Origin of the sequence: Nocardia nova, from assembly GCF_002933465.1 — a bacterium.
In the GTDB taxonomy this organism is placed as follows: domain Bacteria; phylum Actinomycetota; class Actinomycetes; order Mycobacteriales; family Mycobacteriaceae; genus Nocardia; species Nocardia nova_B.
The window spans coordinates 1-84,329 of sequence record NZ_PSZE01000030.1 but is presented as its reverse complement, the minus strand read 5'-3'; the positions used below and the strand labels follow the sequence as shown (position 1 = coordinate 84,329).

General features: G+C 67.5%; 78 protein-coding genes and 1 tRNA gene. 52 read left to right on the top strand and 27 right to left on the bottom strand.

The window, feature by feature from the left end; genetic code table 11:
- Positions 1–174 precede the first annotated feature (174 nt).
- A complete protein-coding gene (locus tag C5E41_RS27370; RefSeq protein WP_258081293.1) occupies positions 175–1,914 on the top strand; it encodes an N-acetylmuramoyl-L-alanine amidase in 1,740 nt (579 codons plus the stop codon).
- A 20-nt stretch (positions 1,915–1,934) separates the two neighbouring features.
- Here C5E41_RS27370 and C5E41_RS27365 read toward each other — a convergent pair whose 3' ends face one another.
- Positions 1,935–2,738: an HAD family hydrolase gene (locus C5E41_RS27365; protein ID WP_104378626.1), complete on the bottom strand. Its 804-nt coding sequence runs from the start codon at positions 2,736–2,738 to the stop codon at positions 1,935–1,937.
- A 172-nt stretch (positions 2,739–2,910) separates the two neighbouring features.
- Here C5E41_RS27365 and C5E41_RS27360 point away from each other — a divergent pair, with 172 nt between their 5' ends.
- From C5E41_RS27360 to C5E41_RS27315, 10 genes are read left to right on the top strand one after another with little or no spacing between them, the layout of a single operon-like run.
- On the top strand, positions 2,911–3,888 hold the full coding sequence (locus C5E41_RS27360; RefSeq protein WP_104378616.1) for an ABC transporter permease: 978 nt from the start codon (positions 2,911–2,913) through the stop codon (positions 3,886–3,888).
- 13 nt (positions 3,889–3,901) lie between these two features.
- Positions 3,902–4,906: an ABC transporter permease gene (locus tag C5E41_RS27355; RefSeq protein WP_104378625.1), complete on the top strand. Its 1,005-nt coding sequence runs from the start codon at positions 3,902–3,904 to the stop codon at positions 4,904–4,906.
- The gene (locus tag C5E41_RS27350; RefSeq protein WP_104378615.1) at positions 4,903–6,789 is read left to right on the top strand and encodes an ABC transporter ATP-binding protein; all 1,887 of its coding nucleotides are present in this window, start codon (positions 4,903–4,905) and stop codon (positions 6,787–6,789) included. The genes C5E41_RS27355 and C5E41_RS27350 overlap by 4 nt, the downstream gene beginning before the upstream one ends.
- Positions 6,790–6,798: 9 nt before the next feature.
- Positions 6,799–8,475, top strand: coding sequence for an ABC transporter family substrate-binding protein (locus C5E41_RS27345; RefSeq protein WP_104378614.1), 1,677 nt, complete (start codon positions 6,799–6,801; stop codon positions 8,473–8,475).
- A 31-nt stretch (positions 8,476–8,506) separates the two neighbouring features.
- Positions 8,507–10,177 (top strand): ABC transporter family substrate-binding protein, encoded by a 1,671-nt coding sequence (locus C5E41_RS27340; RefSeq protein WP_104378613.1) that lies wholly within the window; start codon positions 8,507–8,509, stop codon positions 10,175–10,177.
- The gene (locus tag C5E41_RS27335) at positions 10,177–10,830 is read left to right on the top strand and encodes a hypothetical protein (RefSeq protein ID WP_258081292.1); all 654 of its coding nucleotides are present in this window, start codon (positions 10,177–10,179) and stop codon (positions 10,828–10,830) included. Before C5E41_RS27340 ends, C5E41_RS27335 begins: the two co-directional genes overlap by 1 nt.
- Positions 10,831–10,888: 58 nt before the next feature.
- Entirely contained in the window at positions 10,889–11,233 is a 345-nt protein-coding gene (locus tag C5E41_RS27330; RefSeq protein ID WP_104378612.1) for a WXG100 family type VII secretion target, read from the top strand.
- A gap of 2 nt (positions 11,234–11,235) precedes the next feature.
- The gene (locus C5E41_RS27325) at positions 11,236–11,541 is read left to right on the top strand and encodes a WXG100 family type VII secretion target (RefSeq protein ID WP_104378611.1); all 306 of its coding nucleotides are present in this window, start codon (positions 11,236–11,238) and stop codon (positions 11,539–11,541) included.
- Positions 11,538–12,866: a hypothetical protein gene (locus C5E41_RS27320; RefSeq protein WP_104378610.1), complete on the top strand. Its 1,329-nt coding sequence runs from the start codon at positions 11,538–11,540 to the stop codon at positions 12,864–12,866. Before C5E41_RS27325 ends, C5E41_RS27320 begins: the two co-directional genes overlap by 4 nt.
- The gene (locus tag C5E41_RS27315) at positions 12,863–13,198 is read left to right on the top strand and encodes a hypothetical protein (protein WP_104378609.1); all 336 of its coding nucleotides are present in this window, start codon (positions 12,863–12,865) and stop codon (positions 13,196–13,198) included. The genes C5E41_RS27320 and C5E41_RS27315 overlap by 4 nt, the downstream gene beginning before the upstream one ends.
- A gap of 73 nt (positions 13,199–13,271) precedes the next feature.
- Here C5E41_RS27315 and C5E41_RS27310 read toward each other — a convergent pair whose 3' ends face one another.
- Together C5E41_RS27310 and C5E41_RS27305 are read right to left on the bottom strand one after the other, a co-directional pair.
- Positions 13,272–14,027, bottom strand: coding sequence for a lysophospholipid acyltransferase family protein (locus C5E41_RS27310; protein WP_104378608.1), 756 nt, complete (start codon positions 14,025–14,027; stop codon positions 13,272–13,274).
- Between the two features lie 37 nt (positions 14,028–14,064).
- A complete protein-coding gene (locus tag C5E41_RS27305; protein WP_104378607.1) occupies positions 14,065–14,853 on the bottom strand; it encodes a lysophospholipid acyltransferase family protein in 789 nt (262 codons plus the stop codon).
- A 123-nt stretch (positions 14,854–14,976) separates the two neighbouring features.
- On the opposite strand from C5E41_RS27305, the gene C5E41_RS27300 reads away from it, so the two are divergent.
- The gene (locus C5E41_RS27300; RefSeq protein ID WP_104378606.1) at positions 14,977–15,906 is read left to right on the top strand and encodes a hypothetical protein; all 930 of its coding nucleotides are present in this window, start codon (positions 14,977–14,979) and stop codon (positions 15,904–15,906) included.
- 81 nt (positions 15,907–15,987) lie between these two features.
- Here the strand turns inward: C5E41_RS27300 and C5E41_RS27295 are convergent, their stop codons facing one another.
- Entirely contained in the window at positions 15,988–16,614 is a 627-nt protein-coding gene (locus tag C5E41_RS27295) for a hypothetical protein (RefSeq protein ID WP_104378605.1), read from the bottom strand.
- 161 nt (positions 16,615–16,775) lie between these two features.
- On the opposite strand from C5E41_RS27295, the gene C5E41_RS27290 reads away from it, so the two are divergent.
- Complete coding sequence (locus C5E41_RS27290) at positions 16,776–18,332, top strand: Rieske 2Fe-2S domain-containing protein (RefSeq protein WP_104378604.1); 1,557 nt, start codon at positions 16,776–16,778, stop codon at positions 18,330–18,332.
- A gap of 93 nt (positions 18,333–18,425) precedes the next feature.
- Here C5E41_RS27290 and C5E41_RS27285 read toward each other — a convergent pair whose 3' ends face one another.
- The 4 genes from C5E41_RS27285 to serS form a co-directional block, all read right to left on the bottom strand.
- Entirely contained in the window at positions 18,426–18,539 is a 114-nt protein-coding gene (locus C5E41_RS27285) for a hypothetical protein (RefSeq protein ID WP_439956353.1), read from the bottom strand.
- A 78-nt stretch (positions 18,540–18,617) separates the two neighbouring features.
- Positions 18,618–19,592: a DMT family transporter gene (locus tag C5E41_RS27280; protein ID WP_104378602.1), complete on the bottom strand. Its 975-nt coding sequence runs from the start codon at positions 19,590–19,592 to the stop codon at positions 18,618–18,620.
- A 63-nt stretch (positions 19,593–19,655) separates the two neighbouring features.
- Positions 19,656–21,527 carry a putative bifunctional diguanylate cyclase/phosphodiesterase gene (locus tag C5E41_RS27275; RefSeq protein WP_258081291.1) on the bottom strand — a complete coding sequence of 624 codons (1,872 nt, stop codon included), beginning with the start codon at positions 21,525–21,527 and terminating at the stop codon, positions 19,656–19,658.
- A 132-nt stretch (positions 21,528–21,659) separates the two neighbouring features.
- Positions 21,660–22,922 (bottom strand): serine--tRNA ligase, encoded by a 1,263-nt coding sequence (serS, locus tag C5E41_RS27270; protein WP_104378600.1) that lies wholly within the window; start codon positions 22,920–22,922, stop codon positions 21,660–21,662.
- Positions 22,923–23,027: 105 nt separating this feature from the next.
- Between serS and C5E41_RS27265 the strand changes: the two genes are divergently transcribed.
- The 5 genes from C5E41_RS27265 (at position 23,028) to C5E41_RS27245 (ending at position 27,109) form a co-directional block, all read left to right on the top strand.
- Entirely contained in the window at positions 23,028–24,185 is a 1,158-nt protein-coding gene (locus C5E41_RS27265) for a septum formation family protein (RefSeq protein WP_104378599.1), read from the top strand.
- A 4-nt stretch (positions 24,186–24,189) separates the two neighbouring features.
- Entirely contained in the window at positions 24,190–24,543 is a 354-nt protein-coding gene (locus C5E41_RS27260) for a metallopeptidase family protein (RefSeq protein WP_104378598.1), read from the top strand.
- A 200-nt stretch (positions 24,544–24,743) separates the two neighbouring features.
- Positions 24,744–25,055 (top strand): PE family protein, encoded by a 312-nt coding sequence (locus tag C5E41_RS27255; RefSeq protein WP_104378597.1) that lies wholly within the window; start codon positions 24,744–24,746, stop codon positions 25,053–25,055.
- A gap of 44 nt (positions 25,056–25,099) precedes the next feature.
- Positions 25,100–26,275, top strand: coding sequence for a PPE domain-containing protein (locus C5E41_RS27250; protein ID WP_104378596.1), 1,176 nt, complete (start codon positions 25,100–25,102; stop codon positions 26,273–26,275).
- Positions 26,276–27,109, top strand: coding sequence for an ESX secretion-associated protein EspG (locus tag C5E41_RS27245; protein WP_104378595.1), 834 nt, complete (start codon positions 26,276–26,278; stop codon positions 27,107–27,109).
- Here the strand turns inward: C5E41_RS27245 and C5E41_RS27240 are convergent.
- The 3 genes from C5E41_RS27240 to C5E41_RS27230 form a co-directional block, all read right to left on the bottom strand.
- The gene (locus C5E41_RS27240) at positions 27,106–27,807 is read right to left on the bottom strand and encodes a histidine phosphatase family protein (RefSeq protein ID WP_104378594.1); all 702 of its coding nucleotides are present in this window, start codon (positions 27,805–27,807) and stop codon (positions 27,106–27,108) included. The genes C5E41_RS27245 and C5E41_RS27240 overlap by 4 nt on opposite strands.
- Positions 27,804–28,724: a prephenate dehydratase gene (gene pheA, locus C5E41_RS27235; RefSeq protein WP_104378593.1), complete on the bottom strand. Its 921-nt coding sequence runs from the start codon at positions 28,722–28,724 to the stop codon at positions 27,804–27,806. Before pheA ends, C5E41_RS27240 begins: the two co-directional genes overlap by 4 nt.
- 85 nt (positions 28,725–28,809) lie before the next feature.
- A complete protein-coding gene (locus tag C5E41_RS27230; RefSeq protein ID WP_104378592.1) occupies positions 28,810–29,229 on the bottom strand; it encodes a hypothetical protein in 420 nt (139 codons plus the stop codon).
- Between the two features lie 108 nt (positions 29,230–29,337).
- Here C5E41_RS27230 and C5E41_RS27225 point away from each other — a divergent pair, with 108 nt between their 5' ends.
- The 5 genes from C5E41_RS27225 to C5E41_RS27205 all read left to right on the top strand — a co-directional run bounded on the left by C5E41_RS27225 (position 29,338) and on the right by C5E41_RS27205 (position 33,702).
- Positions 29,338–30,111 (top strand): DUF2470 domain-containing protein, encoded by a 774-nt coding sequence (locus tag C5E41_RS27225; RefSeq protein WP_104378591.1) that lies wholly within the window; start codon positions 29,338–29,340, stop codon positions 30,109–30,111.
- 50 nt (positions 30,112–30,161) lie between these two features.
- Positions 30,162–30,956, top strand: a complete 795-nt coding sequence (locus C5E41_RS27220; RefSeq protein ID WP_104378590.1) for a CPBP family intramembrane glutamic endopeptidase — start codon at positions 30,162–30,164, stop codon at positions 30,954–30,956.
- Positions 30,957–31,262: 306 nt separating this feature from the next.
- On the top strand, positions 31,263–32,453 hold the full coding sequence (locus tag C5E41_RS27215) for an LCP family protein (protein WP_439956361.1): 1,191 nt from the start codon (positions 31,263–31,265) through the stop codon (positions 32,451–32,453).
- Positions 32,454–32,463: 10 nt separating this feature from the next.
- Positions 32,464–33,003, top strand: a complete 540-nt coding sequence (locus C5E41_RS27210) for a ferritin (RefSeq protein WP_104378589.1) — start codon at positions 32,464–32,466, stop codon at positions 33,001–33,003.
- Between the two features lie 150 nt (positions 33,004–33,153).
- On the top strand, positions 33,154–33,702 hold the full coding sequence (locus C5E41_RS27205; RefSeq protein ID WP_104378588.1) for a ferritin: 549 nt from the start codon (positions 33,154–33,156) through the stop codon (positions 33,700–33,702).
- A 103-nt stretch (positions 33,703–33,805) separates the two neighbouring features.
- Here C5E41_RS27205 and C5E41_RS27200 read toward each other — a convergent pair whose 3' ends face one another.
- The 4 genes from C5E41_RS27200 to C5E41_RS27185 form a co-directional block, all read right to left on the bottom strand.
- Positions 33,806–34,732, bottom strand: coding sequence for a DUF5926 family protein (locus C5E41_RS27200; protein WP_104378587.1), 927 nt, complete (start codon positions 34,730–34,732; stop codon positions 33,806–33,808).
- Between the two features lie 150 nt (positions 34,733–34,882).
- Positions 34,883–35,650 carry a glycerophosphodiester phosphodiesterase gene (locus C5E41_RS27195; protein WP_104378586.1) on the bottom strand — a complete coding sequence of 256 codons (768 nt, stop codon included), beginning with the start codon at positions 35,648–35,650 and terminating at the stop codon, positions 34,883–34,885.
- On the bottom strand, positions 35,647–36,759 hold the full coding sequence (locus C5E41_RS27190) for a DUF4328 domain-containing protein (RefSeq protein WP_258081288.1): 1,113 nt from the start codon (positions 36,757–36,759) through the stop codon (positions 35,647–35,649). The genes C5E41_RS27195 and C5E41_RS27190 overlap by 4 nt, the downstream gene beginning before the upstream one ends.
- Before the next feature lie 75 nt (positions 36,760–36,834).
- Positions 36,835–37,218 (bottom strand): rhodanese-like domain-containing protein, encoded by a 384-nt coding sequence (locus tag C5E41_RS27185; protein ID WP_258081287.1) that lies wholly within the window; start codon positions 37,216–37,218, stop codon positions 36,835–36,837.
- A gap of 448 nt (positions 37,219–37,666) precedes the next feature.
- Here C5E41_RS27185 and C5E41_RS27180 point away from each other — a divergent pair, with 448 nt between their 5' ends.
- From C5E41_RS27180 to C5E41_RS27165, 4 genes are all read left to right on the top strand, one after another.
- Positions 37,667–38,281, top strand: coding sequence for a hypothetical protein (locus C5E41_RS27180; RefSeq protein WP_104378584.1), 615 nt, complete (start codon positions 37,667–37,669; stop codon positions 38,279–38,281).
- A 261-nt stretch (positions 38,282–38,542) separates the two neighbouring features.
- Complete coding sequence (locus C5E41_RS27175) at positions 38,543–39,166, top strand: superoxide dismutase (protein ID WP_104378583.1); 624 nt, start codon at positions 38,543–38,545, stop codon at positions 39,164–39,166.
- A gap of 215 nt (positions 39,167–39,381) precedes the next feature.
- The gene (locus tag C5E41_RS27170; protein WP_104378582.1) at positions 39,382–39,909 is read left to right on the top strand and encodes a peptidase; all 528 of its coding nucleotides are present in this window, start codon (positions 39,382–39,384) and stop codon (positions 39,907–39,909) included.
- A 355-nt stretch (positions 39,910–40,264) separates the two neighbouring features.
- Positions 40,265–40,981: a TMEM165/GDT1 family protein gene (locus C5E41_RS27165; protein WP_104378621.1), complete on the top strand. Its 717-nt coding sequence runs from the start codon at positions 40,265–40,267 to the stop codon at positions 40,979–40,981.
- Here C5E41_RS27165 and C5E41_RS27160 read toward each other — a convergent pair.
- Positions 40,964–41,953 carry a helix-turn-helix transcriptional regulator gene (locus C5E41_RS27160; protein ID WP_104378581.1) on the bottom strand — a complete coding sequence of 330 codons (990 nt, stop codon included), beginning with the start codon at positions 41,951–41,953 and terminating at the stop codon, positions 40,964–40,966. The genes C5E41_RS27165 and C5E41_RS27160 overlap by 18 nt on opposite strands.
- Before the next feature lie 61 nt (positions 41,954–42,014).
- Between C5E41_RS27160 and C5E41_RS27155 the strand changes: the two genes are divergently transcribed.
- Together C5E41_RS27155 and C5E41_RS27150 are read left to right on the top strand one after the other, a co-directional pair.
- Positions 42,015–42,584 (top strand): DinB family protein, encoded by a 570-nt coding sequence (locus C5E41_RS27155; protein ID WP_104378580.1) that lies wholly within the window; start codon positions 42,015–42,017, stop codon positions 42,582–42,584.
- Positions 42,584–43,021 (top strand): VOC family protein, encoded by a 438-nt coding sequence (locus tag C5E41_RS27150; protein ID WP_104378579.1) that lies wholly within the window; start codon positions 42,584–42,586, stop codon positions 43,019–43,021. The genes C5E41_RS27155 and C5E41_RS27150 overlap by 1 nt, the downstream gene beginning before the upstream one ends.
- Before the next feature lie 18 nt (positions 43,022–43,039).
- Here C5E41_RS27150 and C5E41_RS27145 read toward each other — a convergent pair whose 3' ends face one another.
- Positions 43,040–43,807 (bottom strand): TetR/AcrR family transcriptional regulator, encoded by a 768-nt coding sequence (locus C5E41_RS27145; protein ID WP_104378578.1) that lies wholly within the window; start codon positions 43,805–43,807, stop codon positions 43,040–43,042.
- 186 nt (positions 43,808–43,993) lie between these two features.
- Here C5E41_RS27145 and C5E41_RS27140 point away from each other — a divergent pair, with 186 nt between their 5' ends.
- Positions 43,994–44,761, top strand: a complete 768-nt coding sequence (locus C5E41_RS27140; RefSeq protein ID WP_030516743.1) for an SDR family NAD(P)-dependent oxidoreductase — start codon at positions 43,994–43,996, stop codon at positions 44,759–44,761.
- A gap of 211 nt (positions 44,762–44,972) precedes the next feature.
- Here the strand turns inward: C5E41_RS27140 and htpG are convergent, their stop codons facing one another.
- Entirely contained in the window at positions 44,973–46,985 is a 2,013-nt protein-coding gene (htpG, locus tag C5E41_RS27135; RefSeq protein ID WP_104378577.1) for a molecular chaperone HtpG, read from the bottom strand.
- A complete protein-coding gene (locus C5E41_RS27130; protein WP_104378620.1) occupies positions 46,982–48,652 on the bottom strand; it encodes a TM0106 family RecB-like putative nuclease in 1,671 nt (556 codons plus the stop codon). The genes htpG and C5E41_RS27130 overlap by 4 nt, the downstream gene beginning before the upstream one ends.
- 407 nt (positions 48,653–49,059) lie before the next feature.
- Between C5E41_RS27130 and C5E41_RS27125 the strand changes: the two genes are divergently transcribed.
- The 7 genes from C5E41_RS27125 to rraA all read left to right on the top strand — a co-directional run bounded on the left by C5E41_RS27125 (position 49,060) and on the right by rraA (position 53,659).
- A complete protein-coding gene (locus C5E41_RS27125; protein WP_104378576.1) occupies positions 49,060–49,701 on the top strand; it encodes a DUF6474 family protein in 642 nt (213 codons plus the stop codon).
- Positions 49,702–49,715: 14 nt separating this feature from the next.
- On the top strand, positions 49,716–50,321 hold the full coding sequence (locus C5E41_RS27120; RefSeq protein WP_104378575.1) for a hypothetical protein: 606 nt from the start codon (positions 49,716–49,718) through the stop codon (positions 50,319–50,321).
- Positions 50,322–50,396: 75 nt separating this feature from the next.
- Positions 50,397–51,062, top strand: coding sequence for a YcnI family copper-binding membrane protein (locus tag C5E41_RS27115; RefSeq protein WP_104378574.1), 666 nt, complete (start codon positions 50,397–50,399; stop codon positions 51,060–51,062).
- A complete protein-coding gene (locus C5E41_RS27110; protein WP_181063449.1) occupies positions 51,059–51,616 on the top strand; it encodes a copper resistance CopC family protein in 558 nt (185 codons plus the stop codon). Before C5E41_RS27115 ends, C5E41_RS27110 begins: the two co-directional genes overlap by 4 nt.
- A complete protein-coding gene (locus C5E41_RS27105; protein WP_104378572.1) occupies positions 51,613–52,554 on the top strand; it encodes a CopD family protein in 942 nt (313 codons plus the stop codon). Before C5E41_RS27110 ends, C5E41_RS27105 begins: the two co-directional genes overlap by 4 nt.
- Positions 52,555–52,643: 89 nt before the next feature.
- Positions 52,644–53,102 carry an SRPBCC family protein gene (locus C5E41_RS27100; protein ID WP_104378571.1) on the top strand — a complete coding sequence of 153 codons (459 nt, stop codon included), beginning with the start codon at positions 52,644–52,646 and terminating at the stop codon, positions 53,100–53,102.
- A gap of 71 nt (positions 53,103–53,173) precedes the next feature.
- Positions 53,174–53,659, top strand: coding sequence for a ribonuclease E activity regulator RraA (gene rraA / locus C5E41_RS27095; protein WP_104378570.1), 486 nt, complete (start codon positions 53,174–53,176; stop codon positions 53,657–53,659).
- A gap of 43 nt (positions 53,660–53,702) precedes the next feature.
- Here the strand turns inward: rraA and C5E41_RS27090 are convergent, their stop codons facing one another.
- Positions 53,703–53,924 (bottom strand): RNA-binding S4 domain-containing protein, encoded by a 222-nt coding sequence (locus C5E41_RS27090; RefSeq protein ID WP_030516732.1) that lies wholly within the window; start codon positions 53,922–53,924, stop codon positions 53,703–53,705.
- Between the two features lie 156 nt (positions 53,925–54,080).
- On the opposite strand from C5E41_RS27090, the gene lysX reads away from it, so the two are divergent.
- The 3 genes from lysX to C5E41_RS27075 all read left to right on the top strand — a co-directional run bounded on the left by lysX (position 54,081) and on the right by C5E41_RS27075 (position 58,540).
- A complete protein-coding gene (gene lysX / locus C5E41_RS27085) occupies positions 54,081–57,416 on the top strand; it encodes a bifunctional lysylphosphatidylglycerol synthetase/lysine--tRNA ligase LysX (protein ID WP_258081285.1) in 3,336 nt (1,111 codons plus the stop codon).
- A 70-nt stretch (positions 57,417–57,486) separates the two neighbouring features.
- Positions 57,487–58,131: a histidine phosphatase family protein gene (locus C5E41_RS27080; RefSeq protein WP_104378568.1), complete on the top strand. Its 645-nt coding sequence runs from the start codon at positions 57,487–57,489 to the stop codon at positions 58,129–58,131.
- A 151-nt stretch (positions 58,132–58,282) separates the two neighbouring features.
- A complete protein-coding gene (locus C5E41_RS27075) occupies positions 58,283–58,540 on the top strand; it encodes a hypothetical protein (protein ID WP_258081284.1) in 258 nt (85 codons plus the stop codon).
- Positions 58,541–58,941: 401 nt separating this feature from the next.
- Here the strand turns inward: C5E41_RS27075 and C5E41_RS27070 are convergent, their stop codons facing one another.
- The 4 genes from C5E41_RS27070 to aroQ form a co-directional block, all read right to left on the bottom strand.
- Positions 58,942–59,865 carry a cutinase family protein gene (locus tag C5E41_RS27070; protein ID WP_104378567.1) on the bottom strand — a complete coding sequence of 308 codons (924 nt, stop codon included), beginning with the start codon at positions 59,863–59,865 and terminating at the stop codon, positions 58,942–58,944.
- Positions 59,866–60,227: 362 nt separating this feature from the next.
- A complete protein-coding gene (locus tag C5E41_RS27065; RefSeq protein ID WP_104378566.1) occupies positions 60,228–61,697 on the bottom strand; it encodes a glutamate synthase subunit beta in 1,470 nt (489 codons plus the stop codon).
- Between the two features lie 191 nt (positions 61,698–61,888).
- Positions 61,889–66,577: a glutamate synthase large subunit gene (gene gltB, locus C5E41_RS27060; RefSeq protein ID WP_258081283.1), complete on the bottom strand. Its 4,689-nt coding sequence runs from the start codon at positions 66,575–66,577 to the stop codon at positions 61,889–61,891.
- Positions 66,578–67,295: 718 nt separating this feature from the next.
- Entirely contained in the window at positions 67,296–68,060 is a 765-nt protein-coding gene (gene aroQ / locus C5E41_RS27055) for a gamma subclass chorismate mutase AroQ (protein ID WP_104378565.1), read from the bottom strand.
- A gap of 281 nt (positions 68,061–68,341) precedes the next feature.
- On the opposite strand from aroQ, the gene C5E41_RS27050 reads away from it, so the two are divergent.
- From C5E41_RS27050 to C5E41_RS27030, 5 genes are all read left to right on the top strand, one after another.
- Positions 68,342–70,255, top strand: coding sequence for a DUF4407 domain-containing protein (locus C5E41_RS27050; RefSeq protein WP_258081282.1), 1,914 nt, complete (start codon positions 68,342–68,344; stop codon positions 70,253–70,255).
- 138 nt (positions 70,256–70,393) lie between these two features.
- Entirely contained in the window at positions 70,394–71,302 is a 909-nt protein-coding gene (locus tag C5E41_RS27045) for a hypothetical protein (RefSeq protein ID WP_258081281.1), read from the top strand.
- A complete protein-coding gene (locus C5E41_RS27040; RefSeq protein ID WP_104378563.1) occupies positions 71,299–72,330 on the top strand; it encodes a DUF4129 domain-containing protein in 1,032 nt (343 codons plus the stop codon). The genes C5E41_RS27045 and C5E41_RS27040 overlap by 4 nt, the downstream gene beginning before the upstream one ends.
- Before the next feature lie 10 nt (positions 72,331–72,340).
- Positions 72,341–73,324 (top strand): AAA family ATPase, encoded by a 984-nt coding sequence (locus C5E41_RS27035; protein ID WP_104378562.1) that lies wholly within the window; start codon positions 72,341–72,343, stop codon positions 73,322–73,324.
- 4 nt (positions 73,325–73,328) lie between these two features.
- Positions 73,329–74,621, top strand: coding sequence for a DUF58 domain-containing protein (locus C5E41_RS27030; protein WP_104378561.1), 1,293 nt, complete (start codon positions 73,329–73,331; stop codon positions 74,619–74,621).
- Positions 74,622–74,625: 4 nt separating this feature from the next.
- Here C5E41_RS27030 and C5E41_RS27025 read toward each other — a convergent pair whose 3' ends face one another.
- Complete coding sequence (locus C5E41_RS27025; RefSeq protein WP_104378560.1) at positions 74,626–75,465, bottom strand: RDD family protein; 840 nt, start codon at positions 75,463–75,465, stop codon at positions 74,626–74,628.
- A 120-nt stretch (positions 75,466–75,585) separates the two neighbouring features.
- On the opposite strand from C5E41_RS27025, the gene C5E41_RS27020 reads away from it, so the two are divergent.
- Complete coding sequence (locus tag C5E41_RS27020) at positions 75,586–76,578, top strand: stage II sporulation protein M (protein ID WP_104378559.1); 993 nt, start codon at positions 75,586–75,588, stop codon at positions 76,576–76,578.
- A gap of 699 nt (positions 76,579–77,277) precedes the next feature.
- Entirely contained in the window at positions 77,278–77,616 is a 339-nt protein-coding gene (locus tag C5E41_RS27015) for a GNAT family N-acetyltransferase (protein ID WP_104378558.1), read from the top strand.
- Between the two features lie 51 nt (positions 77,617–77,667).
- Here C5E41_RS27015 and C5E41_RS27010 read toward each other — a convergent pair whose 3' ends face one another.
- Positions 77,668–78,291: a TetR/AcrR family transcriptional regulator gene (locus C5E41_RS27010; RefSeq protein ID WP_104378557.1), complete on the bottom strand. Its 624-nt coding sequence runs from the start codon at positions 78,289–78,291 to the stop codon at positions 77,668–77,670.
- Between the two features lie 78 nt (positions 78,292–78,369).
- On the opposite strand from C5E41_RS27010, the gene C5E41_RS27005 reads away from it, so the two are divergent.
- Both C5E41_RS27005 and C5E41_RS27000 read left to right on the top strand, forming a co-directional pair.
- Complete coding sequence (locus tag C5E41_RS27005) at positions 78,370–79,377, top strand: GlxA family transcriptional regulator (protein WP_104378556.1); 1,008 nt, start codon at positions 78,370–78,372, stop codon at positions 79,375–79,377.
- Between the two features lie 109 nt (positions 79,378–79,486).
- Entirely contained in the window at positions 79,487–80,452 is a 966-nt protein-coding gene (locus tag C5E41_RS27000; RefSeq protein ID WP_104378555.1) for an alpha/beta hydrolase, read from the top strand.
- Between the two features lie 51 nt (positions 80,453–80,503).
- Here the strand turns inward: C5E41_RS27000 and C5E41_RS26995 are convergent.
- Positions 80,504–80,586, bottom strand: a tRNA-Leu gene (locus C5E41_RS26995).
- A 280-nt stretch (positions 80,587–80,866) separates the two neighbouring features.
- Between C5E41_RS26995 and C5E41_RS26990 the strand changes: the two genes are divergently transcribed.
- The 3 genes from C5E41_RS26990 to C5E41_RS26980 form a co-directional block, all read left to right on the top strand.
- Positions 80,867–82,321 carry a DUF3662 and FHA domain-containing protein gene (locus C5E41_RS26990; protein WP_104378554.1) on the top strand — a complete coding sequence of 485 codons (1,455 nt, stop codon included), beginning with the start codon at positions 80,867–80,869 and terminating at the stop codon, positions 82,319–82,321.
- A 186-nt stretch (positions 82,322–82,507) separates the two neighbouring features.
- On the top strand, positions 82,508–82,975 hold the full coding sequence (locus C5E41_RS26985) for an FHA domain-containing protein FhaB/FipA (RefSeq protein WP_104378553.1): 468 nt from the start codon (positions 82,508–82,510) through the stop codon (positions 82,973–82,975).
- Positions 82,972–84,329 (top strand): PP2C family protein-serine/threonine phosphatase (locus C5E41_RS26980; RefSeq protein ID WP_104378552.1); only part of this gene is annotated, 1,358 nt, incomplete at its 3' end. The genes C5E41_RS26985 and C5E41_RS26980, both read left to right, overlap by 4 nt.

Genomic DNA, 84,329 nt, shown 5'->3' with positions numbered 1-84,329 from the left:
GAGATCTACACCTATTGAGTCGTCGGCAGCGTCAGATGTGTATAAGAGACAGCTCCTGCCGCCTCCCCCGCGCACACCGGCCCCGGCTTCATCGCCGCTCCACTCGACCCCGCTCAGGTTCCCGGCGCCGACCCGGCCGCCCCGGCCCTGTCCCCCGGTGCCGTACCACCGGATATGGCCGATCAGGTCGGTGCGGAAGTCAAGGAATTGACCCGGGATACCCCGTTCAGCATGGTCGCGCTGACCGCGAAGGAACTGGCCGACACCACCTCTCTGATCCGCGCCCAGCAGGCCGACGGCTCCTGGGGACCGTGGTTCCCGGCCGATCGGGTCGACACCGATCGCAGCGATCACGCGGCCGCCCCCGCCCGGACCGGCACCGAACCGATCTACGTCGGCGAGACCAAGGCGGTTCAGATACTGACCACCCACAAGGCGATCACCACGGCCCCCGGCCGCTCCGACGACCCGGCGCAGCAGGCCGCGTCGCAACTCTCGGCGGTGCTGATCAATCCCGGGCGCGGCGCGATCGACGACAATCTGGCCTCGGTCGCCGCGCCGCTGCCGGGCGGCGGGCCGAAGGTGATCAGCCGCGCGCAGTGGGGCGCCGACGAATCGCTGCGCTGCGAGGAGCCCACCTACGACGACGGGCTGGGCGGAATCACCGTGCACCACACCGCCGGGCGCAACGACTACACCAAAGCCGAATCCGCGGGCATCGTGCGCGCGATCTACGCGTATCACGCCAAGACGCTGGGCTGGTGCGATATCGGCTACAACGCACTGGTCGACAAGTACGGTCAGATCTTCGAGGGCCGCTACGGCGGGCTGGACCGCCCGGTCGAGGGGGCGCACGCCGGAGGGTTCAACGAGAACACCGCGGGCGTGGCGATGATGGGCGATTTCGAGACCGAACCGCCCAGCGACGCCCAGCTCCAGGCCACCGGGCAGTTCGTCGGCTGGCGGGCCAAGATCGCGGGACTGGACCCCGAGGGCCACACCACCATGTATTCCGAGGGCACCGACTACACCCCGTACGCCGAGGGTGAGGCGGTGGACCTGCCGATCGTGTTCGCACATCGCGACGTCGGCAACACCACCTGCCCCGGCGATGCCGCCTATGCGCGCATGGACCGCATCCGCGAGATCGCCGCGGGCGTCGCCGCCGGCACCACGCCCGCGGCTCCGAAAGATGAACGGACGCATGCGGATCTGGCGGCTCTGGCGAATCTGACCACACAGTTGCTGAGCATGGTCGACAAGAATGTCATCGCCACATACTGGGCGGGGCAGGGCGGTCCGAACGGACACCTCGGCGCCGCCTCCTCCGAGCCGACGCCGACCGGCGACGGGGGCCAGTACGCCAAGTTCGTCAACGGCTACGTCTACGCCGCGCCCGACGGTGCGATCGTCGAACTGGCAGGCCAGATCCTCGACCGCTTCGTCCAGCTCGGCGCCGAATCCGGGGCGCTCGGGACGCCTTTGCGCAATCCGTATCCGGTTCCCGGCGGTCAGCGGGCCGATTTCCGGCTCGGGTCGCTGATCCTCAACACCGCCACCGGTGTCGTCACCACCCTGCTGAAACACGGTGGGGCACAACCCGGCCCGGCGGGCGAACCGATTCCGCAGGCATTGCCCGCCGCGCAGGCCCCGGCCCCACAGACGGCTCCGGACGCGCCCGCGGCCGGCCCTTCCGATCCGCAAGCGCCGACCACGCCCCAACCGGCACCCGATGCGCAAGCAGCGCCGGAGGCGCCGCCGGCCCCCGCGCCGGAGGCGCCGCCGGCCTCAGCTCCCGAGGCGCCGAACCCGGCCGCACCCGCACCGGCTGGGCCGGTTCCAGCCGCACCGGCCGCGGCCGAGTCCGCTGCGGCGGCGCCGTCGCAGCCCATTCCGCCCGCCCCCGCCGGCTGAGGGCCGAGTGGGGAACGCCCCTAGCTCTCCCACCAGCGCTCGAGCACCCGCGCGACGCCGTCCTCCGCATTGGAGGCGGTGATCTCGTCGGCGGCGGCCTGGGCTTCGGGGTGGCCGTTGCCCATCGCCACGCCGTGGCCGGCCATGCGAAGCATCGGCACGTCATTGGGCATATCGCCGAAGGCCAGGATCGCCGCCGGGTCCACCCCGAGCCGCTCGGCGACCACGCTCAGGCCGGCGGCTTTGGTGATACCGGGCGCGGACAGTTCGATGAGCCCGTTGTTGGTGGAATAGGTGATGTCGGCGCGCCCGGTCAGGTGGGGTTCCAGGGCCGACTGCATCTCAGCGCTGGGCGTTCCCCGCAGCCGGATCAGCATCTTGATCGCCGGCGCCGAGATGACCTCCTGCCGCGACACCTGGGTGTCGTCCGGATTCAGCCAGGCGTGCTCGTACTCGGGTGAGCTGACGAATTGCGGCGTCGCGGCATCGTGCGCGCTGCGGCCGACGCGCTCGGCGGCCAGCCCGCAGCCGGGCAGCACGCGCTCGGCGAGGTCGGCGATCCACGCCAGACTCTCCACATCCAGTGTGCTGGTGTGCAGGATGCGATCGGCGGCGCTGTCGTAGATCACCGCGCCGTTGCCGCAGACACACAGCGGAGGAAAGCCCAGGCCCTCGACCACCGGATCGATCCAACGCGGCGGACGGCCCGTGGCCAGCACGAACGGCACTCCGTCGGCGATCAGCGCGGCCACCGCGGTACGGGTGCGCGGCGTCACCCGTTCCCATTCGTCGAGCAGCGTGCCATCGACATCGGTGGCCACCATCTTCGGCTTCGGCAGACGCGTCACCTATTCCATCCTGCCCGAAATTCCGGCGCGGCTGTAATCATTTGCCCGCGCCCCGCCTGCGAGTGGGCCGGAAGTGGTGCACGATGTCACCGGTGGACTCGAGACCATTCCCTATGATCAGGGGCTAGTAACCGACCCGAGGGGACCGATGACCGGCTTTCTGCTACGACGTGCGCTCAACTATGTCGTGCTGCTGGCGCTGGCGTCGTTCCTGGCCTTCAGTCTGGCGTCGCTGACATTTCGCCCGCTGGACAGCCTCGAACAGCGCAATCCGCGACCGCCGCAGTCGGTGATCGATGCCAAGGCCCACGAACTGCATCTCGACCAGCCGATCCCGCAGCGCTACCTCACCTGGGTCGGCGGCGTGGTGCACGGCGACTTCGGCACGACCCTGACGGGGCAGCCGGTCAGCCAGGAACTGCCGCGCCGGATCGGGGTCAGTCTGCGGTTGCTGATCGTGGGCTCGGTCGTCGGAACGGTCCTCGGTGTGCTGATCGGCGCGGCCGGTGCGATCCGGCAATATCGGTTCAGCGATTACTTCACGACGATTGTTTCCCTGCTGGTGCTCAGCACGCCCATCTTCCTGTTGGCCACTCTGCTGAAATACGGTGCGCTGGAAATAAATTCGGCCGCGGGACAGCAGATATTCCTGTATACCGGTGAAACCTCGGCCAATGCCGTGCACGGTGGGTGGAATCAGTTCGTCGACCGAGTGCAGCACATGATCGTCCCGAGCCTCGGCCTCGCCCTGGGCGCGATGGCCAGTTACAGCCGCTACCAGCGCAACGCCATGCTCGATGTGCTGCAGAGCGATTTCATCCGCACCGCGCGGGCCAAGGGACTCACCCGCCGCCGTGCGCTGTACAAACACGGCCTGCGCACCGCGCTGATTCCGATGGCGACCCTGTTCGCCTACAGTTTCGGCGCGCTGATCACCGGCGCCACCTTCACCGAGAAGATCTTCGGCTGGCACGGCGTCGGCGAATGGCTCGTCGACGGGATCAACGCGCAGGACATTTACATCGTGGTGACCGTCACGGTGTTCGCGGGATTCGTGGTGCTGGTTTCGGGCCTGCTGTCCGACATCGTGTATGCGATTCTGGACCCGCGAGTGCGGGTCGGATGATCGGGGCGACAAGGTGACCGAAACCGAGATCATCGCGCAAGGCGCGCCGGAACCCGCTGCGGCCGGACGCCGAAAGCTGGTGTGGCGCCGGTTCCTGCGCAACAAGCCCGCCGTCGTCGGCGCGACCGTGCTGATCGTCATGCTGATCGGCGCCTTCGCGATTCCGCCGTTCCTGTCCTACGACTATCAGCAGCGCGACCCGTACGCACTGCTGCAACCCCCGTCGCCGCAGCATTGGTTCGGAACCAACGAGATCGGCCAGGACATGCTGGCCCAGACCTTGCACGGTTTGCAGAAATCGCTGATCATCGGCATCTGCGTGGCCGTGCTGACCTCGCTGATCGCGGTGACCGCGGGGTCGATCGCGGGTCTGCTCGGCGGCTGGACCGACCGCGCGATCATGTGGCTGGTCGATCTGCTGCTGGTGGTGCCCAGCTTCATCATCATCGCGATCTTCGCCCCGCGCACCAAGGGCAGCAGTTCGATTCTGCTGCTCATCGTGCTGCTGGCGGGATTCAGCTGGATGATCAGCGCCCGCATCGTACGCGGCTTGACGCTGAGCTTGCGCGAACGCGAATTCGTCCGCGCGGCGCGATATATGGGAGCTTCGACGCGTTCGGTGATCGTCACCCACATCGTGCCGAACATCGCATCCATTCTGATCATCGACACCACTCTCGCCGTCGGCGCGGCGATCATGTCCGAGACGGGTTTGAGCTTCCTCGGATTCGGTGTGCAACCGCCGGATGTGTCACTGGGCTCGCTGATCGCCTTCGGCACCAAATCGGCCTTGACCTTCCCGTGGTTGTTCCTGTTCCCGGGTGGTTTCCTGATCGCGATCGTGCTGTGCGCCAACCTCGTCGGCGACGGCCTGCGCGACGCCTTCGACCCGAGCTCCAAGGGTGCGCGGGCGGGCCGCAAGGGCGCGAAGGACAACAAGCCGCGCCGCGGAAAGCCGGCGGGTACGTCCGGTTCCGGTGCGGATGATCAGTCGGACAAGAGGGTTGAAGCGGCATGACCGATCGCACCATCGAATCCGCCGGCCGTGCGGACTCGCGCCGCAGCACGACCGCGCCGCTGCTGGAGGTGTCGGACCTGCATGTGTCCTTCCCTGGCGAGGAGGGCCGCATCGACGCGGTGCGCGGAGTGAACTACACCGTCGCCGACGGTGAGGTGCTGGCCATCGTCGGCGAGTCGGGTTCCGGTAAATCGGTGTCTTCGCTGGCCGTGATGGGGCTGCTGCCCGATCAGGCCCGCATCCGCGGCTCGATCCGCCTGCGGGGCCGGGAGTTGCTCGGCATGGGCGACAAGCAGCTTTCGGCGCTGCGCGGGACGCGCGTCAGCATGGTCTTTCAGGACCCGCTCTCGGCACTCACGCCCGTCTACCGGGTCGGTGATCAGATCGCCGAAGCCCTGGTCGCCCACAAGAAGATGAGCAAGTCGCAGGCCGCGCATCGGGCCGTGGAGTTGCTCGATCTGGTCGGTATTCCCGAACCGGCGGTGCGCGCCAAGGCTTTTCCGCACGAATTCTCCGGCGGTATGCGCCAGCGCGTGGTGATCGCGATGGCGATCGCCAACGATCCCGAACTGATCATCTGCGACGAACCCACCACCGCCTTGGATGTGACGGTGCAGGCGCAGATCCTCGACCTGCTGCGCAAGGCGCGCGACATCACCGGTGCCGGCGTCATCATGATCACCCACGACATGGGGATCGCGGCCACGCTGGCCGACCGCGTGGCGGTGATGTACGCCGGGCGGATCGTCGAAAACGCCCCGGCCGCAGAGCTGTTCAACTCGCCGCGGATGCCGTACACCGTCGGCCTGCTCGGTTCCATCCCGCGGATGGACGGTCCGGCCCGGGCGCCGCTCATCCCGATCGTGGGTACTCCTCCGCCGATGCACGACCTGCCGCCGGGGTGTCCCTTCGCGCCGCGCTGCCCGGTCTCGATCGAGGACTGCCTGGTCGCGGAGCCGCCACTGCGGGAAACCGCGCCCGCGCACCGGGCGGCCTGCATCCGCACCGCCGAGGTGGGGACCGCGGACCTGTTCGCCGCCTACCGCCACGACACGGACGGTGTCGCCGCACCGGAACCCGCCGATTCCGATGTGGTGCTGCGGGTTTCGGGTCTGACCAAGACGTTTCCGGTCACCTCCGGTGTGGTTTTCAAACGCCGCACCGGTGAGGTGCGCGCGGTCGACGGCATCGACTTCGCGGTGCGCAAGGGACGCACTCTCGCGCTCGTCGGTGAATCCGGATCCGGGAAATCGACGACGCTGAGCCAGATCATGGACCTCGTGCAGCCTCAGGCGGGCACGATCGAGGTATTCGGCGAGGATGTCGCGACGCTGAGCAAGCAGCGCAAACGCGATATCCGCCGCAAGTTGCAGATCGTGTTCCAGGATCCGTCGTCCTCGCTGGATCCGCGCCTGCCGATTTTCGACGCCCTGGCCGAGCCGTTGCGCGTCGACGGCCGGTCCCGCGCCGAAATCCGCAAGCGGGTACCGGAATTGCTGAAGCAGGTCGGACTGCGCGCCGAACACGCCGACCGCTATCCGGCCGATTTCTCGGGCGGGCAGAAGCAGCGCATCAATATCGCGCGGGCGATGGCGCTGGACCCGCAACTGCTGGTACTCGACGAGCCGGTGTCCTCGCTCGACGTTTCCATTCAGGCCGGGGTGCTGAACCTCCTGCGGGATCTGCAGGCCGAACGTGGACTGTCGTATCTGTTCGTCTCCCACGACCTTTCGGTGGTCCGCAACCTCGCGCACGACATCGCGGTCATGTATCGCGGCAAGATCGTCGAATCCGGTCCGGCCGAGCAGATTTTCGCGGCGCCGCAGCACGAGTACACCCGCGCGCTGATCGACGCGGTTCCGCTTCCAGTCGTCGCACGCTAGGAGTTCGTCGTGAGGATATGTTCGCGGACACTACGTTCGGCCGCTGTCGTGGTGGTGGCCGGGCTGGCTGTCGCGCTGGCCGGCTGCACATCCTTGAACACCGCGAACGGACCCGCGACCCTCGGAACCGCCAACGACATCAATCCGCAGCCGCGCGATGCGGTGCGCGACGGCGGCAACCTGCGGCTGGCGATCAGCGGATATCCGGCCAATTGGAATTCCCTGTCCATCGACGGCAACGAGTTGGAGACCGGGGAGGTGCTGTGGCCGTTGATGCCGCGGTCGTACCTGATCGACGCGACCGGCCAATTGACGATCAACAAGGACTATTTCACCGATATCCAGCTCACCGGCACCGATCCGCAACAGGTCACCTACACCATCAATCCCAAGGCGGTGTGGAGTGACGGATCACCGATCACCTGGGAGGACATCGCCTCCCAGGCCCATGCGCTGTCGAGTGTGGACACACGCTATCTGATCGCGATCAACAACGGATTCGATCGGGTCGACAAGGTTGAACGCGGAGTCGACGACCGACAGGCCGTGATCACCTTCAAACAGCATTACGCGGATTGGCGCGGTCAGTTCGCCGGAAACGCGATGCTGTATCCGAAATCGGTCACCGCCGACCCGGATACCTTCAATCGCGCGCTCGCCGGCGGCATCGCACTCACCTCCGGGCCGTTCGTGGTCCGCTCCACCGATCGCACGCAGGGCCGAATCGTGCTGGGCCGCAATCCGAAATGGTGGGGAGACACCCCGAAACTGGACACCATCACCTTCAGTGTGATGGATCAGTCCGCATATGCGGCGGCCCTGCAGAACAACGAACTCGACGCCGCACGCCTGAACTCCATCGAGGATCTGGCGACCGTGCGTAGCAGTTCCGAACTGGTCGTACGCCACGCCCCGGGAAATCTGTGGCGGCACATCACCTTCAACGGCGCGCCCGGTTCGATTCTGGCGGATCCCGCACTGCGCGTGGCGATATCGAAGGCCATCGATCGGCAGGGCATCGCGAATGCGATCGAAAACGGTCTGGTGTCCAGTCCGAAGCCGTTGAACAATCACATCTTCGTCCAGGGGCAAGAGGGCTATCAGGACAACAGCCTGCCCTACGACCCCGCGGCCGCGGCGCGCGAACTCGATGCACTGGGCTGGAAACAGCAGGGCGATGTGCGGGTCAAAGACGGCCGCCGCCTCGAGATTCGCGATGTGATGTACAACGACCCCACCTGGGTGCGGGTCGCGCAGATCGTCCAGGGTGACCTCGCGAAGGTCGGCGTGAAGCTGATCATCGCCACCCGGCAACGCCAGGGTTTCTTCACCGATGCGATGATCCCTGGTGAGTTCGATATCGCCCAATTCCAGTTCGCGGGTGACGCATTCCCGTTCGGGAGCATCCCGCAGATCTACGCATACCACCCTGATGACGAGCAGAGCAATTTCGGTCGCATCGGCTCCCCGGAGTTGAACGCACTGATCGAGCAGACCCTCAGTGAATTGGATCCGAAAAAGGCCATCGAACTCGCGAACCAGGTGGACCGCAAGGTTTTCGAAGAGGGCTTCTCGCTGCCGCTCACCCAGGATCCGGGCAACTACGGGGTACGGACCACCGTCGCCAACTACGGCGCTCCCGGCCTGGCCACCTACGACTACACCAAGATCGGCTTCGTAAGCTAGCCGCCCGTCCCGACGAAAGGAGAACGAAACCATGCGGATTCGTTCGACGATAACCCGGCTCGCGATCCCCGCGGTCGCGTTCGGATTGCTGCTGTCGGGGTGTAGTTCCGACACGGGGGTCACGGCGAGCAGTGTGGACATCGGCGGGACCAACGACATCAATCCGAAGGATCCGAGCGAATTGCGCGACGGGGGAAATCTCCGTATGGAGTTGAGCTCGTTTCCTGCGTCGTTCAACTCACTGCATGTCGATGGTGGCGACGCCGACGTTGCCTCGGTGATCAGCCCGATGATGCCGCAGACCTTCACCAGCGACGCGAAGGGCGATCTGTCGATAGATCACAACTACTTCACCGACATTCAGCTGACGAACACCAATCCCCAAACCGTCACCTACACCATCAATCCCAAGGCGGAGTGGAGCGACGGCACCCCGATCACATGGGAAGATATGCGCTCACAAGCGCAGGCCATGGCCGGTGCCGATCGCGGATATCAGGTCGCTTCCGTCAACGGGTTCGATCGCATCGCGAAGGTGGAGCGCGGGACCGACGACCGGCAGGCTGTTGTCACCTTCAGCAAGCCCTACGCCGAATGGAAGGGCCAGTTCACCCCGCTGTACCCCAAGTCGGTCACCGAAAGCACCCAGGCCTTCAACGACGCTGCCCGGAATACGTTGCCGATCAGCGCCGGCCCCTTCATGATGGGACCGATCGATCGGACGCAGAACCGCATTACCCTCGTTCGTAACCCCAAGTGGTGGGGACCCGCACCGAAGCTGGACTCGATCACGTTCAGCGTGCTGGACCACAGCGCCTGGTTGGCCGCGGTGCAGAACAACGAACTCGACTACGCCTATATGTCCGGCCTGGAACTGGTGAGTGCTGCCAAGACGACCCCCGGGGTGGTCGTGCGGCGAACCCCGGAACCGTCGTTCTCGCACATCACGTTCAACGGCGCCCCGGGCGCGCTGCTGTCGGATCCGAAACTGCGCATTGCGATTTCCAAGGCGATCGACCGGCAGGCGATCGTCACTGCGAGCCAGCACGGCATCGTGGAGAATCCGAAACCGCTGAACAACCACATCTTCATGATGGGTCAGAAGGGCTACCAAGATAATTCGACGCCGGTGGCATTCGATCCGAATCAGGCTGCGGCCGAACTCGATGCGCTCGGATGGAAGCTGAACGGCGACGTCCGGGAGAAGGACGGTCGTCGGTTGGTTCTGCGCGATGTGATGTATCAGCAGGACCAGTGGGTCGACACGGCGAAGATCGTGCAGCAGGACCTCGCGAAGGTCGGAGTGAAGGTCGACATCCAGACGGTGCCGGGCACCGGGCTGTTCACCAACGTCATCGACCCCGGCAATTTCGACCTGGCGCAGTTCAGCTGGAGCGGTAGCGTCTTCCCGCTCGGTGCGTTACCGCAGATCTATGCCTACGACCCCAACAACCTGCAGGGCAACAAGGCACGCATCGGATCTCCCGAACTCAATGCCAAAATCGATGAGACCATCTCCGAACTGGATCCGAACAAGGCCATCGAACTTGCCAATGAATGCGACAAGATGATCTGGGAGGAAGGCTATTCGCTGCCCCTCAACCAAGCCTCGGGTACGTACGCCGTGCGGGACAATCTCGCCAATATCGGCGCGTTCGGTCTGGCCACCCCCGACTGGACGAAAGTCGGCTACCTGAAGTGATGTCCGGTACCGGCCATCCCCTGGCCTATCCGGTTCTCACCACGATCGGCGCCCTGGTGACCTGCATCGCCTGGGCGCCGTTCGCCGATTCGGAGCAGTTGGCCATGTTGGCGGCGGTCTCGCTGGTGGTGTTGTCGTACAGCGGGTTTCGTCTCGCGGTGGCGTTCGGGGGGGCGCCGTGGCGCACGATTCCGGCGGGGACGTTCCGGGTGAAGCGGGTACGCCAGCAGAACCGGTTGCTGAGCCGATCGTGGCTCGAACTCGGTTCGGACGGCCGAACTCGCTGGCTGCCGGTCTATTTCGATCCGGCGCTCGTCACCTTGACGGAATCCGATGCCACCTGTGACGCCACCGTGGTCGTGAACGGCCGCCGCCTGTTCGTATCCGGCGCCGCCCGCGACGCCGAGCCGCACGGCCGCCTGATCGACAACCCGACCCGCCCGGACCCCGACGGCCCATCCCACGCGGCCGCGTCCACCCGCCTGGACCGCCGCCTCCTCCTCGACGCCCAATTCGCCGTCGTCGCACCCTTCGCCGGCCTGTTCTGGATCTACGTCGCCGGCGGCGGCCTCCCCGCCTTCGCCGGAGCGACCATGGTAGCCGCCGCCACCGCCACCTGGTTCGCCGCCATCCGCGGGTCGGATCCGAGTTGAGGGATTGCCACAGTCCCGTCGCCTGGACCGCCGATGGACCCTCACATACCATCGGGGGATGAGCGATAGTGGGGGGAATTCGCCAGGTCCTGGCCAAGATTTCTCCGTTGTGCCCGAACAGGTACGCGATGTCGGCGTCTACATCTACGGCTTGGCCGAAACACTGCACAGCGCTTTGGATTCCGCGGCCAAAGACGTTTCGGAATTGCTGACCGACAGTTGGACCGGCGACTACGCCGACGAGTTCTCCGAAGGCTGGACCGAGGTACACGACGGTGGCCGGCAGATCTTCCAGGCCCTCGCCACATTGGCCGAAAGACTCGGCATAACGGCGGAGACGTTCCAGTCGGTCGATGCGAACAGTGCGGCGGCCTTGGACATCCCGATACTGGACTGGACCTGATTGTGGCCTCGCGATTCTCGGTAGACCTCGAGCACCTGGAACACATCGTCTCGCGCCTGTCCGGACTGGCCGCCTTCATCGAGGACCACCTGTCGGATATCGAACAGCGAGTGGCGAGTTTGCAGGGCACCGGCTGGGAAGGCCTGGCCGCCCGCGCCTACGACGATGCCCACCGCGAATGGATCAGCGGAGCACGGGAACTGGTCGAAGGCGTCAAGGATATGAGTGACGCGGCCAAAGAGGCCCATGCCGCCTACACTCGTGCGCTGGAACTCAACTGGCGAATGCTGCAGAGCGGCAACAGATGATCGTCGACTGGCAGACGTACTACGATGCAGCCGCGAAATGCCGCGAATTGGCCGAGGCCATACGCACGGCAGACAAACCGGTTCACGATGCCGCCACAGGGCACTGCGACGGAATGGCTGGGGACGCTCCAGGCTGCAAGGAATGGGGACAGGCATACGACGAGGCAGCCCGCAGCACGTTGCAGGCCTGCGCCAGCCTGGCCAATGCACTGACCAATTACGGCGCTGTCTTGTACGCCCAAGGCTACCACTGGGCCGTCGCAAATAACTCAGATCCTGCCCCGCCCCAGCCGGATATCAGTCAGGTCAGCGAATACAAGGTCGTCTTGCCGCCTTCGGCCCGCGGTACCGGGATAGGGTTCGGCGACAATGGCGGTGCAAAGGCGTTCTTCGATGATCTGTTTCAGGAAGTTGTCAAATCTTTCGGCATGATTCCCAACGGGGACGCGGACAAACTGCAGCAGGCTCACGACACATGGAGGGCCTTCGCTGAGAATCGGACAATATTGGACGCTGCCGATCACATAATGCTGATCTCGGATCTATTCACCGGAATGGACGACAGTACTCACAGATACGAAATACAGCATCATCTGAACGATATACGGACGAGCGCCCAAACTGTCTCACTGGCCGCCGGATACCTGGCTCCACCGATCCAAGACTATCACGAAGCAACTACGACGTTGGCCACAGCCTGCGCCGACGCGATCAATCTGAGCGAAGGTAGCGTGGGCGTCGAAGCCGTTCCGCGACACGGCCGTTCAGGGCGCCTATTCGATGTGGGACTAGCAGAAAGCATGGCGGCGCGCGGCAGCAAGGTGTCCGTCGGCGGCACCATGGACGCGATCCAAAGTGCGTACCGGGCGAGCACAATGCCGATTGTTCTCGGCTTGTCCTCCCTCGATGCCCATTCGAAGGGGGTCGTCGATGCGTTCAAGAGTGTTCCGACAGATGGACTCAACCGGACCATAGACAGACTCTCCGTCATCATCGCAATGCGCGCGGAGATCGACTCCAGTGGGAAACCGGGTGCGCTGACCTATGAAAAGTCGCCGAAGCACGGAAAAGACCAGCGCGGCACCGCCGCACCAGAGCCGACCCATGGCCAGGAAACACTAGAGAACTCGGTGCTTATCAAGCCGACAACAAGCAGACGAGTCGGGTACGACGCCGATACCGGAGAATTCGATGTTTTCGATGAAACACACCCAGAATCGGGCATCTATCACGGACATAAGCGAAGCTGGGATCAGCTCACCCCGGACATGCAGAATGCCCTGGTGAACGCAGGTATCGTCGACAGAAAAGGTAAACCACGATGAACACGTACCAACGACTGGAACCTATCGACCGAGATACCGCTCTGAGCATGATCGACTCGGGGGTATCCGAGTCGGCCAGTGAAGCCATCCTCCGGCTTGCACTGCACGACCCCGACCTGGGGTGGGTGACCGACCGGGCACTGGAGCTGCTTGCCAGTTCTGACTGGCGTATCCGCGCGGTCGCTGCGACGGCACTCGGACACCTCGCCCGTTTGCACGGCGATATAGACAAGGAGCGCGTCGTTCCTGCCCTGCGCGCGCTTCTGGACGATGAGGCAACGGCGGGTCGGGCAGAAGATGCGCTGGATGACATCACCATGTTTGCGCCTTGAGTGCTTCCAGACCATAGCCGACCAGGATGAGCACGGTAGCGCAGGCACTAGGATCACTGCGGGTCGAGCGCGATCACCCTCGGGAGCGTTTGGCTTTCGCGGCGGCGCGGCGTTCCATCTCCTCGCGCTCCAATACCTTCGCCTGCTCCAATGTCGGTGCGGTACCGCCCAATCGGGCGGGGAGCCACCGTGCGCCCGGCGGCATTTCGTAGTCGCGCTGTGCCGCGTCGAGCAGTTTTTCCATGCTGGAACGTAAGGTGGCGGTCAGGTCGTCGGCGGGTTCGGTGGGGGGTATGGGTTCGCCTACCTGGATGTTGATCGGGAAGTTGTGGCGGCCCAGTCGTTTCGGGATGTCTTTGGTCCAGACACGTTGCGCGCCCCAGATCGTCATGGGGATGATGGGGACGCTGGCTTCGATGGCCATGCGGGCGGCGCCGGATTTGAATTCCTTCAGTTCGAAGCTTCGACTGATGGTGGCTTCCGGGTAGACGACGACGATTTCTCCGTCGCGCAGAGCGGTAACGGCGCGGGCGTAGGATTCGGCGCCGGCGGTACGGTCCACGCCGATTGCCTTGCAGTGCTTCATGAGCCAGCCGACGATGCCGTGTTCGAGTTCGGCCTTCATCATGTAGCGGACGTTGCGGCCGGATTCGCGGCCGACCAGTCCGACCTCCATGAAGTCCAGGTACGCCGTGTGATTCACGGCCAGGACCGCCCCGCCGGTGCGCGGGATGTTCTCGCCGCCGACGATGTCGATCTTCAGGCCCTGTGCCCAGAAGATGGTGCGGACCAATCCGGTGAGGACGTCGAAAACGGGCTCTCGCGTCATCGGTGAAACTCCTGGTACTACCGGGCCGACCCTGCCGTCAGGCGTCGGCATCTCCCGCTTCGGCGGCATGACGTGCCGCGCGCGCCTCCGCTTTCGCCTTCGCCTCGGCCGAGTCCATTGCGTCGGCCTCCTCCAGTGTCGGTGCGCCGCCGCCCAATCGGGCCGGCACCCAGTATGCGCCGGGCTCGTGCGTGTAGTCCTTCTGCAGGCCGAGCAGCATGTCCTGCATGGCCGAGCGCACGGTCTCGGTGAGCTCGGCGACGGCCTTCTCGTCCGCCTCGGCGGGCGGGAGGATGGGCTCTCCGACGGCGATCGAAATGGGAGTGTTGGTGCGGCCCAGGCGCTTCGGATGCCCCTTGGTCCAGACCCGCTGCGCACCCCAGATCGTCATCGGGATGATCGGGACGCCGGCCTCGATGGCCATCCGGGCGGCACCCGATTTGAATTCCTTGATCTCGAAACTGCGGCTGATGGTCGCCTCGGGATACACCCCGACCAGCTCGCCGTGGCGGAGATAGTCCACGGCCGCCTGGTAGGAGTCCGCGCCGGCCCCGCGGTCGACCGGGATGTGCCGCAGCACGCGCATGATCGGCCCGGAGATCGGATTGTCGAAGACTTCCTTCTTCGCCATGAACCGGATATAGCGCTTCGGGGTTCGCGCGGGCAGGCCCGCGTAGGTGAAGTCCATATAGCCGGTGTGGTTGATCGCGATGACCGCGCCGCCCTGCGCGGGGATGTTCTCAGCCCCCGTGACGTCGAATTTCAGTCCCTGTACGAAGAAGACGGTCCGGGCCAGGCCGATAATCGTCCGGTATACGGGTTCCACAATTCCGCTAGCGTAGTCGCTGTCACATTTTCGCTACCGACCGCCGCACAGGAAACGAGGTTCAGCGCAGTGGAAAGCCCCAGTCCAGCATCGCGTGCAGGCGGCCGGAAACCACGAGGGGGTATGCGCGTGGCGCTGCATACCGGACGGGCGGCGCGACGCGGCAGGCGGCTCTCGGCGGCGCGAGCAGGCGGTCTGGCGATCATGGTCGCGGGCATCCTCGCCGGATGCGATTCGCAGGTCGGCATCGAGGGCACCGACTATCACAAGCCCGACAATTCCTCCGCGGCAACGCAATCCGCCGCTCTGTCGTCCTCCCATACCCCCGCGCCCGCGCCCCGGGAAACCCCGGCGCCGCCCGAATCCGCGATCGCGGTGGCCCTCGTGACGGCCGATCCGCAGGCCACCGAGGCCATGACCCGCTGGGTGAACGATCTCCAGGAACTCACTCCGGCGGACATGGAAGCCAAGTGCTGGACGATGGCCCCCCGCAACGTCGAGACGATGTACTCCGACAAGTCGGCCATCGAGGCGGCGCTGGCACGGCCGGGCAGCGACAACGGCACCGCCCTCGTGTGGAAGTCGGCGAGCGCAACCGCCGACGCGGTGACCGTCGTCGCCGAGCGAGCGGATATCGCCACCGGATATGCCTGCCCGCGGGTCTACCCCGCCGGCGCCGAGATCGGTTTCGGCACCAGCAGCGAGGCCCAGACCGCCGACGCCCGCCACGTCGTCCGACGCTATCTGTCACGTCAGACAGGACATCCGGTCGACGCGGCGGACCAGGAAAGCTCCCATCCGCTGCTGTGCACCGCCGACACCGCCTGGGATCCGAACGGCAGCGGACGCACATCGCGCCCGCCGCTGGCCACGAATGCGGCCAAGCTCGCCACTCCGACCGCCTTCGCCGACCAGTCGCTCAGTTCCACCGCTCTGAACAGCACCTACCTGTCCATATCGGCCACGGTCACGGCCGGCGGCAGTCAGCAGGAACGGACATACACCGTGAAGGCGACAGACAACGGATACTGCATCGGCGACGTTTCGGCCTGATGCGTGGAAAGCGGGCCGGCATCGTTGCGGTAGCCCGCGACCGCCCGAGCCGGCAGCGGCGCGACGACGGCCCGCCTGCCCTCAGACCAGTTCGGGGACGCGCAGATGCGCGAGGGCGACTTCGAAATCGCCGACTTCGAGCACGTCGACGCCTGCTCGACGGGTTCCCTCGCGGCGCAGGGCGGCAAGCTGCTCGCGATTGCGTTCGACCGCGTCGATGCTGTCGAAGGTCTCGCACGCGACACCGCGTCCGCTCGACCGATCGACCAGCAGACTGGTGCTGCAGAACCCGGGGATCTGTTCCAGCTGCGACGACGCCATGGACTTGTAGGTCTCGATCGCCGTGTCGAACCGGCTCGGATCGTCGGACTTCGCCCACGTGAGCTGGGCACATGCGCCTTCGGGCAGGCGATGATCACGGTGCATGACCGCGACCTCCCACTGCTCGACCCGTGCCGACTCGGCACCGAGCAGCCGGACGGCGCGATCACGCAGCGAGCGCACCCGATCGGCGCTCTCGCGCATCATGTCCTCGGACTCCCACGAGGTCGTCGCGATGCAGCGACCGGATCGGCGGTCGACCAGCAACGACATCCCGACGCAGCCGGGCATGTTCTCCAGGGCCGGCATCACCTCGTCGCGCATATGCGCGATTCCGGCGTCGATGGCGGAGAGCTTGGCTTGAATAGTCGTAGAACGTGCGTACACGGTCCCTTCCTCCGTACTCGGGGCAGCGCCCCGGTGGCGCCACCGTGCACCTCTACACTGCGCCGGTGCGACGGCCGAGGCAATAGCGGCCCTGAGGCCGAGGAAGTCCGTTCAACCGCTACCCTGGGTGGCTGGTAGCCGGGTTCAGGAGGGACTTCTTCGTGCAGATCACCAGCGTCGGACATGCCGGATTCCACATCCGCACCGCGGCCGGGACGATCCTCTGTGATCCGTGGGTCAACCCGGCCTATTTCGCGTCGTGGGTCCCGTTCCCGGACAACACCGGGCTGGACTGGGACGAGCTGGGCAACTGCGATTTCCTCTATGTCTCGCACCTGCACCGCGACCACTTCGACGCGAAGAATCTGCTCGACCACGTGAACAAGGACGCCACCGTCCTGCTGCCGGACTATCCGGTGCCGGATCTGCAGCGCGAGCTGGAGAAGCTGGGCTTTCACAAGTTCTTCGAGACCCGGAACTCGGTCAAGCACACGATCACCGGCCGGGACGGGCACGAACTGGACATCATGATCATCGCGCTGCGGGCGCCGGCCGACGGGCCGATCGGTGATTCGGGTCTGGTCGTCTCCGATCGCGAGACCGTGTGTTTCAACATGAACGACGCGCGGCCGGTGGATATGGACGTCCTGCACGAGCAGTTCGGACATATCGATATCCACCTGCTGCAGTATTCGGGCGCCATCTGGTACCCGATGGTCTACGACATCCCGAGCAAGACCAAGGCGAACTTCGGCAAGCAGAAGCGTCAGCGCGGGATGGACCGTGCGCGCAGCTATATCGAGCAGGTCGGCGCCACCTGGGTGGTGCCCTCGGCCGGACCGCCGGTGTTCCTCGACGACGAGCTGCGCTATCTGAACGACGACGGGGAGAACCGCTACTCCGCCGACAACGGCAATATCTTCCCGGACCAGATGGTTTTCCTGGAGCAGATGCGCGTCCACGGGAATTCCGGTGGCGTGCTGATGATTCCGGGCTCGGTCGCGGATGTGCGAGGTAAGGAACTCGAGCTGACCCATCCGTTCGACCCGGCCGAGATCTACGACGACAAGGCTGGCTACATCGAGCGGATGGCACAGCGCATGGCGCCGGTGCTGGAGCGCGAGAAGGCTTCCTGGGCAACCGAAGACGGAACGCCGCTGCTGCCCCAGCTCAGGGAGCTGTTCGAGCCGATCATGGCGCAGAGCGATGTGATCTGTGATGGCATCGGCTATCCGGTCGGGCTGGTCATGGGCGACGAGACCGTGGTGCTGGACTTCCCGAAGCGTCTGGTGCGCGGGCCGATCGAGGGAGAAGGCAAGTACCGCTACGGGTTCCGCATCGCTCCGCAGCTGGTGCGTACCGTGCTGCGCGACAACGAGCCCGACTGGGTGAACACGATCTTCCTGTCCACCCGCTTCCAGGCGTGGCGGATCGGCGGCTACAACGAATTCCTCTACACCTTCTTCAAATGCCTGACCGACGAGCGCATCGCCTATGCCGACGGCTGGTTCGCCGAGGCACACGACGATTCCGCCTCGTGTGAGCTCGCAGGGTGGGAGGTGCAGCGCCGATGCCCGCACCTCAAAGCTGATCTGTCGAAATTCGGTGTGGTGGAAGGCAATACCCTCACCTGCAACCTGCACGGCTGGCAGTGGGATCTGGAGACCGGGCGGTGCAAGACGTCCAAGGGGCATGAACTTCGTTCCCGCAAGTTGTGAGCAAGGGCGAACTATTCGTGCAAATCCTGGACGAATGAGCGGATTTCCGCGCAGACGGCTCAGCTTTGCACGAATAGTTCACCCGTCCGCCCATCAGCCGGGTGCCAATCGTTCGACCTCCATCGCCAGAGCGTCGGTCAGCGAGATCAGCGCCGCCTTCCCGGCGCCGTAATAGCCGACCGCGGCCATACCGCCGACGGTTCCCATCGAGGTGACTTGGAGGATGCGGCCGTGCCCCTGGGCGCGCAGCTGCGGATCTGCTCCTCGGTCGCCTCCTCGACCACATCAGTGCGGTTCGGCGGTGCGGCCCTGCCCGAGGACGCCGATCGCGGCGGCGAGCAACGTCAGTACGCAGCCGGCGACGGTCAGCATCGACAGCCGGGCGCCCGTCGGCGCGACGACATCCAGGACCACCGAACCGATGAGCTGGCCGGACACCGAGGTCAGGCCGAACAGGAGCACTCCGATCCAGCGCACGATCAGCGCCGCCACCGCGATGAAGAAAACCCCGATCGCCCCGCCGAGATAGAGCCACGGTTCGGTGGGAAAGCCGGTGGGCCAACCGATCCGCGCGAGCTGCGCCGCCTCCACCACCAGCAGGCCCACGGTTCCGGTCGCGAAGTTGATCGTGGTGGCGGGCACGGGCCCGCCGACGGTCGCCAGCCGCCCGTTGACCGCCTGCTGCCACGCCAGGCCGAGACCCGCCAGCGCGGGCAGCGCGACCAGCAGATAGGCCGCACCTGCACCGGATCCGGATTCGCCGCCGGACCGTCCCAGAGCGGCGACACCGACCGCTCCGACGGCCAGTACCGCCGCGCCGAGTCGCACCGGCGTCACGGGCGTCACACCGGCCGGGCCCACGCCCACCCGGTCCACGACGAGTCCGCTGGTCAACTGGCCCGCGACCACGGCGATGGTGAAGGCCGTGACGCCGATCGTGGCCACGGACAAGCCTTGACACGCGACGAAGAACGCACCGCACAGTCCACCCAACAGATGCCACCATCGCAGCGGGCCGGTGCGCACCGAGCGGCGGATCGCGGCCACGCCCGAGCGCATCCGCGCACTGAAACCGCCGACGATCAGAAGCAGAATCAGTCCGGAGCCGAAACTGATGACGGCCGCGGCGATTCCGTCGTTCAACCGATCACCGAGATCGCCGTTGATCCGCGCCTGAACCGCCACACCGGCGCCGCAGCACAGGCCCAGCACCACGCCGATCCAGCGCCGCACGTCGGTTCGTTCACGGACTGCGGTCATATCCGCCACGGTAGTTGGTCCGGACGAGCCGATGCCGCGACCCGAATCGCCCGGCCGCCCGGGTCAGCCCCGATGGCCCAGGCCCTCCGGGTCGAAACCGTTGTTGTCCACCGGGACCCAGCCCTTGGCAGCGAAATCCCGATCGGTCGTCCCGGCGCCGACCAGCCCGCGGTTGGAGTTCATATCACTGATCAGCTCGGAGACCGGATGCGAATCGCTGTAGTGATAGCCCTGGGCGAGCGCGAAGCCGAGTTCGGTCAGCACGGCCGCCTGATACTCCGTTTCCACACCCTCGGCGATTACCTGCAAATCCAGCGATTTGCTCAGCGCCGCAATCACTCCCAGCAGCGGCGGCGCCGGCGAATCGGAGCGGATCGCGGCGACGAAGGACTGGTCGACCTTGAGGATGTCGCTGGGGATGGTGGCCAACCGGCTCAGCGAGGAGTAGCCGGTGCCGAAATCGTCGATGGCGATACGAACGCCGCTGCCGCGCAATCGGTGCAGATTCGCGATGGCGGTCTGGGATTCGGCGGCCAATTCGCTCTCGGTGACCTCGAGGACGAGTTGGTCGGCGGGCCAGCCGGTGTCGGCGAGGATGCCGGAGACCCGGTCGGCGTAGTTGGTCTCGGCCAATTCGAGACCGCTGACGTTGACGTTCAGGGTCAGATCGAGCTGGGCGAAGGTCTGTTGCAACCGGGCCGCATCCGCACACGCACGCCGCAGGACCAGCTCGTCGAGGTCGGAGATCAGGTCGTATTCCTCGGCGACCCGGATCAGCCCCTCGGTGGTGACGTCGGGCTGGGCGTTGGACGACCAGCGCAGCAGCGCCTCCACACCGACCGCTCGGGCGCCGTCCTCACCGAGGCTCACGATGGGCTGGTAGTGCACGTCCAGCGCGCCGGTATCGATGGCCTCGCGCAGTTCGACCGCCAGCGGCAGCTGCCGCGACGATTCCAGCACCGTGCGGTTGCGCCCGGCCTGCTTGGCCCGGTACAGGCCCACATCGGCGCGACTGACCAGCAGCGATCCGGATTCGCCGGGCTGCCAGGAGGTGACACCCGCCGAACATCCCGTGGTGACCGCGGCACGCAGCTGTTCGGTCAGCAGGATCGCGGCCTGTTCGGTGGTGTTGGGCAACAGCAGCGAGAACGCATCGCCGCCGTATCGGGCCAGCACCTGATCCGGGCCCAGCAGCTTCGACCAGGCGTCGCCGACGCGCTGGAGTACGGCATCGCCGGCGCGATGGCCGAGATGATCGTTGATCTTCTGGAACCGGTCCAGGTCGACCAGGACCAACGCGAGTCCCTGACCGGTCCGCCCGGCATGCCCGATGGCGCTGTTGAGCGCGCGATCGAACCCGCGGCGGTTCAACAGCCCGGTGAGTGTGTCGATATCGGCGTCCGAGGCCATCCGGGTGAGGATGCCGACCACGATGCCGGCGCCGACCGTGATTCCGGCCGGGATGATGCCCGACCACCAGGGCAGACCCCGGGACGGCACCACCCACAGACAGAGCACGACCGCGAGCGCCACATGCGCCCCGGCCAGCCGCCAGGTGAAGAAGATCGCGGCATCCGCGGCGACGAAGACGTAGAAGGCGGCGAGCGTGATCGCGCCGATGGTGTTCGGGAACCAGTGCACGGCGATGGTGACCAGCACCGTCGCCATCACGACATACCCGTGGTGCGCCCAGTGCGGCTGGCGAGGACCCCAGATCAGCAGGCTCACGCCGAGCAACAGCGCGACCACAGCGGCCGAGCCGACCAGCGGACGGTTGCCCTCGTTCCCCGGTGCGATGGCAGTGATCAGCAAGCCCAGGACCCCACCCATGACGTAGAACGCCCCGGTGGTCCGAGCCATGAGCATTGCCGTCGCCAGCGCCGATGCCGCCCGAACCTGCGTGCGGATATCGCCGCGAGACCCGAGTCCTCGCACGCCATCCAGCCTAGACAACGCGGTGCATAGCAGTAGTGACAACCGCCGGATTCGAGGCCGAGGTCACCGCGGCGGTGCCGCCATCACTACCGCGGCGGTGCCGCCATCACTACCGCGGCGGTGCCGCCATCACTACCGCGGCGGCTCGAGCACCTCGCGGCCCACGAACGGGACCAGCGCGGCGGGCACCCTGACCGAGCCGTCCGCCTGCTGGTGATTTTCCAATAACGCGACGATCCACCGAGTGGTCGCGAGGGTGCCGTTGAGGGTCGCGGCGATCTGTGGCTTGCCGTTCTCGTCCCGGTAGCGCACCGACAAGCGGCGGGCCTGGAAGGTGGTGCAGTTCGAGGTCGAGGTGAGTTCGCGATAGTTCTGCTGGGTCGGCACCCAGGCCTCGCAGTCGAATTTGCGGGCGGCCGAACTGCCGAGATCGCCACCTGCCACATCGATGACCCGATACGGGACCTCGATCGCGGCGAGCATCTCCTTCTCCCAGTCCAGCAGGCGGCGGTGTTCGGCGTCGGCGTCCTCGGGCCGGCAGTAGACGAACATCTCGACCTTGTCGAACTGGTGTACGCGGATGATGCCACGGGTGTCCTTGCCGTAGCTGCCGGCCTCGCGGCGGAAGCACGACGACCAGCCGGCATAGCGCTTCGGCCCGTCGCTCAGGTCGAGGATCTCGCCCGAGTGGTAGCCGGCCAGCGGGACCTCCGAGGTGCCGACCAGGTACAGATCGTCGTCGTCGAGGTGATAGACCTCGGCCGAATGCTGGCCCAGGAATCCCGTTCCGGCCATGATCTCCGGCCGCACCAGCACCGGCGGGATCATCATCGTGAAGCCGTTGGCGACCGCGCGCTGGGCCGCGAGTTGCAGCAGGCCCAGTTGCAGCAGGGCGCCGTAGCCGGTCAGGAAGTAGAAGCGGGCGCCCGAGACCTTGGCGCCACGTTCCATATCGATCAGCCCGAGCGCCTCACCGAGGTCGAGATGGTCGCGCGGGGAAAAGTCGAATTCGGTGGGAGTGCCCACTGTTTCGAGCAGCACGAAATCGTCCTCGCCGCCCGCGGGCGCGCCCTCCTGCACGACGTTCGAGATCGCGCGGTGGGCGGTGTCCAGTTCGGCGTCGGCCGCGTTCTCGGCGGCCTCGGCCTCCTTCACCTTCGCCGACAACTCCTGCGCATGCGCCAGCAGCGTCGCGCGCTCATCCGGGGACGCCTTACCGACCTTCTTACCCAGCGTCTTCTGTTCCGCGCGCAGGTTGTCCGCCGTCGCGACCGCGGCGCGGCGGGCGGCATCCGCCTCGAGCAGGGCATCCACCAGCGCCGGGTCCTCACCGCGGGCACGCTGCGAGGCACGGACCGCTTCGGGATTCTCGCGCAGGAATCGGAGGTCGATCATGGACAATCAGCCTAGTGGGAGGTGTCCACCGCATTTTCTGAGGATCCGGTGAAATCCGAACCGATCATGGCAGGCCCCGTGCGGGGCCTGCCATGATGGACGGCGATGTCCTCCGACGATGGGGCGCCAGCGGCGCCGGAACCGGGAAACGAAGAATCCGACACGCCTCGCCGCAGGCGTGCCGGGGCGAAACGTCGCCGCCCGTTGTCGGGCGCCGGAAATCGCTTGGGGCAGGATGGCAAGGCGTTGCATCCGCATCGGCTGCGGTGGGGATTGCTCGCGGTCGCCGTCGGTGCCGTGGTAGCGGCGCTGGTGACGCTGTCCATCTCGGGGTTTCGCAGTTCGCACGGGCTGGAGGCGCACGATCCGGGATCGGGCAAACCGCCCGCCGGCCGTGCCGACGCCGCCTTCGGCGCCGCCAAGACCGGCGACTGCCTCACCTGGACCAGCACCAAAACCCTGGACCTGACCAAGGTCAACTGCGCCGACAAACATCTGTTCGAGGTCACCGCCGACATCGACCTGAGCAAATATCCGGGTCGCGAATTCGGGCCGGGCTCGGCCTTCCCCGATTCGCTGCGCTTCGGCGAGCTGCGCGACGAACACTGCGCATCGGCCGCGGCCGCCTACCTCGGTGGCCGGCTCGACCCGCGGGGGCGGTTCGTGGTCGGCATGGTCAACCCGGGTGAACCGGGCTGGCGCAATGGCGATCGGACCATCCGGTGCGGGTTGCAGTTGGTGAGCGCCACGGGCAGCGCCACCCAGCAGACCGTGGGGCGGGTGCGCGACAGCGACCAGTCCCGCGTCTTCGATCCGGGCACCTGCATCGGCATCAATCAGAACCTGCCCACCAACGAACCGGTCCCCTGCGGCCAGCCGCACGCCTATGAGGTGATGTCGACGGTGGATCTCGGCACCCACTTCACCGGCGGCCCGCCGGCCAACGCCGATCAGGACAAGTTCATGCAGGACGAATGTGGCCGCGCCGCAGGCGATTACCTCGGCGGTCAGGACGTGCTGATCAACAAGACGCTGACCATCTTCTGGGACAACCTCGACGCCCGCAGCTGGCTGGTCGGCAGCCATAAGCTGAATTGCCTGGTGGGCAAGGGCTCTCAGGACGGTTTCGCGACGATCACCGGATCGGCCAAGGGCGATGTGCTGATCGACGGCCAGGCGCCGGTGCCGCCGCCGAGTTCCGGGCGTTCCACCCCGGCGCCGCTGCCGGGTGCGGCCCCCGCGCCGATTCCGCCGCAGCGCTGACGCCATGCCGGTGTCGATGTCGGAGAGCCGGTTCGAAGAACTGGTCGGCGATGCGCTGGATACGATTCCGCCCGCGCTCACCCAGGCGATCGAGAACGTCGTGGTGTTGATCGAAGCCCGCAATCCGGAGGATCCGCATCTGCTCGGGCTGTATCACGGCATCGCCCTGACCGACCGGGTGGACAGTCAGTACGGCGGCGCGCTGCCGGACACCGTCACCATCTACCGCGACACGATTCTGGAAATGTGCGACGACGAACGGCAGGTCGTCGAGGAAGTGGCCATCACTGTGATCCATGAGATAGCTCACTATTTCGGGATTGACGAAGAACGACTGCATCAGTTGGGATGGGGCTAGTCTTTACGCGCGTAGCGGGTAAAGTCGAATCGATTCGTGACTCGAGGGAACCGAACCGGGGGCCATCGCGTCCAATCATCTCGTAGGGGGAATTCTCGTGGTTCCACCGACGGGTCTGCCGGATCCTCTGTGCCGGAACAGCACTGGGGGCTCGGGCAGCCTCGACACTTGCACAGCCGCCACAAGAAGGAGTTCGAGTCATGGTTGGTTTGCTCGGTGTACAGCCCGAAGTCGTCCTCGCGGCCTCGGCGGAACTCGATCTGCTCGCCGAACGTCTCACGGCCGCCACCGCTTTGAGTGGTCCGGCCACCCACGTCGTCCCCGCCGGCGCCGAAGAGGTGTCCCTCGCCGCGGCAACCCATCTGAACGAGGGTGCACTCAGCCACGATCGCGCGGCCGCGCAGGCCATCCTCGAGTTGCATCACGCGGCCGCGATCCTGCGCCAGCAATTGGCCTCCTATATCGCCCAGGACGCGGTCAACGCGGCCGGCACCGCCGCCATCCAGTTCTGACCGGCGCCGATCCTTTACCACACCATTCGTTCAGGGGAGAGACAATGACTGCAGGGATCACCGGAATCTACTGGTTGCCCCGGCTGGCCGAGGGCAATTCGAGTTTGCTGACCGCGGGTCCGCATGCCGTTCCGGCCGCTGCCGCGGCCACGGCATGGGGTGGGCTGACGGCGGCGTGGGTCGATGCGACCGCGACCGTCACCCGGGTCATGGCCGAACTAGGTGTCGGCATGATCGGCCTCAACGGCGCCGTCGCACTGACCAAACTCGCCGGCTTCACCGGCTGGGCCGAACAGCAGGGCGTGCAGGCGGCGGCGATGGCGGCCAAGGCCTCCGCACACGCCACCGCCAATACCGTTGCCACCCTTGCCATGCCGAGTCTGCCGGAGATCGCCGCGGTGGACGCCGCGCGCGTCGCGGCGCATGCTCACGGCGGCGATCTGGACGGTAGCGCCGAGGCGGCCGAAGCCGCCAAGGCCGCACTGGATGTGCAGGCCGCCCTGGTCATGGACACCTACGAGTCCACGGTCGAGGCCATGACGGCGACTCCGGCCGAATTCCTGACGCCGCCGCCGATCGCGGCGGGCGCCGGACTGGCCGACAACGGCTCCGAGGCGGCTTCGCAGAACACCAGCAGTGACCCGGTGCAGACCGCCATCGGTGTGGCGCAGGCACTCGCGACCGATCCGGGCGTGGTCAGTGCCGCGACCCAAGCGGCCAATGTCGCCGGATCGGTGGCCTCGACGGGTGTGTCCACGGTGGGCAATGTGGCCGGTACCGCGATCGCCGCGGCCACCAGCCATGCCGCGCCGGCCGCGAGCATGTCGCCGATGATGATGGGCGGCATCGGTGGTGTCGCCGCCGCCGGTGGGGCCGCGACCGCCACTCGCGCCGTGTCCTTCGGTGGAAGCACCGTCGGCATCGGCAATGGCGCCGGCACGCTGCAACTTCCCGAGGGCTGGGGCGCCGGCAGTGTGATCGGTGGTCCGGCCGCGACCGCGCCGGTGGCGGAGACGGCACCCGTCGCGCAGATGGGCGCACCGGCGCCGGCCCGCGCGAACAACGCTGCCGGTAACCCGCTGCTGGGCCGCCAGGTGAACAGCGACGATGACGAGGGCGAGCACCAGGGCAACGATTACCTGCGCGGTGAGCACTTCGCCGACGGCCGGGTCATCGCGCCCGGTGTCATCGGAGCGGACCCGGTCGCGGGAGCGCGCTAAGTGACCGTACTCGGCGCCGGCCGCGGGCCGTCGATGCTCGAGTCCGTCGTGTTGTCGCTCGACGAGATGCAGTTTCTGCTCGAGAAACTGGAGATCGACGAGGTGCCGGTGGTGCTCGATGCGATGGGCCGCTACGACAACGTCGTCGACCACGACCGGGCGATGACCGCGGCCGCCGAATCGCTCACCGCGCGTGAGTTACTCGTCGACGGAGTCGTCCATCACGACCTGGAAGACCGGCTGCGCGGGCTGTACCGCCCGCACTGGGTGATCTCGATGCGCTGGTACGTCGGCGACCGAGTGAACCGATTCTGCCTCGCCAAGGGCGACAACCTCGACGTCGTCGCCCTGCGCGGGCCGAATTCCTACAGCATCGACGAGGCCGGACACGACCTGCCGGGCACGATCATGGCGGCGCTGGGTCCGGCGGAGGCGCTCGAGCTCAGCGGAATGAACGTCCTGACCGAGGAACTCAAGCCGATTCTCGGTGATGCCGGGGACGCCGCGACCACCGCGCAGCGCCTGGGCCGAGTGGGGCGGCCGCCCCGCGACGCGCAGGCGCTGGCCTCGGCGCTGGTCGAAATCCATTCACACGCTTCGATCGTCGGTGTGGTGTACAACGATGCTAGCCGCGACATCTCCGACGGGATGATCGCGGTGTACAACACCCGCAACGGGCGATTCATCGGGGTCACCACCCGCTCCGACGACGAGGTCATGTGGACCTCGCTGGCAAGCGGGACACCGGGCCGATTGCGGACCGCGATCAAGGACCTCATCGAAAAGCTACCGCTCCGCGAGGACTTCAAGCCGACGACGCGCGGAGTCGGCTAACCCATCGGGTCGTCGGCGTTCGGTTCGACCTTGTATCCGAACGGCGGGGTGTAACGGCCCCAGCGGACGCAGGTCCAACCGCCGTCGGCGGTCGGTGCCAGTTCGATGGTCTCGGTGTTGTCCAAATGGTTGTTCGTCGTGAACGGCGGTGCGACGCCGGTGAGTTCACGGGCCGCCAGTCGCATCGCGGCGCCGTGACTGACCAGCAGCACGTCGCGCGAATTCGAACCGGGGAGCAGGTAGGCGTCCCGGAGTTGTTCCAGCACGGGCAGATACCGGTCGAGGACCTCCTCGCCGGATTCGCCGCCCGGCAGCCGCGTATTCAGCTCGCCCAGATGCCAGGACCGGTAGACACGCTGGAATTCCCGATGCGCCGCTTCGGAATTCTGCCCCTCCAGTTCGCCGACCTGTACCTCGTACACGCCGTCGACCACCTCGGCCGCCACACCGGTCACCGATTCGATATGGCCTGCGGTTTGCTGAGCACGCAGCGCCAGCGAGGAGTACAACCGCACCGGCGGTACCGCCAACCGCGCGGCGAACGACTTGGCTTGAGCCACACCGCGTTCGGTGAGCGGTAGACCGGGGACGCGGGTATCCAGAAGTTTCGCGACGTTGCCCTCGGTCTCGCCGTGACGGACCAGCACCAACTTGCCGGAACCGCGGACGGGATCGCGGGTCGCACCGGTTTCGGTCATGAGGCATCCACCCCCCTTTTCACATCGTCCAACCAGGCCGCCGCCGGCTCGTCGGCGGGCGGCGGCGAACCACTCGGTGAACTGGCCGGCCACGAGCCCAGATAGCGGATCCGCCCGGCGGTCCGGTGCAGCGCTTTCAGGGCCTCGGCGACGGCGGTGTCGTCGATATGGCCGACACAATCCAGATAGAAGCGATAGGTACCCATCCCGGTGCGGGTCGGCCGGGATTCGATCCGGGTCAGATCGACACCGCGAGTAGCGAATTCGGCGAAAACCCGCATCAGCGAACCGGGTTCGTTCGCCAATTCGAGCACCACCAGCGAGGTGCGGTCGGCGCCAGTACGGGCCGGCGCCTCGCGCGGTGGAGTAACCAGCACGAAACGGGTGATGGCCTGGTCGTGGTCGGCGACGCCGGTGGCCAGTTCGATGAGGTTCAGGCGCTGACCGGCCAGCGTGGTCGAGACCGCGGCATCGGCATGGCCGGCCACGACATCCTCGGCCGCGGCCGCGTTGGAGGCCGAGGTGTACAGCGCTGCCTGCGGCATCCGCTCCACCAGCCACAACCGCACCTGCGCGGCCGCCACCGGATAGGCCGCGACGGTGCGCACCCGCGACAGTTCCATACCGGGTTTCGCCACGATCGTGAACGCCACGTCGAGCTCGGTTTCGGCGATGATCTGCAGCCGCGGACCTACCGCGAGGGCGTCCAGTGTCGCCGAGATGGAACCCTCGACCGAGCTCTCGATCGGCACCACCGCGCCGTCGGCCGCACCGGACCGGATCATCTCGAGTGCCGCTCCCTGACTGGGCGCGGCGATCCGCTCGACCGGCTCGTCGAAGGCCCCGTCCGATTCGAGTCGGGCCAGGGCCATCTCGGTGAAAGTTCCCGACGGTCCGAAATAGGCGATACGCGGCACGGATACGACATTACTGGCAGTTGGCAGCGCGCTCGCCGTTTGTGCGTACCCAGCGGTAACAGCCCAGGTCGTAGCGGCGGAGCGATCAGGGGGTCAGCACCCGCAGCGCCGCCGTCACCGCCTCCACCCGTTCGGTTTCGACGGCCAGCAGCACCTCGCGCAGCGCCTGAACGGCCGGCGCGGACAAGCCGCGCAGGAATTCGATATCGGGGCTGGTCAGTGCCGTCCGGATGTTCTCGCCGCACAACGCGGCCACCGTAGCGGCGACGATCGCCACCGCCCGCTCGCCCGAGGCGGTCGCGGCGACGAATCCGGTATCGGAATGTGCCACTCCGACCAGGAATTCGGCGACGCGCTCATCGGGCAGGGTCAGGTCGAGCACCGGCGCCTGGGGATTCGCCGACGGCGGCCGGACCAGCCCGTCCACCAGATCGGACGGGCCCGTGGTGGGCACGCTCAGCGACAGCAGAACGGGTTCGGAGGCAGGCGTCGAATCGTGCGGCACATTTCCACCGTAGCGAGCGCAATGCTTGCGCAACGACGGGCCGTGACTTAGCTTAGGTTTACCTAATTATTCGCCATATCCATCCTGGGTCTTTGACTGGAGGTCTGTATGCGCCGCACGATCACGTCCGCCGCTCCATCCGCCGCAGAGCGGATCCGCAGTGCGTGCGCCCATGCCGAGAGTTCCGTACTAGCCCTGCCCGGCACCGATCCGATTCCCACTACCGTGCATCATCTGCGGGCGTGCGGCGATGTGGTCGTCGCCGTCGCGCGCAATTCGGCGGCGGTCGCCGCCGCGGCGGCCGAGGTCGGTTCACCGGGCGTGCTGGAGCTGGCCGACCACGCACCCCTGGCGTTGCGCGAGCCCGTGCGTGCGCTCGTCTGGCTGCGCGGGCGGGTGCGGGCGGTACCCGGACATGCCCAGCGCGCCTTGGCATCTCAGGTCGCGAGCGAATATCCGCATCCCGGACTGCTCGATGTCGGTCACACCAGCACCCTGCTGCGAGTGGTGCTGGAATCGGCCGTCGTCGCCGATTCCGCCGGCGCCGAATCGGTCTGCCCGCACGATCTGCGCAGCGCCGACGCCGACCCGTTCTGGGAGCTGGAGGCGGCCTGGTTGCAACATATGGACTCCGATCACGCGGATGTGATCGCCCGGCTGGCCCGCCATCTGCCGGTCCGGCTTCGAGGTGGTTCGGTGCGGCCGCTGGCCATCGACCGCTACGGCGTCACGCTCCGGGTCGAGGGACCCGACGCCGATCACGATGTGCGCCTCCCGTTCCACGCGCCGGTGGACGATGTGCAGTCGCTGAGCCGCGCGGTGCGGATCCTCGCCGGTTGCCCGTTCTTCGACCGCATGCACGGCTCCGATCGCTCCGCCTGAGAGCACGGCCGGATACGCGGCTCGCGGCGGAGCACCCCTAGATTGTTCCTATGGTTCCGGGTGATCGTTTCGCAGCTACCTGGCCCGATCCCACTGCGGAGCGCGACCGGTTCGCAGTCCGGGTGGAGATCGCGATCGTCCTGGTCGTCACCTTCGGGACGAGCGGGGCCGGTGCGGCACTGTCGCTGCTGGAAAGCGCGCTGGCACCGGGCGGAATCGGCGGGCAGCAGGTCGCGCTGAATCCCTCGCGGGCCGCGCAGTCGACGATCGATCTGCTGTTTCAGCTGTTGAGCGTCGCACGACTGATCGGCTGGGGTGCGCTGGGACTGTATCTGTTGTGGCGCAGCGGAATCGGGCCGCGACTGGTCGGGCTGGCGCGGCTGCGGTGGCGTGGTGACGTGGTCCCCGGCCTCGTCCTCGCCGCGGTGATCGGCCTGCCCGGACTGGGTCTGTATCTGGCCGCCCATGCGCTGGGGCTCAGCGTGACGATCGTGCCCAGTTCCCTGCACGACCACTGGTGGCGATTGCCGGTGCTGGTGCTCTCGGCCATCGCGAATGCCGTGGCCGAGGAGATCATCGTCGTCGGGTATCTGATCAGCCGGCTGCGCACGCTCGGATGGTCGGAGAACCGATCACTGGCCGCGTCGGCGCTCCTGCGTGGCAGTTATCACCTCTATCAGGGGTTGGGCGGTGGCCTCGGCAATCTGGTGATGGGGGTGATCTTCGGCCGGTACTGGCAGCGGACCGGACGGCTGTGGCCGCTGATCCTGGCGCACGCGACGATCGATTCGGTCGCCTACATCGGCTACACCGCGTTGCACGGCCACGTCTCCTGGCTGCCGTAAGATCGCGCGACCTGCGGGAATCAGCCACATTCACCCCCGCGGACGCATTGTGCCGACCGGCACAACGCCCCGGTCAGTACCATCTCGGTGGTGAACGGCGACGACCCCCAGCAGTATCCGCGGACCCGCCGGGTGCCGCCGCCGGATCGGCACGGGCACGATCCGCGAGTTCCGCCCGGTTCCGGACGGCCGATGCCACCCGGCTCGGGCCGCCCGCCGACTTCGGGTCGTCCCCCCGGCTCAGGTCGGCCGCTGCCGCCCGGATCGGGCCATCCGCCCGGGCGCCCGCCGATCGAACCGACCCAGGTGATCCGCCGCGACGGCAGCAATCCACCGCTGGCCTGGTCACAGGTGCCGAGCAGTCCGGCCCGGCAGCGCGGTAACCCGCCGCCCTTCGACCACGGCGTCGCACCCGGCGGCGAACCGCCCACCCACGCTCCGACGCAGCGCCCGGTTCCGTACCGGGAACCACCGCCGCCGCCCCCGGCGCGTCCCCGCCGCACCGAACGCCCGCCGCGCGAACCACGGGCGCCGCGGGCCCGCCGGAAACGGCATTGGGGCAGGTGGTTGCTGATTCTGCTGCTCATCATCGTTCTGCTGCCGGTCGCCGGGGTGATCTATCTGGATCGCTCACTGCACCGTATCGACGCTCTGTCCGCCGGCTATCCCGACCGCGTCGCGCAGACGGCCGGCACCAACTGGCTGCTCACCGGATCCGACACCCGCGTCGGTCTGACGCCGGAACAGGAGAAGGAGCTGTCGACCGGCGACAGCGCCGATGCCGGTGGTGAGCGCAGCGACACCATCATGCTCGTGCACATCCCGAAATCCGGTGCGCCGACCGTGGTGAGCTTGCCGCGCGATTCGTATGTGAGCATTCCTGGTGTCGGCAAGGACAAACTCAACGCGGCATTCGCCGCCGGCGGCCCGAAATTGCTGGTGCAGACCGTCGAGAACGCGACCGGCCTGCGGATCGATCATTTCGCCGAGATCGGCTTCGGCGGTTTCGCGGGCATGGTCGATTCACTCGGCGGTATCGATATGTGCCTGCCCGATGCGATCGACGATCCGAAGGCCGGCATCGACCTTCCGGCGGGATGCCAGCATCTGTCCGGCCCCCAGGCACTCGGCTTCGTGCGTACCCGCGCCACGCCCCGAGCGGATCTGGACCGCATGAACAATCAGCGGCTGTTCCTTTCCGCACTGCTGGAGAAAGCGACCAGCGCCGGTACGCTCGCCAATCCGTTGAAGGTGTGGCCGCTGGCTCGCGATGTGGCGTCTTCGCTGCAGGTCGACAAGGGTGATCACATCTGGGATCTCGGCCGGTTGGGCTGGGCGCTGCACGGTAAGACGATTGCCACCACCGTGCCGATCGGCGGTTTCACCGACGAGTCGGGCTCGGGCAACGTGCTGCTGTGGGACAAGGATCGGGCGAGCCGATTCTTCGATGCGCTGGCACACGACCAGGCGATCCCGGACGATCTGCTCACCCGGTAGCGTCGGGGGCATGTCCGGTACCGGCCCCTTCCCCGAACTCCTGCGCGCGCAGATACGGCACGAATTCACCGCCTCGCAGCAATATCTCGCCGCCGCCGTCTATTTCGACGCGCAGCGGCTGCCGCAGCTGGCACGAATTTGCTATATGGGCGCGGAGGACAAACGCGCCCATGCCCTGCGGATGGTGCAGTATCTGCTCGACCGGGATGTCGCCGTCACGGTCACGGGTACCGACGAGGTGCGTTCGGAATTCGAATCGCCTTCGGCCACCGTGGAATTCCTGCTGGCTCGCGAACGGGAGCTGACCGATCGCATCACCACGCTGACCCGGACCGCCCGTGATGCGGGCGATTATCTCGGCGAACAGTCCGTCCGCTGGTTTCTCGAAGACCAGCTCGAGAAGGTGGCTCGGCTCACCACACTGGTGGCGGTCTGCGAGCGTGCGGCCGGCAATCTCTTCGACATCGAGCAGTTCGTGGCGCGCGAGATTCCGGCCACACGAGCGCCCGATGCCTCCGCTCCGAAACCCGCGGGAAGCGCGCGGCGATGAAATGCGGGCAAGTCCGAAATCGCAGGCAGTCGACGAATTCACCGAATGCGGCCGCGCCGCAGGGGCGACGCCGACAACTAAGGCAACACTTGCCTCATTAAGGGTGTACTTGGATGACAGCCGAACTTGACCAGCACTAATGTCGGGCCCATGTCCAGCCACTCCGATTTCTCGCACAGCAAATTTCACGCCCTGCTCCACGATCAGATCAGGCATGAATTCAATGCCGAGCACCAGTACATCGCGATCGCGGTGTGGTTCGACAACGCCGATCTGCCGGTTCTGGCAAAACACTTCTATGCCCAGGCCATCGAGGAACGCAATCACGCGATGATGATCGTGCGGTACTTCCTCGATCGGGATATGAGCGTCGAACTCTCCGGAGTCGACGCCGCGGTTTCGCAATTCGAGAATGTGCGCGAGCCGATCCAATTGGCGCTGCGGCAGGAGAAGACGGTCACCGAGCAGATCATCCAGCTGGCCAGCACCGCCCGCGAGGAGGGCGACTACCTGGGCGAGCAGTTCATGCAGTGGTTCCTGAAGGAACAGGTCGAAGAGGTCGCGCGGATGACCACACTACTGACCGTCGCCGACCGGGCCGGATCGAATCTGTTCGATCTCGAATATTTCGTCTCCCGCGAGATGAGTGGACCGAGCGATGCGTCCGGGGCGCCCTCGGCGGCCGGCGGAAATATCTGACGCCGCACGAATAGCGAAGCGATGAGCTCGGCCCATTGTCCAGCGGGCCGAGCTCATCGTCGTATGGAGCCGGTGCGGAAAGCTTGTCCCGCAGCGGGTTTCGCTAACGCAGGGTGACCTGCCGCGAGCGCAGCCCGTCGCGCGAGCGCCGCTCGTCCGAGGTCAGCGGCGCGTCGGAGGCCAACGCGTCGGCGAGTCGAGCACCGAATTCGGTTGCGGGGGTGACCCATTCACTCGGGTGGCGTTCGCGATCCAGATCGAAGACCGGCACCAGCAGGCCGTGCGTGCGGAACGAGCCGGCGAACCGGGAACCGTCGCCCAGGTGCAGTCCGCCCGCGGCGTGTACACGCGCGAGGGCCAGCATCAGGGCATCCTCGTCCTCGGGCCGGACCCAGCGTAGATGCGCCTTCTCCCCGGCATCGACCCACCACGCCGCGCCCACGGATTCGGCGCCGAGAGCCAGCCGGTCCGACGGCATGATCGCCTGATCGGCCTGGTCGATCGTCGCGGCGACCTGCGGATCCGGCGTGACACCCTCCGGGACCCACCACTGGAAGTTCTGGTGGACGGTCAGATCCAGAGACGCCTTGGGGTCGATCACCTCGGTCAGCGGGGGCACCGCGTCCTGGGCGGCCTCGCTTGCCGCGGTGAGCGAGGCGCCGGGTTCGGCGGCCTGCGTCCACAGAATCGCGGCGGCCAGATCGGCGGCCGGATTCTCCGACTGGAACTGCACCTGGGCACCGACGAAACCGGTCGGCTCGTCACCGGCGCGGACCAGGGCGGCGACGGCGCCGGGCAGCACGGTGGCCATGGTCACCGGGCGCTCGGCGGAAACGCCGGCGGCGAGTTCCAGGGTCGCGGTCGCCGATGGAACGAACTCGCGGAGTGCGACCAGGTCGCATTCGGCGGCCAGCCCGGCGAAGGGGCGCGTCACGGCCGAGGCGGCCCGCTGTTGCGCCGCACGACGTTCGGCGAGGCGCTGAGCCCGATTACTGTCGGGCTTGGGACTGTTGCGCTTGCTCTTACCCACGAACGCAGAACCTACAGGTTCCCGCGGCCACCGCCGCGCAGGGGCGCACCGAATCTGCCGCGCAGGGGCGCACCGAATCTGCCGCGCAGGGGCGCACCGAATCCGCCGCGCGGGACGTATCGAGTCGGCCGCCGGTGCCGCCCGGGTGGATCAGATACCGTCCAGCACGGTTTTGGTCCGGCCGGGGTGGTTGGTCGCGACCCAGCTGACGCCCAGCTCCGCGCACAATTCGACATCCTGGGGATCGTCGACGGTCCAGCAGTAGGTGGCGCGGCCGGCGGCCGCGGCCTTGTCGACCAATTCGGGATGTTCGCGCAGGGTTTTCACCGACGGGCCGACCGCGGTGGCACCCACCGTCGTGGCGGCGCTGCCGCCCAGGTAACGCGAGGATTCGCCGAGCAGCACGGTCGGCAGCAGCGGCGCGGCGCGGCGGATGCGCCAAACCGCGGTGGCGGCGAACGACATCACGACCGCCCGGGAATGGTCGGCCGAGGCCGGTGTGGCGATGCCGAAGCGCTGTAATTCGGCCAGCACCTTGTTCTCCACCAGCGCGCCGTAGCGGACCGGATGTTTGGTCTCGATGAACAGTTTGGTCGGCCGGCTACGCCAATCCAGTACCAGCGTGATCAGCTCGCTCAGCGTCAGCACGGGTGCGGGGTTGCCGTCACCGCCGAAGTCGAGTTCACGCAACTCGTCGAGGGTCATCTCGCTGACCAGGCCGGTGCCGGACGAGGTGCGGTCCACGGTGCGGTCGTGCACACAGACCAGGTGACCGTCACGGGTCAGCCGGACATCGCATTCGACACCGTCGGCGCCCTCCTCCAATGCCAGCTCGTAGGCCGCGAGGGTGTGTTCGGGACGGGTCCCCGACGCACCCCGGTGCGCGACCACGAACGGTGCGCGATTGCCCTGGCTCACTTGGCCATGACCTCCTCCTGTTCGACGCGCTCCGCTTCGGTGTGCTCCGCTTCGGTGTGCTCGGCTTCGGTGTGCTCGGCTTCGGTGTTCGGTACTTCGATGTGGTCGCCGGCCGCCCGCTTGCCGGTTTCCGCCGCCGCGACCGGATGGACGGGCTCGATCACCGGCACCGCAGGACCCGTCGCGGGCAACCAGCGCTTGGGCATCCGGATCCGGCCGCGCAGATCACGACCCTCGCACATCCGCAGCACCCACAGCGACAGCACCGCCGCCGCGACCGCGACCAGATCGGTGTAGACCGTGAAGATCACACCGTCGGCTTGGCCCTGCAGCGTATCGGCCGTGCGCCAGAACAGCGAGGCAATCACCATCACACCGTTGAGAACCCAGACACACCACCAGACCCGCACCGCGCGCAGCGTGCGCTGATCACCACCCAGCTGACGGACCAGTTCGGTGAGGAAAACGCCCGGCCAGACCAGATTGACCACCGGAATGAGCCCCCCGCACAGCAGCGCCCGCAGGGAGCGGGGATCGCGGCGGCCGTTGTCGGCATAGGCGCTGCGGCGCGCGCGGACCAGCCAGCCGATCAGGCCCACCGCGGTGACCAGCGCGCAGATCAGCGCGGCGACCGAGGTCGCGTAGACGGTGAGGTCGGAGAAGAACAGCAGCAGCGGCTGGATCAGCCGGGTGCGGTTGCGCAGCAGAATCAGATAGCGGCCGAATTCGGCGACCGCCGAGAGTCCGAACAGGATGACGGTGGCCGGCAGCAGACCGGCGACGCGTTCGGTCAGCCAGTGCAGGACGGCCTGGACCCGGTTCTGCGGCGTGGCGGCGATGTGCGGTGGCCGGTCCTGCAGTCCCCAGCGCGGAATCTCGGTGTAGCGCGGGGTGGCCGGATCGATCACCGAGGCCGGACGCGGACGTTCGCCCCGCGGGCTCCGCCCCGGTGGGCGGGCCACCCAGCGGTAGTTACGCCGTTCCGGAGGCGCGTCGACGGGCGCCGGTGACAGCAGCACACCGCGACAGCGCGGGCACCAGTGCATCGGGGTGCCGTGCACCGCCCAGCGGGCGCCGCACCGGGCGCAGGGTTGCACGACCGTACTCACCGGGCTGCTCCCCCTTCCATCCAGTCGACCTTCATCATCGGGTGTGCGGTTGCGTTCGTGGTGTTCGACGGCTCGTCAGTAGATTTTCGCCTGGTGATCGCCCGAGGCGCTCAGTGGGCGGCCGGCCTGCTGCCAGGCGACCATGCCGCCGACGACCTGGTAGACCTCGAAGCCCGCGTACGCCAGATACTTGGCGACCTCGATCGAGCGCCCGCCGTGCCGGCAGACCACGTAGATCTCGGCGTCGTAGTCCAGTTCGTCCAGGCGTGCGGGCACGTCGACCATTGGAATGTGCAGCGCGGCCGGCGCGTGGCCGAGCTGCCATTCGTCGTCCTCGCGGACATCGAGCAGGATCGCGGACCGGGTGCCGGCGCCGGATCCGGCACCCGCCGACGGTGCGGCGTCGAATTCGGCAGGCAGATCCTGGACCGGCACCGAGGGGATTTCGGAGCTCGTCACAATTGACGATCCTGCCATGTCCCCCGGATCGGCGGGGAGACCCGGCAGTCGATCGCCTGGGTGAACTCCAGGTTTGTTCCAGCCGTCGATATCGTGCCGCACACCCGGGGCAAACTGACCTGTGTATATCTCACCCCAGTTATCCACATAATCCACAACCTCATCCACAGGTTGCGACTTGCGAGACCGGTCGGTTCGCATCAACCGATTCGGGAAAACGGAACCGGGGGCCGCTCCGGGACTCCCCTCCTCGTCCCGGAGCGGCCCCCGCCGCCGCCTGCGGGCCTCTGCGCTGGTCAACGGCGTGTCACCGGCCGCTACGAGAACCCGACACATACTTGGACGGGCGGTCTGACCGATCGGTTCCCTCCCTTCGGCAAAAAAACGACAACACTAGCGAGAAACCGAAATACCGAGCTTGACGGCGGGCAATCGGTAGCCTGACGCTATGGACGCGAGCAGGGCGTTACTCGACACGTTGGAATTGGATACGGCCGGGCTCAACACCGCACTCGCCGAGGCGACCTGCCTCGGACTCGTGGTCGACGCTGCGGACGCACGACTTCGAATCGACTTGGAGGTGCTCACCCTCCCCGTTAACGGTCAGCCCGCCGACGGCCGGGTGTCGCTCACCCTGTCCGGGGTCAGCCGAGTCGCGGCATCCCTGCGCCAGCAGCGCTGGGACGATCTGGAACCGCACATCTTCCCCCTCACCCTCGACACCCTCGGGGATGCCATTGCCGGATTCGGCGGCGGCGCCCTGCACGGCTGGGATTTCATCGACGTCGACGACAGCGGCTGGGCGCTGTGGCGCGAGCTGCTGAGCTTCGACACCACGATCAGCGATCGGACCCCTGCCCACGTCCTGGAGTTCTCCCAGCAGGAGGGAACCGATCCCCGCGAACTGGATGTGCGGGTCTGGTTCGAGGACGTCACCATCGAGACCGCCGACGGAAGTCTGCTCGGTCTCGACGAATTCGTGGCCGGCGCGCGGCGCTGGTGGAAGGCGCACGACTCGTGCGATCCGCGCACCATGCTGCCCGACGTCGCACCGCCGATGTAGGCACGGATCGCGCCGCCGAAGTGGCGGAACCCGGTATCGCCGATCCGCGCGACATGGGCGCCGACATGCGTTCAGCGTGAATAAATCTCCGAACCGGGGCATATCTCGGGCATGCGCCCTCGATCCTGGCCGCGCAGTCGATTTCGGGCCGTGGGAATCTAGGGTGGACCGGACCCGGTTGCATCGAGCGGGTGTACGAATGAAGGTTGGTGTGCTCGACAAGACCGGGTACACGCGCCGACATCATGAGGAAGGGACATCGTGGCTGAGTACACGCTGCCAGATCTGGATTACGACTACGGCGCCTTGGAGCCTCACATCTCCGGGCAGATCAACGAGATTCACCACTCGAAGCATCACGCCGCATACGTCGCCGGCGTCAACACCGCGCTCGAGAAGCTGGAAGCCGCGCGCGAGGCCGAGGACCACGGCGCGATCTTCCTGCACGAGAAGAACCTGGCCTTCCACCTCGGTGGTCACGTGAACCACTCGATCTGGTGGAAGAACCTGTCCCCCAACGGCGGCGACAAGCCGGTCGGGGACCTGGCCGCCGCGATCGACGACCAGTTCGGATCGTTCGACAAGTTCCGCGCGCAGTTCACCGCTGCCGCCAACGGCCTGCAGGGTTCGGGCTGGGCCGTGCTGGGTTACGACACCCTGGGCCAGAAGCTGCTGACCTTCCAGCTGTACGACCAGCAGGCCAACGTGCCGCTCGGCATCATTCCGCTGCTGCAGGTCGACATGTGGGAGCACGCCTTCTACCTGCAGTACAAGAACGTCAAGGCCGACTATGTGAAGGCGTTCTGGAACGTCGTCAACTGGGCCGACGTGCAGGAGCGCTTCGCCAAGGCCGTCACTCAGGGCAAGGGCCTCATCTTCGGCTGATACGCCTCTCCGTCAACTCAGGCCATACCGTCCCGGTATGGCCTGAGTTGCGTCGAGGGCCGTGTTTCGACCGTGTTACCTGCGATTTAGCACTCTCTGGTACTTGTGTGCCAGACATTGTTCGAGTCATTCTCGGGTACTCCTATCGCACGATAGGCCGAGGACGGGCTCGCTCACCGCGGAGCCGCCCCCGTTGACAGTTCGGGAGGCATCCGATGCGTACGAACAATCCGGTTGGGGTCACGCCGTTCCAGGCCCGCGGCCTGCTGCGTGGCTTCGTGATCTCCGGGCGCTGGCCCGATACGACCAAGGAATGGGCGCAACTGCTGGCGCTCGCGGTACGGGTGGCGAGCCTGCCCGGCCTGCTGACCACCACGACGGTCTTCGGAGCGCGCGAAGAACTGCCCGACGACCCGCATCCCGGCACCGTCGGACTGGTGGTTGCCGAGGGGCCGGTATTGGGCGAGGAAGCGATCGAGCCGGGGCGCTTCGCCGATCATGTACCGCCCGCGCTGATGATGTTGCATCCGCCCTCGGAGACGAATCCGTCGCTGCCCGAATGTGTCGGCGCCGCGTCGGGATGCGTTCTCCTGCCGGGCATTCCGCATCTGGGGCTGGCGCACCGGGCGGCGTGGGTGGAGGCCGAACTCGACGGCACGGTCACCTCCATGGTCAGCCGCGTGGGCGTGGACCCGATCTCGGATCCCGATACCGCGGTGCTGGCCATGCTGCTCGCCGCCTGAGGTCCACGACGCCTCGATACCCGTGACACGGCGGTCCGAACGAGGTGCCCAGCCCCGGCGAAATCCCTTCGACGGGTACCCGAAACTTTTCGGCCGCATCGCCAAACTTATTGCGCGCATTGCGATTTCGGAAACAGAGAGTTGGCAGCCGGGTAGGGGTAAGGGTAGGCTGACAGACAGCGAAGGGGAGTAGCCCGCAATCGCATGGTCGACATACTGATCCGCTGGGCGGATCCGGCCATCCGAACCGGTTTTCCGGTGGGCGAGACCTTCGGCCGACGACAGACCGTTCATGCGGCGTCTCGGCTGAGGGCGCCCGTCTTCGGCCGACACGCCGGAGACCTGGGAGCCGATGATGATCGCCGCGATACTACTGAGCTTCGGCGTGCTCTTCGTCGCCGAACTCGGCGACAAATCGCAGCTGATGGCCTTGACCTTCGCTCTGCGCTACCGCTGGTGGATCGTGCTGGGCGGTATCACCGTCGCGAGCGTGCTGGTGAATGTGATCGCCGTCGGCGTCGGACATTTCCTCGGAGCGGCCCTGCCCACCGAATTCATCGCACTCTGCACCGGCATCATCCTGCTGGCGGTCGGCGTGTGGACGCTGTGGGCGGCCCGGCACGAGGAACCCGATCCCGACGAACCAGAGACCACCGGCCCCGCCTCCCCCGGCCGCGCCTTCCTCATCGTGATCTCGTCGTTCCTGCTCGCCGAACTCGGCGACCGAACCATGTTCGCCACCATCGCCCTGGCCTCCAATCACAACTGGGTGGCCGTCTGGGCGGGTTCGGTCGCGGGCATGGTCGCCGCCGGCGGTCTCGCCATCGCTATCGGCATCACGGTCGGCAAGCACATCCCGGAACGAGCGGTCGCCGTCGCTTCCGGCCTACTGTTCCTCTACATCGGTGCCGCTACCCTGCTCGGCGCGATAGCACCGGAGCTGGGCAGACTCGGCGAATACTCGCTCGCGGCGGTGGTGCCGCTGCTCGGCGGTGCGCTGTGGGGCCTGCTCGGGCGCCCGAATCGGCACGACGAGGAGCCGGCGGAACCGCATTCACTGCACGGACGCTGAGCGGCCGGCAACCCGGCCCGGTTCGGCTACCGCCGACAAATCGCGGGCCAGACGGGCCGCGGCCTCGCGCAGTTCCGGCGGCTCCAGGACATCGACCTCGAAACCCAGGCGAACGATGCGGACCGCGAGCCAGTCGAGGTCGTCGCCGGCCACCATCAGTACCGACCAGCCGTCGCGATCGTCTTCGACGCGGCCGACCTGGGGCGGAATCAGGTCGCGCACCCGGGCGGAGTCGGCGTGCACGCGGATTCTGGCGAGGTGTCGGTACGGCGCCTCGGCCACCGATCGCTGCACGTAGCCGACCGGGTCCGGATGGTCGCGCGGGCGGAAACGCCAGGTCGTGGCCCGCACCTCGCGCATGCGGTCGAGTCGGAAGGTGCGCCAGTCGTCGCGGTCGACATCGCGGGCCATCAGATACCAGCGCCGGCCGGTGGTGACCATGCGGACCGGTTCGACGGTGCGTTCGCCGGCGGTCCCGTTGCGGCCGGCATAGTGGAAGCGGACCCGGACGGCGTCGCGGCAGGCGCGGGCGAGGGTCAGCAGCAATTCGGCGTCGATCTCGATTCCCGGACCGGCCATGGTCTCGGTCGCGTCGTGGACCGCCCGCACCTCGGCCCGCAATCTGGGCGGCATCACCTGATCGAGCTTCGTCAGTGCCCGCAGCGCCGCCTCGCCCGCGCCGGCGACAGTTCCTCCGGTGGCCAGACGCAGCGACACCGCGGTGGCGATGGCCTCCTCGTCATCGAGCAGCAACGGCGGCAGCCGCGTACCCGCGCCGAGTTGATATCCCCCGCCGACACCGGCCGTGGCCTGGACGGGATAACCGATCGCGCGCAGACGCTCGACGTCGCGACGCACCGAACGATCGGTGACGCCCAGCTCGGCGGCCAGTTCGGTGGCCGTCCAGGACGGCCGGCGTTGCAGCAGGGCCAGCAGCCGCAACACCCGTTCGGTGGTCGCCTCGGCGGTCATTCGCTCATCGTGGCACAGATCGCGGAAGGAAACTGTCCGCTATTCGCGCGAAGCTGTGCCCATGACCGACTGGAACAACCTGCTGCGCGAGCAGATCGACTGGCACTGGACCCACCAGCTCCGGCCTCGGCTCGACGGGCTCACCGACGACGAGTACAGCTGGGAGCCCGTGCCCGGCTGCTGGAACCTGCACCCGCGCGGCGACGGCGGTGCACCGATCCAAGGTGGTTCCGGCGCGATGACCATCGACTTCGCCTTCCCGCCGCCGGAACCCGCGCCGTTCACGACGATCGCCTGGCGGCTCGGCCATGTGATCGTCGGCGTACTCGCCGTGCGCAACGCCGCGCATTTCGGGCGCGCGGCCACCGACTACTATTCGTTCGAATACGCCGAGACCGCGAACGACGCACTGGCCCAACTCGATTCGGAATATGACACCTGGCTGGGCGGCATCGAATCGCTGGGCGAAGACGGCCTCGACCGTCCGTGCGGTACGGCCGAGGGGCCCTATGCCGAATTCCCGCTCTCGGCACTGGTTTTGCACATCAATCGCGAACTGATCCACCACCTGGCGGAGGTCTGCCTGCTGCGCGACCTCTACCTGCACCGGAACCGACAGGAGGCGAGCTGATGGCCCGCGATGTCCAGATCACCTTCGACTGCGGCGATCCCGCGGCATTGGCCGCGTTCTGGGCCGACGCCCTCGGCTACCGGCTACAGGATCCACCGCCCGGATTCCGGACCTGGGACGAGGCGCTGGCGGCCATGAACGTGCCGCCCGAACGACGCAACGACGCTTCGGCGCTGATCGATCCCGAAGGTGCCGGTCCGCGGCTGTTCTTCCAGCGGGTGCCCGAGGGCAAACAGGCCAAGAACCGCGTACATCTGGATGTGCGGGCGGCCCCGGGCCTGCGCGGCGACGAACGGATGGCGGCCTTGGAGGCCGAGGCCGAGCGGCTCGTATCCCGCGGCGCGACCAGGCGGCAGCGTCACGAACCGGCTCCCCCGCTGGGCAACGGGCATATCGTGATGGCCGATCCGGAGGGCAACGAATTCTGCCTCGACTGAGTCGGCATCCCGTGGTGGTTACCAGGGATCGAAATGCTGCCGCGGATCTGTGCGACCGAGGGCACCGGGGTCGGCGGGCACGCCGCCGAACAGATCGCCGCTGCGGCGGACCAGCTCGAGCATGGGCTCGCGCAACTCACGCAGCCCGTCCAGATCATCGGCCGCCACGTGGGTGGTCACCATGGCGCTGAGTGCGGCCACCATGGTGCGGCACGCGAAGCGCTGCTGATCGGTGCGGGCATCGAGAATGTCGGCGACGAGCGAGACGAACGATTCCTGCAGTTCCGCGCGCCGTGCGATCGCCTTGGGCCCAGCGGCGTAGACCTCGACGAGGAACAGGCGCGCGTAGGCCGGTTCGGAGGCCAGACCGTCGAGGTAGGCGTCGAGCAAGGCGCCGATCGGCGGGTCGGCCGGGCCATCGGGCCGCGAATCGGGCTCGCGCGCAGGATCTGGTACCGATTCGCGGCCGTCAGTGCCGGTCCCGGCGGACCGATCCGACACCGGCGGCAGCACGTCCTGGATGCGCGCGATCAGCAGTTCCACCGCGCGCTCGTAGGCCGCTTCGAAACAATCCTCTTTCGAGCGGAACTGCTCGTAGAAGGTCTCCCGCGACACACCCGCTCGCTTGAGCACCGCCGCGACCGATGTGCCCACATAGCCGTGCGCGGCCATCGCATCCGCCATCGCCGCGAGGATTCGGTCGCGCTGGTCCTGGACGACCGTTTCCCGCGGGATTCCGTGCCGGCCCCGAGGTAGCCGACGGTCCGCGGGGGCCGAGGCGGTCATGTGACTACTCCATCGATAGATCGCGTACCGGTTCGCAAACGAAACTAGCTGGTTGTCTTCCATTCTGCGCGGTGCCGGCTCCGCACGCGGCGCACCCCCGGCTGTGACGGCACCCACGCCCGATATGGTGCTGTTGACGGAAGGCCAGTACCCATCGGGCCGTCACTAACGAGAGGACCAAACACCGTGGAGATTTCGGGCTCCGCCGCGATCATCACCGGAGCTGCGTCCGGTCTGGGCGCCGCGACCGCAAAACGCTTCGCCGACCAGGGTGCGACCGTATTCGGTCTCGATCTGGCTCAGTCGATCGAACGGGCCGGCGACAGCGTCCCCGCCGGTGTCACCCTGATCCCGACCGACGTGACCAGCAACGACGAGGTCGCCGCCGCGGTGGCGAAGGTCGTCGAATCCGGTGTGCCGCCGCGCATCGTGGTCAACTGCGCCGGTGTGGGCTGGGCGGGACGCATCCTGTCCAAGAACGGCCCGCACGATCTCGAGCTGTTCCGGACGGTGATCACCGTGAATCTGCTGGGCACCTTCAACGTGATGCGCCTGGCCGCCGACGCCATCTCCAAGACCGAGCCGGTCGACGAGTACGGCCAGCGCGGCGTCGTAATCAACACCGCGTCGGTGGCGGCGTTCGAGGGGCAGATCGGCCAGATCGCCTACTCCGCCTCCAAGGGCGGCGTCGCCGGCATGACCGTTCCGGCCGCGCGCGACCTGGCCCAATTCGGCATTCGCGTCAACACCATCGCTCCCGGCATCATCGACACCCCGATGCTGGCCGGCGTCACCGAGGAGTACCGCAAGGGCCTCGAGGCCGGTGTGCCCTTCCCGTCGCGCCTGGGCCGTCCGGACGAGTACGCCCAGCTCGCGCAGTACATCACCGAGCACGACTACCTGAACGGCGAGACCTTCCGCATGGACGGTGCGCTGCGCATGGCGCCGCGCTGACACTGGGTCGTGGGGGCTTCGCCCCCACACCCCCCAGCCCGACACCAGGACTCGGGCCCGGTCCCGGTAGGACACTGCGCCGCGCCCGGCACGGCCTTCGGGCGCGCGGTCCGAACGAGGCGAACTCGTCCGATTCGCATGGCTCAGGCGCCGAAAAAGGTAAGCTCGCACGGGCTTCCGGGCGAGCCTTACCTTACTTCCGGCGGTGCGGTCAGACGGTCTGCGTGAGCCGGTCCGCCAGCAGTTGGGCGAAGTGGGCCGGATCCTTCAATTCGCCGCCTTCGGCGAGAATCGCTGTGCCATAGAGCAATTCGGCGGTAGCGGCCAATTCTTCGGACTTCTCGGCCGTGTCCTTGCTCGCGGAGTACGCATCGCGCAGCCCGGTGACCAGCGGGTGGTCCGGGTTGAGTTCCAGAATGCGCTTGGATTCCGGGAGGGCCTGGCCGGACGCGCGGTACATGCGCTCGAGCTGCGGGGTGAAGTCGAAGACATCGCCGACGACACAAGCCGGAGAGGTGGTCAGGCGGGAGGACAGGCGGACCTCCTTGACGCTGTCGCTCAGCGTCTCCTGCAGCCACTTCAGCACATCGCCGAAATCCTTCTCCTGCTGCTCACGCAGCTGTTCGGAGGCCTTCTTCTCCTCCTCGGTCTCCAGATCGACCTCGCCCTTGGCGATCGACTGGAACGGCTTGCCGTCGAAGTCCGGCACCGAGCCGACCCACATTTCGTCGACCGGATCGGTCAGGATCAGCACCTCGAGGCCCTTGGCCTTGAATGCCTCCATATGCGGCGAATTCTCGATCTGCTGCCGGGATTCGCCGGTCATGTAGTAGATCTTGTCCTGGCCCTCGGCCATGCGCTCCACGTACTGCGCGAGCGTGGTGGGCTCGGAATCCGAGTGCGTCGAGGCGAAAGACGAGACCTGCAGGATGGTTTCGCGGTTGTCGAAGTCGGAGAGCAGGCCCTCCTTGAGAACTCGGCCGAATTCGTTCCAGAAGGTCTGGTACTTCGACTCTTTCGCGGCATCGCCGTCGCCGGATTCGGCCGATTCGGCGCTCTGCAGATCCTTGATCGTCGACAGCACCTTGCGCACCAGGCGCTTGCGGATCATCTGGATCTGCCGGTCCTGCTGCAGAATCTCGCGCGAGACGTTGAGCGACAGATCCTGCGCATCCACCACGCCCTTGACGAAGCGCAGATACTCCGGCATCAGCTCTTCGCAGTTGTCCATGATGAACACGCGGCGCACGTACAACTGCACTCCGCGCTTGTGCTCGCGCATGAACAGATCGAACGGCGCGTGCGACGGGATGAACAGCAGCGCCTGATATTCGAACGTGCCCTCGGCCTTGAGCGGAATGACCTCCAACGGGTCGTCCCAGGCGTGCGAGACGTGCTTGTAGAACTCCTTGTACTCCTCGTCGGAGACGTCGCTGCGCGGGCGCGTCCACAGCGCCTTCTGCGAATTGAGCGTCTGGTCCTCGAGGATCGTCTTCTCGGTCTTCTCCTCGCCCTCACCCTCGGTGACGGTGCGCTCCACTTGCATTCGAATGGGCCAGGAGATGAAGTCCGAGTACTTCTTGACGATCTCGCGGAGCTTCCACTCCTGCGTGTAATCGAAGAGGTGATCGTCCTCGTCGGCGGACTTCAGGTGCAGCGAGACCGCGGTGCCCTGAGGCGCGTCGTCGAGGGTTTCGATGGTGTAGGTCGAGCTGCCGGCCGTGGACTCCCAGCGGGTGCCCTCGGACTCACCCGCGCGGCGGGTGGTCAGCGTGACCTTGTCGGCCACCATGAACGTCGAGTAGAAGCCGATACCGAACTGGCCGATGAGGTCCGCGGGAGCGGAGCCTGCGGAGCGACCCGAAGAATCGGCGGCGGCTCCTTTCATTTCCAACAGCTGGCGCCGCAGTTCGGCGGTGCCGGACTTGGCCAGGGTGCCGATGAGATCGACCACCTCGGCGCGCGACATGCCGATGCCGTTGTCGCGGACGGTCAGCACCCGGGCGTCCTTGTCGACCTCGAGTTCGATATGCAGATCCGAGGTGTCGACCTCGAGATCCTTGTCCCGGAACGACTCGAGCCGCAGCTTGTCCAGCGCGTCGGAGGCGTTCGAGATCAATTCCCGCAGGAAAGTGTCCTTGTTCGAGTAGACCGAGTGGATCATCAGTTCCAGAAGCTGATGGGTCTCGGCCTGAAACTCCAGTTGTTCGACGTTATCGGTCACGTGCAGATATTACGACGGATCGCGGGTGGCTCGCGAAAGTCGGTCATCGCGGGAACCTCGGCATCGGCGCTGTGCGCGCGGGGTTGCGCGGGCGCCATCCATTCCCGCAGCACCTGAGTCGCGCGCACATCGTCCTCGTTGTATTCCAGCAGCCGGGTGCGCTGCGACAGATCGGGCGCACCGTCGTAGCCGACCGCCAGGCGATACCAGCTCATCGACGCCTCGCCGCCGGCCTCGGGGTCGCGCCAGCCGAATCCGGCGACCGGAGCGATCTTCTTGAGTCCCTTGCCGTTCGGGCAGATGAACTGCTCCGACACCGCCTGGAACATATCCACCCACTGCGGGCTGTCGACGAAGGCGCGGATCTCGTCCTCGGTGGGAACCCCGGGCCGTCCGGCGAAGCGGCGCGCCGATTCGTAGAGCCACTTGTCCTCGGCGGTGCGTGAGTAGCAGTAGGCGGCGAACGTCTTACCCGCCGCGGCCGCGTCGGCGCGTACCGCCATCAACCAGGTCCAGAATTCGGCGAACGAGCGGGCCTCGTCGGCGGTCGGCAGCGGGTCCCAGGTGAAGAAGGGGCGATACACACCGTCGAGCAGGGTGCCCCACAGGTAGGCGCCGTATTCCTGGTAGCTCTCCAGGTCGACGTCGACCTCGACGTCGGCCCGGGTGACCCGCACCCGATCCACGCGGCGAACCAGCGGCGCGCCCGAGATCCAGGCGCGCGCGGTCACCACGGTCTCGGCGAACGGCTCGTACTGCCAGTCCTCGGGTTCGTCCGCGCTCCACTCGGCCAGGTCGTCGATGGTCTGCACGCCGTGGCGGCGCAGCAGTTCGGCGCGGGAACCGGGTGCGACGAGGCTGACGTCGCGATGGGCCGCCAGCCAGCCCTCACAGCTCACCGCGGGCGGTTCGGTGATACCCGTTCGCTCGACGATCGGCGCCCGGGTCCACCACGGGCACTGCCGGCATTCCGGCACCTTCGACGGCACGGTCGGCAGCTCCCCGCGCACCACCGCGATGCGGTCGGCGTAACGCCGGTCGTACTCGTCGAGCACCGGGCCCAGATCGTGCACCAGGATCCGGTCGAAGTGATAGCCGATCGCCCCGCCGACCAGGGCGGGACTGGCCAGCCCGTGCCGCTGCAACATCCGGTAGAGATGGGCCAGCCGCTGCTGGTCTCGCGGTTGGGTGCGGACTCGGACGTGCCGGTCGGGGCGCGGATCCCAGTGGTACAGGCCGGAGGTGGTGGGGTGGAAATCGGCCGGATCGGGCTGGCGCGGATCGGTCACCTTGTGGTTGACCACGATGATCGGGATATAGCCGCCCCGATCGGTGTCGCGCAGCAGGATCTCGCAGCCGCCGCGACGGCCGGTATCGGACTCCTGCGGCAGCAACGCACCCCAAATGCGCTGCGCTCCTTCCGAACACGCGCGCAGCGTGGCCTCGGCGCGGCCGCTCGCGTGCTGGTCCGGATCGATGATCACCCACGCCTGCGGATCGGCGGCGACGAGTGTGTCGCGGACCTTCGAGCGATGCGCGGTGGCGGCGTCACGGCGCTGTTTGACCCCCGCGTCCTCGGGCACCCCGAGCAGCCGTTCCGGATGGGTGGCGTCCAGATGCAGCCGATGCCGGCATCCGACCAGTGCGCGCGCGTCGACGTAGGCGATTCGCGGCGGATTCTCGCCGGCCTCGGCGGGTGCCGAGATATTCGCCGTATCAACCGAAACCTGCTGCGCCCGTTCCACTTCGGCGGGCACTACGACGGTTCGGCGAGCAGCAGCCCGCCGCTCGTCGCCTCCGCCGTCTTCCTCGCGACCGTCCCGGTCGCCGCTGCCCGAATACACGTAAGCAGTATGGTCCCTACCTCCGACACTCCCGCGAACCGCCTGCGTGCCGGGTGTACGCGGGCCGCTACCTCGGCACTCGCGCGGCCCGGGCTCGGATCGCCACGCAACCGAACCGCGGACCGGCCGCCGCGGCGGCGCCCTCGGGTCCGCATCCCGCTACAGTTGGCGCAAACCGTGTGGCATGTGGGTATATCAGCATGACGGAACTTCGTGACGGAGGGCTTTCGATGGGGTTGTTCACCAAGCGCAAGCGGCGTGCGGACCGCAAAGCCGAGGCGAAAGCCCTCAAGCACAAGGCCGCGATGGAGGCCAAGCTCGGCGCCCGCAACGAACGCAAACGCCAGCGCGCCGAACTCCGCACCCAGCGCGAGGTGGCGAAGGCTCAGATCGCGACCTTGAAGGCAGAGGAGAAGGCAGCCCTCAAGACCGCCGAACGCGCCGACCGCGAACTGCTCACCGCGAGTCAGGTGAAGAAGTATCTGGGCGTGGCGCGCGTGCTGGTGCCGGTGCTGGCGCCGCTGGCCTACCGGGCCGCCACTTTCATCCGCGGTCAGATCGACACCCGCCGCGCCCATCGGCTGGGTATCGGCATCGGCGAACTGGGCGACTTCACCGGCCACGGCGCCCGTCTGCAGGCCCGCATCACCGGTGTCGAATCGACCCTGGCCGGTATCGAGAACTCCGGTGACAAGAGCGGCGAGACGCAGAAGTTCGTGGCCGCCACCCGCGACCGGCTCGCCAGCCTGTCCGCTGCCGTGCGCACCGCCGAGCAGATGCCCACGCCGCGCCGGCGTGCGGTGCACAACTCCATTTCGCACGAACTGTCCGGCGTCGAAGCCGATATCCTCGCGCGCCTCGGCGTGCACTGACCGACCGTTTCGCCATGCTGCATCGTGCCCGGCCCGCGACCGGATCCCCGCCTTCCCGGCGAGCGGTCCGGCGGCCGGGCATCGATGGGCTGCGGGGCGGGCTGGTCGGTGGGGCGGTGGTGGTCCTCGCGGTGGCCGCGCACGGATGGGCCGACGGCGGCTATCCCGGCTCGGCGACGCTGGCGCTGCTGCTGCTGAGCGCGGCGGCCACCGGAACCTTCGCGTCGATGCTGCCGTCCACCGGCGGTGCACGTGGCCGGACCGGCGTCCTGGCGGCACTCGGTGGCGGGCAGGCGGTTTCGCATATCACGCTGAGCCTGTTGCCCACCCATCGACCCGGTGAAACATCGTGCGGGAGCGGCCTTTCCGGCCTGATCTCGGTCTTCCCGAGCAGCTGGATGACACTGGCGCACACGCTCGCCACCGTGGTGTGTGCGGTGCTGATCGTGGCCGTGGAACGGCTGTATGCCGCTGTCTCCCGATCGGTCCGGGCCGTCACCACCCGCCCGCGACCGCCGGTCGATCTCGCCACGCCCCGGTGGCGGACCTCCGCACGGCAACCGTGGCAGCAATGGCGCGCCGGCGCCCTCGGCTCCCGCGCACCCCCGGTACTCGCCTGAACCGATCCTCCATCACAGGCAATTCCTCAGGCATTTCGCCGAGTACCGAGAAAGTCACCCATTGTGAGTTCACGCATGTCCATCTCACTGTCGCGCGCCCTGCTCGCCACGGGCGCCGCCGCCGGTCTCGCCCTGCTGGCCTCCGGCACCGCGGCCGCGCACGTCACCGCCGACGCGCCCGGCGCGGCCCAGGGCGGTTACGCCGTCATCACCTTCCGCGTGCCGACCGAATCGGCGACGGCGTCCACCACCAAGCTGACCGTCGCGCTGCCGCAACTGTCCGCGGCCCGCACCGAACCCGTTCCGGGCTGGACCCCCAAAACCGAGAAGAACGACAAGAACCAGTTCACCTCCGTGACCTGGACCGCCAACCCGGGCACTCCCGGCATCACCCCCGAGCAGTTCCAGCGCTTCGCCGTCTCGGTCGGACCCCTGCCCAAGCAGGACAAGATCAACTTCCCGGCCACTCAGACCTACAGCGACGGCAAGGTCGTCAACTGGAACGAGCCCATGCCCGCCGGCGGCGACGAACCCGAGCATCCCGCTCCGAGCATCACGCTGGCCGCCGCCGGATCCGACGACGATCACGCCGGCATGTCGAGCGCTACCGGCGACAAGTCCGCCGGCGACGAGTCCGACTCCGACAACACCGCGCGCTGGCTGGGTGGTATCGGACTGGTTCTCGGCGCCCTCGGTGCCGCGCTCGGACTCGGCAGCCTGATCCGGAGCCGGCGCGCATGATGCGCCGCATCCTGTTCGCCCTGGTCGGCGCGCTGGCGCTGGGCGGACTGACGATCACGGTCGCGGGCCCGGCCGCCGCGCATTCGACGGTGGTATCCACCGACCCCGCCGACGGCGCGAAAGTCGAGACCGGTCCGGCGCGAGTGAGTATCACCTTCAACGAGAATCTGCAGCCGAGTTTCCCGTCGCTGACCGTCGTCGGCCCGGACGGGAATCTGTGGTCGAAAGGGAAGCCGGTGGTGGACGGCCCGACCGTCAGCGTCGAGGTCGGTGACCTCGGCCCGGCCGGCACCTACACGATGGCGTACCGGGTCACCTCCGCCGACGGCCATCCGATCAGCGGCACCCGCAGTTTCGAGCTGACCACGCCCGGCCACGGGACACCGGGGCCCAAGGCCGACGCCAAGAGCGGCAACTCCGGCGGCGGCGGCGATTCCGGGGGCGTACCGCTGTGGGTGTTCATTGTGGCCGCGGTCGTGCTGTTCGGCGGTGGACTGGCCTTCGCGCTGTTCGGCGGTCGCTCCCGACGGCCGGGCAGCGGCGGCAAACCATGAGGCCGGGGACGGCCGGCAGCAGATCGACCGCACTGCGTTACGCACTGCTGCTGGTCGTCCCGGCCGCCCTCGTCGGTGCCGCCGCCGGATGGGCGCTCGCCGCACCCGATCCGGTCCAGGCCGAGGCGCCGGTGCGCACCCTGGCCGACGGGCTGGGCGCGACGGTTGTCGGCCTGGCCGCGCTGCCACGCCTGCACGACCGGCTGCGGCCCGCGTGGCGGCTGCTGGCCGTCTTCGGCGGCCTCTGGGCGGTCGCGGAATTCGTGCTGCTGGCCGCCGAGGCCGCGGAGGTGGTCGGGGTACCGCTGACCCGGTTGCGCGCCGGTGATTTCGGTGACTACCTCGCGCATGTCAGCGGGGGCCAGATCGGCATCGCCGTGCTGATCGGCACCGCGGCGGTCGCTTGCTACAGCACGCTGGCGTTTCGGCGACCGGACCGCGCGACCACCGACCTGGTGCTGGTCTTCGCCGCGGTGACGCTGGTGCTGCGCCCGATCACCGGCCATATGTCGCAGCAGACGCTGGGCTCGGTACTGGCCGCGGTCCACGCTCTCGCCGCCGCCGTCTGGTTCGGTCTGCTGCTGGCGCTGGCGCTGGTCGTGCGCACCCGCGGTGAATGGGCGGTGATCCTGCCGCGTTATTCCGGCTGGGCGCTGCCCGCGGTGGCCGCGGTGACGGTGACCGGCGTGGTGAACGGGCTGGTCCGGCTCGGCGGTCCGGCCGCCCTGGTCGATACCGGGTACGGCCGCATCCTGCTCGCGAAGACGGTCATGGCCGTCGCACTGCTCGGCCTCGGCTGGTGGTGGCGGCGCAGCTGGGTTCCGGTGGCCACCGACCACCGGATGAGTGCGGACTCCTCGCTGCGCCGGGCCTTGATCGAGGTCGTGGCGATGGCGGCGGTGTTCGGTTTGGCGGCGACGCTGGCGGTGACCGCCTGAGTCCGAGCCCGGGCCGGACAGGCCTCCGAACTGGAGTGATAGCAATTACATCCGGTCCGGGCCGGACTGCAACACGTTACTGTTACTGCATGACCGCAGTGAAGATCGTGGCCGATTGCGCCGCGCCGGCCGAGACCGCGTTCGACTATGTCAACGACTATCGCCATCTGCCGGAATTCGTCACCGAGGTCCATTCCTTCCGCCCGATCACCGATCAGGTGGCCGGGCTGGGCGCGACGTTCGACACCGAGATCAAACTGGGCCCCGCCTCGCTGACCTCCCGGCTGCAGATCGTGCGCTGGGAGAAGAACGTCGCGATCGCGGTGAAGGCCGTGACGGGATTCGAGATCGAATCGACCTTCCTGTTCCACCCCCGCGGCGACCGCGACTGCACGGTGGACGCCATCATCGAATACCGGGTGCCGGGCGGACTCGCGGGCAAGGTGCTGGGCAAGACCATCGAGCCGTTCGTCAAACTGTCGGTCAAACACACCGCCCACAATCTGACGACCAAGATCGCGGAGTATCAGCGCACCCTCGACAGCTGAACCGGCCGGGCCCCGCGTCACGCGGCGAAGGTCTCAGGATTCGATCGCCGCCCGCATGGCAAGCTTATTTGGTGACCGATTCAGCAAACCTAGTGGCAACCGCCGACCTCGCCGATGAGATCGGCCCGGAGATTCGTAGCTGCGATACGCAATTCACGCAGTTCGGCGGCAATCCGGTGTTCAGCGGGCGCATCGTCACCATTCGCTGCTTCCAGGACAATCTGTTGGTCAAGCAGACTCTCAGCGAACCCGGTGAAGGACGTGTGCTGGTCGTGGACGGCGGCGCGAGCATCCACACCGCCCTCGTCGGTGACGTGATAGCCGGCCGCGGAGTCGACAACGGCTGGTCCGGCGTCGTGATCAACGGCGGCGTCCGCGATTCGGCGATTCTGCGCACCCTGCCCATCGGTATCAAGGCGCTGGGCACCAATCCGCGCAAGAGCACGCAGACCGGATCCGGCGAACGCGATGTGCCGGTCGAATTCGGCGGCGTCACCTTCGTTCCGGGCGAGATGCTCTACAGCGATCACGACGGGGTCGTCGTCCGCGCGGAATGAATCGCCGATCGCCGCCGGGCCGGCCGGCCGTGCGCCTGCTGAACTATCCGCCTGCCACCCGCACTCGGTGGCCGGCGAGTGCGACCACGTCTCCGGCATGGAGCTGGCGGCCCCGCCGTAGTTCCACCTCGTCGTTGACACGCACGAGGCCGGCGGCGATCACGGTCTTGGCCTCCGACCCGCTGTCGATGAGATTGGCCAGCTTCAGGAATTGCCCGAGTCGAATGACTTCGTCTTCGATCGGCACATCGACTGGATCCGACATGGGTTACATCTTTACCGCCGCGCTCGGCGGGCCGCACGCCGCCCCCGTTGCGGTCGGCACCGGGGTCCGGCGAAAGGATCGAATATGACCGTGCACGAGCAGGACTCGCCCGGTGGCCTTCTCCCCTCGAGCGGCCCCAGCCCGCACACTGGTGCGGTGACTTCCACGCAAGACCAGCTCCACTCGCGCGACCGCAGATCACCTTCGTCACCGGTTCCGCATCGCGCCCACGGTCGGCTGAGCGAAGTCCCCCATCTGGTCGGCCTCGTGCTCGGCGTGTTCTCGGTTCTGTGTGCGCTGTGGAGTATTTCGCCCGGCCTGCGCTACATCACCTCGGTCCCACGGCACTACCTCGACGCCTACTATTTCGACGCGCCCGACACGAACCTGATGTGGGCGGTGATCGTCGGTCTGCTCGCGGGCGCGACGGCCTCCCGTAAACGCATCGCCTGGTGGCTGGTGGTCGGGTACATGGCGCTGTTCGCGCTCGCCAACGGACTGGATTTCGCCGAGGAGCAGGATCCGCACGCGCTCGCCGCGCTGTTCGTCCACCTCACGGTGATCGGCCTGATGATCGCGGCCTGGCCGGAGTTCTACACCCGGGTGCGGCGGGGCGCGGTGTGGAAGGCGCTCGGGGTCCTGGTCAGCGGGCTGGTGATCAGCAGTCTGCTCGGGTGGGGGCTGGTGGAGTTGTTCCCCGGCAGCCTGCCGCGCGGTGCGCAGCGCCCGCTGTGGGCGATCTCGCGGGTCACCGCCACAATTCTGGTGGCCGACAACAACTTCGACGGCCACCCGCCGCATGTGGTGAATCTGCTGCTCGGCCTGTTCGGTGCCGTCGCACTGCTGGCCGCCGCGCTGGTGCTGTTCCGGTCGCAACGCGCCTCCAACGCCATGACCGGGCTGGACGAATCCGCGGTGCGCGGCCTGCTCGCCCGTTCCGATGTCGAGGATTCGCTGGGCTACTTCGCGACTCGTCGTGACAAGGCCGTGGTGTTCGCGCCCAGTGGTAAGGCGGCGATCACCTATCGCGTCGAACTCGGCGTATGCCTGGCCTCCGGTGATCCGATCGGTGTGCGGGAGGCGTGGCCGCAGGCCATCGATGCCTGGTTGCGATTGGCCGACGAATACGGCTGGGCCCCGGCGGTGATGGGCGCCGGTGAACTCGGCGCCACCGCCTACCGCCGGGCCGGCCTGTCCGCGCTGCGCCTGGGCGACGAGGCGATCCTCGACACCCGTTCGTTCTCGCTGGCCGGGCCCGAGATGAAGCAGGTGCGCCAGGCCGCCAACCGCCTGCACAAACAGGGCTTCACCATCCGCGTCCGCCGCCACAGCGAACTGTCGCCGGACGAGATGGCGCAGATGATCGCCCGCGCCGATTCCTGGCGCGATACCGAAACCGAACGCGGCTTCTCGATGGCGCTGGGCCGGCTCGGTGACCGGCTCGACGGCGACAGCCTGCTGGTGGAGGCGCTCGATCGCGACGGCCGGGTATGGGGCATGCTGTCGCTGGTGCCCTGGGGCCGCAGCGGTGTCTCGCTCGACGTGATGCGACGAGACGCCAAGGGCCCCAACGGAATCATGGAATTCATGATCTCCCAGCTGGCGCTGACCTCGGAACAGTACGGGATCACCCGGGTCTCGCTGAACTTCGCGGTGTTCCGCTCGGTCTTCGAGGAGGGCAGCCGGATCGGCGCCGGCCCGGTGCTGCGGCTGTGGCGCAGTGTGCTGATGTTCTTCAGCCGCTGGTGGCAACTCGAGGCGCTGTACCGGTCGAATGTGAAATATCAGCCGCAGTGGGTACCGCGGTTCTTCATCTTCGAGGAAGGCCGCCAGTTGCCGCGGGTCGTGCTCGCCAGCGCACTGGCCGAGGGCTTCCTGCCGCGCTTCGGCAAGCAGCCGGATGCCTCGACCCACACCGGCCTTCATTCCGCCGTGCCACCCGCCATCACCGGGCTGCACGCCGACGGCAGCCCGCCCGAGGCGCCGCCCTCGGCCCTCGAACAGGCCGCCGCCCGCCGCCCCGAACAGGTGCGGGTGCGGATGGACAAGGTGCGCCGACTCGAATCGGCCGATATCGACGCCTATCCGGTGGCCTACGCCCCGACCCATTCGATCGCCGATGCCCGCCGCTCCCCCAAGGGCACCACGGTGCGAGTATGCGGGCGGCTGTTGCGGATCCGCGACCACGGCGGCGTCACCTTCGCGACGCTGCGTGACTGGTCCGGTGACATCCAGATCCTCATCGACCGCGGCCGGGTCGGCGAGCGCCGCTCGAGTTCGTTCGGCGAGTACTTCGATCTGGGCGATCTGATCGAGGTGAGCGGCCAGATCGGCGCGAGCCGCCGGGGCGAACTGTCGCTGCTCGCCCAGGACTGGCGGATGATCGGCAAGTGCCTGCACCCGCTGCCGGACAAGTGGCGCGGACTCGCCGACCCCGAGGCGCGGGTGCGCCAGCGCTACGTCGATATGACGATCAACGTCGAGGCGCGCGAGGTACTGGCCAAACGCAGCGCCGTGGTGCGGTCGCTGCGAGATACGTTGAACGGCTGGGGTTTCCTGGAGGTCGAGACGCCGGTACTGCAGCAGGTGCACGGCGGCGCCAACGCCGCGCCCTTCCGCACCCACATCAATGCCTACGATCTGGACCTGTACCTGCGCATCGCACCGGAGCTGTACCTCAAGCGGCTGTGCGTGGGCGGGATGGAGAAGGTCTTCGAACTGGGCCGGGTGTTCCGCAACGAGGGCGTGGACTACAGCCACAATCCGGAATTCACGATTCTGGAAGCCTATGAGGCGCACAGTGATTACGAGCGGATGATGCACGCGTGCCGCCAGCTGATCCAGAATGCGGCGATCGCGGCCAACGGCGCCTGCGTCGCCCTGCGGCCGGGTGCGGACGGAACGCTGACCGAGGTCGACATCTCCGGCGACTGGCCGGTGCGCACCGTGCACGGCGCCATCTCCGAGGCCGTCGGCGAGACCGTCACCCCCGATACCCCGGTGGATCGGCTGCGGCTGCTGTGCGACAAGGTCGAGGTGCCGTATCAGCCGGGCTGGGACGCCGGGCAGATCGTGCTCGAGATGTACGAGCACCTCGTCGAGGGCCGGACTCAGGAGCCGACCTTCTACATCGACTTCCCGACCTCCGTCTCACCGCTGACGCGCGCGCATCGCCGCATCGACGGTGTCGCCGAACGCTGGGATCTGGTGGCCTGGGGTGTCGAACTGGGTACCGCCTACAGCGAATTGACCAATCCGATCGAACAGCGCCGCCGCCTGACCGAACAGTCGCTGCTGGCCGCGGGCGGCGATCCGGAGGCCATGGAATTGGACGAGGACTTCCTCGAGGCACTGGAATTCGCGATGCCGCCGACCGGCGGTCTGGGTGTGGGTGTGGACCGCGTGGTGATGCTCATCACCGGCCGCAGTATCCGCGAAACCCTGCCGTTCCCGCTGGTCAAACCGCGCACCGGACAGGGCGAGGGACGCTGACCGCACCGCTGGCGCCGGGGCGCGCGCACCCGTTCGCGAACCCGGAACCCGTGTCCGGCACAGTAGATCCGTGCAGCTTGTTCTCGTGCGTCACGCCCAGCCCGGCCGGGTGCTGACCACCTCCGGTCCCGCCGATCCCGAACTCACCGAACTGGGTGTCGAGCAGGCTCGGCGGGTGCCGGCCGTGATCGCCCGGTTCGCCGGGGGCGAGCATCGCATCACACGGGTGGTGAGCAGTCCGCAGCGGCGGGCCCGCGACACCGCCGCGCCGACTGCCGAGAAGTTGGGAATGCCGGTCGAGGTGCTCGACGGTCTGGCCGAATACGACCGCGACCTACCCGCCTACATCCCGATCGAAGATGCCAAGCGGGATTTCCGCGCGACCTACGATCGGATCAAGGCCGGACACCTCCCAGAACAGATCGACGGGCCCGCATTCGTGGCGCGGGTGCTGGGCACGGTCTCGCAACTCGTCGCCGCCGCCGAACCCGCCGATACGGTCGTCGCCTTCGCCCACGGCGGAGTGGTGAATGTGCTGCTCCAGGACATTCTCGGACTCGAACGCCCCCTGACCTTTCCGATCGATTACTGCTCGATCACCCGGATCCTGTTCTCTCGTAGCGGTTATCGCACCGCCGCGACGATCAACGAGAACAGCCACGTGTGGGATCTGCTGCCGCGCAATCGTCCCGCTGCGGGCAGCGACGCGATCTGAGCAGAGCGGCGGGCGAATCCGAAGACTGTGCCGGTCGCGGAAATTCACAGCCGATTGCCAGCCCTGAATGCCTGCCGGTCACAGCAACGAGTCGTTCCATGGATGACCACGGGCCCCGCCCGACGGCCCGTGTTCCGAGAAAGGTAGTCCGTTGCTCTCCTCCACGAGTTCCTCGCGCCGCCGGCTGATCGCCCGCGTCGCCGTCGCCGGCGCGATCGCGGCCGCCCCCGTCGCCACGGTCGCGGTTCCCGCTTTCGCCGACACCCCGTCCGCCACGCAGATCGACTGGCACGACCACGATCACGACCACGACGGGTGGCGTCATCACCACGATCACGACAACGGCCCGTGGCAGCCCGGTCCCGGCGGTTTCCTGCCCGGACCCCCGCCCACCGGCTCGTTCGGCTGAGCGGAGCCGCACAGCCGACGAACATACGAGGGCCGCTCCCTTCCGGGAGCGGCCCTCGTTCGCTGTGTGGGACACCGATTCACCGGTCGTGAACGGGATCCGCGCCACAGTGTCCGGTCGCTTCGAAGTTCATTCACAGTTCGCGAACATCGCCGTCCCAGCCGAGGGCGTTTCGATGTACTCGTGAGCCGCCGGGCCGCCCGGTCCGAATCCCACAGCGCGGCTCCATATTTCGCAGACGAAAGGCCGAAACCTTGCAGACCACCGCGGACCGGAGAACCAGCCGGCTGCCGGCCCGCAGCTGCCCCAGCTCCCGCCGACCCGGCTCCGCCGGCTGATCCCCGGAACGCTGAAGGCCACCCCGCTCGATGCGAGGTGGCCTTCACGGGCGACTCACCGGCTCATGCCATTCCGGCGATCCAGTTGTGCATCCAGGAGATCGCGGTCTGGCCGCCGCCCACCGAATAACTGCCGTAGGAGGTGTGCGTGCCGGACTGGTAGAAGTGCTCGAGCTGTTCCACCCGCTGCTGGTTGGCGTCGTCGGTGAGCTGCGACTGCAGGGCCGCGACACCGCCGTGCGCCATCAGGTCGCCGATGATCGACCCCGCCTCGAGCTGGTAGCGCCACAGGTTGGCCGCGCTCGCACCGGAGGCCTGCGCCAGGAACCCGGCGAAGCGGGTGACGTAGTCGGTGTCCTCGGTGGAACAGTACAGGTCGCCGGCCGCGCAGATGGTGCGGACGCGGTCGCTGAGGAAGCCGAATCCACCCACGCGCGGGCCACCGGCGCCGGCGCCGCCGACCACCGGGCCGACCTGGACGTCCGTGGGCGAACGACGCGGATCGGAGATCAGGCCGACACCCGAAACGCGGTCCGGCGGAACGACGCCCAGGCCCGTGCCGATCTCGGCGGCCAGATCGCCCGCGGCATCCGCACCCTGGCTGTAGCCGACGATCGCGTAGTGCGTACCGGCGCAGCGGGCCGCCATCGCCTGGATGAGGCCGCGCGCGTTGTCGGTCGCTTCCTTCTTGGAGGCGCCGTAGACATCGCCCTCCCACGGGAAGGCGGTCGCGGCGTAGCTGACGTAGTCGACGTCCGCCGAACTCGGCAGACCGCGCGTCACACCCGACAGCATGCCGGGGCCGACCATGTGGTCGGGCTTGTGATCACCGGTCTCCCAGGTGCCCGGAATCGCGACGACGTACAGGCTCGGGCAACCGGGATCCGCACTCGCGGAACCGCTTCCGATCGCGGTACCCGACACTGCCATACCAGCCAGTACCGCGACTGCCGCCCCGGCGGCCGCGACAACCTTCTTCAACCGCATGCTGCTCCAGTTCAAGCCAGCCCTCGCCGGGGCTCCCCATATGTATTCGCCGCTGATGATGCCGCCGCCACATTGCCGCGCGGTTAAATCCCGGCGAAGCAAAAACCGCCCGCGTCCGGGACCTCGTACACGAGTTCGGACGCGGACCAAGAGCACTTACGACATACCGGTGCTCAGGATAACGGCGGCACCGAGGAACTGCCATCCGAGCTCGAAATCCCGTCCGATTTCCGATGTTTGAGACGCGGGTACACGTTTCCGCAGTACAGGGCGAAGAAACAGGCGTCCACGGGCACGAAAGCCCGTGGACGCCTCGTATTTTGATTGTTCGACAGCCGGCTCGCGCCGTTCCCGGCCGGGACTCAGCGCTGGGCGACCGCCGTCGGAGCGATCGGCGCCGGCAGCGCGGTCTCGCCCTCGAGGTACTTGTCCACCGCCGACGCGGCGGCGCGGCCCTCGGCGATGGCCCACACGATCAGCGACTGACCACGCCCCATATCGCCGGCGACGAAGACGCCGGGAACGGTGGTCTGAAAATCCTTACCGCGCTTGACGTTGCCACGCTGGTCGTAGCCCACGCCGAGATCCTCGAGCAGACCCGGCTTCTGCGGGCCGACGAAGCCCATCGCCAGCAGGACCAGATCGGCCTCCAAGGTGAAGTCGGTGCCCTCGACCTTCTCGAAGCGGCCGTTGACGTTACGGACCTCGTGCGCCTGCAGGCCGGTGACCTTGCCGTCCGCACCGATGAACCGCTCGGTGTTCACCGAGAAGACGCGCTCGCCGCCCTCTTCGTGCGCCGAGGAGACCCGGAACATCAGCGGGTAGGTCGGCCACGGGGTCGACTCGGCCCGCTCGGCCGGCGGCTTCGGCATGATCTCGAACTGGTGGACGCTGGCCGCGCCTTGGCGGTGCGAGGTGCCCAGGCAGTCGGCGCCGGTGTCACCGCCACCGATGATGACGACCTTCTTGCCCTTCGCGTGGATCCGCGGCAGGCCCTCCTCGTCGGCGACCGGATCGCCCAGCTGAACCCGGTTGGCCAGCGGCAGGAATTCCATCGCCTGGTGGATGCCGTCCAGATCGCGACCCGGAATCGGCAGGTCCCGCGCGATGGTGGAACCACCCGCGAGCACCACCGCGTCGAACTGCTCGCGCAGCTGCTCGGCGGTGATGTCGACACCGACATTCACGCCCGCCTTGAAGACGGTGCCCTCGGCCTCCATCTGCGCCAGGCGGCGGTCGATGAAGCGCTTCTCCATCTTGAATTCCGGAATGCCGTAGCGCAGCAGGCCACCGATGCGGTCGTCACGCTCGAACACCGTGACGGTGTGGCCGGCGCGGGTCAGCTGCTGGGCCGCGGCCAGACCGGCCGGACCCGAACCCACGACCGCGACCTTCTTGCCGGTCAGGCGGGTCGGATAGACCGGCTGCACCCAGCCCTCGTCGAAGGCGTTCTCGATGAGTTCGACCTCGACCTGCTTGATGGTGACCGGGTCCTGGTTGATACCGAGGACACACGACGCCTCACACGGCGCCGGGCACAGCCGCCCGGTGAATTCCGGGAAGTTGTTGGTCGCGTGCAGACGGTCGATGCCCTCGCGCCAGCGATCCCGGTAGACCAGGTCGTTCCACTCGGGAATCAGGTTCCCCAGCGGGCAGCCGTTGTGGCAGAACGGGATGCCGCAGTCCATGCAGCGGCTGGCCTGGGTCTGCAGGGTCTGGTGAGAGTAGTTCTCCTCGTAGACCTCTTTCCAGTCCATCAGGCGCAGGGGTACCGGACGCCGAGTCGGCAGTTCGCGGCTGGTGTGCTTCAGAAATCCCTGTGGATCACCCACGTGCGGCCTCCGTATTTTCGCCTCTCAGGACCGTCCGTGCGTCCCGCACGCGTCTCGCCTTATTCATGTGGTCGCCGGGCGTTTCGCCTCTCAGGACCGTCCGTGCGTCCCGCACGCGTCTCGCCTTATTCATGTGGTCGCCGGGCGTTTCGCCTCTCAGGACCGTCCGTGCGTCCCGCACGCGTCCCACGTTATCCACGTGCGGCCTCCATGATCGCCTCGTCGACATCCCGCCCGGCCTTCTCAGCCTCGGAGATGGCGAGCAACACCTTCTTGTAGTCGCGAGGCATAACCTTCACGAAGTGGTTCACCTGCTGCGACCAATCGCTCAGGATGCGTTCGGCCACCGCCGAACCCGTCGCGTCGCGATGGCTCGCGACCACGTCGCGCAGCCAGGTGAAGTCCTCGCCCTCGAGCGGTTCGATATCCACCAGCTCGGTGTTGAGGTTGGCTTCGAACGTGCCGTTCGGGTTGTAGATGTAGGCGATACCGCCCGACATACCGGCACCGAAGTTGCGCCCGGTCTCGCCGAGGATGACGACCCGGCCACCGGTCATGTACTCGCAGCCGTGATCACCCACGCCCTCGACCACCGCGGTGGCGCCCGAGTTGCGCACGCAGAACCGTTCGCCGACCACACCGCGGATGAATGCCTCACCGCTCGTGGCGCCGAACAGGATCACGTTGCCCGCGATGATGTTCTCTTCGGCGACGAAGGACTCCGGCGCGTTCAGCGACGGCCGCACCACCAGGTGCCCGCCCGAAAGACCCTTGCCCACATAGTCGTTGGCATCACCGAACACCCGCAGGGTGATACCGGCCGGGACGAACGCGCCGAAGCTGTTGCCCGCCGAACCGGTGAAGGTGATGTCGATGGTGTCGTCGGGCAGGCCGGCGCCACCGTAGAGCTTGGTCACCTCATGGCCGAGCATGGTGCCGACCGTGCGGTTCACGTTCGTGATCTTGGTCTCGAACTTGACCGGCTTGCCGCGCTCGAGCGCATCCGCCGCCTGGGCGATGAGCTGGTTGTCCAGCGCCTTGTCCAGGCCGTGGTCCTGCGTCTTGGTGCAGCGGCGGTCCTGGTACATGAACGCCGTCTCGACATCGTCGAGGATGGGCGACAGATCCAGCTTGCTCGCCTTCCAGTGCTCCTTGGCCTTGGTGGTGTCGAGCAGGTCGACCCGGCCGATGGCCTCGTCGAGCGAACGCAGACCCAGCGAGGCCAGCAGCTCCCGGACCTCTTCGGCGATGAACATGAAGAAGTTCTCGACGAATTCGGGCTTACCGGTGAAGCGCTGGCGCAGTACCGGATTCTGGGTCGCGACGCCGACCGGGCAGGTGTCGAGGTGGCAGACGCGCATCATGACGCAACCGGAGACCACCAGCGGAGCGGTCGCGAAACCGTACTCCTCGGCACCGAGGAGCGCGCCGATCAGCACGTCGCGGCCGGTCTTCATCTGGCCGTCGACCTGCACCACGATGCGATCGCGCAGACCGTTGAGCAGCAGGGTCTGCTGAGTCTCGGCCAGGCCGAGTTCCCAGGGTCCGCCCGCGTGCTTGAGCGAGGTCAGCGGCGAGGCGCCGGTACCACCGTCGTGGCCGGAGATCAGCACGACGTCGGCGTGGGCCTTCGACACACCAGCCGCGACCGTCCCGACACCCGGCTCCGCGACAAGTTTCACGTGAATCCGAGCCTGCGGATTCGCGTTCTTCAGGTCGTGGATCAGCTGGGCCAGATCCTCGATCGAGTAGATGTCGTGGTGCGGCGGCGGCGAGATCAAGCCGACACCCGGCGTCGAGTGCCGCACCTCGGCGACCCACGGGTACACCTTGTGCGCGGGCAGCTGACCGCCCTCACCGGGCTTGGCGCCCTGGGCCATCTTGATCTGGATGTCGGTGCAGTTGGTCAGGTAGTGCGCAGTCACACCGAAGCGACCCGACGCCACCTGCTTGATCGCGCTGCGCCGCCAGTCGCCGTTGTCCTCCGGCTCGAAGCGAGCCGGCGATTCGCCGCCCTCACCCGAGTTGGAACGGCCGCCGAGGCGGTTCATCGCGATGGCGAGGGTCTCGTGCGCCTCCGCCGAGATCGAGCCGTAGCTCATCGCGCCGGTGGAGAAGCGCTTCACGATCTCGCTGGCGGGCTCGACCTCCTCGACCGGAATCGCGTGCCGGCCCTCGGTCCTGAACTTGAACAGGCCGCGCAGCGAGGCCAAGCGCTCGGACTGGTCGTCGACCAGCTTGGTGTACTCCTTGAAGATCGAGTACTGACCCGAGCGGGTCGCGTGCTGAAGCTTGAACACCGTGTCCGGGTTGAACAGGTGGTACTCACCCTCGCGCCGCCACTGGTACTCACCGCCGATCTCGAGCTCGCGGTGCGCGCGCTCGGTGCGGTTCTCCAGGAAGGCGATCCGGTGGCGGGCGGCGACCTCGGCGGCGATGTCGTCGAGGCCGATGCCGTCCAGCGGCGAGGTCAGGCCGGTGAAGTACTGGTCGCAGAGTTCCTGCGACAGACCCACGACCTGGAACAGCTGGGCGCCGCGGTAGGAGGCGATGGTGGAGATGCCCATCTTGGACATCACCTTCAGCACGCCCTTACCGGCCGCCTTGTTGTAGTTCTTGACGGCCGCGGCGTAGTCGGCCGCCTTGTCGCCGGTGCTGCCGGGCATCTCCAGCGCGCCGCGTTCGAGCATGTCCTCGATCGACTCGAAGGCCATGTAGGGGTTGATCGCGGCCGCGCCGAAGCCGACCAGCATGGCCATGTGGTGTACCTCGCGGGCGTCACCTGCCTCGATGACCAGGCCGACCTTGGTACGGGTGCGCTCGCGCACCAGGTGGTGGTGCACCGACGCGGTGAGCAGCAGCGACGGAATCGGCGCCAGCTTCTCGTTGGATTCGCGATCGGACAGCACGATGATCCGCGCGCCGCCGTCGATGGCGGCCGACACCTGGGCGTTGATCGCCTCCAGTGCCTTGCGCAGGCCCTTGCCACCCTTCTTCACCGAGTAGAGGCCGCGCACGACCACCGAACGCAGTTCGGGCCGCAAACCGTCGTCGTTGATGTGGACGAGCTTGGCCAGCTCGTCGTTGTCGAGAATCGGCTGGGTCAGTGTGATGTGACGACAGGACTCCGGACCCGGATGCAGCAGGTCGGCCTCCGGACCGATGGTGCTGCGCAGGCTGGTGACGACCTCCTCGCGGATCGCGTCCAGCGGCGGGTTGGTGACCTGGGCGAACAGCTGCGCGAAGTAGTCGAACAGCAGGCGCGGACGCGAGGACAGCACGGCGATCGGCGTGTCGGTGCCCATCGAACCCAGCGCCTCACCGCCGGTCTTGGCCATCGGCGAGATCAGCAGGCTCAGTTCCTCGGTGGAGTATCCGAAGATCTGCTGACGGATGAGCACGCGGTCGTGCGACATGTGCTCGTGCGGGCGGTCGGGCAGCTCGGCGAGCTTGATGATGCCCTCGTCGAGCCACTCCTGATACGGCTGCTCGGCGGCCAGCTGCGACTTGATCTCGTCGTCGCTGATGATGCGGCCCTGCGAGGTGTCGACCAGGAACATGCGGCCGGGCTGCAGACGGGCCTTGCGGACCACCTTCGACGGCTCGATGTCGAGCACGCCGACCTCGGAGGCCATGACGACCAGGCCGTCCTCGGTGACCCAGATACGCGAGGGGCGCAGACCGTTGCGGTCCAGCACCGCGCCGACCACAGTGCCGTCGGTAAAGCACACCGAGGCCGGGCCGTCCCACGGCTCCATCAGCATGGAGTGGTAGCGGTAGAAGGCGCGCTGGGCCGGGTCCATCGACTCGTGCCGCTCCCAGGCCTCCGGGATCATCATCAGCACGGCGTGCGGCAGGCTGCGGCCACCGAGGTGCAGCAGTTCCAGCACCTCGTCGAAGCGCGCGGTGTCGGAGGCGCCCGGGGTGCAGACCGGGAAGATCTTCTCCAGCCGGTTGTTGCCCTCGCTGTCGGTGCCGAAGATCTCGGAGTTCAGCAGCGCTTCACGCGCACGCATCCAGTTCTCGTTACCGGTGACGGTGTTGATCTCACCGTTGTGTGCGACGCGGCGGAACGGGTGGGCCAGCGGCCAGGACGGGAAGGTGTTGGTCGAGAAGCGCGAGTGCACGATGCCCAGCGCCGACTCCACCCGATCGTCCTGCAGATCCAGGTAGAACGCCCGCAGCTGCGGGGTGGTGAACATGCCCTTGTAGACGAAGGTCTGACCCGACAGGCTCGGGAAGTAGACGGTCTCGCGGCCGACCGCACCCTCGCCGGCGCCCTGCTTGCCGAGCTCGTGCTCGACCCGCTTGCGCACGACGTAGGCACGCCGCTCCAGATCCATTCCACTGAGCTGCTCGGCGGAATCGGCGGGCGAGGCGATGAACAGCTGGCGGAACGTCGGCATGGCGTCACGCGACAGCGCACCCAGGGAGGATTCGTCGATCGGCACCTCGCGCCAGCCCAGAACGGCCAGGCCCTCTTCCTTGACGATCTTCTCGACCCGGTAGCAGGCGCGGGCGGCCTCACGACGGGCCTGCGGCAGGAATGCGATACCGGTGGCGTAGGAGCCTTCCGGCGGCAACTCGAACGCGGCGCCGCTCTCGGCCAGCGTGGCCCGGAAGAACTTGTCCGGGAGCTGGATCAGGATGCCCGCACCGTCACCGGAATTGGGTTCCGCACCCGCAGCACCACGATGCTCCAGGTTCAGCAGTGCCGTAATAGCCTTGTCGACGATGTCGCGGCTACGACGGCCATGCATGTCGACGACGAACGCGACACCGCAGGAGTCGTGCTCGTTCGCCGGGTCATACAGACCAATTCGACCCGGTGACCGGTGTCCAATTCGCGGCTCGCCGCGGTGGCCAGGAAGTTGCGTCATGCCTCTGCCTTCAAGAAATAGGCGCCTTCAACGAAGAGGCCTTCGATTTCGATGCCTTCTTCCGATGGCCCTCGTCGAAACGCCTCCGCCTAGACTGCGTCCGGACGTTGCGGCGACCAGCGGCGCTGATGGTCATCCCGTGCAGTCAAACTCTCCAGTTGTCCACCCGCTTCGATGTCGTAGTCGGGTGCTCGGTGGTAGCGGAACTTTGAGGAGTTCCTTATCCACCGCGCCGTGCTCGCCCGCTAGGCTGATGCTTGCGGCTCGTGGCCGAGTTCGGGCGACGAGTCGGACATTTCGCGTCCGACACTTAGAGCAAACGATAAGTCAGGACCGGAGCCCAACCAACTTAGGTTGTGCTAAATACTCCGTCTACCTGGGCATCTTCATCGGTCCTCCACTGCCTGCGCGTTCTCCAGTGTAAAGCAGGCAGCGCGGATCGCTGAGTCGCGTTCGCCACTGCCGTCGATAGCGCCTGGGCATCGGCCACGAGCTGGGCGCTCAGTCTTCCGCAATGCTCTCACCTGCGTCGAATCGGATTTCCCCGTACGCCACGACGGCAAACCGGGATGTAAGGCGGCTAACTCTCCGGACACCCGGAGGAGACATTCCGGATACCGGAGCGACAAGCCACGCCAATGTGCGGACCGTACGGCATCGTTTGCGAATGTGGAGTTCAGCACATTCTCGGCAAACCAAGATGGCGAATGCCTGTGGTTTATTTCACATACGTTGCGGGACAAAGCGTTACAGCCGCGCGGACCAGGGCGGCGCCGTGCAGCGCGTCCACCCGGCCCGAGGTCAGCACCGGGAACGCCGCGGCCGCGAGCTGCTGCGCACAATCCGGCGCGCTCAGCACCGTGCGGTGAGAAGCCAGTTGATTCAGGATCTCGTCGTTCACCTCGTCGATCACCGGCCGCACGGCGGCCAGATCCGACGCATCCGGTGCGGGCGCGACCGCCGGATCGAATCGCCATCGGGCGAGTAGTCCGTATTGCACGGTCTTGTTGGCTTCGATCTGTCCGGTAAACACCTGCCGCACCCATTCCTGCGGCAGCCCCGATCGGGTGCCGGCCGCGGCCATCGCGTCGTAGACCTGCGCCTCGCGCGCCGGATCGTCGACCACGGGAGGCTGCCCGGTCCGCTGTGAGGCGGTCCACTTCGCGGCCGCGACGGCATCGGCGGTGTTCAGGCGGCGTAGCACCAATTCCACCAGAGGACTCAGTGTGGACCGGCCCTCCCCCGCCGGAGCCGCCTGTGCGTGCGGAAGTACTCGCTCCGCGGTCATCGGCGCCACGACCGCGAATGCCGAGGTGAAGAGCACGGCGACCGCGAGGAGACGGGTGCGCCGACGCGCGCGCCGACCATCGAATCGCCACCGCGCGCCGCGGGCGCCGACCGCCGCTGCGGCCTCCGAGTCGTCGGTTTCGCCCGCATTTGGTCCCCCGATCAGATGAATACCGACTCCCGGAGTCGCTCGCACGTTCCACCCTCCTGTCACCGCCGCACCATCATGTCGATCGGTGCCGCCTACCCGAGAGTAGGGTTTCGCTCCGCGGCCGTCTGTGAGGCTCACCACATCAATGCCACCGTGCTCGGTGGTTCACCGGTCGGCCTGTCACTCTGAACCTGATTGCGCGCGGCCGGGGCGCACGGCGGATTACCCGTCCCGCCCGCGCGGGGGCACACCGCCGCCCGGACCACCACGCAACGACCGTTTCGCCCGGTGGCGACAACGATTGGGACCCAGAGGATGTGAATCCGTTGACCGATCCCCAGGTCTTCGAACAGTCCCCCACCGAGAGTTCCGCGCCCGAGCCCTCGGCCTCTCCACCATCGGGGTCCGGTTCTCGCACGACCGAACCGCGAGCGAGGCGGTCCCCGGCCGCCATGCTGACCTGGCTCGGCGGTGCCGAAGCCGGTCGCGGCGACCGGCACGAGGGATCGACGTACGCCGTGACCGGCGGGGTGGTGCTGCTGTTCGCGGTGCTCTCCGGAATCGTCGTCGCCGCGGCCGGCGCGGCGGCGAACTGGCCCGCCGCGGTCGTGGCGATCGTCGCACTACCGGCGATGCTGCTGGTCGGCGCGATCTCGCGAGCGCTGGCCACCGCACCACTGTCCGCCCGTGCCGGTCGCGGCCGGGCCGAGCGGATCGGGCGGATCGCGGTCGCCGTGATCACCGGTGTCCTGGTGGCCGAGTTGGCGAGCACGGTGATTCTCGCCGGATCCGTCGACCGAACGCTCGATGACCGGTCCCGCCGCGACGCCGACTCCGCTGCGACAGTGGTCGCCGCCCGCACGGAACTCGACCGAGTCACCGCCGAACGCACCGCACTCACGCGGACCATCGCCCAGGCGCAGGCCGATATGGATCAGGCCCTCGTCGTCGCCCGCTGTGAATACCACCCGACGCCGCAGTGCCCGCAGACCAAGATCACCGGGGTGCCCGGCCGGGGGCCCGAATCACAGACCGCCAACGCGATGCTCGACGATGCCCGCGGGCGGCTCAACACCGCCGAGGCGCGCGTCCAGCCCTTGGATGCGGAGATCGCGACCCGCCAGAGCGCCCTGGAGCAGGCCCGCACCGCCGCCTTCCACACCGGAGACCGTGGTCTGGGCGCGCGCTGGCTGGCCATGAACGACTACACCACCGGACATCCGGGTGCGCTGCTGTTGCGCCTGCTCACGATCGCGATCGGAGTTCTCCTCGCCCTGCTGCCGCTCATGCTGCGGTTCTGGCGTGGCGAATCGTCGTTCGACCGCGCCGTGGCCGCGCGTGCCGAGGCCGACCGCGCCGCGCGGGCAGCCGACACCGCGGTCGCGGTCCAGCGCGCCGAACACCGGGTGGCCACCGCACAACTGGCGTTGCACGCCGACACCGCGATCGACCGCGAACGTCAGCGCAAACGGGTGATCGCGGCGATCGGCAACCTGGAAATCGGCATCACCGAACCGCAGCGCCGGGCGGTCGCCGAATTCGAAGTGCTGGCCGCCCTTCCGCCGGGTGCGCAGACCGCATCCGCGACCTCCCCGTCCACGGGCGCATTGCCCGCTGCCGACTCCCCGGCCCGAACCGACTCGACACAGGAGGCGACCGTGACCGCAGGGAATCTGCCCGCACAGCTGCCCTCGGCCGGCCTCACGCCGCATTCGCCGGGCGCGGTGCCCGCCCCGCGCGAGGACGCGAAAAAAGGTGGCGGACTGGAACTTCCGGTGATCGGCACGGTGCCGTTCACCGATACCGCCGCGCGCTGGATCCGCCCGCTGGTCCCCGGATTCGTCACCACCGCACTCGACCGGACGATCGACACCGCGGTCGCACCGCTACGGACCGTCCGTCAGGTCTTCGAAGAGGCAGAGGAGATCACCTTCACCCTCAAACGCACCCGCAAGGTGACGGTGAACTCCGAGGATTCGCACGATCCGGCGGCGGGCTACGGACATCCGGGCCACCCGCTGCCGGATGCGCCCTACGCCCAGGTCGCCGCGTCGTACCCGTACGCCGCCTACCGGCACGACCCGCGCTATGCGCGCTACGCGGTCCACCCGCGCCGGAATCCCACCGCCCACCCCGATCTGCCGGAATCCGGCCGATCCAGCGAATTGCCCACCGGCGAGACGGCCGAACTCGGCTACCGCGCCCCGCGCGAACTGCCGCCCGGCTCCGGCCGCGACTGACCGAAGCCGACCGGACGCTCCCGGGGTCGCGATCACGTGGCATTCAGACGAACCGGTCGTATCCGCCCGGTCGCCTCACCCGCCGGGTGGCCGGTCGGATAACCGTCATACGTCCGGGTCCCTGGATAGACTCGGCCCGTGTTTCCAGTCGTGACCGATCGGGAGGGGCGATCGTCCGCCCGCCGCGCGGTGCCGCCGCGCGGTGCCGACGAACGCGACCCCGGCGGTGGAGACGACACCGAACGCATCCCGGTGCGACCGCTGACGTGGCGGGAGCTGGCCGACCTGCCCTTCGCTGTATTGCAGCATCGAATCCGGCCGATCGCCGGGTTGGCGGGTGCGGGTCTGGCCGCGGCCCTGGCGATCGTTATCGGGATCACCGCGCTGGTGTCGCTCGCGACCGACGACTCGAGCGCCGGAACCGCTTGGGCGGCAATTCTTTCCACAGCCTGCTGTGCATGGGCGCTGCGACTGTGGATAGTCGGCGTGACCGTGCCGATCGGACTGGCCGTCGTCCACAACCAGCCGATCACCGCGCGTACCGCCGCCGCGCGTTTGCTCCCGGTGTCGGGCCGGCTGCTGCTGAACCAGGTGATCTCCACAGCGATCGGCGTCGGCATCCTCCTGCTCGGTACGCCGCTGATCGTCACGCTGATTCCGGCGGTGATCTGGCTGGCCCGGGTGCGCGGGACGAGATGGCCGATCGTGCCGGTCCTGTTCGCCGAATCGATCCCGTACGCGGCGGCGGTCCGGCGAGCGAAACTGCTCGCCACCGGACGCGTGATGCCGCTGGCCGGACTGTGGCTCTATCTGCGGGGCGTGCTGCTGGTGCTGGCGGTGCCGGTCGCGGGACTTCTGGGCTTCCTCTCCGACATCTCCGGGACCCATCGCTGGGCGGTCGTCACCCTGCTGTCCGGTGCGGCGCTGCTGATTTCGGCGTTCGCCGCGACCGTGGAGGCCGCGACCGCCGTGGTGGTCCATCTCGACAGGCGTTGCGGCCGGGAGGGTTTGGATATCCGGATACCCATTGGGCAGGCGGCACGGTGACCGACGACATACGGGCGGACCGGCCCGCGGCGCCGCCACCCCCGACGCTCGGGGCGGCGGCCCAGCACCGGGCCGCGGCCGAATTCGCCGCCGGCCACCACGACTTCGATACCGCACTGCGCGAACGCTTCCGCGCCGTCGTACGCGGCCTCGAACAGGGCGGCGTACTCGAGGTCCGGCGTTCGCGCACGGCCCGCGAAACCGCCTCGGCCGCGGGGCACGCGCTTCCGGACGCCTCGGCCGAATTCGACTACGCCGCACACAGTTTCGACGAGATCGTGTACGGCGGCCGCACCGCCACCCCGGACGAGTATCAGCGCCTCACCTCGGCCGACCGCTATTCGCTGGCGCCGCCGCCCCCTCCCGACCCGGTCGAACAGCAGCGGTCGAAACGCCGGCGCGCCGGCCGCCGGTTGCCGCCGCTGCCACAGGTGGTGCGCGACAAGCGCTTCTGGGCGATCGTGCTGGGCGCGCTCGTCATCGCGCTGGTCGGGTATCTGCTGTTCCGGCTGGCCGCCGCGCCGACGGCCCCGCCGCAACCGACTCAGCCGCACTCGCCACCGCCGCCCGATCACCCGGATATTCGCCCACCCGACGTGGGCGAGGGCAGCGATTCGATCTTCCAGCGCTTACCGCCCTGGCTGGCCTACGGCGGGTTGCAGGCGCTGATCTTCGCCGCCGTCGTGGTCGGGTGGCGTGCCCGCCGCCGGGGTGCCGTGGTCGGCGAGCCGCGCCCGGTGCGGGTGGCGGCCGGTGAGCTGCTGGCGGGTCAGGCCGCGCTCTACCGCAGGACCAAGGATCGCGACCATGTCGCGGCGAAATTGCGCGCGGCCACGCTGCGGCGCATCCGCGCCCGCGTGAATCTGCGCGCCGACGCCGCCCCGGAGCAGGTGAGCGCGGTGATCGGCGCCCGGATAGGCGTCGATCCCGGCCGCATCGCCACGGCCTTCTACGGCCCCGTCGCCGACGACCGGGCGCTGGAATATGTGGCGGCACAACTGGACTGGATCGAATCGGAAATAGGATGACGGAGACCGGATGACGACGGCGCAGACCAACCACACCCCCACGGCCGACCAGGCGCTGCGGGCGCTCGGCGAAGTACGTGCCGAGATCGGCAAGGCGGTCGTCGGCAACGACCACGCCGTGCTGTACCTCGTGCTCGCCCTGCTGTGCCGTGGCCATGTGCTGTTGGAAGGTGTGCCGGGCGTGGCGAAGACGCTGCTGGTGCGCGCTCTGGCCGCGGCGCTGGAACTCGACCACACCCGGGTGCAGTTCACTCCGGATCTGATGCCCGGCGATGTGACCGGCTCCCAGATCTACGATCCGCATTCGGCCGAATTCACCTTCCGCCGCGGGCCGGTCTTCACCAACCTGCTGCTCGCCGACGAGATCAACCGCACGCCGCCGAAAACCCAATCGGCGCTGCTGGAGTCGATGGAGGAGCGGCAGGTGTCGGTGGCCGGCGTTCCGCAGCCGCTGCCCGATCCGTTCGTGGTGATCGCGACCCAGAATCCGATCGAACAGGAGGGCACCTACCCGCTGCCGGAGGCGCAGCTGGACCGGTTCCTGTTCAAGGTGGACATACAGTTGCCCGGCCGGGACGACGAATTCCGGATCCTCCAGCGCCACGCCGCCGGCTTCGACCCGCGCGACCTGGGTGCGGCGGGGGTGCGGCCGGTCGCCGGAGCGGCGCATATCGCGGCGGCGCGTGCGGCCGTCGCGCAGGTGACGGTCAACCCGGAGGTGCTGGCCTACATCGTCGATCTGTGCCGCGCCACCCGTACCTCGCCCGCGGTCCAGCACGGCGCTTCGCCGCGCGGCGCGACCGCCGTACTGGCCTCGGCACGGGCCCTGGCGTGGCTCAACGGCCGCACCTTCGCCACTCCCGACGATGTGAAAACCGTTGCGGTGACGGTTCTCCGGCATCGTCTGCAGCTGCGCCCCGAGGCCGAACTGGACGGCGTGACCGGTGAAGGCGTGATGTCCTCGCTGTTGGCCGCGGTCCCGGTTCCGGTGTAGCGCAATGATCGTCACGGGTCGGCTCGCGGTCTGCGCGGCGGTGGCAGCGGTGATCGTCGGTGTCGCGCTTCCCTCCTGGGCGGGCGTCGTCGTGATGACGGGTGTGCTGGCCGTTCTCGTCGCGATCGACGTAATCGCCTGTCGCGCCGATGATCTCGACCTGTCCCGGATTCCGCTCACCACCGTCCGCGTCGGCCACACCGCGACCATCGAGCTGACCGTCCTGAACCGCGGCGCCCGCGCGGTGCGGGCGCGGCTGTGGGACGACTGGCCGCCCAGTGCGCAGGCACCGGCCGAGACACACCGGTTGCATCTGCCGCCGAATACCACCACCCGGCTGGCCACCACCGTTCGCCCGGCTCGCCGCGGCGATCGGATCGCGGGACCGGTCACGGTTCGGGTGTTCGGTCCGCTCGGCCTGGCGGGGCGGCAGTTCCGTCGCACCGTGCCCGCGACGGTTCGTGCGCTGCCGCCGTTTCGGACCGAACGGATCCTCGCCGCCAAGGTGAAACGGCTGCAGCATCTGGACGGCCGATCGGTCGCCACTCTGCGCGGTCCGGGCTCGGAATTCGATTCCTTCCGCGAATACGTGGCCGGTGACGATGTGCGGTCCATCGACTGGCGAGCCACCGCCCGCGCAACCGATGTGCTGGTACGCACCTGGCGGCCCGAACGCAACCGCCACGTGCTGATGTTGCTGGACACCGGCCGGATCAGCGCCGCCCGGCTCGGTGAGCAGACTCGGCTGGACACCGCCGTCGAGGCCGCGTTGCTGCTGGGCGGACTGGCGGCCGCGGCCGGGGATACCGTCGATCTCCTGGCTTTCGATCGCGAAATTCGCGCCGAGGTCCGGGGCGCACGCGGAAAGGCCGTGCAGCCCAAGCTGATGCACGCTCTCTCGGGCGTCGTGCCCGCGCTGCTGGATGCCGACACCCCGGCGATGGTTCGCACCGCGGTTCGCCACACCCGCCGCCGCAGCCTGGTGGTCTGGTTCACCAGTCTCGACGGGGCGATGGTCGAAGAGAATCTGCTGCCGGTACTCCCGGTGTTGAGCAGTCGGCACCGGGTGTTGCTGGTGTCGGTCACCGATCCGGAGATCGCGGCGACCGCGACCCGTCGCGATACCACTGCCGAGGTCTATGCCGCCGCGGCCGCCGAACATCTGCTGACCGAACGCGCGATCGTGCGAGAAACCCTGCAGCGCCAGGGCATCGACGTGGTGGCCGCGGCGCCGGAGCGGGTGCCGGAGGCGCTGGCCGACGAGTACCTGGAACTGAAACGGTCCGGAGCACTCTGAGTGGTCACGCTCCCGGCCGGACCACCGATGCGTACGGCTGCGCCGGCCTGGCGGGTGGTGCCCACTGCTGGGGCATCGGCCACAAGGGCAGGCGGGGCGGCGGCAGAATCCGGCGTTGCCGCTCCCCGATGACCGCACCGAGAATGTGCAGCGGTGGATATCCGGCCGGTGGCGCCACCCGCAATTGATCGCACACCGCGATCACCAGCGCCGCACCGAGTTCCGCCTGAACCTGCGGGGTGAGGTGCGGGAAACGGGTCAGATACCGCCGCACCGGCAGCGCGAGATCCTCGGTGAGGCCGGACAGATCCAGCCGGCCCACCCACTCGACCAGCCAGGGCGGGGCAACGGCCAGGGCGGGCATGGGAATTCGCGCCCGATCCGACACCACGACGGTGCCGGCCAGGATGTCACCGACCCGCCGCGCCCGCGGCGAGCAGAGCGAGGTGACCACCGCGACCAGACCGAACCCGCCGAGATTCCAGAAATCGACGAGGGCGCCGGCGAGGCCGCGGGTCAGCGCGTGCCGGAAATCGATGGGTCCGCCGTCGCTGCGCACCACGCGCAGCCGCAGCACCAGTTTTCCCACGGTTCGCCCGCGCATCAGCGTTTCGCTGACGACCGGATAGCCGACGAGGACGGTCACCATCGTCACCAGCACGGCCACGTCGACCCACGCGCCGTCGGGCTCGAATCGGAACAACACCGCGACTACGGCCGAGAGCAACAGGATGGCGAGCACGAGCTGCAGCACCAGATCGATGGCGAACGCCGCGGCCCGGGTGGGGATGCGCGCGATCGGCAACTGGAGGGAGACGGCCTCCCCGGTGGTGAAATCGGCCATGATCGCTCCAGTATCCCGAATCGGGCCCGTGCGAACTAGCCTTCGAAAGGGCCGGGCGGCACGAACACAGAATTCGACCGGGTGCCGTGCCGGTGTCCCGCATGAGCGCAGGAGGAGCCGATGGACGTCGATGCCTATTCGTTCGCGCAGCGGCGGCATTGGGATCGGCTCGACCGGCTGACCGCGCAGCGGCGGCTCAGCGGTGCCGAGGTCGACGAATTCGTGGCCCTGTATCGCCGCACCTCCCAGCAGCTCGCGCGGCTGCAGTCACATTCGCCCGATCCGGAGTTGATCAACGGTCTGAGCGCGGTCCTCGCGCGGGCCCGGGGACGGCTGCTCGGCGCGCGCACCGACACCTGGTCGCAGATCGGCTACTTCTTCACTCATCGGTTCCCCGCTGCGGTGTATCGGGCGTGGCCGTGGTGGGCCTCGGTGGCGGCGGCGTTTCTGGCCGTCTCGGCCGGTATCGGCGCCTGGGTGTCCGGTTCGGGTTCGGCGCGAAGGACTTTGGGGCTGCCGTCGAATGCGGAATCGCTGACCGCCCCTGGCGGCCGCTTCGAGTCCTATTACTCCGAACATCCCCACGACGCCTTCGCCGCACAGGTGTGGACCAACAACGCCTGGGTGTCGGCCATCGCGTTGTTCACCGGAATCCTGATTCTCCCGGCGGCCTATCTGCTGTTCATGAACGCACTGAACGTCGGGGTGTCCGCAGGGCTGATGGCGGATGCCGGGCGGCTCGACTCGTTCTTCGGATTCCTGCTGCCACACGGCATGCTCGAGCTCACGGCCGTTTTCGTCGCCGGCGGTGCGGGACTCAAACTGGGGTGGACACTGATCGATCCGGGGCGGTCGTCGCGTGCCGAGGCGCTGGCCCGGCAGGGGCGGGCGACGGCGACGATCGCACTCGGACTGGTGGCGGTCTTGCTGGTCTCGGGCTTGATCGAGGGCTTCGTCACACCCGCCGAGTGGCCTGCGCCGGTGCGAATCGGTATCGGGCTGGTTGCCGAGCTTGCATTTCTGACCTACGTCTTCGGCTCGGGGCGCCGTGCGGTGCAGGAACGAGCCGCGTTGCGGTCCGCGTCGGATGCGAGCGAGCGCATCTCGAGCTAACTCCGGGCGAGTTCTGCTGAGGCTGAGGAAATCCCTTGCGAGAAGGCGGGGATTCGAAGGATCATCGGAGTGCCGATTTGAGATCCACTGGCCGCAGCGAGTCCAGCTCAGCTGCGGCCAGCGTTAGCGTCGACTCTACACAATCGTTATCCCTGCGCAACCTCCTGCACACTCCGTCTGCCCGGCCGTAACCGAGCCGAAACCCACAGTCCGACAGCATCTCCGGAGACCATTCGCAAATACCTGGCGGGCGGTCGGAAATAGCGGTCCGCCCCATACCGCAACGCTCTGGTAGCCGGGATTTTTCTGCTAATTCGACCGTTACCCGCAGTGCCGGATACCCGGCCGCGATGATTCCCCGGCGCGTCGCCTGTTGCTCACCTGCCCGTCATCATCGCAGGTCAGAGACTCAACCAACCGACTTCTACCCAACTCGCGCAGCCAGCAAACAAACTTCAAGTTTGTTACCACCGGAGATTCCAAGTCTGCCGTTAGGTAATTCTCAGACGGTTACGTATGCGCTTCCCTTGAATTGCGCAGTTATTTCGGCAGCGAACTCGAACAGCGTATTTTCACCGGTGATACCCGAAGCGAATAACGACCGGTCAACCGCCGAAAGTGCGGCGAAGATCACACACCACGCGGGCCCTGGCTCGCCCCTGCGGGTATCCGACCGGCCTGGCCGCGATACTGAGACCCATGACCGCCGAACAGCAACCCACCCCGGTCGTCACGCGGGCCGCGGAACGGTTCGAAATCAGCGTGGACGATCGGCTCGCCGGATTCACCGAATACCTCGACCACGACGGGCAGCGGATCTTCTACCACACCGAGATCGACTCCGACTTCGCCGGACGCGGCCTGGCCGGCGCCCTGGTGTCGCAGGCTCTGGACCGTACCCGCGAGGCCGGTCTACGGATCGTGCCGATCTGCCCGTTCGTGGCCGGCTACATCCAGAAGCACGAGGAATTCGCCGACATTACCGACGCTGTCACGCAGGAGGCCGTCGACTACGTGCGCACTCAGCGGGGCCGCTGACCAACGCCGCCGCTGACCAACGTCCCCGGACGCCGCCGGACAACGGCGCCGTCAGCCGACTCTGTCCGCGACCGGTGCGTTCCACCCCGCGGGCAGATTGCGACTCGACACCTCGGCGATATCGCGCAATCGCCCGAGGGGAGTTCCCAAGCGGCTCAATTGAATGAGGCCTTGCGCGGTCATCACCACAGTGGCGCTGTAGGCGGCCAGGGTCGGCGCATCGAGCTCGGCGCCGGATTCCTCGGCAGCGCGGCGTAGCCGATCGGCGACGCTGCTTTCCATAGCGGCGGTGGTGCGATTCCCGATGCTGATCACCTCGGGCAGCCGCGAACCGAGCTGGGCGATGCTGTTGAGCATCAGGCAACCGCGCCGATCGGGCTGCGAGACGCAGTCGTCGATGATCGCCTCGAACAGTGCGCGCACGGCCGCGTGCGCCGAACCGGGAGCCGAGGTCACCACCTCCCGGACCAGGCGGGCGCGGCCCTCGCAATAGCGTTCGAAGACCGCGAGAAACAGTGCGCGCTTGCTGCGGTAGGCGGCATAGATGCTGCCGTTTCCGATGCCACTGGCCCGCGAGACGTCCTCGACCGACGTCTGCTCGAAACCCTGCGACCAGAACAGTTCGGTCGCGGCGTCGAGCAAGGCCGATTCGTCGAACTGTCGTGGCCTCCCCATGGCGCCTACCGTATCAATCACACTGCGACCCCGGCCACAAAGCTTGTTCTGGAGGCGTGACTCCAGAATGATGGCGGGATGGGCCTCGAACTCGCGCAACTACCGCGTCGGCGGGTAGGAATTCTGGTCTTCGACGGCGTCAAGATGCTCGACTTCACCGGTCCCGCGGAAGTTTTCGTCGAGGCCAACCAAGCCTGCCCCGGATACGAGGTCGTCCTGGTGTCGGCGGACGGCGGCAGTGTGCAGACCTCGATCGGCGCCCGGATCGAATGCGCTGTCGCGGCGGCCGACGCGGGCGCCTTCGACACCGTCGTGATCCCGGGCAGTGAGCTGCCGCCCTCGACATTCGTCACGCCCGAACTACTCGCGGCGGCGCGGCGACTGTCGTGGAACACCCGGCGTCTGGCATCGGTGTGCAGCGGCGCGTTCGTCCTCGCCGATTTGGGCCTGTTCGACGGGCGCCGGGCCACCACGCACTGGAAGTTCGCCGCACATCTGGCGCGGCGCTATCCCGCGATCACCGTCGCCGCAGACGACATCTACGTGCGTGACGGAAACCTCTACAGCTCGGCCGGAGTGACCGCCGGGGTCGACCTGGCACTGGCGATGGTCGAGGAGGATTTCGGCCCCGATATCGCGCGCCGGATCGCCCAGCTCATGGTGGTGTACATGCAGCGCGCGGGCGGGCAGTCTCAGTTCTCGGCCTCGCTGTCGGGGCCGGTGCCGCGCAGCCCGCTGGTGCGCAAGGTCGTCGACCTCGTCTGCGCTGATCCGGCCTTCCCTCATACCGTTCGGACACTGGCGGCGCACGCCAGCGTCAGTCCGCGGCATCTGACCAGACTTTTCCGCGCCGAGTTGGAGCGCTCCCCCGCCGAGTACGTCGCCTTCATCCGCTTCGGGGTCGCCCGCGACATGCTGCATGCCGGCTGCGGAGTGACCGAGGCGGCGATGGCCGCGGGCTACGGCAACAGTGAGGCGATGCGCCGCGCGTTCGTCGCCCGGCTCGGGATATCGCCCAGTAAATATCAGCGCCGGTTCCGCTCGACCGGTTCCGGCGAGACACCGCACGTGGCCGCCGTGTCTTGATCCGGTGTTTTCGCGTCCCGTAGCGAGTGGCGCGCTGTCCTCCCACCAGCGGAAACTGATCGGGCGCCGCGTTGTTCGCAGCCGCACACCCGCTGAAAGGAATAACCCGATGACCGCAAATCCGCTGGGCGTCTCCCTCGAGCCGGCCGCTCAGGAGTTCGTCGACGCGACCTCCCAGCCGCCGTTCCTCTATCAGCTGCCGCCCGAGGAGGGCCGCAAAGCCGTTGACTCGGTGCAGGATTCGCCGATCGAGAAGCCGGCGATCGACGAGGAGTGGATCACCGTCGAGGGCGGGCCGACCGGGTCGGTGCGGGCCCGCATCGTCAAGCCGCAGGGTGTGACCGAAATCCTGCCCGTCATCGTCTACACCCACGGCGCAGGCTGGGTATTCGGCGATGCGCACACCCACGACCGGCTGGTACGCGATCTCGCCGTGGGCGTGCACGCGGCCGTCGTGTTCCCCGAATACGACCGCTCCCCCGAGGTGCGCTACCCGGTGGCCAACGAGCAGTCCTACCGGGTTGCGCAGTGGGTGCGCTCGAACGGCGCCGACAAGGGGCTCGACACCACCCGCATCGCGATCGCCGGCGATTCGGTGGGCGGCAATATGGCCATCGCGCTGACCCTGATGGCCAAGGAACGGGGCGACCTCTCGTTCGTCCAGCAGGTGCTGTTCTATCCCGTCACCGACGCCAACTTCGATACGCCGTCGTACGAGCAGTTCGCCGAAGGCTACTTCCTGACCCGGGAAGGGATGCGGTGGTTCTGGGACCAGTACACGACCAGCGAAGCGGACCGCGCCCAGATCACGGCCTCCCCGCTGCGCGCCACCACCGAGCAGCTCGCCGGGCTGCCGCCGGCCCTGGTGATCACCGGTGAGGCCGACGTCCTGCGCGACGAGGGCGAGGCCTTTGCCGCCAAACTCCGCGACGCCGGCGTCCCCGTCGTCCAGACCCGCTACGGCGGCATCATCCACGATTTCGTCATGGTCAACTCCATGCACGACACCAACGCCGCGAAAGCAGCCGTCGCCCAGGCGGTTTCGGTGCTGCGGGCGGCCCTGTACCCGGCCTGACATACAAAAAGAAGAGCCGCAGATCGGATTCGATCTGCGGCTCTTCCTCGGTGGGCGAAGGGGGACTTGAACCCCCACGTCCCGAAGGACACTGGCACCTGAAGCCAGCGCGTCTGCCATTCCGCCACTCGCCCGAGCGACTGGAAGACAGTATCACGCGCCCGGTTCCCACACGAAATCGCCTGATCACACGGGTTGCGGACGAGTATTTTCGGGTAATGGGAACCGTGAGTGGACAGTCGCGAGTTACAGGGGTGGAGGATCGCGGATATCATGCAGTGACCGTGTCCGTTCGACGACACGCCCTATCGGCATGTCGTGTCGCGGGATCGTGACGCCCGGACGACACAGACCGATCAGCTGACGTAGACATACAGCGTAGGCAACGAGGGCGGGCATCGAAGGGAGGCCGGTATGGGCATCGTCTCGCGTTTCGAGCGACGCCTGCAGGGCGCCGTCGGCGACGCCTTCGCCAGGGTCTTCGGCGGCAGCGTCGTTCCCCAGGAGGTGGAAGCGGCGCTGCAGCGCGAGGCGTCGGATCGCCTGACCGAACTCGACGGCGGGCATCTGCTCGCCCCGAACGTCTACGTCATCACGGTCAACCCCACCGACCTGCAGGAACTCGACGCAGACCACGAGTTGACCACCCGCGCGTTCGCCAAGCATTTACAGGACTACATCCGCGATCAGGGGTGGCAGACCTACGGTGAAGTGCACGTCGAATTCGAGACATCCCCTACGCTGCACACCGGACAGTTCAGGACGCACGGCCGGGTCGACCCGGATGCGGGCCGCCGGAACCCCCCGGCGCCGCGCCGGCCGCCCGATCGACCTGGACGACCCCCACAACGACCCGCACACCCGCAACCAGGAGCTGGCCCCATGACGCAGAACTCAGGCTACGACCCCAGCCGAGAGCCCGCGGAGTCCGATCCACGCAACCGCGGGTACGCACCCCCGCCGGGGGGCCGCCCCGCGCCGCAATATCAGGACGACTACGGCCGGGGGGGCCAGTACCCCGGTGCCGGTGAGTACGCCGCGCCGGAATCGCAGCCTGTCTACGGCGACTATCAGCAGGGCGGCGGCGACTACCAGAACGGCTACGACTACCAGCAGGGCGGCGCGGGCTACCAGCAGGGCGGCGCGGCCTATGGTCAGCCGGGCTACGACCAGGGCAGCTACGACCAGGGCAGCTACGACCAGGGTTACGGCCAGCAGGCCTATGCCGACCAGGGGTACGGCCAGCAGCAGGCGTACGAACAGGGCGGCTACGAGCAGAGCGGCTACGACCAGGGTTACGGCCAGCAGGGCTACGCCGACCAGGGGTACGGGCAACAGCAGGGCTACCCGGAGCAGAACTACGGCCAGCAGCCGGGCTACGGCCAGGCCCCCGGATACGACCAGGGTTACCAGGCTCAGGGCGGCTACGGCCAGCAGGGCTACGCAGACCCCGGCTACGCCGATCAGGGGTACGCCGACCAGGGCGCTTACGGCGCCGAGGATCAGGCCTACGGCCAGCAGCCCGCCTACGGGCAGCAGGGCGGCTACGCCGCGGCCCCGCAGCCGGCGCGCGGCGGGTCCGGTTATTCCGCCACCCTGCACCTCGACGACGGCAGCGGCCGCACGTACCAGCTACGCGAGGGCAGCAACATCATCGGGCGCGGCCAGGACGCCCATTTCCGGCTTCCCGACACCGGGGTGTCCCGCCGCCACATCGAGGTGCGCTGGGACGGTCAGGTCGCCATGCTCTCGGATCTCGGCTCCACCAACGGGACACTGGTCAACGGCTCTCCCGTCCAGGATTGGCAGCTCGCCGACGGAGACGTGATCCGGGCCGGGCATTCCGAGATCCTGATCCGAATCGTCTGATCCCGTAAGCTCGCCGGTGCAGGTCACGATGGGGCGCGAAAACCGCTCGCCCGTATCGTGATCGCAACCGGTCGTCGGCCCTATTATGCTGCCAACATTCGCTCGGCAGCCGGGCCGTGCTGACCAGCACGCCGGTTGGGGGACGAAACGCCACTACGGGACCGGTCGAACAGGAGGTGGAGCGCCGTGCAGGGACTGATCCTGCAGTTGACCCGTGCGGGGTTCCTCTTGTTGTTGTGGCTGTTCGTGTGGGCGGTGCTTCGTACCTTGCGCAGCGACATCTACGCGGCATCAGGCATTCGGATCCAGCCCCGACCCACCAGAGGTTCGGCGGTGCTGCCATCCTTCAGCCGTGGCCAGAAGGGCGCCAAGTATCTAGTGGTGACTCAGGGTTCACTCGCCGGCACTCGGATCACGCTCGGCACCCAACCGGTGCTCATCGGGCGTGCAGACGACTCCACGCTGGTACTGACCGACGACTACGCCTCGACCCGGCATGCACGGTTATCGCCGCGCGGCGAGGACTGGTACGTCGAAGACTTAGGATCGACCAACGGGACCTACCTCGATCGAGCGAAGGTCACCACACCCGTCCGAGTTCCGCTCGGCACCCCTGTCCGTGTCGGTAAGACTGTGATCGAGCTGCGATCGTGACTCAAGTTCTCCGCTACGCAGCGCGTAGCGACCGTGGTCTCGTCCGGGCGAACAACGAGGACTCCGTCTACGCCGGTGCGCGCCTGCTGGCGCTCGCCGACGGCATGGGCGGGCACGCCGCCGGTGAGGTGGCCTCGCAGTTGATGATCGCCGCGCTCGCTCATCTCGACGACGACGAGCCCGGCGACGATCTGCTCGGCAAACTCGACCGGGCGATTCGCGAAGGTAATGCCGCGATCGCCGACCAGGTCGAGGAGGAGCCCGAACTCGACGGTATGGGCACCACGCTCACGACCATCCTGTTCGCGGGCAAGAAGCTCGGCCTCGCCCATATCGGCGACTCCCGGGCCTATCTACTCCGCAACGGCGAGCTCGCCCAGATCACCCGCGATGACACCTTCGTCCAGTCACTGGTCGACGAGGGCCGGATCACCCCGGAGCAGGCCCACACCCATCCGCAGCGGTCACTGATCATGCGGGCACTCACCGGAAACGAGATCGAGCCGACGCTCATCGTCCGGGAAGCCCGCGCCGGTGACCGCTATCTGTTGTGTTCGGATGGCCTGTCCGACGTGGTGAGTGACGAGACCATCGCGAACACCCTGCGCGAGGGCAATACCGACGAGGCAGCCGACCGGCTCATCGAATTGGCTCTGCGCAGCGGCGGTCCCGACAATGTGACCGTCGTCGTCGCCGATGTGATCGATCTCGACTACGGCCAGAGCCACCCCATCGTCGCTGGTGCGGCCTCCGGTGAGGATGAGGACACGCCGCCGCCCAACACCGCCGCCGGGCGCGCCGCCGCCATGCGTCCCCCGCGGGCGGCACCTCGCCGGGCCGCGGTCGCGGCGGAACCGCCCGAGCCGCGTAAGAGTCACAAGGGCCGCTGGATCGCGCTGGCCGTCGCCCTGGTCGTGGCCGTCGTGGTCGGACTCGTGGTGGGCTACAAGATGATTCGCAGCAATTACTACGTGGGCGCCGACAACGGCAACGTGGTGATCATGCGCGGCCTGCCCGGCTCGATCCTCGGCTATTCGATTCAAGATGTGGACCAGCTGGTCTGCGTCGACCCGCACAACAAGGTCACCCTCATGCGCCCCGGCGCCGGGTTCCCCAGCGGGTGTAAGCAGCTGGCGGTGGCCGACCTGCAGCAGACCGGCCGCGACAAGGTCAACAACGGCTTGCTGCCACCGGGTGGATTCGACTCCACGCGCGGGCAGCTCGAGAAACTGGCCGCCACCGACCTGCTGCCTGTCTGCGCCAAGCCGGCGCCGCCCATCGCTTCGCCGCCGCCCGCCGAGGGCAGCACCGCGGCCCCGGGCAGCCCGGCTCCCGCCACGCCCGCACCCTCCCC

Bases quoted from the DNA above. Each gene is read 5' to 3' on its own strand.
- C5E41_RS27370 (WP_258081293.1), top strand. From the start codon at position 175: ATGGCCGATCAGGTCGGTGCGGAAGTCAAGGAATTGACCCGGGATACC.
- C5E41_RS27365 (WP_104378626.1), bottom strand. From the start codon at position 2,738: ATGGTGGCCACCGATGTCGATGGCACGCTGCTCGACGAATGGGAACGG.
- C5E41_RS27360 (WP_104378616.1), top strand. From the start codon at position 2,911: ATGACCGGCTTTCTGCTACGACGTGCGCTCAACTATGTCGTGCTGCTG.
- C5E41_RS27350 (WP_104378615.1), top strand. From the start codon at position 4,903: ATGACCGATCGCACCATCGAATCCGCCGGCCGTGCGGACTCGCGCCGC.
- C5E41_RS27340 (WP_104378613.1), top strand. From the start codon at position 8,507: ATGCGGATTCGTTCGACGATAACCCGGCTCGCGATCCCCGCGGTCGCG.
- C5E41_RS27335 (WP_258081292.1), top strand. From the start codon at position 10,177: ATGTCCGGTACCGGCCATCCCCTGGCCTATCCGGTTCTCACCACGATC.
- C5E41_RS27330 (WP_104378612.1), top strand. From the start codon at position 10,889: ATGAGCGATAGTGGGGGGAATTCGCCAGGTCCTGGCCAAGATTTCTCC.
- C5E41_RS27320 (WP_104378610.1), top strand. From the start codon at position 11,538: ATGATCGTCGACTGGCAGACGTACTACGATGCAGCCGCGAAATGCCGC.
- C5E41_RS27315 (WP_104378609.1), top strand. From the start codon at position 12,863: ATGAACACGTACCAACGACTGGAACCTATCGACCGAGATACCGCTCTG.
- C5E41_RS27310 (WP_104378608.1), bottom strand. From the start codon at position 14,027: ATGACGCGAGAGCCCGTTTTCGACGTCCTCACCGGATTGGTCCGCACC.
- C5E41_RS27300 (WP_104378606.1), top strand. From the start codon at position 14,977: ATGCGCGTGGCGCTGCATACCGGACGGGCGGCGCGACGCGGCAGGCGG.
- C5E41_RS27285 (WP_439956353.1), bottom strand. From the start codon at position 18,539: ATGGGAACCGTCGGCGGTATGGCCGCGGTCGGCTATTACGGCGCCGGG.
- C5E41_RS27280 (WP_104378602.1), bottom strand. From the start codon at position 19,592: ATGACCGCAGTCCGTGAACGAACCGACGTGCGGCGCTGGATCGGCGTG.
- serS (WP_104378600.1), bottom strand. From the start codon at position 22,922: ATGATCGACCTCCGATTCCTGCGCGAGAATCCCGAAGCGGTCCGTGCC.
- C5E41_RS27265 (WP_104378599.1), top strand. From the start codon at position 23,028: ATGTCCTCCGACGATGGGGCGCCAGCGGCGCCGGAACCGGGAAACGAA.
- C5E41_RS27260 (WP_104378598.1), top strand. From the start codon at position 24,190: ATGCCGGTGTCGATGTCGGAGAGCCGGTTCGAAGAACTGGTCGGCGAT.
- C5E41_RS27255 (WP_104378597.1), top strand. From the start codon at position 24,744: ATGGTTGGTTTGCTCGGTGTACAGCCCGAAGTCGTCCTCGCGGCCTCG.
- C5E41_RS27250 (WP_104378596.1), top strand. From the start codon at position 25,100: ATGACTGCAGGGATCACCGGAATCTACTGGTTGCCCCGGCTGGCCGAG.
- C5E41_RS27240 (WP_104378594.1), bottom strand. From the start codon at position 27,807: ATGACCGAAACCGGTGCGACCCGCGATCCCGTCCGCGGTTCCGGCAAG.
- C5E41_RS27225 (WP_104378591.1), top strand. From the start codon at position 29,338: ATGCGCCGCACGATCACGTCCGCCGCTCCATCCGCCGCAGAGCGGATC.
- C5E41_RS27220 (WP_104378590.1), top strand. From the start codon at position 30,162: ATGGTTCCGGGTGATCGTTTCGCAGCTACCTGGCCCGATCCCACTGCG.
- C5E41_RS27210 (WP_104378589.1), top strand. From the start codon at position 32,464: ATGTCCGGTACCGGCCCCTTCCCCGAACTCCTGCGCGCGCAGATACGG.
- C5E41_RS27205 (WP_104378588.1), top strand. From the start codon at position 33,154: ATGTCCAGCCACTCCGATTTCTCGCACAGCAAATTTCACGCCCTGCTC.
- C5E41_RS27180 (WP_104378584.1), top strand. From the start codon at position 37,667: ATGGACGCGAGCAGGGCGTTACTCGACACGTTGGAATTGGATACGGCC.
- C5E41_RS27170 (WP_104378582.1), top strand. From the start codon at position 39,382: ATGCGTACGAACAATCCGGTTGGGGTCACGCCGTTCCAGGCCCGCGGC.
- C5E41_RS27165 (WP_104378621.1), top strand. From the start codon at position 40,265: ATGATCGCCGCGATACTACTGAGCTTCGGCGTGCTCTTCGTCGCCGAA.
- C5E41_RS27160 (WP_104378581.1), bottom strand. From the start codon at position 41,953: ATGACCGCCGAGGCGACCACCGAACGGGTGTTGCGGCTGCTGGCCCTG.
- C5E41_RS27155 (WP_104378580.1), top strand. From the start codon at position 42,015: ATGACCGACTGGAACAACCTGCTGCGCGAGCAGATCGACTGGCACTGG.
- C5E41_RS27150 (WP_104378579.1), top strand. From the start codon at position 42,584: ATGGCCCGCGATGTCCAGATCACCTTCGACTGCGGCGATCCCGCGGCA.
- C5E41_RS27145 (WP_104378578.1), bottom strand. From the start codon at position 43,807: ATGACCGCCTCGGCCCCCGCGGACCGTCGGCTACCTCGGGGCCGGCAC.
- C5E41_RS27125 (WP_104378576.1), top strand. From the start codon at position 49,060: ATGGGGTTGTTCACCAAGCGCAAGCGGCGTGCGGACCGCAAAGCCGAG.
- C5E41_RS27120 (WP_104378575.1), top strand. From the start codon at position 49,716: ATGCTGCATCGTGCCCGGCCCGCGACCGGATCCCCGCCTTCCCGGCGA.
- C5E41_RS27115 (WP_104378574.1), top strand. From the start codon at position 50,397: ATGTCCATCTCACTGTCGCGCGCCCTGCTCGCCACGGGCGCCGCCGCC.
- C5E41_RS27110 (WP_181063449.1), top strand. From the start codon at position 51,059: ATGATGCGCCGCATCCTGTTCGCCCTGGTCGGCGCGCTGGCGCTGGGC.
- C5E41_RS27105 (WP_104378572.1), top strand. From the start codon at position 51,613: ATGAGGCCGGGGACGGCCGGCAGCAGATCGACCGCACTGCGTTACGCA.
- C5E41_RS27100 (WP_104378571.1), top strand. From the start codon at position 52,644: ATGACCGCAGTGAAGATCGTGGCCGATTGCGCCGCGCCGGCCGAGACC.
- C5E41_RS27090 (WP_030516732.1), bottom strand. From the start codon at position 53,924: ATGTCGGATCCAGTCGATGTGCCGATCGAAGACGAAGTCATTCGACTC.
- C5E41_RS27070 (WP_104378567.1), bottom strand. From the start codon at position 59,865: ATGCGGTTGAAGAAGGTTGTCGCGGCCGCCGGGGCGGCAGTCGCGGTA.
- gltB (WP_258081283.1), bottom strand. From the start codon at position 66,577: ATGACGCAACTTCCTGGCCACCGCGGCGAGCCGCGAATTGGACACCGG.
- C5E41_RS27035 (WP_104378562.1), top strand. From the start codon at position 72,341: ATGACGACGGCGCAGACCAACCACACCCCCACGGCCGACCAGGCGCTG.
- C5E41_RS27030 (WP_104378561.1), top strand. From the start codon at position 73,329: ATGATCGTCACGGGTCGGCTCGCGGTCTGCGCGGCGGTGGCAGCGGTG.
- C5E41_RS27025 (WP_104378560.1), bottom strand. From the start codon at position 75,465: ATGGCCGATTTCACCACCGGGGAGGCCGTCTCCCTCCAGTTGCCGATC.
- C5E41_RS27020 (WP_104378559.1), top strand. From the start codon at position 75,586: ATGGACGTCGATGCCTATTCGTTCGCGCAGCGGCGGCATTGGGATCGG.
- C5E41_RS27015 (WP_104378558.1), top strand. From the start codon at position 77,278: ATGACCGCCGAACAGCAACCCACCCCGGTCGTCACGCGGGCCGCGGAA.
- C5E41_RS27010 (WP_104378557.1), bottom strand. From the start codon at position 78,291: ATGGGGAGGCCACGACAGTTCGACGAATCGGCCTTGCTCGACGCCGCG.
- C5E41_RS27005 (WP_104378556.1), top strand. From the start codon at position 78,370: ATGGGCCTCGAACTCGCGCAACTACCGCGTCGGCGGGTAGGAATTCTG.
- C5E41_RS27000 (WP_104378555.1), top strand. From the start codon at position 79,487: ATGACCGCAAATCCGCTGGGCGTCTCCCTCGAGCCGGCCGCTCAGGAG.
- C5E41_RS26990 (WP_104378554.1), top strand. From the start codon at position 80,867: ATGGGCATCGTCTCGCGTTTCGAGCGACGCCTGCAGGGCGCCGTCGGC.